The sequence below is a fragment of the Methylocapsa aurea genome, assembly GCF_000746085.1.
Lineage (GTDB): Bacteria > Pseudomonadota > Alphaproteobacteria > Rhizobiales > Beijerinckiaceae > Methylocapsa > Methylocapsa aurea.
This window is the reverse complement of the sequence record NZ_JQKO01000009.1, coordinates 122,501-225,442: the sequence shown is the minus strand read 5'-3', so window position 1 is coordinate 225,442 and position 102,942 is coordinate 122,501. Positions and strand designations below refer to the sequence as shown.

Here is a 102,942-nt window from a genome sequence, read left to right as displayed (position 1 = left end):
GCAAGCGCCGCAGCTCCCAAAACACGAAAGGAAAAATCCGCCGCTTGACCCTCGCCCGCAACGCGGGACACAACATCCACCCGGGTCACTTCTCAATGAAAATCCCGGGTCAGTTCGAAGCGGAAATCAACAAATTGTACACGTAGCCGCTCCGGTCCGAGCTGAAGACGCCCAGGCGAAAAGCGAATTGATCGCTTTCGGCAATGGGGCCGGTGGCGCTAGCCTTGACCTTCACGTAGTTATAGTTGCCGTAGGATACTTCGGCGAGTTCCCTTGTGACAAAGCTCGGCAGCGCCGTCGTCATGTAGACGGCGCCGCCGGTGGCGTCCTGCCCTCCGCTCGTGCCTTGAGGACCTTTGAGCATTTCAACCCCGACGAGGTCAGGTATGTCGAAGACCGCTTGGCCCGGCCGTGGTTGATAAATCCCATCGATATAGATCGGCACGCCCCCGAAAATAGCGTTCGTCGCGTCCACCCTGTCGGCGCCGAATCCCCGAACATTGATGGTGAGGTTGCGGACATTGTAGGACTTGATCTGCAAGCTTGGTTCGAGCTTCTTGGCGTCCTGCAGATTGGTAATGTTCAACGCTTCGATCTGCTGCTCAGTGATGACGGTCGCCGCTTGAGGCACGTCTTGGAAGGCTTTGGCTTGTGCTTGCGAAACGGCCTCCACAGAGTCCGCCGCTGGCGCAGTGACCACGACGTCGTCAACAGTTTTGATTATGGCGTGAATTCTGGGCCGAAGAGGGCGCTTTGGGCGTTGATGCGCGTCAAGGTCGGTAAGGCCTCTGCCGAAACCGTGATTGCAAAGCTGTGCGCAGAAGGACTCTCGTTCCTCCACGGGCTGACGACGTGGTCGCATTTCGGCAAGGGATGGGGGCGACGCGTCGCGGCATGTGAGGCGCTGGCGATTAAGATGCTGCACGGCGACCTAGCCGGACCGGTTCTAGAACGTAAGGCGCAAGAGGCGCGCAAGTCGGCGAACAAGAATATCGCCACGGGCGCCATCGGAGGCGCCGCTGCATCGCAGGGAGGAGTCTTTCACCATTTCGGCGGCGGTCAGCTTTGGCTGACGGTCGCGATTGGGGTGGCCGTCGGCCTATGCCTCGGAATCATGATCTGGCGGGCTTGGCGGCAGGCGCAGAGAGCGGCGGCGTTCAAGGAGGCCGTAAAGCCATGATGACGGAGGCGTCGCTCTCGATTGGCTCGATTGCGCTCGCCTATTTTTCGACGGGCGCATGGATTGGCTCTTTGGATAAAGATGACACAGCGATGGACGTGTTCTGGTGTGGACTAGCCTGGCATCGCTGGGATTGCTGTTGCCGGGGTCGAGCGGTTGATTTTCATGTAGCCGATTGGGCGCGCACCCGGGGCTATATTGCAATAGCTCCTGGCAATGCCGCTCTTATCTCTTCCGGAGCCGGTCTTGTCGGCCTTTTCCCATGACTTGGGGACGCGCGTCTGGCCACACGACGCGCGCGGCTGCGGCGCGCGGATGTGCGCGGCCGTCTATGGCGACGCGCAAGTCGCGCATGGCCGGGCCGGCGCAGCTTGGGCGCCGTCGAGACGAAGCAACTCATATCGAGGGGCGTCGTTTGCGTTTCTTTGGAGAAGCATCATGATTTGGATCGCGGGTCTCGTTGTCGCCTTCGCTTTGCTGTTATGGCTTTGGGTCCCGCCGAAAATCGTAGAATTCCGAAAGTCGATCGGGCTCGACGCAAAGATCGCTGAAGCCGAGACGCTTTGGGTGCGGGTGAGACTGCAGACCCAGGGGTTGAAAACCATCTTGGCGGGCGCGGTGGGCATGATTGCGGCAATTGCGCCCGAAATTGTCAAAGAACTCGCCGGCGTCGATCTTTCGCCGTTGATAGGTCTCGATTGGGGCGGCAAGGTCGCCGTCGCGACCGCCGTGATGACGACTGTTTTCCATGTGGTTGGAATCGTTTCTGCGGCCGAGGCCGAACCTGTGAAAGAGGATGCGTGATGTTCGCGCTCGTCATTCCAGTCCTCAATGCGCTGCTTGGCTCCGTTACCACGCCTTTCGTCAATGCGTGGCTTGCCTACAAGAAAGACAAGTTGGCGACGGAGGAAGCCGGCTTCGCGGCCGGCGCGGCTGCTGACTCAGCCACTATGCAAACCGCGCTCGCGATGGAAGTGCGAAACAATGCGTTAAAGGTTCAAGTCTACGGCCATTTCATCAATCGCGTCGTCATGTGGATCGCAGGGTTTCCGGTGGCGCTTCATTTTGGCCTCGTCTTTGTCGACATGATAATGGCGGCGAAGGCGTTCTACGGCGCCCCCGTCTTTGGCGTGCCGAAGCTTCCGGCGCCATATGACGCCTATGAATGGGCTGTCGTTACGAGCTTTTTCCTTGTGCAGGGCGTTCATCTCGGGACCAGCAACGTCTCGGCATGGCTCGGCAGGAAATAGAGCAGAGAGCGTGCGGCCGAGGTTCTATCGCAATCCGGTCGGATCTCACATCAAAGCAACCGAGTAGTGGGCGCGATCGATACCGCTTAAAGCATTCCATGCTTGGACTTTGAACTTTCCTACGGTCGAAAGGCGTGAATGATGATGGAAAGTAATAGCGCCATCTGGAATACGCTTGGCGCCGGCGGAATTGGCGCGATGATTGGGGTTGTTGGAACGATTCTGACGGCCTTGATCAATAGGCAACCGCCAATGGCGGCGATGATCGACGCTCGCATTCGGACCTTGATCGAAGGATATGAAAAGCGCATCAGCGATTTGCAACATGAAATCACGAAGCTTGAAGGCAAGATTGATGCGCTGACTCGGGCGCTGGAGGAAGCGCGCGTTGATCGCGGTCCTGCCGGCTTCTATCGCATTGCTGTGAACGGCCACGATCGCAAGGCTGGAGCAGGTGGCGCCGAGAGCGTCTAAATTCTGCAGCAGTTTGAAGGTGGCGTCTTGGTCGATGGCTTGAAGTGAACACGTTGATCGAATAGGCCGCTCCGGCGTCAACTGCTCCCCTGTCCCGCAATGCGGGGCAGGGGCTTTTTTTTTGTTCATTTTTCGCCTGACATAAAAGATTGGCCGGCAGGATGGATCATGAAAGCGTTTGACGCGGCGGCCGGCCGATGCTGCGCACGAGTTGGCGACCTATCCACTCTAGGGGAGGCGCGGGGCTTTGACGGCGCCGAAAGAAGCTCGTGGCCGCTTTGGGCGCATTGCTCTATTATTATTTGATTGGAGGTCGTCGCGCTTGGCGTTGGCGGGAAATGCCTCGTCAATTTAGGGAATATGCGCCAGGAGACGGACATGGGCACGATTTATGATTTTACAGCAAAGACCATTGACGGATCGGAGAAGCCGCTGACGGATTTTTCCGGACAGGTGCTGCTGGTCGTAAACACCGCGAGCAAATGTGGGTTCACGCCGCAATATGAAGGGCTTGAGGCGCTTTATCGGAAGTATGGCGCAAAAGGTTTCTCGGTTCTGGGATTTCCATGCAATCAATTCGGTGGTCAGGAACCGGGCGATGCAGCCGAAATCGCGCAATTTTGTTCGCGAAGCTATGACGTGACCTTTCCTTTGTTCGGAAAGATCGACGTCAATGGCGCCGAAGCTCATCCTCTGTTTCAATATCTAAAAGGGGAAGCCAAGGGAGTACTTGGCTCCGAGCCGATCAAATGGAATTTCACGAAATTTCTCGTCGATCGCAATGGCAAAGTTGCTGGCCGTTTCGCGCCGACGACAACGCCCAAGGACTTGGAAAAGGAAATTGAAAAGATAATCTAGACTATTATTCATTTTGTTGGAGTTGAGCATTCTCTTTTCTTTGCGTCAATAAGTCGTCTGATCTAAGACGGTCGCCGTGGTCTAGGGGGTCCAGCATCAATGCTTGTTTCAAGCTTGGGTTAAAAAACTTTAGCTAGATATACTCCGAAAGAGCTGCTCGACATGCTCTGGCGTTCTAAATTCTAGCGATTGCCTCTCAATCGGATAACTTCCGGGGAAGCGCTCGAAGAGCGGCGCGTGAAAAGCCGCTGCTGAGGCTGTTTGTTTTCAGCGGCGGCCTGAAAGTGCTTTCCTCATTTTCGTCCCCGTTGCATGTTCACGCCGCCGATCGGACTGTCCGGCGCCCGAAAGGGCGCCGGCGTCGTCGAAGCCGCCTTATTGATCGGCGGAGGGGATGGTTCGAGCTAATCCGGCGAGCGTCAAAAGCAGGCGACGTCGGGCGAATTGCCTCCCTGCGCCAGGACGGCTAACAGAAGCGGGCGCCAACAGATTTCAGGATAAAGGAGACAACTTCATGCCGTTGCGGCTGGACACGCGGAGCCCGGATTTCAGCGTTTCATTTAATGCTCTGCTCACGATGAAGCGGGAGACAGCCGAGGACGTCGATCATGCGGTGCGGGCGATCATCGCAGAGGTTGTCGCAACAGGCGATGACGCGCTTGTCGCTTATTCGAAGAAATTCGACAGGGTCGATCTGGGGAAGCTGGGTCTGCGCGTCGGCTCTGACGAAATCGATGCTGCGGTCACGCTTTGCCCGCCCGATGCGCTTGATGCGTTACGGTTGGCGCATGCGCGCATTGTGGCGTTTCATGACAGGCAGCGCCCGCAGGATGAACGCTTTACCGACGCGCTCGGGGTTGAACTTGGCTGGCGGTGGCTTTCGATCGAGTCTGTCGGTCTTTACGTGCCGGGCGGCACCGCGAGCTATCCCTCCTCGGTCTTGATGAATGCGACGCCGGCAAAGGTCGCAGGCGTGCCTCGCGTTGTCATGGTTGTCCCGGCGCCGGACGGCAAAATCAATCCGCTCGTCTTCGCGGCGGCGAAGCTTGCCGGCGTCGATGAAATCTATCGGGTCGGCGGGGCGCAAGCGATCGCGGCGTTGGCTTATGGGACGCCGACAATTGCCCCCGTCGCGAAAATCGTCGGCCCGGGCAATGCTTATGTCGCGGCCGCAAAGCGGCGGGTCTTCGGAACCGTCGGCATCGATATGATCGCCGGGCCTTCCGAAGTCGTGATCATCGCCAACAATAGCGCGAACCCAGAATGGGTTGGCGCCGATCTTCTTGCGCAGGCCGAGCATGACCCCGCGGCCCAATCTATCCTGATCACCGATGACGCCCGCTTCGCCGAAGCCGTCGAAGCGGCGGTCGAGCGGCAATTGTCGGCTCTTCCCCGCAAGGAGATCGCCGCAGCGAGCTGGCGCGACTTTGGCGCCATCATCATCGTGTCGGAGCTTCAGGAAAGCCTGGAGCTGGCCAATCGGCTCGCGCCGGAGCATCTCGAAATCATAGCGCCGGATGCCGAGGCGTTGAGCTTGGGAATTCGCAATGCCGGCGCTATATTCATCGGCGCCCATACGCCCGAGGCAATCGGGGACTATGTCGGCGGTTCGAATCACGTCCTGCCGACCGCCCGTTCGGCGCGCTTTTCCTCCGGCCTCAATGTTCTCGATTTCATGAAACGAACATCGATTTTGAAATGCGGGCCGGGAAGCCTCGCCGCGATCGGGCCTGCGGCGGTCGCCCTTGGACGCGCCGAGGGGCTGGATGGCCATGCGCGCTCCGTTTCGCTCCGTCTCGATCCGCGGTCATCATGAGTGGAGAGGAGTCACATCGCCGAAATCGCCTTGTGTCGGTGGTGCTCGATGAGGCTTCGATCGGCCGCAGCACCCCTGACAAGGAGCATGAGCGGCAAATCGCGATCTATGATCTGCTTGAGGAAAACTGTTTTGCCCTGCCGGGCCACGATGCCGGCCCCTATGGGCTGAAGATCGCCTTGCAGGACGCCAAACTCGCATTGGAAATCGTCGACGAAAATGGCGCGCCGCTGGTCGCGCATATTCTTTCGTTGACGCCCTTGCGGGGCCTTCTCAAGGACTATTTCTTTGTCTGCGAGAGCTATTACGCGGCGATCAGAACGGCGATGCCAACGCAGATCGAGGCGATCGATATGGGCCGCCGCGCCCTTCACAATGAGGGGGCGCAACTTCTTATCGAGCGCCTGAAAGGCAAGATCGACTGCGACGTCGACACCGCGCGGCGCATTTTCACGCTCGTCGTCGCTTTGCATTGGAAAGGCTAGGATCCCATGCCTTTGGTGCGGGACGCCGAGGCGCAGTCTAGATGAAGACCGCAGTCAAGGATCGTCCGCAAGCCGTGCTGTTTGCCTGTACGCTGAATACGGTGCGTTCGCCGATGGCGGAGGCTCTCGGAAAACATTTCTTCGGAACAGAGATCTATTTTGCATCGGCTGGCATCAAACGCGGTGAAAGCGATGGTTTCGCGATCGCGGCGATGGAAGAAATCGGCATCGACATGAGCAAGCATCGGCCGCACACCTTCGAGGATCTCGAAGATGCTTGTTTCGATCTCATCGTCACTCTGTCGCCCGAGGCGCATCACAAGGCGCTTGAATTCACGCGCACGCTCGCGGCTGATGTCGTCTATTGGCCGACCCTGGACCCGACTGCGGTCGAAGGATCGCGGGAGCGCGTTCTCGATGCGTACCGCAGCGTTCGCGATGGTCTGCTGGAGCGGCTGGAAAAATTGTTGGATTACCGGCCGATGAGCAATCCGTGACGCGGGTTTCGAGCCGAGAATTGGCCGCGGCCGGCGACGCGGCCATGCTCATGCAAATGTCCACATCCGGTGCGCGACAAAGCTCCAGAGCATGACGATGCCGGTGGTCGCCGCCTGAGCGAGCAAGTAGGGAATGCCGCCAATAGTGACGAACAAAGACATGAAAAGATAGGTAAGCCCAAAGCTGACGGCGACCACGAGCCCGAAGCGCCAAATTGCTTCCTGGTGCCGCCGTTCGGATTGAAAGACATGCCGGCGGCTGAGGCCATAGGAGACCGCGCCGCCCGCGCCAAACCCCGTCAAGGCGGCGGCGACAGGGGAAAGGCCGCCGATCTCGACGAGGCCGATTAATACGGCGTAGTGGATGGTTGTGGCGACGAGGCCGACGCCTGCGAATGCCGAAAACTGGCGGAGCAGGTGGGTCATTTGCTGGATCTGGCTATCGCTGGGTTTCACGGTCGTGATTTAATCTGTTGCTAGGGGGCGGGTGCGTTGCGGATGGCCCAAAGGCAGCCCTGCTCAGCTCCCTTGATTCTGCGTCCCTTTCTCCCGAATGCAGTGGCGGCGTTTTGCCGACGATTGCCGCCCAGCCCAGGCGCGAGCTCGAAAAACGCCATCGTCACGGGATTGAAAGGGGCGACTCCGGGCTCAAAGGTTGCGGCGGGGCATCCGGCTCGTATAGGCTGCGGCAACCGAGCCCTAGCCGCTCTTGATCGAATTCGCAATCGCACGAGACTTCCATGTCCGCTGGTTCTCCCCCTTCAGGCCCTTTGCACGCTAAACTCATCATCGTTGGCTCCGGTCCGGCGGGCTATACCGCTGCGATTTACGCGGCGCGCGCCATGCTGGAGCCGGTTCTGATTGCTGGCTTCGAGCCTGGCGGGCAGCTGATGATCACGACGGATGTGGAGAATTATCCGGGCTTCGCCGCGCCCATTCAAGGGCCTTGGCTGATGGAGCAGATGAAGGCGCAGGCGGAGCATGTCGGCGCCCGCATGGCAACCGATCATATCGTTCGCGTCGACCTCGGCCAACGCCCGTTCCGCCTCATCGGCGACAGCGGCGCTACCTATACGTGCGACTCCCTGGTCATCGCGACCGGCGCCAAGGCCAAGTGGCTGGACATCCCTTCGGAGGCCAAGTTCAAGGGCTATGGCGTATCGGCCTGCGCCACCTGCGACGGATTTTTCTATCGCGGCAAGGAGGTCGTCGTGGTCGGCGGCGGCAATTCGGCGGTGGAGGAGGCGCTGTATCTTAGCCATCTCGCCAGCAAAGTGACCGTCGTGCATCGGCGGGACGCGTTCCGGGCCGAGCGGATCCTGCAGGAGCGCCTGTTCAAGCGGCCGAATGTCGAACTCATCTGGGATCATATCGTTGATGAGATTCGCGGCGACGACAATCCGCCCAGCGTCACTCGCGTGGTTTTAAAAGACGTCAAGACCAATGCCTTGCGCGAGCTTGAGACGCATGGCGTTTTCGTCGCCATCGGGCATAAGCCCGCCTCCGAGCTTTTCATGGGTCAACTGATCGTCAAGCCGAACGGCTATATAAAGACGGCGGCGGACTCGACGGCGACGAATGTGCCGGGCGTCTTCGCCGCAGGCGATGTCACTGACGATATTTATCGGCAGGCGGTGACCGCCGCCGGGATGGGCTGCATGGCGGCGCTCGAAGCCGAGCGCTGGCTTGCCGCCGCTGGCGATGCGCGGGCTGCGGCGGAATGAGCCGATGACAGCCTGGCAGGGTGGGACCGCCGGCATCGGTTGGCGGACGCCGCTGCTCGATCGCTGCGTCAAGTTCGTCGCCAGCCGATGGATTCTACAAAGCTTGCGAGGAGGCTTTTATGACATTCGATCGGAAATCCATCATCGCCCTTATTTTTTGCGCCGCCGCGAGCTTTGCGCCACCTTGTTTCGGTCAAGGCGTCCAGTCGGCGGCGCCGGACAAGGGCTTGGCCGGCCGGAAAATCGCGGCGCCTGCGCCCGCCGCGCTCCTCGACATCAATACGGCGAGCTTGGAGGACCTGCGCGCCTTGAAAGGCATTGGCGATAAACGCGCGGCCGACGTCATCAAGAACCGGCCCTACAAAGGCAAAGACGACTTGGTGCAAAGGAAAATTATCCCGGCAGCCGTCTACGCCGGCATTAAAGACAAGATCATTGCTAAACAGAATTAGGTGTCCGGTTTAGCGTCTGCGCCCGCGGAATTTGCAATCTTCGCGGCGGACGCCGGCGAATTGGCGCATGCAGGCTGGTCCACTGCGCCAGAGCATTTTCTTGCGTCGAACTGAAACCTTGTGCGACACAGGAATTGCCATAAAACGTAAATTTAATGCGGCCATAGTTTCGTTGATCGCGCCGGCGTTTCCGACCGTATGTGGCGGCAATGGACATGCCGCCACGGCGGTTTTTCTCCAAGCGCGCATGTCGTCAAACGAAGCTGTCGGCGCGCTCGCGGCGTTGCCGGACATCCGGCCGCCGCTTTTGAGATCGTCGAAAGCACGAGCCCTCGCAAAGGATCTAAGTCATGTTTCCGAAGCCCGCGCCGCAACTGGCGACCAATACTTACGCCTATGAAACCTGCCCCATGGTGAAGCCGACGGGTTTTCGCGAATATGACGCGCGTTGGATCTTCGAAAAGGAGATCAATCTCATGGGCGTGCAAGCTTTGGGCCTTGGGCTCGGCACGCTGCTCCATGATCTCGGGGTCAAGCCAGTACTCGTCACCGGACATGATTTTCGCGCCTATTCGGCTTCGATCAAATATGCCTTGATGACCGGCCTGATGGCGGCGGGCGTCAAGGTTCATGACATCGGCCTTGCGCTTTCGCCGATGGCCTATTTCGCGCAGTTTGAACTCGATGTGCCGGCGGTCGCCATGGTGACCGCTTCGCATAACGACAATGGCTGGACCGGCGTGAAAATGGGCGCCCAAAGACCGGTCACCTTTGGCCCCGACGAGATGGAGCGTCTCAAGGCGATCGTTCTGGAGGGAAAGTTTCGCTACGCCGATGGCGGCTCCTACCGCTTCGTCGAGGATTTCCCGGCCCGCTACATCGCCGACCTCGTCAATCGGCCAAAGATCGCCCGCAAGTTGAAGGTCGTCGCAGCCTGCGGCAATGGCACCGCCGGCGCCTTTGCGCCCAAGGTTCTGGAGAAACTCGGCTGTGAAGTGATCCCGCTCGATGCAGAGCTCGATTTCACGTTTCCGAATTATAATCCGAATCCAGAAGACCTGAAGATGCTGCACGCCATGGCGGACAAAGTGCGCGAAACCGGAGCCGACGTCGGTCTTGGCTTTGACGGCGACGGAGACCGCTGCGGCGTCGTCGACAACCGTGGGGAGGAAATTTTCGCCGACAAGATCGGCGTCATGCTCGCGCGCGATCTCTCCAAGCTCTACCCCAACGCCACTTTCGTCGTCGACGTCAAATCGACTGGCCTTTTCGCGACCGATCCGCAGCTTCTGCAGCAGGGCGTCAAGGCGGACTATTGGAAGACCGGGCACTCCTATATCAAGCGGCGCGTAACCGATCTCAAAGCGCTCGCTGGCTTCGAGAAATCCGGGCATTTTTTCTTCAACGCCCCGGTTGGGCGCGGCTATGACGACGGGATTCTCACCGCCATCCATGTCATCGAAATGCTCGATCGCAACCCAGGAAAGTCGATGGCGGAGCTCTATGATGCGTTGCCTAAGACCTGGGGCTCGCCAACCATGTCGCCTCATTGCGACGACGAAAAGAAATATGGCGTCGTCGACAAAGTGGTCGGGCATTTCAAGGATATGCAGGAGAAGGGCAGGTCCCTGACCGGGCAGAAGATCCGCGATCTCGTCACTGTCAACGGCGTGCGCGTCACTGTTGACGACGGCACCTGGGGGCTCGTTCGCGCTTCCTCGAACAAGCCCGAACTGGTCGTTGTCGTCGAAAGTCCGGTATCGGAAGCAAGGATGCGTGAAATGTTTGCGGCGGTGGATGCGATCTTGCGCGAGAACCCGGAAGTCGGCGCCTATAATCAAACCATTTGACGCCCGCCGCCGTCTATCGGATCCGCGATCGTCAAGAAGGCGCTGAGAGGACGGGGAAACGCTGTAAGGGGATCCGAACTCCGCGTCGTCAAGCGCCACGGATAGCCGCCAAACAAAGGATTCCTGAGAATGGCGCCGCTTCCCGTCGCCGGTTTGACCGGCGGCGGCGAGATCGCGATTAGACCGCTCTCGATCTCGCCGCCTTCCTGAGCGGGAGTTTAGTCACGACCCACGATTGTGCCAATTGAGGTCTTTGGGGTGCCGCTCGATATTGTCTTATCGACGAGGAATGTGGACTGAACGCCGGGGTTATTTGTGGTCGCAGCGTTCCAAATGACCGTGTCAAGCACCGCTGTGCTTACGGTGTAATTGACGGGGCAGTTCGTGCAATTATTGCCTTGAAGCACGGTTCCAGTAATTGCCGCCAGGCCTTGATCAAGATAGGGAGTGGTCGGGTTTTGGTAGGCAACTTTATTTACGTATCCCTCAGCGGACCAATAGACCGGCGTGCCCGCGCGGGCTGTGATCTTATTCCCTAGAATTCTGATGCCATCGGTGCTGCCGCCCCAAAGCGTGTTGGGGTAAATTAGCGCAAACTCAGCAGCTATGTAGGAACCGTAAAGACCCTTTGTGTTGGTCAACGTGTTGCTGACAATGTCAACGTTGCTTATACGGTTAAAATAAAACGATGAGGGCGTCTTGGTCCAATACGAGGGGGGCGTCCGTTGATCGGGGCGCAGATAAATGCCGCCATTATCTGTCAAAGTATTGGCGACAATAGAAACGTTGAGAAAAGTCCCTCCATACAACAGGACTCCCTGGGGATTGCCGCTCATCGTATTAAAGCGGATGAGAGTATTTTCAAACGAAGGCGTAGCGATCGCGAAATGATCTCCTGGCGAGGGTATGATGTCCCACGGTTGATCGACAGTAAACGTATTGTTGTTGCGCCCGACGATATGCCGCAACTGCCCTGCGCCTTTGCCGGTGACGATGCTCACGATGGAGTTGGGATAATAATTCCAGGAGCAGGCGCCCGAGCATCTTGAGTCGTCGGCGACCGTTAGTGCGCCGGCGGAGGTCGTAGTGCCGGTGTCGCTCCTGGGTTTCGGTCCGCCGCCTTCCGAGAGAATTGTCTCCCCGTCAGCCCAATTATATTTGAGGGCATTGCCAGAGGTATCGAATATATTGCTATGGATGACGATGTTCTTTCCGAAATTGATGGAGAGCTGGCGTCCTTGCGATCTCTGGACCAGCGCGCCAGAGACAATCGGCGTCCCGACATAGGGCCAAGACATCTGCTGCTGGCCGGCCACGATCTGATCGGCGATGCGCGTGAAGTGATTTGATTCAATCACGGCATTGGTCAACTCATTCATCGAGTTTTGTCCCGAAGCCCAAGCAACAATATTGCTTCGGAATGTGAAGTTGCTGATCCCGGTCAGATAGAGAGGCCCAATCCCGCTTGCGCCATTGCTCAGTGGGAACTGAGTATTTGCGGCTTGGCGAAAATTGGAGTTGACAATGGCGATTCTGTCCCCGCCGAGCGAAATTTGTCGGCCCGTGCCAAGGTCCCAATTGACCCGCGCAATGAATAATTTGCTGACATTGCCTCCTCCTGAGGAGGCATTGACGACAGCTTGACTAGTTGCATCAATATTAGTGATCGCAAGGTCGGCTATTCCAGAGCGTTGTGTGCCAGCAGGCCAGTAAAATGGGGTATATTGAGTAGATCCTATGGTTGTTGTCGCTGCGGGGCCAAAGGTAATCTTCGTATCAGCGACGCTATGACCCTTGAGAACAACGCCTGATCTGAGCGTCAGTCCGAAATAGGCCTTTGGTTCCAACCTATAAGTTCCGGCTGGGAGATAAACGAAGCCGCCGCCGTTCTTATAGACTAGGTCTATGGCCGCCTGGATGGCGGCGGTCGCGTCGGTCACGCCGTCGCCTTTGGCGTAGACGGTGAGGCTCGTGTCCTTGGTGACGTCAACGACATGATGGTCGCTTTCGTTTTGACCCTTTATCCCTTTGTAGTTAGGGCCATTTTGGGAAATGAAATCGGCGCCCCAAGGCACTCCAAGGCCAAATGGATCGCTGCCTGCGGAGCGCCCCGAGAGGGTTTGGTCGGCGATCGCGGACCCGAGCGCGTTCGTGACGCGAACCTGATAGGTGCGTCCCGCGACGATGCCGCTCGGCGCCGTGACGGCAAGTCGGTAGGCGTCGTTCGGGCCGGCCGCAAGAAGAGGAGCGCTGAGGGAAGCGTTTGTTTCCGTATCGATCAGCGTTACTGTGGGCGCAGTGCCGCCTACATATAGATTTCGTCCGAAAATACGAAATTTGCTGCCGCCCGCAATTTCGGGGGTGTCGAATTGCATGGCGCGAGGCGCATTGATCGTGACATGCGCGCTCGATGTGCTGCCGTCGGAGACCCAGATCTCATAAAGGTCGAGGGGCTTGCCTTTAGGCACTTGAAAAACAACGACCGTATCCTCGCCCTTCATGATCGGCACCTCGCTTGAGGCGGTCTGGTGCGCCGGTTTGAGGTACAAACGAGGCGAGGCTCCAAACCCATTGCCGATCAGACTGACGATCTCGCCAGGATTAGCGGTGGCGGGTTGGTTGAATATGATTGGTTTAGCCCAAGATGCGCCGCCGAAAAGCGTACAAGATATAGCTATATAATATAATAGAATAGCATATCTGCAAAGGTTAAGTTTGTCGAGCTTACTTAAAATATATGACTGTAATAATGGCATCTGCATCGTATATTCCTCTCGTATGTCGAGAATTTAGCTAAATATATCGTGTAACTATGTCCGTCATATGTCGGAATAGGCGATATACTGACGCTAATGGAACCATTTAAGCATGCAGGTTCTCTTATCGGAATGCAACGCATCCGACGGATATATTGATTTAATATGTCCAGATGATGAGTGTATTACGTTCACAACGCGGCGGCGGACGGCCGTCGAGAACCCGAGTTCAGCGCGTGCTATATGCGTTCCGTAAATGTTAAATGTTGATAGCTAACGAAAGTTCATTTTTTTTTCATCAGCCCCATAGGGCGCGGGAAGGCGGGCGGATCAGCGACCCTTCATAGGCGAGGCCATGCGCCCGATCGCGCTCCAGGAGCAGCGGACCATCGAGATCGACAAAACGCGCGCTGGCCGCCGTCAGAAGGGCCGGGGCCATTGCAAGCGAAGTGGCGACCATGCAGCCTATGACGAGACCGAAACCGAGGGTCTCCGCCTGCTTAGTCATGGCCAAAACCTCGGTCAGGCCCCCAGCCTTGTCGAGCTTGACATTGATCGCGTCGTAACGTTCGCGGAGAAACTCCAATCCGCGTCGGTCATGAACGCTCTCGTCGGCGCAAACCGGAACGATGCGCTCGATCCTTGCGAGTGCGTCATCATCACTGGCGGCAAGCGGCTGCTCCACCAAAGCGACGCCCGCCTCTGCGCAGGCGGCGAGATGGCGTTCGAGATCAGCTTGCGTCCAGGCCTCGTTGGCGTCGACGATGAGCAGCGCTTCCGGCGCGGCGGCGCGAACGGCGGCCAAGCGCGCAGGGTCGCCTTCGCCAGCGAGCTTAATTTTTAAGATGGGGCGCTCTCTGGCCCTGGCCGCGGCCGCCGCCATTTCGGCTGGGGCGCCAACCGAGATCGTGAACGCCGTCGTCACGGCGACTGGAGGCGGGAGGCCCGCCAGTTCATGAACCGGAACGCCGCGGCGCTTGGCCGTAAAATCCCACAGTGCGCAATCGAGCGCGTTGCGGGCGGCCCCTGCGGGCAGCAGCGCTTGCAGTTCGGCGCAATCGACGCCCGCCTCGACGCACGAGCGGACCGATGTGATTTGCGCCGCTACGCTTTCGACGGTTTCGCCGTATCGGGCGTAAGGGACGCATTCGCCGCGGCCGCGAAAGCCAGCCTCCTCGATCGTCGCCACGACAACGACGGCCTCCGTCTTGGCGCCGCGCGAAATCACGAATTTTCCGGCGATCGGAAACCGTTCGACTGTAATGCTGAGTCTTGGCATTGGCTGGAGATCTAAGATAGCGAGGCGATGAACTCACCTGTCGCACAGTGCCCTGCGTTGGGCAACGCTCGCGGCCGGCGCTCGGTCAGTCACGCCCAAGCCCATCCCGCCCAAGCGGCCAAAATCACCAGGATCAATCCTGGTATGACGCGAAGGGAGAAGGCCCATCCGCCAGCGGCTATGCTGACGACCAGCTTGGTGATGGTGTTTGTCGAGATCGCGATCAGAATCGGCAGGGCGGCATCGGGGGCGCTTATCTTTCCGGCGCCGGCCAATGTGGCGACGGAGATTGCCGCGGAATGAGTATCGGCGAAACCCGCGACGGCGGCCGCCGCGATGACGCCAGCGGCCCCAAACCATTCGTTCATGGCTTTTGAGGCGAGCAGGACCGCGCTGAGCATAGCGGCGAAGACCAATGCTGTCTTAAGGCTGAACGCATGCCCGCGCTCGTCCACATCTCCTGAATCAGCATGCAAGGCTTGGATCGCGAAGATCGAGCCGTATAGAATAGCGGCTGCCCCGGCGCAAGCGAGGGGAATGGAAAGCGCTCTTAGAGTTGCGATGTTGGTCGCTGCAAGGAGTAAAACCATCTGGATAATGGTCGCAACCGTCGACAAAACGGCGCCTGCCGCCGCCGGCCCAAGCCGCTCTGGCTCTTTGATTGCGCGCGCTCCCATGACGCCTATTGTTGCTATGCTGGAAATGAAGCCCGAGGCGAGTCCCGCGATTGGAAGGCCGAAGCGGGCGCCAAGAAAGCGAACTGCGACATGGCCAAGGCCGCCGATAGCCATGACCAGAATGACGATGATCCAGATCGCATGCGGATTGAGGGCCCCAAATGGCCCAATGGCTTGATCGGGCAGGACCGGCAGAATGATCAAAGTGGCGGCGGCGAAGATCAGGGCGTCCCTGACTTCGTCTTCGCTGAGAACCGAGCGCACAAATTGGTGAAGCGCCGATCGGGCGCTAAGGAGAATGGTCACGGCGACGGCGATGCCGGCGGCGAGGCCAGGTTGGGTCATTGCGAGTCCGCCAAGAAGCGTCGTCGCGCTGAGGGCGATTTCCGTGGTGAGGCCGGGATCGGCGTCATGGCCCCGCCAATAGGCAAGCGCGGTCAAAGCAAAAATCCCGCCTATGGCGACGGCGAGCAATGGCGCTCCGCCGACGATAAAGCCGATCGCTCCGGTGAGGGAGGCGAGAGCGAAGGTGCGAAGGCCGGCGGGTGAGCGATCTGGCCCCTCGCCCTTCCGGCGCTCGCGCTCGGTGCCAATCATAAGGCCAATCCCGAGGGCGACGGCAAGGCGGAGGATGACTGGATCGAGATCGGGCATGGCCTTCGGTGTTTGCTTGCAATGAGCGTTTACGCCGGCGCTGCTTCAGGCGCCGACCATCCGCGCGATGGCATAGGCCGCCGCGGCGGCGAGCGTGCCGACGATCGCGGTCTGCAGAGCGCTCTTAAGCGGGGGAACCCCCGTGATCTGTCCCTTGACGCCGCCAAAGAGGCATAGCGCCGTCAACGTGAGCGCGATCGAAAGGGGAAGCGCCTGCGAAACCGCATTCGAAAGGAAATAGGGCGTCAGCGGGATGAGTCCACCGACGACATAGGCTGCGCCGATGGTCAGGGCGCTTTTGACTTCCCGGCCGGCTTCCGGCTCCTCGAGACTGAGTTCGAAACGCATCATGAAATTGAGCCAGCGCTGTCGATCGCGCGTCAGCGCCGCCGTGACGGTTTCGGTCAGGGCGGCGTCGAGGCCTTGTTCGCGCAGGATTTTTCGCACCTCGGCGCGCTCCGTTTCAGGAACCAGATCGATCTCCATTTGCTCACGTCGATATTCGGAGCGGTAATGTTCGAGATCGGTGCGCGCCGCGAGGTAGCCGCCAAGGCCCATTGCAATCGCGCCGGCCGCCACCTCGGCAAGTCCTGCTGTCGTGATGATGCTTGTCGACGATACGGCTCCAGAAAGCCCGGCTGCGAGGGCGAAAGGCACGGTGAGTCCATCGGCCATCCCGATCACGACATCGCGAACCGCGGCGGACGCCAGAAAGTGCTTTTCAATGTGGGGCGTCGCTGGCATGGGAAACCTGCCGCTGGATTGAAATCGCGAGGATAATGCGAATGCCCTCGGGCGGGAGGCGCGCTCGCCAGCCCCAAAACGCTTTAACCAGGTCGAAGGCGGCCGGAAAGAGCCATCGGCCTTTGAACGAGTGACTTGCTGTGTCGAGGAATGGCGTCCGGTTGTTGCCCGGAAAATGGGCGAGAGAGCGATCCCAAGACGGCGGCGGCTCACCTTGAAGAAGATCATGCGACGAAAGCAAGATCAATTCGCTTTGGAGCGATCGCTCTAATTGTCGGTCGGCGTCATCCGCCGCAAGACTCCATCATTCCACAGAAAGTGGTGGATCAGTCCCGCCGCCGCATGCAGGCCGGCCAGGACCAAAATGAGCGTCGCGAGCGCGCCGTGCAACTCCTCGACATTGTGCCGAAGCGCCTGGTTGCCAGGGTCGAAGGCGGGGATGGCGAAAAGGCCGAAGAAGCTGTCGCCGCGCACCCAAACAAGGAAGAGTCCAACGAGCACGATGGCGCCGAGCAGGGCGTAGAGCGCAAGATGGGTTCCCTTTGCCAATATGTTCAGGGCGCCGCGATTGGCCGCCGGCAAAGCGCGCCCGCGGGTCGCCCGCCAGAACAGGCGCGCGATCAGCAAGACAGCGAGGCATAGGCCGAGGCTGATATGCACCGAGCGAACCTCGATCCGAGGCATGCCCTTGGGAAATAAGTCGATGATTTGCGCGATGAGCCATTGAACGAGCACCAGCGCGGCTGTCGCCCAATGGAGTCGGATCGTAGTGAGATCGTAACGCGCGGCGCCTTGGGAGACGAATTGCATCCAAAAGTCCTTGTTCTGCCTGGCAACAGCAATACCTATGGAAAGTGTCAATTTGGAGAAGTCATCGGTCCCTGCGCTCACTGCGGCGGCATCGTGACGCCAAGAACCGCGGCGGCGGCGAGAACCAAAAGACCGAGCGCTAGTTCGCAAGCCACGCTATAGCCGAGCCTGTCAATCTGCGTCATTCCCTTGAGCGACGCCACGCGCAGCTTTGGCATCGCGACGAATCGATTGAAGCAAGCGAGAGCCAACATCACGGCGACGACAACGGACTTTGTGACCAGCGCATCGCCATAGGACGTGTAGAAAAGCTTGTCGAAAGAGCCAGCAACCCGGAAGCCTGCGCTGACGATTCCGCTTAGAACGATGAAAGTGACCGCGATCATCGCCATCAGCGAATAGCGCGACATAATGTCGAGGCTGCATTTTCGCGCCTCTTCGGGGCCGAAGCGCCTTTGTTCGGCGAGCGCGAAAAGGAGGGGCGGAAGGCCGCCGACCCAGGCTCCCGCAGCCAACACATGGATGGCGTAGGCCGCAATCATCGCGTCGCCATAGAGACCCGTCCCTCCCTCCGCGGCATGGCCGAGCCAAGCCTGGCTGACCAGTAGCAAGGCGCCAATGTGCATGAGCGCGGACATCCAGGTGCGGCCATGCCAGGGCGAGGCGGCGACGCCCACGCCCAAAGCGAGGAGCGTCAAGCGGATGATCGCCACCGCGCCAAATGGCGTATTGAAAAAGAAGAGGCGCAAGGTTTCGGGATCAACCAGGCTGCCAATGTCGCTTGTCATATGGACCAGCATGCCGGCGAGCCAGGCGCCGCCGGACAGAGCCGCGACTGGCGCCGCGACCCGAAGCAATATTATTGTCGCGCGGAGGGCTCGGGGAAGGCCATTGGGCCCCGCCGACGATCGTTCAGGTCCCATGTAGAACCAAAAGAACGACGAGCCGAACAGAGCGAAGACCGAAGCGAAGTGGATCCAGCGCGCGATGAGGAGGAATTGGAACGTCGTCATTGTCCCTCCATGCCGGCAAAGCGACATCGAATCATGCTTCGTATGCTGCGCCCGCGTTTGGCGCGAGTCAGTGCGCGCCACACCGGCGGTAGCTTGACGCGAACACAAGCCGGTGGGGCTTTAAGCCGTGCTCAAGGCGCGACGGTAAATCTGAACGAACCCTGGGTGGGATGGGTGTCGACCGACACCACATGCCATCTTACCGTGTAGGCGCCGGGCCTCAACGCCTGGCCGAGGCGCACGATCACGATGCTTGGGTTGGAGGGGTCGACCGCCAGCTTTCCGGTTGGAACCGGAGCCCCGTTGGCGTCCGTGACCGTCACGCCGGAGAAGGCCGGGACTATGCCTTGCGTCAAAAAAAGCCTGATTTCTCGGGGCGAGCCGGAAACGGTTCCGCCGACCGGCGGACTGGCGCTATCCAACAGCGCGTGCGCCGACGCAGTCGTCGCGGCCAACCAAGACATCAAGGCGGCCGCGATCGAGAATTTCAAGAAGCGTAGCATGGGGACCTCTCTAGAATGGCGATCTGGCGCTCACGAATCCTTCGGGGGCGAACAGCGGCTTGCCGAGGGAGTCGGGGAAGATATCGTCGAGATAGAAGTGCAATTGCGCGATGGCGCCGACATGTTTTCCGCTATCGGCGTTGACCGGAATCAAAGCTTCGATGCCGATTTGAAAATACCTGGCGCTGTAGATGACCCCAGGGTTGATCGTGCCGATGGTGACGTGGCTGTTGCCGCTTCCAGTGGGGCCGATGTTTGCAATCGGGGTCGAGAACGAGACTTCGACTAAGGGAATAAGGTGCTTTAGGAACTCGTTATCGATCGCCAAGACATTGGAGTTCATGTAGGGAAGGCTATATTGGAGCGAGAATCCCCAATTCAAAGCCGTCGGACTGCGCTCGATGTCGACGGTGTTTAGGCGGGTCTCCGGATCAAAACTCACGCTCACGTTGATCGGGTGGGTCGAAAGCGCTACGCCCATCTGGCCGGTGACCGCGAAGGGCCGAAAAATATCGAGTTCCGTGGGCAGGTCGCCGGCGCCTTTTCCAAAGAAAATCTGTGGCTCCCAACTTGTGAAGGGCTCGGCGCCGACGGTTGCATTGCCGGTGTGGCCCCATTCGAAGCCGACGCCGAGCGACAATATGAATTCATGCTCGGCGTTGATGAACAGCTGATATTTGAGTGATGTTTCGAGATTTTGCCAGCCGCTCCCAAGGGGGGTCAGACGCGTATAGCTGTCTTCGATCGAAATGCCGAAATCCGGCGTGATGCGTTTCGAATATTCGAACGAGTAATTATACTGCCTTGAGCCCTGGTGTGTCCCATCGTCGAGAATGATGTCCGGATTGGCGAGATAGGCGAAGGTTGGCAAAGCCAATTCGTCGTTGACGCCAGGATCATCGATGGTGAGCGTAGCCGGAAAGAACCTGCTGCCCACGAATACGTGAGAGAGAGCAGGGCTGACGCCGAAAACAATGGCCGCGGCGCCGAGCGCGCCGGCGGTTAAAGTCCTGTAAGACATGATAGAGTCCTTAATCTGAACAGAGAGGCGATCGGCGCGGCTGCCGCGATGCGGCGCGCGCCTAGCGATGGCTCTTCAGATGAGGACAGGCGGTCCGCGCGGCTGCCCGGCGAAAGACGCTCGGCGAGGGGTGGATAAGAGGTTTTGAGGCGCGGCGACAGCTTCGGCGAAGGGAGGCGAAGGGGCCATTTCCGCCATTCCCGTCGGGGGGATGACCGCGCTGACTCCTTCAATGGGGCAACAGCAGCACTGCCGATGATCGCACGAACTGTGCTCGGGAATAGGCGGTTGGCGCCCTTGGGCTTTTATCGCATGATGGGGGCAGGGAACCGCTGGAGCCGCGCGCAAAGGAGCGATAGCGAGGTCCGCCCTCGCTTCGACAAGCGGCGGTGCAGGCGGCTCTTCCGTGCGGCGCTGGCCCGCCGGCAGCAGAAACTGAGCGAAGCAAGCCAGCGCGACGAGCCAACTGGCAACCCGGCTGCGCCGTCCTTCGCGAAGCCTTGGCCTAAGCCAGTCAAACTGCCCGGTGCTTAGCCTACCGCCCCCCCGCACTTTCGAGCACCTCGCTTCTTAACATTTGTCGATAATATTTCGTCTACGATGCAACGTGGAAATTTTCTCCGTATCGAAGTCAAGCCGATTCCAGTCGGCGTTCGGTCTTGTCCGCACGCTCGGACTGGTTTGTTCGGAAACGTGGCAATAGGGCCACAATTCTGGGCCTTATCAGGGCCGCACCGTGTTGAACCATGGCGAAAAATAGGCCGCCTCGACTTCGCCTCACATGCGAAGTACTAAGGCGACTTCTCAGCATGCGATCATTGAGGCGGAACGCGAAGGATGGATGTGCTGGACGGTCCAACTTTTACCAGTGAGCGCGCCGGCGATGCGGTGCGGCTCAGCCTTGCCGGGCATTGGACCTTGGACGCCGCCGCCGCGATCGAAGCTGGCGCCAAGGCCCTCTTGGCCGAAGCCGGCGGGGCGAGGCGGGCCATTTTGAATCTTGGCGGCGTCGCGCGGCTCGACACCGCGGGGGCTTGGCTAATCGACAAGACGCGCCAGGACCTCGGCGCCAAGGGCGTCGACGCGCAACTGGAGTCGATCCGGCCGGAGTTCGGAATTCTGCTCGAGGAGGCCCAATATCGCGCCTTTAAGGCCCCACAGCCGCGGCGGAGCTCTTATCTCTTCAATCTTTTCGCCGACGTCGGCGAGAGCGTCTGCGCGGCTGGCCGCGATCTGCTCGCCGGCGTCAGCTTTCTTGGCGAAGTGGTGGCCTCGATTGGGAAAAGCCTGGTCCAGCCCAAGCATTTTCGCGGAACGTCGCTGGTCTTCCATATGGAGACCTTTGCGTTTCGCAGCGTTCCGATCATAGCCTTGATCAATTTTCTGGTCGGCGCGATCGTTGCCCAACAAGGCATCTTCCAGCTGCGGCGCTTCGGCGCCTCAATTCTCGTCGTCGATCTCGTCGGCATCCTGATTTTGCGAGAACTCGGCGTCCTTTTAACCTCGATCATGGTCGCTGGCCGGTCCGGTTCGGCGATCACGGCCGAGCTTGGCTCTATGAAGATGCGCGAGGAGATCGACGCCTTGACCGTGATGGGCTTGCGGCCGGTCGAGGTCCTGATCGTGCCAAGAATCCTCGCGCTCGTGCTGAGCTTGCCGCTCCTGACCTTTATCGCCGACATGTCGGCGATTGCTGGCGGCATCATCGTCAGCTGGGTCTATGCGGGGATGAGTCCGGCAAGCTTCGTGGCGCTGCTGCCATCGGCGATCGGCGTGAACACATTCATGGTCGGCTTGATCAAAGCCCCATTCATGGCGCTCGTCATCGGCCTTATCGCTTCCGTCGAAGGCTTGGCCGTCTCGGGCTCGGCCGAATCGCTTGGCCGGCAGGTCACGGCCTCGGTCGTCAAATCTATCTTCATGGTCATTGTCGTGGACGGACTTTTCGCCGTATTTTTCGCCGGAATTCGATATTGAAGAGCGGGCGCCCCTTGCCAGAGGCCGGCCTCGCGTCAAGCCTTGGCCAGTCCGGGAGGCTTATCCGCGGGCGCTCCGCGCCGCCGATAGCAATCTGCGTGCGCGATCTCGTCGTCGGCTTTGGCGGCCAGCCTATCATGCAGGGGCTTGATCTCGACGTTTACAAGGGCGAGGTCCTCGGCGTGGTTGGCGGGTCCGGCACCGGCAAATCCGTCTTGACCCGGACGATTCTCGGGCTCTTGCGCAAGCAGAGCGGGCGCATCGAGATTTTTGGCGCGGACCTCGATTCGGTTTCGGCGGGCGAATATGACTCCATCGAGCGGCGGATCGGCGTGATGTTTCAGGGCGGCGCGCTGTTTTCCGGGCTCACCGTCAAGCAGAATGTCCAGGTGCCGATGCGCGAACATCTGCAATTGTCGGCGCGCCTCGCCGATGACCTCGCCATGCTGAAGATCCAGCTTGTCGGTCTCGATCTCGATGCGGCGGACAAGTTTCCATCCGAGCTTTCGGGCGGCATGATCAAGCGGGCGGCTTTGGCGCGGGCTTTGGCGCTCGATCCGGAACTGGTTTTTCTCGACGAGCCGACGTCGGGTCTTGATCCCATTGGCGCGGCGGAATTCGACGCATTGATCGCAACGCTGCAGAAGACTCTCGGCCTCACCGTCTTCATGGTGACGCATGATCTCGACAGCCTCTATGCGATCTGCGACAGAATTGCGGCTCTCGCTGAAGGAAAAGTGATCGCCGCGGGCCCAATCGAGGCGATGCTTGCGTCCGAGCATCCCTGGCTGCGCTCTTATTTCCATGGCAAAAGAGCGCGTCAGTTTGATCCTTCGGTCGCGCCGCGAGTGGGCGGCGTCCCGGCGGGCAATGGCCGCGCCTATCCGCGCGATGCGCCATGACCGCCTCAAACACAGGAATGCAGGGCTAAGCCTATGGAAACCCGCGCAAATTATGCCTTGATCGGCGTTTTCACCTTGGCGGTCATTGCCTCGGCCTTTGGCTTCGTCCTGTGGTTTTCGGGCGGCGATAAGCCGGGCGGTCGGCACGTTTATAAGGTCGTGTTCAGCGGCTCGGTTTCCGGATTGATACGCGGCGCTCCGGTCCTCTTCAACGGCGTGCGAGTCGGCGACGTGACCAAGATCGATCTCGATCCGCAGGATCCGGCTCATGTTTCCGCGCTGATTGATATTGACGGGCGCGTTCCCATCCGAACCGACACCAAGGCGCGTCTGGAAGCTGCGGGTTTGACGGGCGTCGCCTCGATCGCGCTCTCGGGCGGCACGGAGGCCGCGCAGCCGCTTTCAGCCAGCTCCGATGGCGCCCCCGGCGTGATCCAGGCCGATCGTTCGGATTTCCAGGATCTTCTCGAAACGGCGCGGCGGATCGCGGGTCAGGCCTCCGATTTTCTGGATCGGAGCAATCGGCTGCTTGACAATAATTCGGCGTCTCTTAGCGCATCGGTGAAGAATATCGAAACATTTTCCGGCGCTCTCGCCGCCAACGCCGAGGGATTGAAGGATTTCATGGGCGCCGTCGGCGATGTCGGCAAGACGATCAAGCCGCTGGCCGGGAAGCTGGAGACCCTGGCGAGCGATGCCGATATCGTCATGAAAGCCATTGATCCGAAAAACGTCAAGACGATTGTCGCCGATTTTGCGTCGATGTCGGCAAAACTCAACGCCGCCGCCGACAAGGTCGACGGCGTCTTGACAAACCTTAATGGCTTTCTGGCTACCGGCGATTCGAAAGGCGTTTTCGCGGAGATCGCCGCGACGGCGAGATCGGTCAGAAAGCTCGCCGACGATTTCGATGTCCGGATGAAAGAAATCGCCGCTAACCTGACCCGTTTTACCGGCTCTGGACTGCGGCAATTCGAGGCCTTGGCGGTGGATGGCCGCAAAACGCTGGACGAGATCAACCAGGCCATTCGCTCGATCGAGAACAATCCGCAGCAATTTCTGTTCGGCAAGAAGCAGCAAATTCCTGAATATTCGGGCGCCCGCTAGGGCATGTTCTTAAAATGGTTGCCCGACTTTTTTGATATTGAGGCATCGGATATATCCGATGCCTCGTAAGAACCTGCTCAAACCTTTTGAACTCGAGCGCCCTCCGGCTCAAGGGCGCCAGGACGGATTGCCGACCGATGCTTTCTTCGGCAGGGCCGCTCAAATGCTAAAATTACAAGCGTTAGCGACGTCTTAAGACGGAGGCGCTACTTGTCGGCTCGTGACCCGATGCGGAGTAGATCAGGAATGGAGCCGGGTTTTTTCGCCCGTTTTTGCAGAGCGAGACCTCCTTTCGCGCGTCATTTGCGGCTTGTCCTCGCGGCTAGCGCGGTCTGGGCGCTTGCTGCCTGCTCGACGCCGCCACGGCTCAACTACGATCTCAGCGCCATCGATGGCGGTTTTGCCGCGCGGGCCGGGAGGCGGGGCCAGCTTGTCATCCTGGAGCCGACCGCGATTTTGCCGATCGCTTCGAATCGGATCGTGGTCCGCACCGGCGCCGACGTGGTCGCCTACCTGACTGGGGCGCAATGGGCCGATCAATTGCCGGTGCTGGTCCAGACGCGGCTCATCGAAACGTTCCAAAATGCGCGGCTTCTGCGCGCGGTGGGCCGGCCGGGCATGCTCGCCGATTATAGTCTGCGGACCGACATCCGCCGTTTCGAGCTGGATGTCGCAGGAAATCAGGCGGTTGTGGAAATATCGGCGCAACTCGTCGGGTCGAGCGGCCGCATCCTCGCCGGGAAGGTCTTTTCCGCGAGCGCTCCGGCGGAGAGGGACGATGGACCAACCATCACCCGGGCGCTCGATGCGGCGCTGGCCGATGTCATGCGCCAGATCGTGGCCTGGACCGCGCCGCAGATTTAGAAAGCTCATCGAACGCCAGGCGGCCGTTGCGACCGCCAGACGCCGCCCCCATATGACAACAATTAATTCCTGCTTGCTTGCGTTGCGGCCCGCCTCAATCAGACGTGATGGAGAGGCTCGCTAAGAGCGCATGGGCAAAGCAGGACGATATTTGGGCTAAGCTGCAATGATGGATAAACGGCCAACTCCAGCGGATGACGCGCCTGCTTCCGAGCCGGAAATCATCCCGCCGGATCGCTTCGGCGGATATCGCTCTGATGATGGACAGGGGCGCTCCCGGGCGCCCATCTTCATCGATGAGCGCGGTGGCCACCGCATCTATGTCGCCAAAATCGGACCGCTCGGCGTCATTCTTCTCTCATTGCTGATTGGGGTCGTCGTCATCGCCGCCCTCGTGCTGTTGTTGGGCGCCATGCTGATTTGGATCCCTTTCGTTGCCCTGCTTGTCGCCGCCGGCATGATCGGCAGTCTGATGCGCGCCTATTTCAGCCGCCGGCTCTGATTTGCCGTCCGGCCGGGTTTTCGACTAGTCGCGGCTGGCGGTCGACGCCGCTTCGGTTCGAGATGGCGCAGGGTCCTCCCCCCAGATCACGATGCTTTTGGATGGAAACATCCAAAAGCATCGTGATCTATTGTTGAGAAGAGAGCGGGATTTGACGCGAAAAACCGGATTCCACTTTTTCGCATCCCGCTCAAGCGACCCCTCTTTCAAATGCGACTTCGGCGCGAAGGCTTTCGAGATCGCGATAGATCGTCGCGACCGCCAATGTCTTGCCTTCGCGGCGATAGGCGATGGCGCAGTCTCGCGCCTCTAGCGATCCGTCGATGGCGCAACTGTCCCATCGTTCGGCGTGCCCGACGTAAGCAATGGCGAGGTCATATTGCTCGGTCCAGAAGAAGGGGACGGCGTTAAACGTCTCCTTCCGGCCGAGAATGTTGCGCGCTGCGGTCTGTCCCTGTCGTTCAGCGACGACCCAATGTTCGACGCGGATTCGCTCGCCGGTGTGGTGATCCGGCCAGCGCGCAATGTCCCCGGCCGCGAAGATATTTGGGATGCTGGTCTGAAGATGCGCGTCCACCGTGACGCCGCGATCGATGGCGAGCCCTGCCTGCTCAGCCAAGGCGGTCAATGGCCGAACCCCGATGCCGACGAGAACGAGATCGGCTTCGAGGATTTCTCCATTCTTCAACGTTACGCTTCGCTCGTCTATCGAGACGACTGTGGCTCCAAGATGGAATGTCGCGCCATGGCTCTCATGGAGCTTGCGGATGAAGCTTCCAACTTCTGGCCCCAAAATCCGCTCCATCGGAATTGTCTCGGGCCCAACCACATGGACGTCGATGTCCCGCGCCCGCAGCGCCGCCGCCGCCTCAAGGCCGATGAAGCTTGCGCCGATTACGACGGCGCGCCGCGACGTCAGGGCTTTGGCGACAAGGGCGCGGCTGTCGGCAAACGTGCGCAGATAGCGCACATGCGGGAGATCGCCGCCGGGGATTGCGAGTCGCACCGGTTCGGCGCCGGTGGCGAGCAACAATGCATCATAGGGATAGCTGCTCCCGTCTTCGAGTTGCACGCGGCGCGCCGAGGCGTCGATCGCAACCACGCGAGCGTTCAGCTTCAGGTCGATGCCCTGTGCTTTGTAGAATTCCGGCGATCGCAGGGGAATCCAATCCTCCGGCGCAGCGCCCGCCAGATAGCCCTTTGAGAGATTGGGGCGGTCATAGGGACCTGAGTCGTCGGAGCTCAACATTGTAAGGGAGCCGGCATAGCGATGCCTGCGGAGCATTTCCGCCGCCGCGTTGCCGGCCGCGCCGCCGCCAAGGATCACGACCGACCGGGGCGTCCCCGGGACGTCTTGGGTGGATGGTTGCGCCGGGCTTTCGAGCTTTTCGAAAACATGGACGCGGCCGTCCCGTCGCTCGACGCGCCAGCAGGAAACCGGGTTCAGCGCGGGCGCGCGGATGGCCTCGCCGGTGCGCAAGCTGAAACAGGCATGATGCCAAGGGCAGCGAATAGTCTCGTCGACGAGAAGCCCATCGGCGAGCGGCGCCCCGTAATGGGTGCAAATAGCGTCAATCGCAAAGAACTCATCGCCGCGGCGCGCCAACAGCACGGGCTCGTCGCCAACGCGGCCGGCGACCCGGCCGCCATCCGGCAGAGTGTCAAATCCTATGCCTTCGCGGAGATCGGGGCCCCCCAGCTTCGAGGATTCTTCGCTCATTGCAAGGCGTCCTTAATTCTTGGGACAGGCTCGACAAGCTGCCCGCGAGCTCCGGGCGATTACATGACGTGACGGATTAAACCCTCACGGGCGCAATGGTTCCGTCTGGGCATCGTCGATTGCGGCGTGAAACATAATCGGTTCCGGCTTCGCTTTTTCGGCCGATGCTGGCGTGGTATGTTTGAAACGCGCGAGGCGTATGGGAGGCTCCCATGTTCAAGATCGAATTTATCGGACCGCATTCTGAAGGGGCTAAGCCGGAGGTTCTTGACCGCATGTCGACCGATTTAACCAGGCTCGATGAGGTGGTCACGCACGCGAAATCGCTTTTCTCCAATGTCATTGTCCAGCGGGTCCACAAGCCATTGCCGCATGGATTTTGGATATTGGATAATCAAGGCGTAGAGGTCGCGCGGTGGAGCATTGACGACGCCTGAAACCGGTCCGGATCGCGCCTGTTGAACCATGAAGCGCGTGGCCAAAAAGGCAGCTCAGGCGACCGACGCGAAGATTTAGCGCCGCAAGCTGATCGCGCGGCGGGCCGCGTGGGTGCGTAGTCAAGCTCCTGAGCCCCAAGCGAGGAGCTGGGATGCCGGATTGAAAGGGCGGCGGTCGCCTGATAAAAACAGCGCACGGCGGACCGGCAGGTCTGTCTGGCGCAGACGGCTTTTGCGGTTCCCAGCGCGGCTTTTCGACGCCGCCAATGCGCGGTTAGCGCGCCGAGCGAAAGATCTCTCTAGTTCGAACCCTGGGTGGCGGCGATGGCCGCGTGCGCTGGTTTGAAAGTCGCCTTGGCGAGGTTGGAATAGAGTTCGCCCATTTTTGTCGTCTCTGCGAGAAAGGCGGCAAAAGACGCTTTGGCGTATTCGGACTGGATCTGGATCGCGCTGTCGAACGATCTGGCGGAGCGGAGTTTTTCGAGGAAAGCAATGCGGCGCTCGAGCGCCTCCTTCGAATAATCGGTTGCTTCGACGACGATCGCTTGCAGGCTCTTGGCAAGGGAAGGCGCGGCGGCGATCGCCGCAGAGACCTGGGCTTCGCCAGTGTTTACTAAGGCGCGGGATGCTTCCGCCAGGGGAGCTGGCGCAACCGTGGCGTCTGCTTCGGCCAAGAGGGGCGTTGTCGTCGCGGGGTTTGTTTCGACGGCGGCGCTCGTCACGGCCGGCGCCGATGGTTCGGCCAAGGGCGGGGCCAAAGCCAAGTGGGGCGCTTCGACGATCGCGCCTGCTTCAGGCGCGGCATCACTCTCGGGAAGGTCGCTTCCGATTGTCATGTCTTGTTCTTTGTCCACGTCATCTCCTATGGTGGCGATGCGTCAACTCCACATAAACCAAAGACGCCTCGAATCAATTTCATCAATTATAAGTTATCGCAACGCACAAATCACGTCAAGTTGATATTGCATTGCACCATTCGGTCGCGTCGCCGGGTTGAAAAGACATCCGACCGATCAAACCACTTCATCGGGCGCCAATGCGCAGATCGTTTCCAATTCGGTTTCGACCTGTACGGTGGCGTGACCGATGCCGTAGCGCTCCCGCAACTCGGTCGCCGTCCGCATGAGGAAGGCGTCACCCGGATGGCCGTCCGGCATAACCAGATGCACGGTAAGGGCGATCTCGCTCGTGCTCATCGACCAGATATGTAGATCATGGAGGTCGCTTACGCCCGGCATTGCCGCGAAATACTGGCGAACGTCGGCGCTGGAGATCCCGGCCGGAACGCCGGCCATCGACATCGCCAGGCTCTCACGCATCAGCCCCCATGTTCCGGCAATGATGATGGCATTGATGACCAGGCTCAATGCGGGGTCGATCCATTGCGCTCCGGTCAGGCTGATGGCGAGGCCGGCAAGGACGACTCCCCCCGATATGGCGGCGTCCGAGGCCATATGGAGGAATGCGCCGCGGATGTTGAGGTCGCTCCTGCGCCCCGAGGCGAATAACGCCGCCGTAATGGCGTTGATGACCATTCCTGCGGCGGCCACAGCCATCATCGTATTGGCTGCGACGGGTTCAGGGCGGAACAAACGTTCGATCGCGGCATAGCAAAGGCTGCCTGTCACGACGAGCAGGAACGCCGCGTTGAAGGCTGCCGCCATGATGGAAGTCGCCCGAAATCCATAGGTGAATCGGGGCGTTGGCGCGCGGCCAGAAGCGACGGTCGCGGCGAAGGCGACGCCAAGGCCGAGCACGTCGGAAAGATTATGTCCTGCGTCGGCGATCAGCGAGACCGAATTCGCGATGATCCCGTAGACGGCTTCGATGACTACAAAGATCAGATTAAGCGCAATGCCGATGACAAAGCGCATCCCAAAGTCGCTCGGCCCATGCCTATGCGCGTGGCCATGGCCCCGATGGTCTTCATGCTCCGCATGGGCATGCGGATGCTGGGCGCGGTGGGAGTGGATCATCGCATATTCGCCAATCAATCGAGCGGGCCCAAGGGCCTTTGGTGGGACGCTTTTCTATACCATCGCGTTGCAAGGTGAGAAGATGTCTCCCGCAGCCTCGAAGAAAGCGCTTGAGTCTTTCGATCGCTCTGCCCATTGTCCGCCCCGCTGAAGGAGGATCCGTTGTGGGAGAGCCGCAAACGGCGCAGCAGACGAGCTGGAAACTGGATGTTGATGAAAATTTGCGGATCCAGTCCATTTCGCTTCGCCAAATCATACAAAAATCGAAATAATCAGATCGGAGCGTTATGTTCACTTTAAAATCGCATGTTTCATCGGTCCCGCTTTTCATCGCAGCGATTGTCGCGCTGTCTGGATGCGATCGCGGTCCGGTTCCCTCCGCCAATCTATCCTATCGCCAAGTGGGCATATGCAAAGGATATGATACCGCGTCAGGCCCGGTGAAGGCCGGGGCCGATGAAGGCTTCGCTATCTTCAAGATCGAAGCCTTGGACAATTCAAAGCCAAGCACCAGTTTCACATTCGATCCCGCTCTTCTTTACGCGGATCAATCCACTCCGGCGCAAAAGGCCGGCAATGTGTGGAACTGGAATCGTCACTTTGTCGCCATGAATCCGAGATTCTGGCAGGGTTTGGGCCTTCAGGCCCCTGAGCGCATCGTTGTCCCTTCGGGCAAGAAAGTGGACATCGATCGCTTCGTCTCCATTCCGGTTGGCCTAAACAATCCGAGCGGCGGGCCGGAAGCCAATCGGCTTACGTTCGAGTTCGTTTATGATACCGAAACCGCTCGCCAAGGCGAAAAAACCGTGAACGAAGGCATTGTCTTCACCAAGACAAGTTCAGCCGAAACGGTGCTGGACGATTGCAAGGCGCTGGTGGCCAAGTAGAGCCGGCTTTTGAGCGGCCAAATATCCCTGGCTCTCACAGCGCAGGACGCACCAGGCGATGCCGCGGGATTTCGCGGCATGCGCTGGGCGTCGCCGCGACCTTGAGGCGGTTGAGACGATCAGCGCCGCAAACCGCCCAGGGTGTGCCGGTTACTGGAGTATGTTCTCAACAAAGTTGATCGACTTTTTCGATATTGAGACATCGGATATATCCGATGTCTCATAAGAACATGCTCTAACTCTTTGAATCTGAGTGATTCTTTTTTGATCAGGCGATTCCATCTGATCGGGAGGCGCTCTAAGCGGGGCGCGTTGGCGCGGCGGCGCTCGCGCCCTTTTCCTACCGTAAGACCCTCGCCATATGGTTTTCGGGAGGAGCGATGGAGGCGCGCGGCAGGCGGTTGCGGGTCGGATAAGGAAAGATTGCGTTGAGCTCTGAGGGAATGGCGCCGCGTCCGGTCTTTACCGAAGGATCGACCATGCGGCATGTTCTCGTCATGACGGCGGCCGCATCGGTCGGGCTCATGTCGATTTTCCTCGTCGATCTTTTGTCGCTCCTTTATGTGTCGCGGCTTGGCGATCCGAACCTGACCGCTGCGGTGGGCTTCGCCACGCAGGTTCTGTTTTTTTCGGTTTCCATCAATATCGGGCTCTCGATCGCGATCAGCGCCCTGGTGTCGCGCGCGACTGGCGCAGGCCAGCGGATCGCAGCGCGAAGGCTCGCCGCCTCCGGCTTGGTGCATGTGTTCCTCATCGCGGCCGCGGTAAGTTGCGCCGCTCTGCCGCTGCGGCGGGAGATACTCGCCCTCTTCGGCGCAAGGGGAGAGGCCCTCGATGTCAGCTCGACCTATCTCGCGATCACGCTGCCGGCGACGATTTTTCTTGGCCTAGGGATGGCGCTTGCGGGAATCCTGCGCGCCGTCGGCGACGCCAGAAGGGCAATGTTCGTGACGCTGTCGGGGGCGATCGTCACGGCGGTTCTTGATCCGATCTTCATTTTTGGCCTGGGCCTTGGCGTCGACGGCGCTGCGATGGTCACTCTGTTGTCGCGACTCGTCTTCGTTGCGGTCGGGCTTTACGGCGCCGTGCGCATGCGAGATCTTATCGCATGGCCCGCCGGCAAGGCGGTTCTGTGCGATTTTCCGGCAATGATGGCGATCGCGGTTCCAGCAATCTTGACCAATCTGGCGACGCCCGTGGCGAGCGCCTATTCGATGCGGATCTTTTCCCATTTCGGCGACGCCGTCGTCGCGGCCTTCGCGATCATCGACCGCGTCAACCCAGTCGCTTTTGGAGTCCTATTCGCGCTTTCCGGCTCGGTCGGCCCGATCATGGGGCAGAATCTTGGCGCCCGGCTGATGCCGCGCGTGCGCCAGGTGCTCAGCAATTGCCTCCTCTTCGCGGCGATCTACGTCGTCGTCGTCGCGCTGCTCCTGCGCCTGGCGGCCCCGCTTGTGGTCGATATTTTCGACGCCCGCGGCGAGACGGCCGGCCTTGTGCGTTTTCTTTGCGCCTATGGCGGCGCGCTCTGGTTTTTCCTTGGCGGGATCTTCGTCGCCAATGCGGCTTTCAACAACCTAGGTTTTCCGATTCTCTCGACAGTGTTCAACTGGGGCCGCGCGACGCTTGGCGCAATTCCGTTCGTGACCATCGGCGCCGACCGCTTTGGGCCCGAGGGCGGTTTTGTCGGCCTTGTCGTGGGCTCGGCCTTATTCGGTGTTGGAGCCGTGGTCACCGCCTATTTGGTCACGGCGCGGCTCGCGAAAAGGCCCAAATTCGCTTAGCGGCCAAACCCTTCGCGCTGGCCAGCCTTGGCTCTATCGGCGCCTCTCGGGCCGGAGGCGGAGCCGGCCGGCCTACGTCGCCAAGGGACAGCCGCCAATCGGCCTCATTGCGCCCGGGCCCGCGCCCGCCTATGAAGCTTTGCCGGCGAAGAGCCTGATGCGCCTCTCGCACCGGCTGCTGACGAGGGAGCATTTTCGAGCGAAGCCAATGCCGGCTCGCGTTGAGAAGATGCGCCAAGACAAAGAGGTGGAGCGCTTTCCGATCCTTTGGGTCTGAAAGCGCTTAGGCGCAGACGAAAGTTTGGAAATGGCTCGCGACGTTTCGGATTCCACGCCTATTGCGTCGCGCGATGACCTTGTCGCCTGGATCGAAGCCGGATCGAAGCCGGCGGACCAATTCCGGATCGGCACTGAGCATGAAAAATTTCCCTTCCATCGCCTGGACCATTCCGCTGTGGCTTACCAAGAGAGGCCCGAGCGTGGCGGGGGCGGGATCCGCGGCTTGCTTGAGGGCATGCAATCGGCGCTCGGCTGGGCTCCGATTCGCGACGGCGAAAATATCATCGGGCTCTATGATGAAAAGGGCGGCGGCGCGATTTCGCTTGAGCCTGGCGGCCAATTCGAGCTTTCCGGCGCTCCTTTTGCGACGATCCACGAAACCGAGGCCGAACTTGTCAGTCATTTCGCCTCGCTCGACGCTGTCGCGGCTCCGTTCGACATCGGCTTCTTGTCGCTGGGCATGAGCCCCAAGTGGCGCCTTGATGAAATCCCGATCATGCCGAAACAGCGCTACGCGATCATGGCGAATTATATGCCCAAAGTCGGCGCGCGCGGCCTCGACATGATGTTCCGCACATCCACGGTGCAGGCCAATTTCGATTTTTCGAGCGAAGCCGACATGGTGAAAAAGCTTCGCGTGTCGCTGGCTTTGCAACCAATCGCAACAGCGTTATTCGCCAATTCTCCTTTCACCGACGGCAAGCTGAATGGATTTCTTTCGGCGCGCTCGGAAATTTGGCGCGATACCGATCGCGCGCGCACCGGGATGCTCCCATTCGCCTTTGAGGACGGCATGGGCTTCGAGCGCTATGTCGACTACGCCCTCGACGTGCCGATGTATTTCGTCAAGCGCGGCGAGACTTATTTCGATGTGGCGGGCGCCAGTTTCCGCGATCTTCTCGACCGCAAGCTTGCAGAGCTCCCGGAGACGCTGCCGGTCCTTTCAGATTGGGCCAATCATTTGTCGACGATTTTTCCAGAAGTGCGATTGAAGCGCTATCTTGAGATGCGCGGCGCCGATGCCGGGCCGCGTCCCTTCCTCGCCGCCCTCCCGGCTCTGTTCACCGGACTCCTCTATGAGCCTTCGTCGCTCGATGCAGCTTGGGAGATGGTCAAGCCGTGGAGCACTGAGGCGCGCGAGCAGTTGCGCGCCGATGCGCCGCGCCTCGGTCTTGACGCGCGCGTTTGCGGGCGGTTGGCGCGCGAGGTCGCGGGCGAGGTGTTGCGCGTTGCCCGCGCGGGGCTCGCCAAACGCAACCGTCTCGACGCACAGGGGCGCGATGAAACCTATTTTCTCGATCCGCTCGATGCTGTGGTCGCCGGGCGGACAGAGGCGGAGCGTCTCATCGACAAATTTAACACCGAATGGGCGGGCATCGTTGAACCGGCGTTCGAGGAATGCGTTTACTGAATTCTTGGTCGCGGACCACCAGGAGGGGTTAAATGTTTGTCTTGAACCGCATCGCGGCGGGCGCGATTTTCGCGAGTCTTTCTTGCGGCATTTGCATGGCGGGCGATCTGACCGCGTTGCGCCAATGGACAGGCAAATATCCGGCCGACAAGATCGTTGCAGGGAAATCCCTTTGGGAGCAGCCGGGAGTTGCGGCGGCGATGCGCGCGGCAATGGGCGCGCAATATTTTGCGCTCTCGCGCAAGATTATGCATGGGCCGGAAGGGCCGGTCGCCGATAATGGCAAAGGCGCCGTCGCGGCATGGTCGTGCAAAGCGCATGATTGCGGCGACAATCAGATGAGCGTGTTTTTCGACCTTGGCGCAGGAAGCGCGCAAGTGTGCTGGCGTGCCGCCGATCGTTCCGGCAAGGTGCAGGACCTTTGGTTAGCGGGCGGCAAGGCGCGTCCGCTCGCGAGCAACGCCTGCCTGTCGCAAGGCGATGATCCTTTCGCGACGTTGAAGAAATTCGGCGGCGCGGGTTGAGCGCCTAAAGCATTTTCGAGCGAAGTGGATGCCGGCTCGCGTTCAGAAAATGCAATGACGCTAAGAGCGCTCTCGCATGTTCTTATGAGACATCGGATATATCCGATGTCTCATAAGAACATGCTCCGATTCATTGAATCTGAGCGATTCTTTTTTGATCAGATGACTCCGTCTGATCGGGAAATGCTCTAGCGGCGTTAGCGAGTCGCAGTTTCAGCGGGCGAGCGAGCCGGTCATGTCGCTGCTGCGCAAGCGCAGATGCTCGCGCGAAACGGTTCTCTCGCCGCGCGCGGGAATCGCGCGGACAAGGTCGGGTTGTTCGTAGCTGTCGTCCATGTGCATGGCCGCGGGAGCCGCCCCGCCGGTCGCCCAACCATTGTTGGGCGAGGCCGCTCCGCGAGAGCCTATTTCCACGCGCACATGACCGCCGACCCACACGCAGGCGTCGCTTCCCTCCACCGCGGTGAAGCCGGGCCCGTAGGCGGCGCATTGCGCATTGGCGCGTGAAATCTGAGCCTTGCCAGGGGGAAGATCATTCGCCCCGGCGGAATCGCTGGAGGCAAGGATGGCGCTGGCGCCGGAGCAGATGAAAACGAATAATGTGCGCGAGATCATGGTGAGCCTAAACGATTCACGACCTGATTGGACGCTTATTGAGTGACCGTACATTGGGGCGATTTAATGATCCCTTAAATGTTCAGCCGCCCCAATCCCCAAGTTCAGCTTGGATCAAGGCAAGGGCCGCGACCGCCGCCGTGTCGGCGCGCAAAATGCGCGGACCGAGCGACAGGCGCACGACTTGGGACAGCGACAGCAAGGCGTCGCGTTCTTGTTGGTCGAAGCCTCCCTCGGGGCCGATCAGCACTGCGAGCGGTCGGCTGCGACGGGTGGTTGCGGGATGCCCGCGCAACGCGTCAAGCGGGTTTCGCACCGGCGCGTCTTCATCGCAAAAGATGAGGAGGCGATCCTTGTCCCAACCGCCGAGAAGGGCGTCGAGCCGGGTCGTCGGCGCGATTTCGGGGATCGAGAGAATGCCGCATTGTTCGGCGGCTTCGATCGCATTGGCGCGCATGCGCTCTATATTGAGTCGGTCCATTTGGGTGCGTCGCGTCAGGACCGGGCGCAATTGGCCCGCCCCCATTTCGACGGCCTTCTGGACCATGTAATCTTGCCGCGCATGTTTGAGCGGCGCGAACAGATAATGGAGATCAAAGCCGGCCTCCTGTGGTCGGATCATCTCTTTGGCGATGAGCGCGACCTGCTTGCGGCTCGGCGTTGAAACCATCGACCGCCATTCGCCATCGCGGCCGTTGAATGTCAAAATCTCGGCGCCTTCGGGGAGACGCAAGACGTTGCGGATGTAGTTCGTCTGTCCAGGATCAAGATCGATGCGCGCGTCCCGCGCGAGCGGCGCATCGACATAAAGGCGATGGGAGGTAAAATCATAGCGGGGCATAAGAATACCAGGATTTTTCGAAGAGGGCGGCGCAATCGCCGGCTGGGAGAGGCGCGCCCGGAGCGGCAGGGCGCGGTGCTTGTTGGACTTTATAACTAACGAAAGTCGGTGATCATTGCGATGCGTGGCTGAGCCCCGTTCCGGCTCGAAACAGCGCCTCTGGCGCGATCGTCCGGGTTATGCGCATTCAGCAATCATTAAACCTGATGGATGTGGGATATAATTGAAAGCTTTTTGGCGGCAATTCTGCGACAGGGCTGCGCCCTCGAGGAATCAACGGAGGCCGAATATGCATCGCATCCTTTCGCGAGGCGTCGCGCTCGCGATGGTCTTGACGCCCTTGGCTCCGGTCTCCGCCCAGACCCAGATGGAGTTGAACGTGAAGGCCGGAAATGCCTTCACGAAAGCGGATAAAAGGCTGAACGACATCTATCAAAAATTGATGGCGAAAATCTCTTCCTCGGGACAAGCCAGTCTCCGCGACGTCGAGAAGATCTGGATCCAGTTCCGAGATCAGGAATGCGCTTTTGAAACCCTCGCAACTGTGGATGGGTCCATCCACCCAATGGTTCTGCTCGAATGCAAGACGCGCCTCACCGACCAGCGGATCAAGGATCTCGAGGCTCAATTGAACTGTGAGGAAGGAGACCTCTCCTGCGGCGGCCAATGAGCGTTGCGCGGGGTGCGGCAAGTGGACCGCAGACGCGAAAGCTGGACCATCGATGCGGGCGCAAGGGGCTTGCGCTTGCCTCAAAGCGCATGTCTTTGCTATGAAAATGGAAGCAGGACATTGAAACGCTCGGGAAGGGCTCGGATCATGATGGCACATAGGCTCATCGATACCGCGCGTAAAGCGGCGGGTCTCTTGGCGCTCGGGGCTCTCCTTGTGCTCTGCGGCGCTGCGCATGCGTTGGAATGCAACGAGGATATCGGCAATCTCACCAAGAAGCGGCAAGGCATCATCGACCAGCTGAATAACCTGACCAAAGGGCCCAAGAATCAGCTCGACCCGATCGCCTCCTGCCCGAAATTGCGCGCGCTGGTCGCCGCCGAACGCGAACTCGTGGCCTATCTGACCAAGAACAAGGATTGGTGCGCGGTTCCGGACGAAGCCTTGCAAAATATTTCGACGAGCGCGTCGAAAACAGGCGCGGTCGCCAATCAGGCTTGCGCTGTCGCGGCGCAGATGAAGAAAGCGCAAGAGCAGCAAGCGACCGGCGGGCTCAACGCGCCGCCGGCCCAGAAACTGCCGACCGGACCTCTGTGACGAAGAGCCTGTCCGGACCGCAGGCGCCGGGTCCGCGCGCGCGCTCGCCATCCGCTGAGGCGGCGCCTGATTTTACGGCGCTGCCGGATTCGGTCGCCGGTCAATTCCTTTTTCGCTTCGCGCCAAAATCCTGGCGGCCATTTCTTCAACTCGCGCGGATTGACCGGCCGGTCGGCTGGTGGCTCCTGCTTTTGCCGTGCTGGTGGTCGAGCGCGCTTGCCAGCGTCAGCCAGGGCCAGCCGCCGCATTGGGGCCACCTCATCCTCTTTCTGGTTGGGGCGATCGCCATGCGCGGCGCCGGCTCCACCTATAATGACATCGTCGATCGTAAAATCGATGCGATGGTGGAGCGGACGCGGCGGCGGCCTCTGCCATCTGGCCGCGTCAGCGTCACGGCGGCGAAAGTCTTCCTTGCCGGGCAATGTCTCGTCGGTCTGGCGGTGCTTTTGAGTTTCAACGCTTTTACGATCGCGCTTGGTTTTTCCTCGCTCTTGCTGGTCGGCGTCTACCCTTTCATGAAGCGGATCACCTCATGGCCGCAGGCGATTCTCGGCGGCGCTTTCGCTTGGGGCGCGCTGATGGGATGGGCGGGCGCCATAGGGTCGCTGGCCCTGGCGCCGGCGCTGCTCTATTTCGGCGCGATCTTCTGGACGATCGGCTATGATACGATCTACGCGCTGCAGGATGTGAAGGACGACGAGCGCGCGGGCATCGGCTCAACCGCGCTTTTTTTCGGCGGGCGCGTTCGCATCGGCGTCGGCATTCTCTATGGCGCGGCGCTTATTTGCATTGAGGCCGCCTTTCTAGCCGCCGGCGCCGGCGCATGGCCGCAGGCCGGTCTCGCCGGCTTCGCCGCGCATCTCGCCTGGCAGGTCAAGAACATCGATCCGGATCGCGGGGCGAATGCGCTGCGGCTGTTTCGCTCCAATCGCGACGCAGGCCTTATTCTTTTCGCCGGCCTCGGTGCGGAAATGATCCTGCTTTCGATCGCTTGAATCGTCGTGATAAGTCCTCGACCTTTACGAATCATGCTCCAAAGCGCTGGCATCCGGCTTTAGAGCATTTTCGAGCGAAGTGGATACCGGTTCGCGTTAAGAAAATGCGACAAAACAAAGATCTAGAGCTGCTGTCTGATTCCGCCGAAGCGGAAAGCAGCATTAGAGAAGGTTTTCGAGCGAGATGGGGGTATAGCCGGCGCGCTCCATTTCGACCACGAAGGCGACGCTGCGCGCGATTAACCGGTCGCGTTTGGTTATTCCAGCAAATACCGCGTCCGGCGAGGTGACGACTTCGGCGACAGGCGCGCCTTTTCCAACGGCGGCGCCATCGCGCGCGAGCCCGCGCAGCCGCCCGGTGGCGGAAGCCATGACCGCTGTCGTGCCGATAAAGCCCAAGATCTGGCCGGCTTCGATCGGCTCGCCGAGCAGTTTCGAACCGTGGAAACGGCCGTGCATTGGGGCGAGGACCATTGCGCCATCGTCAAGAGGAGCGTCGGGGCCGGGACCGTGCTCAGCTATCGAACCCGAGCGCAGCACTGCGCCTGGATCGCGGCTGCCGACATCGATGACGATGTCACAGGTCTCGCCCGCGACAAAACCGCTCCCAAGACCGATTGTGAGATCGCTGAGTTCGCGCAGATGCTGGCGCGGCTTGTCGGTTCTTGGGCGGGCGTCGACGAGGACGTCCCAAGGCCAGCGCGTCGTCACGTCCTCGAAAGGATGCCAGAGGACCGGAATAAACATCCCGCTGCGAAGGCCGGAGAGGAAGTCCTTGGTCTTGTCGGCGCGCCGGGCCTCGACGCCTTCGAAGGTGCAGGCTCCATCCGTCCAGGCGTCCGCGAAAGCCATCCGCCGGCGGATCGTGGTCGGAGGCGTCGGCTGATGGATCGCGACGGCATGGCCGGCAAGATGCAGTTTCCGGGCGACCGCCGAGGCGAGTTCGTCCATGCCGAACACGAGGATAGATGTTTCTTCACTCATCGTTTCGCTATTCTCATCATCGAAAAGCACGAGGAATGTGTCAGCTTGGCGCCGGGAACGCAAGCGGTCAAACCGTCGGCGGTTAATTTGCCGCTTCGCATTCCCCCGCGAAATCGCGTTTCAGGACAGACGGCTCGCGGCGCCCGCGCGGTTCATGCGACATTCATTCCGCCGCCAGCGCGCCTTGCGCCCCAAGCCAGGTTTCGAGGTCCTCCGCCGCCCGCGCGCCGATGGCGGCTTTCTTCGCCGCGGCTTTTTCGCCGCCGCGCAGTCTCCTGCCCTCGGGAGACTTGATTGCCCCTTCGAGCGGGGGAAATAGCCCGAAATTGACGTTCATCGGCTGAAACGAGGGCGGCCCGGCGTCGATGACCTCGATATGTCCGGCCGTAATATGGTTGACGAGAGCGCCGAGCGCCGTGGTTGCTGGCGGCGGCGCGAAGGCCTCGCCCTTATATTCGGCCGCCGCCAAGCGGCCGGCGAGGAGACCGATCGCGGCGCTCTCGACATAGCCCTCGCAGCCGGTGATCTGGCCGGCGAACCGCAGCCGCGGATCGGCTTTGAGCCGCAGCGCGCGATCGAGCACTTTGGGCGAATTCAGAAATGTATTGCGATGAAGGCCGCCAAGGCGGGCGAAGCGGGCCTCCTCCAGACCGGGAATGGCGTGGAAAACCTCCACCTGGGCGTGATGTTTCAGTTTGGTCTGAAATCCGACCATATTGTAGAGCGTGCCAAGCGCATTGTCCTGTCGCAACTGCACAACCGCATAGGGTTTCACGCCCGGTGTATGGGGATTGGTGAGGCCGAAGGGCTTCATCGGCCCGTGCCGGAGCGTCTCGGCGCCGCGTTCCGCCATGATTTCGATCGGCAGGCAGCCGTTGAAATAGGGGGTGTCTTCAAATTCCTTGAATTCGGCTTTCTCGGCCTGGTTCAGCGCCTCCACGAAGGCGTAATACTGATCTTTCGTCAGTGCGCAATTGATGTAATCCGCGCCGGTTCCGGCCGGGCCGGCCTTGTCGTAGCGCGATTGGAGCCAGGCCTTTTCCATGTCGATCGATTCGCGATGCACCACTGGCGCGATCGCATCGTAGAAGGCGAGATCCTTCTCCCCGGTCAAAGCGCCGATCGCCGCCGCGAGGGCGGGCGAGGTCAAAGGTCCGGTGGCGATGATGACATTGGCCCAGTCTCTTGGCGGCAGGCCGTCGATCTCCTCCCGGGCGATCTCGATCAGCGGCTGCGCTGCAAGCATCGCGGCGACATGGGCGGAAAAGCCCGACCGGTCGACCGCGAGCGCGCCTCCGGCGGGCAGCTTATTGGCGTCGGCGGCGGCCATGACGAGCGAATCGAGGCGGCGCATTTCCCGATGCAGAATGCCGATGGCGCTGGTTTGCGGATCGTCGGCGCGAAATGAATTCGAACAGACGAGTTCGGCGAGGTCGCCGGTGCGATGCGCCGGAGTTTGCCGTTTGGGCCGCATCTCATGCAGCACTACCGGCGCCCCTTGGCGCGCGATCTGCCAGGCGGCCTCGCAGCCGGCGAGTCCGCCGCCGATGACATGGATGGGGGGCGATGGAGAGTTAAAGGGCTCTGACATCCGACGCAGTTTAGCGCATTTCCGGCGCTCCGCCAGACGCCGGGGCTAAATCGCCGAGAATTGTCATGTGGAGGGACTGGGCTGGATCGGGTTTCAAGGCGTCGGAAACCCGGCGCCCAGAATAAACTGCTTCAATTCATCGTAGATCGATTTTTCGAGCGGGTAGTCATTGGTCCCATCGCCGAGGCCGGCGAATGCGCCCTGGATCACAACGCGCACAAATGGCGGCGTCTGCGCCTGGCCGTCGTTGAACATGCAGGTGATGGTCGGAGAAGACCCCCGCAGGTCGCCCCGGAGCACGATCCGCCGGCTCCTGTCGCAGCGGATGTCGTAGAAATCGACGCTATCGTCCGTGGTGGCTGGATCTCTCCGATAGTCCTTGTTGCTGTGCCAGGACTCCAGCCGGATCTGCCCTTTGTCGTCGGCGGTCTTTTCAAGCGTGATCTCAAAATGCTTTCCCGCGGCGGAATCCGCTACGATGCTAAATGTGGAAGTCATTTGCCGCCCCTGTCGCCTGAAAGTTTCGATTCAGAAGCCCGGCATGCGATTATTGGTCCGCGCCGCGCGATCGCGGACCTTTAAGCGTTGCTTAGAGCTGGATGCGAAAAAGGGGACTCCGGTTTTTCGCGTCAAATCCCGCTCTCTTCTCAACAATAGATCACGTTTCATGCTTTTGGATGGAAACATCCAAAAGCATGAAACGTGATCTTGTGCATGTTCTTAAAGAGGCGATCGCCTTTTCAGGTCACCTCGAACCAGGCCGTCATTCCGGTCTGCTGATGCTCGGCCATCAGACATTCGATCGCCCATTTGCCCGGATTGTCGGCGACGAAGGCGACATGCTTGGTCTTGCCCTCCGGCACCAGCACGCAATCGCGCCAATAGGGCTCCCAGCCATCGTCGAGATCGTGCAACAGCCGCATCGCGTGGCCGTGGATATGGATTTGCTGAACGAAAGCAGTGCGGTTGACGAGCCCAAGGGTCACCGCGCCGCCGCGTTTGACCGAAAACAGCGGCTTCGGCGCAAAACCATCGGAGGCGACGCCGTTCAGTTTCCAATAGAGGGCGCGGTCGGATGCCGACGTCGCGGATTTGGCCGCGGGTTCGATCACGATGTCGACCTTGCGCGACGCTTGCAGCTTGATCGCCGCAGGTAGAAGTGGATTTTGCGGGAGTGACGCAATCGCGGCGAGCGGTTCGCGCGCATCCCCCGCCGTCTTGAAGACGATCAGCGCGCGATCGGCCTCCGCATCGCCGCGCAGGACAAGGCTGGCCTCGGCGCCCGCCTCGGTGGGAAGATCGAGCATCACGTCGAACCTGGCTCCGGGACCGACGGGAATCGTTTGCCGGACCGGCTCGAAGGCTTCGCAGGGCTGGCTGTCGACCGCGAGAATCCAGGGTTTGACGCCGATAAACGAGATCAGCATGATCCGCGCGTTGACGGCGCTGACGATTCGCAGCCGTAGGCGCGAGCGCGGCGCCAGCGTTTCGATGAGCGGAACCGGGCGGGAATTGAGCGTGACCAAGGGTCCGATCCGGCCCGCGCCCATGGCGTCGGCGGGCGAGCCGAAATCGGCGGCGATCTGGGCTTTTTCGTCAAGCCGCCAATCATCGAGGACGACGAGCATGTCGCGGTCGGTTCGCGGCGGCTCGGGTTCGTCCACGATCATGACGCCGTAAAGGCCGCGGCCGCGTTGCTCTCCGATCAAGGGCAAGACGTGCGAATGATACCAATAGAGCCCGCTGTCGGGCGGCGTGAAGCGATAATCGAAGGAGCCCCCAGGCGGCGCAGGCGCTTGCGTCAGGCCGGCGACGCCATCCATCGCATTGGCGTTCCGCACGCCAGCCCATGAGAGACTCGTCGGCTGGTTGAGCTTGTTGACGAGCCTGACCTTGACCTCCTCGCCCTTTTTGTAGCGCAGGAGCGGTCCGGGAACTTCGCCATTATAGCCCCAGATGGCCGTCGCGGGAGTTGGCCCGGGGAGCAGGCGGAGAGAGCCCTCGCGAGCTTCGAGAACGTGGAAGCCGTCTTCTCCAGCGGGCGTTTGCGCGCCGGCCCGCACGGTCGCGAGGGTGACCAGGGTCGAGCCGAGGAAGGCGCGGCGGCTGATCGTCTGGCTCGGGGACATGGGAACCTGCGGTTGATGGGCTGGAGGCTTGACGCGCGGAACGCGCCCAAAGGGCGGAGGGAGGGATGTCAGGCGGCGGGTTCTGTTTCAGGCGGGGAAAGCTTCGTCAAAGGTCTGCCGCATCCCCGGCGCTAAATCCAGCGTCGAACGCTGCCCTTATACTGCAAATAGGCGGCGCCGAATTTTTGGGCAAGATAGGCTTCCTCCCGCTCGATGACGCCTTTTTGCAAGATCAGCGCAAGCGGCGCCGCAGACGCGAGAATCCACGCCGAATTAACGGCGAAAGCGATTCCAACGCAGAGCAGGACCATGCCAAGATAGATCGGATTGCGGCTCAGCTTGAAGACGCCTGAGGTCACGATCGCGGTCGTGGGCTTGCGGATATCGATCGCGGTGTTGGCGCGATGCATCTCGCGAACGGCGAAAGCCGCGAGGGCAATGGCCCCAGAGATCAGGGCGAGGCCCAGCGGCAAGGCAAAGACGCCGGACAAGAGCCTTACCGGCCAAATAAGATGAAGGCCGACGCCCAACGCCAGGGTCGCCGCCAGGATCAACGGCGGCAAGGCGATGACCTTTGCCCGGTCCGATGGATCGCTTCGCATGCCTCAAGGCTCCTTGATCCGGACCGCGCCCGCGCAATAGCGCCGCGCGGCCAGGCGATGACATAACGCTTTTGCGCAAGACTATCACGACGCGTCCGGCGCGCGGCGCCACTTTTTTGCTGCATCGGAGAAAGGCGGTTGCTATAGAGCGCGATCCGAGGCAGTGAAGCGTCGATCGCCTTTGGGCGGGTCGCGGGCGTGGCGGAACTGGTAGACGCGCCGGATTTAGGTTCCGGTGGTGAAAATCGTGGGGGTTCGAGTCCCTCCGCCCGCACCAGGCCAGTCCGTCGCGGCGCGGGCCCCGCCCAGCCCTTGGCGGCGCCCGCCGGCCGCTGATTCGGGACTTTAAGATCAAGGCGTTCAATTCAGCAGGCGATGCAGTCGAAAAGGTTCAAGTCAGATGCAAGTCACCGAAACCCTCTCGCAGGGCCTTAAGCGCGAATTCAAGGTGGTGCTTCCCGCGACCGATCTCGCGGCCCGCCTCGAAGGCCAGCTCGCCGAGATGCGGGCCAAGGCGCGCATCAACGGGTTTCGACCGGGCAAGGTGCCGGTGGCGCATCTGAAGCGTCTCTATGGCCGTTCGATCATGGCCGACGTCGTCCAGGAAGCGGTCAATGAGGCTCATCGCAAAATTATCGAAGACAACGCGCTGCGGCTCGCCCTCGACCCCAAGATCGACTTCGCCGGCGACAAGGATGAGATGGAGAAGGCCTTCGAGGCGCAGGCGGATTTCGCTTTTACCGTCGCGGTTGAGGTTTTGCCGAAGATCGAAATCGGCGGTTTTGACGACATCGAGATCGAGCGCCTTGTCGCCGACGTGAGCGACGTGGAAATCGACGAAGTCTTGGACCGTCTCGCCGAACAGAATCGCGTTTATGCGGAAAAGGAAGGCGAAGCCGCGATCGCCGAAAAAGGCGACAAGGTCACGCTGGATTTCGTCGGCAAGATCGACGGGACGCCTTTTGAAAACGGTTCGGGAGAGGGCGTTGAAATCGTGCTCGGGTCCGGAAGTTTCATTCCGGGCTTCGAGGAGCAACTCGAGGGCCTCAAGCTTGGCGAAGGCCGGACGATCGCCGTCACCTTCCCGGAAAATTACTCGACGGCCAAGCTCGCCGGCCAGCCCGCTACTTTTGACGTCACTCTCAAGGGCGTCGCCGCTCCGGGGGAGGTCAAGATCGACGACGATCTAGCGAAAGCCTTCGGCTTGGAGGATCTCGCCAAGCTGAAGGATTCGATCCGCTCCAATATCGAGCGGGACTATGACGCCGCCTCGCGCCGCAAGTGGAAGCGCGGCTTGCTCGATGCGCTGGACAAGAAATATGCGTTCGAGCTGCCCGAGGGGCTTGTCGCGCAGGAATTTGAGACAGTATGGCGGAAAGTCGAAGCGGAGCAGAAAGGCAGCGGCCGCAGTTACGAGGATGAAGGCACGACCGAGGAGGCCGCGCGCGCCGATTACTTCAAGATCGCCGAACGGCGCGTGCGCCTTGGCCTGCTCCTGGCCGAGATTGGCGAACAAGCGGGCGTAAAGGTTTCCGACGACGAGGTCAGCCAGGCGCTCGTCGCGAGGGCTAGATCCTTTCCAGGTCAGGAAAAGATCGTTTGGGACTATTATCAAAAGAATCCCCAGGCCTTGGCTGAGATCAGGGCTCCGCTTTTCGAGGAAAAGGTCGTCGACCACGTCATGGCTCTCGTCAAGGTGACGGATCAGAAGGTCTCGAAAGAAGACCTCCTGAAAATGACCGACGAAGACGAGTCGGAGGCGCAGGACGAAGCCGGGCAGGCGTGACGAGTCGCCGCCCCGCCTCGCGCAAAGGTTCTTTCAAATCTCGCCGAGGACATGCCTCATCGCGGGAGACCGGAGACATCATTGCGAATGCGACGGGAGCCATTATCTTCGCATAGCGAAGGTCGTTGACGATTATGGATCGGCCTGCTTCTTGCGACGCCATTTTGCGAAAAGCCAGCTTCAATAGTTCAGCACGAGGAAAGACCCGCCATGATGCGCGACCGCGACCCGATCGAAATCTATAATAACTATCTGATTCCGCAGGTCATTGAAAACACCAGCCGTGGCGAACGCGGTTTCGATATTTATTCGCGTCTGTTGCGGGAACGGATCATCTTTCTGACTGGTCAGGTCGAGGACAATATGGCCTCGGTGATCATCGCGCAGCTTCTTTTCCTCGAGGCGGAGCACCCGAAGAAGGAGATCTCGATGTACATCAATTCTCCGGGCGGCGTCGTCACGTCGGGGCTCGCCATCTACGACACGATGCAGTTCATCAAGCCGAAAGTCTCGACGCTCTGCGTCGGACAGGCCGCCTCGATGGGATCTCTCTTGCTTTGCGCCGGAGAGGCGGGGCTGCGCTACGCCTTGCCGAACGCGCGAATCATGGTCCATCAGCCCTCCGGCGGCTTCCAGGGCCAGGCTTCGGACATTCTTCGCCATGCCGAAGACATTATGAAGGTCAAGAAGCGGCTCAACGATATCTACGTCAAACATACCGGCCGCGAATACGACACGATCGAAAGTACTCTCGACCGCGATCACTTTATGTCCTCGGACGAGGCGAAGGACTTTGGCATCGTGGATCACGTATGGGTCAAGAAGCCGGACGACGCGCCGGGGGCGGCGGAAGGCAAATAGGATTGCCGACCGGTCATTGCCGGTTTTTTAATGCGGGGCCGGGCAGCATGGTCCGAAGGCTCCAGGCGCTTGAAGCCATTGGGCCTCGAAGGCGCCTGGCGGACTTGGGGGCCGTCGGCGGACCGTCGCGAATTGGACTTCCGCTGACGTTTCGCGCCGAAGTGCGGCCGTGCGTCAGCGGGAAAAGCATTGATTTGGCATTCATTTTGCTTATTACAGTTTTGTGGCGGTTTCTCCGAAAGGCGGGTCGAAATCATTCCGTCGGGGCGGCGTCGCTGTTGCATTTAATTGCGCCGGCGTGGTGATCCGAGGAGCGCCGAATTTGGTTTCGAGGCCCGGCCCTTGCTTCCACGATGCGAACATGGTTGCATTTCGGGGTCTGGGCGTGGTTTGAAAGAGAGCGGGGCCGGGGTTAGACAAGAGCGGGCTGGTTCGTGTGCGGATCCGCCAGCGCGAGTGGTGGGAGAATCGTTTGGATTCTCGTCCGCCAGCTTACTCAGCGTGGCCGGGGTTCGCACATGACCTTGGCCAGTACGGAGAATATCCATGACCAAGGTCGGCGGCGGTGACGCGAAGAACACGCTCTATTGCTCATTTTGCGGCAAGAGCCAGCATGAGGTCCGCAAGCTGATTGCCGGCCCGACGGTGTTCATCTGCGATGAATGCGTCGAGCTTTGCATGGATATCATCCGGGAGGAAAATAAGTCCTCCCTCGTGAAAAGCCGCGATGGGATTCCGACGCCGAAGGAAATCTGCAAGGTGCTGGACGATTACGTGATTGGACAGCCGCAAGCCAAGCGGGTCCTTTCCGTGGCCGTCCACAACCACTACAAGCGGCTCAATCACGCAACCAAGCATAATGACGTCGAGCTCGCGAAATCGAACATCCTTCTGATCGGCCCGACCGGGTCGGGCAAGACCCTGCTCGCGCAGACGCTGGCGCGCATCCTCGATGTGCCTTTCACGATGGCCGACGCCACGACCCTCACCGAAGCCGGCTATGTCGGCGAGGACGTCGAGAACATCATCCTGAAGCTTCTCCAGGCCTCCGATTATAACGTCGAGCGGGCGCAGCGCGGGATTGTCTATATTGACGAGATCGACAAGATTTCGCGGAAATCCGACAATCCGTCGATCACCCGCGATGTGTCGGGCGAGGGCGTCCAGCAGGCGCTCCTCAAGATCATGGAGGGCACCGTCGCTTCGGTTCCGCCGCAGGGCGGACGCAAGCATCCGCAGCAAGAGTTCCTCCAGGTCGATACGACCAATATCCTCTTCATTTGCGGCGGCGCTTTCGCGGGGCTCGAGAAGATCATCTCGACGCGCGGGAAGAGCACGTCGATTGGCTTTGGCGCGAATGTGCAGTCGCCGGACGATCGTCGGACCGGGGAAATATTCCGCAAGGTCGAACCGGAGGACTTGCTGAAGTTCGGACTGATCCCGGAATTCGTTGGCCGATTGCCCGTCATCGCGACGCTCGAGGATCTTGACGAGGAGGCTTTGAAGAAGATCCTCACGGAGCCGAAGAATGCGCTGGTAAAGCAATATCAGCGGCTCTTCGAAATGGAGAACACCGAGCTCACTTTTCAGGACGAAGCTCTCAACGTCGTGGCCAAGAAAGCCATCGAGCGGCGCACCGGCGCTCGTGGATTGCGTTCGATCATGGAAGGCATTCTGCTCGATACGATGTTCGATCTCCCTGGTCTCGACAGCGTCGAGCAGGTCGTCATCGGCCCCGATGTCGTGGAGGGGAAATCCCGTCCGCTCTACATTTACGCAGAACGCAATGAGAAGAGCGGCACGAGCGCTTGAGCCGGCCCTTGTGCGATTCGAGCCTGTTGGAGGATCTGCGCCAGATGACCTGCGGCGCGTAGGCGCAGATCTTGCTTGAAACGGAAAGCGCGCTTGAAACGCCAAGCGGGAATTACCATCTCCCTTCCTGTAGTTTCACGCCGCGCTTAGAATTCATCAACCCACCGAATCGCCATGCGCCGCCTACGGGCATGGCAGTCTCGGTTTGGGCCGCCGGGCGGCGAGAGAAATTGAAACGCGTTTCGAGATAGGACGATCAAATGACCCAGAAGCGAGAGCCTGTTCTTCCGGGCGCAATCGAAAGCTATCCCGTGCTTCCCTTGCGCGATATCGTGGTTTTCCCGCACATGATCGTGCCGCTTTTCGTTGGCCGCGAAAAATCGATTCGCGCTCTCGAAGAAGTCATGAAAGCCGACCGGCTCATCCTCCTTGCGACGCAGATGAACGCCTCCGACGACGATCCGGCGACGGACGCGATCTTCACGACTGGCACGCTCGCCTCGGTTCTGCAGCTTCTGAAGCTTCCCGACGGAACGGTCAAGGTTCTCGTCGAAGGGCAGGTGCGCGCCAAGGTGCAGGGCTATACGCGCACGGATGATTTCTATGAAGCCGATGCGGAGGCGATCGCCGACGATCCGATCGACAAGGTCGAAGTGGAAGCGCTTTCTCGTTCGGTCATCGCCGAGTTCGAAGGCTATGTGAAGCTCAATAAGAAGATTTCGCCGGAAGTCGTCGCCGCTGTGACCCAGATCGACGATTACGCCAAGCTCGCCGACACCATCGCCTCCCATCTCGCGGTCAAGATCGCCGACAAGCAGGCGGTGCTTGAGACTGCGTCCGTCACCAAGCGTCTCGAAAAATGCCTTGCGCTGATGGAGAGCGAGATTTCGGTTCTCCAGGTGGAGAAGCGCATTCGCACGCGGGTCAAGCGCCAGATGGAGAAGACCCAGCGCGAATATTATCTCAACGAACAAATGAAGGCGATCCAGAAAGAGCTCGGCGACGAAGACGGCAAGGACGATCTCACCGAACTCGACGAGCGGATCAAGACGACCAAGCTCTCCAAGGAGGCGCGCGACAAGGCGACGGCTGAATTGAAGAAATTGCGCCAGATGTCGCCGATGTCGGCCGAAGCGACGGTCGTGCGCAACTACCTCGATTGGCTGCTGTCGATTCCGTGGAACAAGCGCTCCAAGGTCAAGAAGGACCTCACCGTCGCCGAGAACGTGCTCGAAAGCGAGCATTTCGGCCTCGATAAGGTCAAGGAGCGCATCATCGAATATCTTGCGGTGCAGAGCCGCGCGAACAAGCTCACCGGGCCCATTCTCTGCCTCGTCGGACCGCCCGGCGTCGGCAAGACCTCTCTTGGCAAGTCGATCGCGAAGGCGACCGGGCGCGAGTTCGTTCGCATGTCGCTTGGCGGCGTGCGCGACGAAGCCGAGATTCGCGGCCATCGGCGGACCTATATCGGCTCCATGCCGGGCAAGATCATCCAGTCGATGCGCAAGGCTAAGAGCTCGAATCCGCTCTTCCTGCTCGATGAAATCGACAAGATGGGAATGGACTTCCGGGGCGACCCTTCGTCGGCTCTGCTCGAGGTTCTCGATCCGGAACAAAACCATTCCTTCAACGATCATTACCTCGAAGTCGATTATGATTTGTCGAACGTGATGTTCGTAACCACCGCCAATACGTTGAATATTCCGGCGCCCCTCATGGACCGCATGGAAATCATCCGCATCGCCGGCTACACGGAGGACGAAAAGGTCGAGATCGCAAGACGCCATCTCATCCCCGCGGCCCTCAAGAAACATGGTCTTGCGGCGAAGGAATGGTCGATCGACGATGGCGGCCTCATCATGCTGATCCGGCGCTATACGCGCGAGGCCGGCGTCCGCAATCTCGAGCGGGAATTGTCGAAGCTCGCGCGCAAGGCGGTGAAGCAGATCTTGACCGATAAGGCGAAGATCGTCGCAATCACGGCGGAAAATATCCCGGACTTCCTTGGCGTTCCAAGATTCCGCTATGGCGAGGCGGAAAGCGAGGATCAGGTGGGCGTGGTGACAGGGCTTGCTTGGACCGAGGTCGGCGGCGAATTGCTGACGATCGAAGGCGTCATGATGCCCGGCAAGGGCCGCATGACGGTGACCGGAAATCTGCGCGACGTCATGAAGGAGTCGATTTCCGCGGCGGCCTCCTACGTTCGTTCGCGGGCGGTTGATTTCGGCATCGAGCCGCCTGTCTTCGACCGCCGCGACATCCATGTCCATGTTCCCGAAGGCGCCACTCCGAAGGATGGTCCCTCGGCCGGCGTCGCGATGGCGACGGCGATCGTGTCGATCATGACCGGCATTCCGATTCGGCGCGATATCGCCATGACCGGCGAGATCACCTTGCGCGGCAGGGTTTTGCCGATCGGCGGGCTCAAGGAGAAATTGCTCGCCGCCTTGCGGGGAGGGCTGAAGAAAGTGCTGATCCCTGAAGAAAACGCCAAGGATCTGGCCGAGATTCCAAATTCCGTGAAAAATGCGCTCGAAATCGTGCCGGTCTCGCGCATGGACGAAGTGTTGCGCCATGCCCTGATTCGGCAACCTGTTCCGATTGTTTGGGAAGAGGAGGCGAAGGCCGTCGCGCCGCTGGCTTCCGAGGATGATACTCCCGGAGCCATTGCGCACTAATCCGGCCCGAAGGCTCTGCGCCTTCGATCATGCCGCAAAGGGATATAGGCCGCGACCGAAAGGTTCGCGGCCCTTTTTGTTGGAATCTCGGTCCACTCGGGCCACGCTCCATACGACTCCAACTCGCCCGGCGCCGGGCGGACCGATGTCTTGCGAGCGGCGGATCCCCGGGCGGGGCACCCGCCCTCCGTGGGGAAGTGGGCCCTATCTGTGGCAAGCAACGCCGTTGACGCTGTAGAGCCGGTATGCCACCTAATCCCGTCGGCCTAAGGGGGCGGCAATGGCATTGGCTTGGGGCGGTTAGCTCAGTTGGTAGAGCATCTCGTTTACACCGAGAGGGTCGGCGGTTCGAGCCCGTCACCGCCCACCAGGCCCTCGCGCGGGCGATTTTGAGGCCATCCAAGGCGCGAGAAGCCGACTTGCGAGCGGCCCACCCGGCGCAGCTATATGCCTTGCCGCCGCGCCGATTAAGCGGCGTTCGCCATCACCGCGATTTCTTCGTGCTTGACTTGCGCGCCCGCCTATCTTATCCGGCACCTCTCCGAGGCGCTCATCGCGACGTCGCCTTTGCGGGGGAGTAGCTCAGTTGGTTAGAGCGCCGGCCTGTCACGCCGGAGGTCGCGGGTTCGAGTCCCGTCTCTCTCGCCATATCGCTCCCGCCAAATCGCTAAAGCTGTGCATCACGTTTGAAGCGGCCGTCCTGGCGCATTTTTAGGCGCAGCGAGCGCGCCTGCGTGTCCCGACGATGCGAAAATTGAAAATTTTGAGCATTTTCAAGCAAATCTCATCTTCAGTTGCTCAGCAAACTGCCGAAAACACAATCACAGCGCCTTTCGCCACTTCCTTTTGCTCCGGCGCGTTCGCGGTCCCGCTCTCGCTATCTTGAAACACCATCTTGCGCAGGCGATTACACTGGGATACGGATCGCGTCGCAGCAAGGCAAGCGGCCGATCCCCTTTGCCTTTCGATTTCCCGACCTTGCCGGTCCAGACCGAGCCAGTTCATGCCGAGCCTTCTCGACCAATATTTGCCGCTGGTGGTTTTCATGGCCATCGCCGCCCTGATATCGGGCGCCTTGCTCGTCGCGCCTTTTCTGATCGCCTTCAAAGCCCCCGACGCCGAAAAGCTTTCGGCCTATGAATGCGGCTTCAACGCCTTCGATGACGCGCGCATGCAATTCGACGTGCGATTCTATCTGGTCTCGCTGCTCTTCATCATTTTCGACCTCGAGGTCGCGTTTCTGTTTCCCTGGGCCGTGGCCTTCCGCGATGTCGGGACATTCGGCTTCTGGTCGATGATGGTCTTCCTCGGGGTCTTAACCATAGGCTTCGTCTACGAATGGAAGAAGGGTGCGCTCGAATGGGATTGAGCCCTTTGCAGCAAATCGGCGCTTCGCCGTCCGCCGCCAAGACCGCCGCCGCGGGCGGTCAGCTGGCAGCCGGGAACGATCCTTATTTTCTTTCGATCAACGATCAGCTCGCGGACAAGGGGTTCCTGGTCACGACCACTGACGATCTGATCAATTGGGCGCGCACCGGTTCGCTCATGTGGATGACCTTCGGGCTCGCCTGTTGCGCCGTCGAAATGATGCAGGCGGCGATGCCGCGCTATGATCTGGAGCGATTTGGCTTCGCGCCGCGCGGCTCGCCGCGGCAGTCCGACGTCATGATCGTCGCCGGCACGCTCACCAATAAGATGGCCCCGGCGCTGCGCAAGGTCTACGACCAGATGCCTGAGCCGCGCTATGTCATCTCGATGGGCTCCTGCGCCAATGGCGGCGGCTATTACCACTATTCCTATTCCGTGGTGCGCGGCTGCGACCGGATCGTCCCTGTTGATATTTATGTCCCCGGTTGTCCGCCTTCAGCCGAAGCGCTTCTCTATGGCGTATTGCTCTTGCAAAAGAAGATCCGCCGCACCGGCACGATCGAGCGCTAGAGCGCCATGCTGGCGGGCGCTGACTTCTTGGATCGGGTTAGGCGTTCAGGCCAGCAGTTGAGCGAGCGTTTCCTGGGCTTCGCGAACCGTTTCGCGACAAGCGCCTAAGAGCGCGCGCGATGCGATGGACATGCTAGCTTTCCGGCAGGCGCCGCTTCCGAGCGGGCCTGCCCGGCGCGCCAGCAAAGTGGAAGAATTGAAATGGATACTGACCTGAAACAACTGGGCGACTCGATCGCCGCGGCGCTCCCCGGTCTGGTCAGCGCGGCCACCGTGGCCTATGACGAGTTGACTTTGACGGTGGAGCCGGCCGGTCTGCTTGAGGCCGTCGCCTATCTCCGCGACGATCCAGCCTGTCTCTTTGTTTCCTTCATCGATCTCACCGCTGTCGATTATCCAGTCCGCGAGAAGCGCTTCGATGTCGTCATCCATCTTCTGTCGCCCAAGCACAATCGACGCATCCGGGTCAAGGTGGCGACCGATGCGGAGACCCCGATCGCCTCGCTTTCCGGCCTCTATCCGGCGGCGAATTGGTTTGAGCGCGAAGCCTATGATCTTTTCGGCGTGTTTTTTTCCGGCCACCCCGATTTGCGCCGGCTCTTGACTGATTATGGGTTCGATGGCCATCCGCTGCGCAAGGATTTTCCGATGACCGGCTATGTCGAGGTCCGCTATGACGACGAGCAGAAGCGCGTTGTCTACGAGCCGGTTGAACTAACCCAGGAATTTCGCAGCTTCGATTTCCTGTCGCCATGGGAGGGAGCAACCGATTATGTCTTGCCAGGCGACGAGAAGGCCAAGAACAATCCGCAGTGAACAATGCGCCGTGAGCCGCCGCAGTGAACAACGCCTTTTGAAGACGGTCCCATGAACGACACTCCGGTCCGCAGTTTCACGATCAATTTCGGCCCGCAGCATCCGGCTGCGCATGGCGTCTTGCGGCTTGTTCTCGAACTCGACGGCGAAATCGTCGAGCGGGTCGACCCGCATATAGGCCTGCTCCATCGCGGCACTGAAAAGCTGATGGAGGCCCGCACCTATCTCCAGAACGTGCCTTATTTCGACCGGCTTGATTATGTCGCGCCGATGAATCAGGAGCACGCCTTCTGCCTCGCGATAGAGAAATTGCTAAACATAGAGGTGCCGCGGCGCGGCCAATTGCTGCGCGTGCTCTTTTGCGAAATCGGCCGGATTCTTTCGCATCTCCTCAATGTCACCACGCAGGCTCTGGATGTCGGCGCCTTGACGCCGCCGGTTTGGGGCTTCGAGGAACGCGAAAAGCTCATGGTCTTCTATGAGCGGGCCTCGGGCGCGCGGCTGCACGCGAATTATTTTCGGCCCGGCGGAGTCCATCTCGATATTCCGACGCGATTGATCGAGGACATTGGGGCCTGGTGCGATCCCTTCCTGAAAACCTGTGACGATTTGCAGGCTCTTTTCATCGAAAACCGCATTTTCAAGCAGCGCAATGTCGATATCGGGATCGTCAGCCTGGAGGATTGCTGGCGCTGGGGCTTTTCCGGCGTCATGGTGCGCGGTTCCGGCGCCGCCTGGGATCTGCGCAAGGCGCAGCCTTATGAATGCTATGAAGAGATGGATTTCGATATTCCGGTCGGCCGCCATGGCGACAATTACGACCGGCAGGTGATCCGCATGGAAGAGATGCGGCAGTCGGTCAAGATCATGAAGCAATGCGTCGAGAAGCTTCTGTCGAAGGACGGGCAGGGGCCCGTGGCTTCAAAGCAGGGAAAAGTCTCGCCGCCGTCCCGCGCGGAAATGAAGCGCTCGATGGAAGCGCTGATCCATCATTTCAAGCTCTATACGGAAGGCTTCCATGTGCCGGCCGGCGAGGTCTATTGCGCGGTCGAGGCGCCCAAGGGCGAGTTCGGCGTCTATCTCGTCTCCGACGGCACGGACAAGCCCTATCGCTGCAAGATCCGGGCGCCAGGCTTCGCCCATCTCGCCGCAATGGATTTTCTTTGCCGCAAATCGATGCTCGCCGACGTGAGCGCGATCCTTGGCTCGATCGATATCGTCTTTGGCGAGGTGGATCGGTAATGTCGGACCGCTGCAAAATTTCAGGCGCCGCCGCGCTACATAAGAGTTAAGACCATGTCCGTTCGCCGGCTTACCGAATTTCAACCCGAGTCCTTCGCATTCACGCCCGACAACGAGGCTTGGTGCGATGAAATTATCAATAAATATCCGGCCGGCCGGCAGGCCTCGGCGGTGATCTCGCTCTTGTGGCAGGCGCAAAAGCAGAATGACTATTGGTTGCCGAGACCGGCGATCGAGGCGGTCGCCGACAAGCTTGGCATGCCCTATATCCGCGTGCTTGAGATCGCGACGTTCTACACGATGTTCAACCTCGCTCCGGTCGGCAGGTTCTACATTCAGATGTGCGGCACGACGCCTTGCTTGCTCGCCGGCTCCGACGCGATCAAGGCGGTTTTGCAGAGCAAGATTGGCGAGCCGGGCCATGTGACGGCGGACGGCAATTTCTCCTGGATCGAGGTCGAGTGCCTTGGAGCCTGCTGCAATGCCCCGATGGTTCAGATTAATGACGATTACTATGAGGATCTGACCCCGGAGAATTTCGAAAAGCTGCTTGACGATCTCGCCGCTGGCCGCGAGGTGAAGATCGGTTCGCAGACGGGCCGGGTTTCGTCCGAGCCGGAGGGAAGGCTGACCTCTCTGACCTCGCTCTATGGCTCCGATGGCCGCAGCGGTCCGATGTCCGCGCCCAAACCGAAACAAAGGTGAGGTCACGCAGATGCTTGAGGACAAGGATCGAATCTTCACCAATCTCTACGGCTTTGGCGACTGGGGCCTCAAGGCCGCACTCGCTCGCGGCGCCTGGGACAATACAAAAAAGCTGATCGACAAAGGCAAGGACTGGATCATCAGCGAGATGAAGGCGTCCGGCTTGCGCGGGCGCGGCGGCGCCGGCTTTCCGACCGGCCTCAAATGGTCCTTCATGCCGAAGGCCGATCCGGCGCGGCCTTCGTACCTCGTCGTTAATGCCGACGAATCCGAGCCGGGGACCTGCAAGGACCGGGAGATCATGCGCAATGATCCTCAGCTCTTGATCGAGGGCTGTTTCGTCGCCTGTTTCGCGATGGAGGCGCATGCCTGCTATATTTATATTCGCGGCGAATATATCCTCGAGGCGGATCGGCTGGAGGCGGCGATCAAGCAGGCCTATGCCGCCAAGCTCGTCGGCAAGAATAATATTCACGGCTGGCCTTTCGACATCTACGTCCATCGCGGCGCCGGAGCCTATATCTGCGGCGAAGAAACGGCGCTCCTGGAATCGCTCGAAGGCAAGAAGGGGATGCCGCGGCTGAAGCCGCCATTCCCGGCCAATATGGGCCTTTATGGCTCTCCGACCACCGTCAATAATGTGGAATCGATCGCCGTCGCTCCGACGATCCTGCGCCGGGGGGCCGCTTGGTTCGCCGGTTTCGGCGCCAAGAACAATAGCGGGACGAAGCTTTTTTGCATCTCCGGCCATGTCAACAAGCCGTGCAATATCGAGGAGGCGATGTCGATTCCCTTCCGGGAGTTGATCGACAAGCATTGCGGCGGCGTTCGCGGTGGCTCCGACAATCTTCTCGCGGTGATCCCCGGCGGATCCTCCGTGCCCTTGGTTCCGGCGCATGAAATCATCGACGCTGCGATGGATTTCGACACGCTGCGCGATTTGAAATCGGGCCTTGGCACAGCCGCCGTCATCGTCATGGACAAATCCACCGATATCGTGCGGGCGATCGCCCGGCTGAGCTATTTCTATAAGCATGAAAGCTGCGGCCAATGCACCCCATGCCGGGAAGGCACTGGCTGGCTTTGGCGCGTCGTTTCCCGCATGGCGGAAGGGCGGGCGCAGAAACGCGAGATCGACATGCTGCTCGAGGTCACGACGCAGATCGAAGGCCATACGATCTGCGCCCTCGGCGACGCGGCGGCTTGGCCGGTGCAAGGCCTCATCCGGCATTTCCGGCATGAGATCGAGCGGCGCATCGACCAATATTCCGCCAATCCGCATTCGGAGCCGGTCAAGGATTTTGGCGTCGCGGCGGAGTAGGGAATCCGATGGTTGAGGCGTCAGATAGCCTGATCTTCGAATATCTGCGGCGTCTCGACATGAAGCTCGATCGCGTCATAGAGGATATTGGCGATTTGAAAATTCGGATGACGGCGGTCGAAGAGAGGCTGGCGAGAACGGACGCGGCGATCGCAAACCTGGAATTATCGATTGCCGGCGTCAATCGTCGAATTGATCGCATTGACGGGCGGCTGGATCGCATCGAGCGGCGTCTCGATCTCGTCGAACCGCCGCATTGAGGACAAGGCATGAGCAGACTCATCGTTGATGGCGTCGAGATCGACGTTCCGCCCGAATATACGCTGCTGCAGGCGTGCGAGCAGGCGGGCGCCGAAATCCCGCGCTTTTGCTTTCATGAGCGGCTGTCGATCGCCGGCAATTGCCGTATGTGCCTCGTTGAAGTGAAGGGCGGACCGCCCAAACCGTCGGCTTCCTGCGCCGTGGCCGTGCGCGATCTGCGTCCCGGCCCGAATGGCGAGCCTCCCGTCGTCCTCACCAAGTCGCCAATGGTGAAAAAGGCGCGCGAAGGGGTGATGGAATTCCTGCTCATCAACCACCCGCTCGATTGCCCGATTTGCGACCAGGGCGGCGAATGCGACCTGCAGGATCAGGCGATGGCCTATGGCGTCGATTCCTCGCGCTATATCGAGAATAAGCGCGCGGTCGAGGACAAATATATCGGGCCGCTCGTCAAGACCTCGATGAACCGCTGCATCCATTGCACCCGCTGCGTGAGATTTACCGCAGAGGTCGCCGGCACCGGCGACATGGGCGCAATCGGACGCGGCGAAGATATGGAGATCACGACCTATCTCGAGACCGCGATGAGTTCCGAGCTGCAAGGCAATGTCGCCGATCTCTGTCCTGTCGGCGCCCTCCTCCCCAAGCCCTATTCCTTCAAGGCGCGTTCCTGGGAGCTGGTCAAGACGGAATCGATCGACGTCATGGATGCCCTGGGTTCGGCGATCCGGATCGACACCCGCGGGCGCGAGGTGATGCGCATTCTGCCGCGCATCAACGAGGCGGTGAACGAGGAATGGATTTCCGACAAAGCCCGCCAGATCGTCGACGGCCTCAAAAGCAGACGCCTGGATCGCCCCTATGTGCGCGAGGCGGGCAAACTGCGCCCGGCCACCTGGCAAGAGGCGTTTGCGGCGATCGCCGCCAAGGTCAAAGCCGCCGCGCCCGATCGGATTGGCGCCATCGCCGGCGATCTTTGCGCTCTTGAAGATATGTTCGCCCTGCAATCCCTGGCCGAAAAACTGGGCGTGATCTCGCTCGACTGCCGGCAGGACGGAGTCAAGCTCGATCCGCGGTTCGGCCGGGCGAGCTATCTATTCAACCCGACCATCGCCGGCATTGACGAGGCCGATGGCCTGATGATCATTGGCTCCAATCCACGCAAGGAAGCGCCGGTCTTGAACGCGCGAATCCGCAAGCGCTGGCTGAGAGGCGGCTTCAAAATCGGCGTGATCGGCGAGAAGGCCGATCTGACCTATGATTACGCCTATCTTGGCGCTGGACCCGAAACGCTGGCGACTTTCGCCGATCATCCTCCGGCCAAAATGGAAAAGCCGATGTTCCTGATCGGCCAGGGGGCTTTTGCGCGGGAGGATGGGCTGGGCATCCTTGCGCTCGCCGCCAAGGCGGCGGCATCGCTCGGCGTCGTCAAGGACGGTTGGAACGGATGGGCCGTCCTGCACACGGCGGCGGCCCGAGTCGGCGGCCTCGATCTCGGCTTCACGCCGCGTCAAGGCGGGCTCGACGCAAAGGGCATGGCGAAAGCGGGGGCGCTGGACGTTCTCTTCAACCTCGGCGCCGATGAGATCGAGGTGGAGCCGGGCGCTTTCGTGATCTATCAAGGGACGCATGGCGATCGCGGGGCCGCGCGCGCCGACGTCATCCTTCCGGGTGCGACCTATACCGAAAAATCCGGCGCCTACGTCAATACGGAAGGTCGCGTGCAAGTGGCGGACAGAGCTAATTTTCCGCCCGGCGACGCGCGCGAGGATTGGGCGATTTTGCGCGCCCTCTCCGAGGCGCTTGGCCAGCGCCTGCCATTCGACTCGCTCAAGGCCCTCCGGGCGCGCCTCCATGCCGTCCATCCGCATCTTGCAAGCGTCGACGAGATTGCCGCGGGCGAGCCCTTTGACGCTGGCCAGCTCGTCTCATCCACCGAGGCCTATGGCAATGCGCCCTTCGTTTCGAAAGTTTCCGATTTCTATTTGACCAATTCGATCGCGCGCGCCTCCGCCGTCATGGCGGAATGCTCCGTGCTGTCCGAAAGTCTCACGCGGCAGGCGGCGGAGTAGAGGCCATGGCTCACACGGGTTGGTTCCTGGCTTTGCTCCTCACCATCGTGAAGAGCGTCGCTTTGCTGGTCATTCTTTTGATCTTCATCGCCTATATTCTCTATGCCGATCGCAAGATCTGGGCGGCGGTGCAATTGCGGCGCGGACCGAATGTGGTCGGTCCCTGGGGCCTTTTCCAAAGCTTCGCGGATATGTTGAAGTTCGTCTTCAAGGAGCCGGTCATTCCGGACGGAGCGAACAAAGGCATTTTTCTGCTCGCCCCCTTTGTGATGGGCATGCTCTCCCTGGCCGCCTGGGCGGTCATCCCGGTCAGCGAGGGTTGGGCGATCGCCGACATCAATGTCGGGATTCTCTATATTTTCGCGATCTCATCGCTTAGCGTCTATGGAATCATCATGGGCGGCTGGGCTTCGAATTCGAAATATCCGTTTCTTTCGGCGTTGCGCTCGGCGGCGCAGATGATTTCCTATGAAGTCTCGATCGGCTTTGTCATCATCACCGTGCTGCTCTGCGCCGGATCGCTCAATCTCAGCGACATCGTCGCCGCGCAGGACACCGGCTTTGGCGCCTTGGGCTGGTACTGGCTGCCGCTGATGCCGATGTTCGTCATTTTCTTCATCTCGGCGCTCGCTGAAACAAACCGTCCGCCGTTCGATCTCGTCGAGGCCGAATCGGAACTCGTCGCCGGTTTCATGGTGGAATATTCCTCGACGCCTTACATGCTTTTCATGCTGTCCGAATATGTGGCGATCATCACGATGTGCGCGATGATGACCATTCTGTTTCTCGGCGGCTGGCTTTCGCCGATCCCGGCATGGCCCTTCAACGAAGTCCCCGGCGTCGTCTGGTTCGTTTTGAAGGTTTGCCTGGTTTTCTTCATGATCGCCATGGTGAAAGCCTTCGTGCCGCGCTATCGCTACGATCAGCTGATGCGGCTTGGCTGGAAGGTGTTTTTGCCGATTTCTCTGGTGATGGTCATCCTCGTCGCCGGCGTTCTGCAATTCACCGGCTGGGGCGCGGGCATGGCGCAATGAGGGCGGCTCGGAAGGCGAAGGCGCTGGATGCGCCAACTTGCGCGGCGAAACGACTTAGGAGGCAAGATCAATGAAACTCGACCAGGCCGCCAAGGCGGTGTTCTTGACGGAGTTCGTCGGCGCCTTCTTCCTTTCGATGCGCTATTTTTTCAAGCCGAAGCCGACGCTCAACTATCCGCATGAGAAAAATCCGCAGTCGCCCCGCTATCGCGGCGAACATGCTTTGCGCCGCTATCCCAATGGGGAAGAACGCTGCATCGCCTGCAAGCTTTGCGAGGCGATCTGTCCCGCGCAGGCGATCACCATCGAGGCCGGCCCTCGGCGCAACGACGGCACGCGCCGCACGACGCGTTACGATATTGACATGGTGAAGTGCATCTACTGCGGCTTCTGTCAGGAGGCCTGCCCGGTCGATGCGATCGTTGAAGGGCCGAATGCGGAATTCGCCGTGGAGACGCGCGAAGAACTCTATTACGACAAGAATCGGCTTCTCGAAAACGGCGCGCGGTGGGAGCGGGAGATCGCCCGCAACATCGCGCTCGATGCGCCCTACCGTTGAACGAGGCCGTTAAGGTGATCGGACGGATTTCAATTCAAGGCCCGCAGCTTCTCAAGCGGTCTCGGCGCCAGCAGCTCCCTGCGGGGAAGCGCTGCATCACCAATGGGGTTAGGCAATGAGCGTCGCGGCGCTGTTCTTCTATTTGTTTTCAGCGGTCATGATCGCCGCCGCCTTCATGGTGATTTCGTCGCGCAATCCGGTGCATTCGGTGCTTTTCCTCATCCTCGCCTTTTTCAATGCGGCGGGGCTGTTTCTACTGCTAGGCGCCGAATTCCTGGCGATGATTCTCGTCGTCGTCTATGTCGGGGCGGTGGCGGTTCTGTTTCTTTTCGTCGTCATGATGCTCGACGTGGATTTCGCCGAATTCAAACAGGGATTCCTGCAATATTTGCCGATCGGCGGAACGATCGGCCTCATCGTTCTGGTCGAGCTTGTCCTCGTCGTCGGCTCCTGGACCATCGGGTCGACGTCGATCGCAAATGTCACAACGCCAATGCCGCCCGGCATGACGAACACCCTGGCGCTCGGGCGTGTGCTCTACACCCAATATATTTATCTGTTCCAGGCGTCCGGGCTCATTCTGCTGACGGCGATGATCGGCGCCATCATCTTGACCTTGCGCCACAAGGTCGGCGTCAAACGCCAGAATATCGCTATCCAGAACGCTCGGACTCCGAGCGAGGCGGTCGAAATTCGCAAGACGCCATCGAGGCAGGGCGTTTGAAGGCCCCGTCGCATCCATCCGACGGGAGGAGAAAGCAATCATGACGGTCTCGCTCACCCATTATCTGGTCCTCGCGGCCATCTTGTTCACGCTCGGCGTCGCCGGCGTGATATTGAACCGCAAGAACATCATCGTGGTGCTGATGTCGGTGGAGCTGATCCTGCTCTCGGTCAATATCAACCTCGTCGCCTTCTCGGCCTTTCTCGGCGATCTGACCGGCCAGGTTTTCGCGCTTTTCATCCTGACCGTCGCGGCGGCCGAAGCGGCGATTGGGCTCGCCATTCTCGTCACCTACTATCGCAACCGCGGCTCCATCGCGGTCGAAGACATCAACATGATGAAGGGTTGAGCCGGACATGTATGCGGCCATTGTCTTCCTACCGCTCCTCGGATTTCTGATCGCCGGCCCCTTCGGCCGGCTGATAGGCGATCGCGCCTCCGAGATCGTCACGACCAGCCTGCTCTTCGTCTCGGCGGTCCTGTCCTGGATCGTTTTCGTCAACGTCGCTTTGGGAACCACTCCCGAGAGCGTTTCGGCGCTCGGCAACTGGTTCACCTCCGGCGCCGTGAAGGTCGACTGGTCGCTGCGGGTCGATAGTTTGACGGCGGTCATGCTGATCGTCGTCACCACGGTTTCGTCGCTCGTGCATCTTTATTCGATTGGCTACATGCGCGAGGATCCATCGAAGCCGCGCTTCTTCTCGTATCTCTCGCTTTTCACCTTCGCCATGCTGATGCTGGTGACGGCCGACAATCTCGTTCAGTTGTTTTTTGGCTGGGAGGGCGTCGGCCTCGCCTCTTATCTCCTCATCGGTTTCTGGTATGAGAAGCCTTCGGCCAACGCCGCCGCAATCAAGGCTTTTGTCGTCAATCGCGTCGGAGATTTCGGCTTCGCGCTGGGCATTTTCCTGGTCTTCGCGCTCACGAACTCCGTCGCCTTCGAGCAGATTTTCGCGGCGGCTCCGGGGCTTGCGCATAAGACAATCCATGTCTTTGGCGCGGATATGGATGCGATGACGATCACTTGCCTGCTGCTCTTCATGGGAGCGATGGGCAAGTCGGCGCAATTCCTGCTCCATACCTGGTTGCCTGACGCCATGGAAGGTCCGACCCCTGTTTCGGCGCTCATCCACGCTGCGACGATGGTGACCGCCGGCGTATTCATGGTCGCGCGATTGTCGCCGCTCTTCGAGCAGGCGCCCGCGGCGCTCGCCTTCGTCACGATCATCGGCGCGACGACCGCCTTTTTCGCGGCGACCATCGGCCTTGTGCAAAACGACATCAAGCGGGTCATCGCCTATTCGACCTGTTCGCAGCTCGGCTATATGTTCGTCGGCATTGGGGTCGGCGGCTATTCGCTCGGCATCTTTCACCTCTTCACCCACGCCTTTTTCAAGGCGCTGCTGTTCCTGGGCGCCGGCTCGGTCATCGTCGCCATGCATCATGAGCAGGACATGCGCAATATGGGCGGTCTCTGGCGCAAGATTCCATTCACTTTCGCCATGATGACGATCGGCACTTTGGCGCTGACCGGATTTCCCTACACGTCCGGCTATTTTTCCAAAGATGCGATCATCGAGGCCGCTTTCGCGTCGCATAGCACGGGCGCCTTCTATGGCTTCGTCTTGACCACCATCGCCGCCGGACTGACCTCATTCTATTCCTGGCGCCTCGTCTTTCTGACATTTTTCGGCAAGCGGCATTGGGCGGCCGACGCGCATTCCGAGCCCGCCCTTGGCCACGCTGACTCAGGCCATGGCCACCAGGCGCATGGCGAACAAGAACTCGGTCATGGTGCGCACGGTCATGATGCGCAGGGTCATGGAGCGCATGCGCTCGATCCGCATGAATCGCCGATCGCCATGCTGATCCCCTTGGTCGTGCTCGCCTTCGGCGCTCTATTCGCCGGCTATGCGCTCCATGATCAATTCATCGGCGAAGCGTCGCACGAGTTCTGGAAAGGCGCGCTCTTTTTGGGCCCGCACAATCATATCCTTTCGGAAATGGAAGAAATTCCGAGTCTGGCCAAGGAGCTGCCGACAATCCTGATGGGGGTTGGCTTCGTTGTTGCGCTGTTCTTCTATATTCTTGCGCCCGGCGTCCCCGTGCGCCTCGCGCGAGCTACGCGGCCGGTCTATGAGTTCCTCCTCAACAAATGGTATTTCGACGAACTCTATGACTTCCTCTTCGTGCGCCCGGCGTTCTGGCTCGGCCGCCTATTCTGGAAGGGCGGCGATGGCGCCATCATCGATCGCCTGGGCCCTGACGGCGTCGCCGCGCGCGTCGTCGATGTGACCGGCCGCGTCGTCAAGCTGCAGAGCGGCTACATCTACCATTACGCTTTTGCCATGCTCGTCGGCGTCGCCGTGGTCATGACCTGGTATATCGTCGGGGGAGTGCACTGATGTTCGGCTTCGGCATTCTTTCCTGCATCGTTTTTCTGCCGCTCGTCGGGGTCGCGTTCATCCTCGCTTTGCGCGGCGATGACGAAGCGACGCTGAACAACGCGCGCTGGGCGGCGCTTGGCGCGACGGTGATCGTGTTTCTGGTTTCGCTTGTCGCCTACGCGCGATTCGATCCGACCTCCGCGGCCTTTCAACTCGTCGAAGAAAAGCCTTGGTTCGGCGCCGGGCTCGTCTATAAGCTTGGCGTCGACGGACTGTCGTTCCCCTTTGTTCTTCTCACCACCTTCCTGATGCCCTTCTGCATCGCCGCATCGTGGAAATCGATCACCTATCGCGTCAAGGAATATTTGATCGCCTTTCTCGTGCTCGAGACCTTGATGATTGGGGTCTTCTGCGCGCTGGACCTCGTGCTCTTTTATCTGTTCTTCGAGGGCGGCCTTATCCCGATGTTCCTGATCATCGGAATCTGGGGCGGCAAAAGGCGCGTCTACGCGAGCTTCAAATTCTTTCTCTATACGCTCGCCGGCTCCCTGCTCATGCTGCTGGCGATCATGGCGATGTATGGCGTCGCCGGGACGACCGATATCGCCGTCTTGTTGAAAACCAGCTTCCCCACGTCGATGCAGAAATGGCTCTGGCTGGCCTTCTTCGCCTCGCTGGCGGTTAAGATGCCGATGTGGCCGGTCCACACCTGGCTCCCAGACGCCCATGTCGAGGCGCCGACCGCTGGCTCGGTCATTCTTGCCGCCATCCTGCTGAAGATGGGCGGCTATGGGTTCATCCGCTTTTCCTTGCCGATGTTCCCCGATGCGTCGGCCTACTTCGCCCCGCTCGTCTATGCGCTTTCGATCATCGCGATCATTTATACGTCGCTGGTCGCGCTGGTGCAGGAGGACATGAAGAAGCTCATCGCCTATTCGTCGGTGGCGCATATGGGCTTCGTGACCATGGGCCTCTTCAGCATGACGGAGCAGGGCGTTCAGGGCGCGGTCTTTCAAATGATCTCGCACGGGCTCGTTTCCGGCGCGCTGTTTCTTTGCGTCGGCGTCGTCTATGACCGCATGCACACCCGCGAAATTGCCGCCTATGGCGGCCTCGTCGCCCGGATGCCGCTCTATGCCGTCGCCTTCATGATCTTCACCATGGCGAATGTCGGCCTTCCCGGGACCTCGGGCTTTGTCGGCGAGTTCCTGACGCTGCTCGGCGCGTTCAGAGTGAATAGCTGGGTCGCCTTCTTCGCGACCACAGGCGTCATCTTGTCGGCGGCCTATGCGCTCTTCCTCTATCGCCGGGTTATTTTCGGCGTTCTCGACAAGCCGAGTCTGCAAGGCATTCTAGATCTGTCGGGCCGTGAAGTGGCGTTGCTGGCGCCGCTCGTCGCCCTCACAATTTTCTACGGCATCCATCCCGGCCCCATCCTCGACAGCTCCGCCGCCTCGATTGACGCGCTCATCAGAGGTTACGACTCGGCCCTGGCCGCAACCAAGACCGCAGCGCTGGCGTTGCAATAAAGGCTCATTTCAATGGCGTCCCTCTCCTTCGCCCTCGCGCATAGCCTGCCTGAAATCATTCTGGCCGCAGGCGTCCTCGTTCTCGTGCTTCTTGGCGCCCTCCGCGGCAAGGATTCGGACGGGCCGGTGACCGAGATTGCCGTCGGCCTGCTCGGCGCGGCGATCCTCGCCATAGCGCTCGGCGGCAAGACCACGGCGGTGGTCTTCGACGGCGCCTTCATTGACGATGGGTTCGGCCGGTTCATGAAGGTGCTGACGCTCGCCGGATCGCTTGTCACCCTGGTGATGGGCCAGGATTTTCTTGTGCGGGAGAAGATCGACAAGTTCGAGTTTCCGATTCTCATCCTTTTGGCCACGCTCGGCATGTTGATGTTGATTTCGGCGACGAGCCTTATCGCGCTCTATCTCGGGCTCGAATTGATGTCCCTTTCCCTTTATGTCCTGGCCGCATTCCAGCGCGACAATGTCAGGGCTTCGGAGGCGGGCCTCAAATATTTCGTCCTCGGCGCGCTCTCGTCCGGCATGCTGCTTTATGGCGCCTCGCTTCTTTACGGCTTCGCCGGAACGGTTTCCTTCGCCGGAATCGCCGAAGCCGCGCATGGCAAGGCGACGCTCGGGGTCGTCTTCGGCCTTGCGTTCCTGATGACGGGCCTCGCCTTCAAGATGTCCGCCGCGCCGTTCCATATGTGGACCCCGGATGTCTATGAAGGAGCGCCGACTCCGGTTACCGCGTTCTTCGCCTCCGCCGCGAAAATGGCCGCGGTCGCCGTTACCGTGCGCGTGGTCTTGACCGCATTCCCCGGCGTGACCGCGCAGTGGCAGCAGATCGTCATTTTCATTTCGATCCTGTCGATGGCGCTCGGCGCCTTCGCCGCCATCGGCCAGAGCAATATCAAACGGCTGATGGCCTATTCCGCGATCGGCCATATCGGCTTCGCTCTGGTTGGTCTTGCGGCTGGAACGGAGGCCGGCGTCGTCGGCGTGCTGGCCTATATGGCGATCTATCTCGTCATGACCCTTGGAACCTTCGCGGCTATCTTGTCGATGCGCGTCGGCGGCGTCAGCGTCGAGAAGATAGCAGACCTGTCGGGTCTCGCCAGGACCGATGGGGTCATGGCCTTCTTCCTTGCGATGATGATGTTTTCCCTCGCCGGAATTCCGCCGCTCGCCGGTTTTTTCGCCAAATGGTACGTGTTCAACGCCGCCATCCAGGCGCAGCTCTACCCGCTCGCCGTCATTGGCGTCCTCTCGAGCGCCGTCGCCGCATATTACTATCTGCGGATCGTCAAGATCATGTATTTCGACGAGCCCGCGCCGGCATTCGATCGGCCTTCGCCGACATTGCGCGCCGTGCTTGCTTTGACGGGACTTCTGGTGCTTTTCTTCTTCGTTTATCCGGGGTCTTTTATCGACGCCACCACGGCCGCCGCGAAGTCCTTGTTTTGAGGTTTTGTCTAGAACATGATCCCAAGAAGTCCTCCGCAAAGTCCCGGGGTCATGCTCTAACGGTGGTTTAGCCCTGTTGCGTCTTGCTGAAACGGCCAAGGATAAAGGCTTTCGATTGAGTCGGCATGGCGGGCTCGTTTCGACCAACGATGAAGCGATGGCTTGCGGCAGGCGGGGGGACCCAGGACGGCTCTGGATCGTCGCCGAGACGCAGAGCGGCGGGCGGGGCCGCAATGGCCGAGTCTGGTGGTCGCCGCCGGGCAATCTTTATGCAAGCCTGCTGCTGATCGATCCTGCGCCGCCGCACAAAGCTCCCGAACTCGGCTTCGTCGCGAGCCTTGCGCTCGCCCGCGCGTTGCGCGAAATTCTCGAGGGCGATCGTCGGCTCGCGATCAAATGGCCCAATGATATTCTTCATGATGGGGCCAAGATCGCCGGAATTCTTCTGGAAAGCGTCGGTTTGCCCGATGGCCGCTTTGCCTGCGTTGCCGGAATTGGCGTCAATTGCCGATCGCATCCTGAGAACGCGCTCTACAGGACGACCGATCTCAGCGCGATCGGCGGCCCGCCGATTGCACCTGAAGTGGTGTTCGAGCGTCTTTCGGCGGCGATGGCGCATTGGCTCGATGTTTGGACGCAGGGCTCCGATTTTGCGCCGATCCGCACCGAATGGCTGTCCCTGGCCGCCGGTCTTGGCGCAAGGATCAGCGTGGCGCGGCCATTTGGAGCCGTTGAGGGCGTCTTTCGGACGATCGACGCCACCGGCAGGCTCATTCTCGACAGCGCGGCCGGAGAGGTCGCGGTCGAGGCGGGGGATGTTTTTTTGTCGCCGCCGTCAGGCGAGCGCGCCGCGCTTCAATGATCCGAGAGGGTCTATGGGAATTTTTTGGAAAGGCCGCCACCAATGAATGAGGGAAATGACGAGCTCGTCTTCGCGCCGCTCGGAGGCCTTGGCGAGATCGGCATGAACCTCGCCCTTTACGGCTACGGTCGCAAAGGGCGCGTCAAATGGCTGATGGTGGATTGTGGCGTCGCTTTCGCTGGACCCGATCTTGCGGGCATCGATCTCATCATGCCGGACATCAGTTTTATCGAGAAGCTGCGCCAGGATCTTGTCGGACTGGTCATCACCCATGCGCATGAGGATCATATTGGCGCGATAGCCGATTTGTGGCCTCGGCTTGGCTGCAAGCTCTATGCGACGCGTTTCGCCGCCGAACTGCTCCACGCCAAGCGCCTGGCCGAGCCCGGCGCACCGGAGGTTCCGATTGAAATCGTCGCACAGGGCGCGACCGTTTCGATCGATCCTTTTCGCGTAGAATTCGTTGCCGTCGCCCATTCGATCCCCGAAAGCTGCGCCCTCGCGATCCGGACGCCGCTCGGCGCGATCCTCCATTCGGGCGATTGGAAAATCGACGCCGAGCCAGGTCTTGGCAAGCCGACCGACGCCAAGCGGCTCAAAGAGATAGGGGATGAGGGCGTTCTTGCCCTCATTTCCGATTCGACCAATATTTTACGCGAGGGGATAAGCCCCTCGGAAGGCGATGTCGCTAAGACCTTGCGCGAGATCATCGCCAAGGCGCCGGGACGCGTCGTCGTCACCACTTTCGCTTCCAATGTCGCGCGGATTCGGGCCGTCGCCGAAGCCGCGATGGCGGCTCAGCGCAATGTCGTGCTCGCGGGTCGCGCCATGGAGCGCATCGTCGCCGTCGCGCGCGAATGCGGCTACCTCGATGGCGTCCCCGACTTCTTTTCCCTGGATGCATTTCCGCATTCGCCGCCGGACAAGCTGGTCTTGCTGGCGACGGGAAGCCAGGGCGAAAGCCGCGCCGCCATCGCCCGCATCTCGGAAGGCGAGCATCCGGTCGTGACGCTCAATCCGGGCGATCAGGTCATTTTTTCCTCGCGGACGATCCCAGGCAATGAAAGGGACGTCGGCCGGATCATCAATAATTTTATCCGGGCGGGGGTCAGCGTCATCACCGACCGAACGGCGCTTGTCCATGCTTCGGGGCATCCGCGCCGGGGCGAGGTCGTGCAGCTCTATGGCTGGACGAGGCCCCAGATTGCAATTCCCGCCCATGGCGAGGAAATCCACCTCGCCGAACATGCCGCATTCGCCGAGAAGCAGGGCGTCGAGCATGTCATCAGGGCTCGCAATGGAGACATTGTTCTGCTCGCGCCGGGGCGGCCCGGCATTGTCGGGGAGGCGCCGCACGGCCGTCTTTGCAAGGATGGCAATACCTTCGTGGCGGCTGGCGACGAGGCCGTGCGGACGCGTCAGAAGCTTGCTGTTTCCGGCATAGTCACGATTGCCTTGGCCGTCACGGCGAAGGGCGATCTCGCCGGCGTGCCCGATGTCGTGACGGCGGGTATGCCGGCAAGGACCAAGGATGGCGCCGCCATGGACGCCATTGTCGACGAAGCGCTTTTCCAGACCTTCGACCATCTGCCCAGGCAAAAGCGGCGGGACGCCGATGTGGTCTCGACGGCGGTCGAAAAGGCGGTGCGCAACGCGGTCGCGGCGGCGTGGGGGAAACGGCCCACGGTGCATGTCTTGGTGGTTGAGGTTTGATCAGGAGCGCGTCGGACAGCTCCCATTCGATGCGACTCGCGCGATCGACAAGGAAACGGTAAATTTATTTACTGCCTTGGAGAGCCTATCCAGAGCATAACGACGAAACTCTATATCTAACGGCTTTGGCACAGGGTCATTCCCAAAAAGTCGCAAAGTTTTTGGGTCTCGGAGGGCGGCGTGATCGGGCGGCTGAACCATGTCGCCATAGCGGTGAAGGATCTTGCAGCGGCAAGCGCCCTTTATCGCGATGCGCTGGGAGCCAAAGTCAGTCTTCCCATGGCCCTCCCGGCGCATGGAGTCACTGTCGTTTTCGTTGAGCTTGCCAATACGAAAATCGAACTTCTCCAACCGCTCGGCGCAAATTCCCCGATCGCTAATTTCGTCGCGAAAAATCCCGATGGCGCGATCCATCATCTTTGTTATGAGGTCGAGGATATTCTTGCGGCGCGCGAGCGCCTTCAGCAAAATGGAGCGCGCGTCCTTGGCGACGGGGAGCCAAAAATTGGGGCGCATGGCAAGCCCGTGCTTTTTCTAAATCCCAAGGACTTCGCCGGAACCTTGATCGAACTCGAGCAGAGATAGAGCGCTTTCCGATCGAATCGAGTCATTCGATCGATCAGAAATCGCTCCAGTGTTAAAAAGTCCGAGCATATTCCGAACAGATTGAGCCAATCTGTTCGGAATATGCTCTAGAATATTTGCGCATCCGACGGGCTGCCGATTCGAGTCGCGCGCCGCCGGCAACTTGTTTCCACGCCGTAAACGATCAAGCCTCGCGCCCGCCGGCGCCGGCCTACGCGCGGGAGGCGTCTCTGGCCCACATATCGGCGCCGGAAAGGCCAATCATGATCTTCTGCCGCCGCGCGATCTCAAGCTTGACGCCAGTCCAGAAGCGCGCCGATTTTCCCCCGTCGATGCAACGGCCCCTGACGCGGTCTCGCGCCTCGAAATAAGCTTGGTCGTTGAACTTGGCGATCAGGCGGTCCGCTTCGGCGGCGACGGCATCTCTGCGGGCGGCGCGGCGGAAAATCCATTCAGGACGCTTGAGAAATCCAAGGAGCATAGCGGAGTCTAACCTTAAGCTAACGAATCAGAACCTAATCAACCACAAAAAGAGGAAAAATACAACCATCGGTGCAGGCCGCTCGCCGCCAGATTGAATCTTATACACAGAAACATTCCGCAAGATTCCACAAAGACCGACGTTTCCCCGCCTTGCGCGGGTGGTTGACTTCTTCTCGCTTCGCTCGAAACTAAGATCATGAGAGCTATCGTCTTCGAGAGACTTCGCCTTTGCGCAACGCGGAAGCGGACCGAAAAGTTCACGCCGGGACCGGCTAAAACCTTGCTCCAGGCGATAGGCGCGCCCTTGCAGGGCGGGAGGCCTTCGGGCAGCCCCCATCCTTGGATCGGCGCCGAACATTTGACGCGGGCTTTGTCGCTGGCGGACGGAAGGATGTCGGCGGCGTCTGGGTCGATGCGCGCTTAGCCGCTCGGATGCCGCTTTATTTCGCCTATGGCTCCAACATGGATTTGGCCGCCATGCAGCTGCGCTGTCGGAACGCGCAAGCCCTCGGCCCCGCGCGCCTCGCCGGCCATCGCTTTTTCATCATGGAGGAGGGATTCGCCTCGATCGTTCGGGATCGAAACGCCGCTGTTCATGGCGTTCTCTACCGGCTGGCGCTTTCCGATATTGGTCCGTTGGATCGCTATGAGGAGGTCCATCGCGGTCTCTACCAGAAAATCACCCAGCCCATTTTCCGCGTGGCCGGCGGCCCGGTCAGGGCGCTCGTTTATGTCGGACGAAGCAGCAAGGAGGGACGCCCCGCGCCTGCCTATATGCAAACCATCCTCCAGGCCGCTCGGATGGCGCAATTGCCGCCTGCCTATATAGGCTTTCTTGAAATGCGCGCGAAATGCGTCTGATCCCCTTGAGGCCAACCCTCCATAGGGTTGGCCTGATGGCGAGTTTCGAAGACGGAGGGATGGCGAGGAAGCCTCACAAACAGATGATTCTATTTGATCGGCAAACCCTCTAGGCCGCGCCCTCCGATAGAACGAAGGGCGCCCGTTCGACCGCAGCTCCAATCGGCGCGGGGCTTCCCTTCGGCGGATTTCCCTTGAAGACGAAGCGGCGGCGGGCCTCGTGATAGGCGGGGTCGGGCCCGAAGAAATTGACTCGCATCCATTCCAGCTCCTCGGCGCGATAGCTCGCGAGGGGCTTGGCGCTTTCGTCGTCGAGACGCTTCTCGTGCTTCTTACGAAGCATCGAGCGCAATTCCGGATCCCGGGCGAGGCGCCTCGCCCGCTCCCTCAGTTCGGTCTCGAACGCCTTGGCGTCTTCGCCGAAGGCGTCGTCGAGAAATCCCATTTCCCGCGCCGCCGGCGCGCCGATTGGCTTGCAGGACTGGGTCAACTCCAGCGCTTGCTTTTGCCCCACTCGCCGCGGCAGCGTATAGGTCCAATATTCCGATCCATAGAGATCGCCCATGCTTCTGTAGTGGGGATTGAGGACGACCCCAGATCGCGCATAGACGCAGTCCGCCGCGAGCGCCAGCATTGCGCCGCCGGCGCCGGCATTGCCGCGCAGCCCGGCAATGACGAGATGGGACATGGTGTTGAGGATTTCGAAGATAAGATCGTCGATCGCATTGATGTTCCGCCAGGATTCGGCGGCCGGATCGGCGCTGGCCTCGATCACATTGAGATGGATGCCGTTCGACCAGAAATCGGCGCCGCCCAGCAGAACGATGACGCGGGTCGGGCGCGATCGGGCGTGGAGGAACGCATCCCGGAGGCGATAGCATTGGGACGTGCTCATCGCTCCATTGTAGAAATCGAACGCGAGATAGCCAACTTCGTCCTCCTCCGTGTAGACGATCTCGCGAAAGGTGCGATGGTCGACCGGAGCGTCGATTGGCAGCGATGCTTCGGGCGCGCCGCGCAGCAGAGGTCCCAAGATCTGCGTCGCCGGCAGCTTGATCCCGGCGACGGGACACAGGTCCGCATCGCAGAGCTCGCAGCCGAGACCCGCCTCGGCGAGGCGGCAGGTTGCCTCCCGAGCGTCGTCCTTGGCCTTCAGATGGGAGATCCAGATGGCGCCATCGACCGCGCCGACGCAGATCGCGCCGTCGCGCCGGGCCAGAATCTCACCGGGCGGCCCTTTAAGGCGCTCCTCCTCATGCGCTCCATAAAGGAAGCAGCTTTTGCCCAGCAGGGTCCCGAGGACGCCGGGAGCGCTGTCCGCCGCGCGAATCTTGCGGAGGATCGCGGCCGTCCCATCATGCGTCCAGTCGATGGCGCGATGGGCCTGCCGCATCGGCGGGCGCAGACAGCCGCGCAAAGGGGGCGACCCTTGGAGCGATGCATCGGACAGCTTTTCGGGCCGCCAGGCGCCGGATCGGAACTCCCCCGACTCGATTCGTTCGACAGCTTCGAGGACGCCGCGCAAGGCGGCCTCGGTGACCTGATCGCGATAGAGGCTGCTCTTTGCGGGCGAATCAGCCTCCAGGGCAAACTCGTGCGCAGCCCAGATCGGGCCCGCGTCGAACTCCGCCGCCGCCTCCAGGATCGTCACGCCCCAAATCTCCTCGTGGTTGGCGATAGCCCAGTCGAGGGAGGAGGGCCCCCGATCGCCTTTGATCCCGGGATGCACGATCAGGCTGAGACAGCGCGACCAGACCGCCTCCGGAATGGCGATCTTCAGCATCGGCGCAATGATCAAATCCGGCGCCTCACGGGAGACAGCGGCGATCATAGCCTCATCCGTCGCCGCGATGCAGACGCGAATTTCGTGGCCGCGCTCTCCGAGCTCGATCCATAGACGCTGGCTGAGGCTGTTGTGGGCCGACGTCAAAAAGAGAATTCGCATAGGCTTTCTCCTATATTCCAAGAATTAAAAGTATATCTTCCGAGATATCTAAAAAAATGTCTGTATTCGCTCGCTGCCATTATCATTATCGCTCTCATGGATAGCGCCTATCGCACGACCTTGCGGTAGAGATGCCAGCTTGCGTGCGCGAGGATTGGCGCCACGAAAACGAGGCCGATGAACGCCAACAGGAAACCGATCGCCAGGGACGCTGCGACAATCAATCCCCAAAGCGCCATCGTTGCCGGATTCGCCAACACTGCTCTGACGGATGTGTGCGCAGCCACGGCTGCGCCGACATTTCGGTCGAGGAGCAAGGGGAATGAAACGACGCTGATGCTCAGCGCCGCCACGGCGAAGACGAAGCCAGTTGCATTGCCCAGAACGATCAGGGCCCAGCCCTGGGATGTGGTGAAGACCTCGGTGAGGAACCCCTTAAAGGACTCTGGCGGCTTGGAGCCGAAGAGCCACCCGTAAAGCGACTCGGCCGCAGCCTGCCAGAAGACGAAAATCGCCAGCAGCACGAGGCCGAGCGCGAAGATGGAGGGGAGCGAGGGTGAGCGCCGCAGGTCGAAAACATCCGTCCAGGAGACGTCAAGGCCGAGCTCCCGACGTCGGCTCACCTCATACAAGCCAATTGCAACGAAGGGACCAACCAGTGAGAAACCCGACATGAAGGGAAAGAGCAGCGGCAGGCCAGCGCCAATCAGGTACAGGCAGATGAGCGGACAGATAATGCCAAATAAAACGACGGTTATCGGCTCCACAAAGAAATCGAGAGTGGGCAGGAAATCATTGGCGCCTTTGGTCAGAGCGTCCTTGAGGTCGGCAGGCCCGACCTTGCGCACGACGGGATAGGCCGGAGCGGCGTCCCTGGCGGCGAACACATCGAGATTTGTCATGACGCATTCCTCCTGAACCTAGCAATAAGCGGTCAAGAAAGCATGTAATGGCGCGTATAAAGGGCCTGATCACATGGGAGAAACAGATTAGGTGCGTGAAAGCTTCTTTGACTCCTCGGGGACGGGGCGACGAGCGGCGAGCGCAGAGGGGCGCCGCTCGAACTAATTGTCGTGAAATCATTTTTGCCGCGCCGCATGTTAAGGCGCGCTCGCTTTGGCCGGCGTCAGTTGAGCAGGGTTGATCGGAACCGCGCCCGGTACTCGTGCGGACTGACATCGAAATGGCGCTGAAAGGTGCGCCGCATGCGTTCGGCATTGCCGAAGCCGCATTCCTCCGCGATGGTCTCGACCGGCAATGCGCTTTGTTCGAGTTTAATGCGGGCCGCGTCGGCCCGCGCCCGTTCGGCAAACTGCGCCGGCGTTTCTCCGATCTCGCTGCGAAAGAGCCGAGCAAAGTTGCGCGGACTCATGCCCATGCGATCCGCCAAGGCTGCTACGCTGAGATCCTCCCCTGGGTGGCCGAGCATCCAGGCCAACAGTTCCTGTATCTCTGGCCGCTTCCCCCCATCCCGAAGAAAATTCACATAGGCGCTGAATTGGGATTGGCCGCCTGGGCGACGGGGGAAAACCACAACTGTCCGGGCGACGACCAGGGCAATTTCCTGGCCGAGATCTTCTTCGACCAGGGCCAAGGCGAGATCTATCCCCGCGGTGATCCCGCCTGAGGAATAGATATTCCCGTCGCGCGCGAAAATGAGGCTCGCATCGACCTTTATCGAAGGGTACGCCTCAGCGAGGGCCCCTGAATACATCCAGTGCGTCGTCACACGCCGCTGATGCAAGAGGCCCGCAGCCGCCAAAATGAACGCGCCGGTGCAAATCGACGCCACACGCCGCGCCCTGGGCGCTATCGAACGCGCGCATTCGACAAGGGAAAGATCCTTGCTCGCCTCTTCGGCCATTGCGCCCCCCACCACGACCAAAGTATCAAGACCGTCCTCTATGCCGGAATAACTGTGGGTCGCGATGAGCTCGATTCCGCACGTCGTCTTCACCGGTCCAGGGGCCGCGGCAGTGATATCGCACTGGTAGCCGGGTTCGCCGGCTCTCCCGTACCGCTGCAGCCAGTAGTTCGCATAGAAAAACACATCGATGGGTCCACATACATCAAGAACGTCACAACCAGGCCAGACCAAAACTCCGATCCGGCGGGCCCTAGTGAGCTCTTGTGATGGCTGACTTGAAACTAGTGCGTTCATGGCGACATCTTCTTGGGGGCTCGTGTATTTACGGGGCTATGTTGTTCTCCGTTCCCATCGGCGACAAGGACAAAGATCCCTCGTTTTCGGCCAAGCGGATCCGCGCCGAGGACAAGCTTGCAAACTGTGCGAGGCGGTTCAAAGGAAGTCGCTCGTTGGGCCGCTTGTTTGTGCGGATGTGGGCGTTCTCGAAGGCGACGCGCGAATGCTGCGATGGCCGCCTACTCGCCGCGCGCGGGCGGACGCTTTTGCCCTTAGGCTCGCTGCGCTGCAGCGTAATGACGTTATTCGGTCTCTGCGTCAGAAACGGCGATTGGCGCCGCGCAGTCCGCGGCGCGCCGTTCGGCTGGAAGCGCGTCGCGCCTACAGGCGATGACGTCTGGACGCACGTGAGTCTGCTCAAAAGATTCAGGCGGCTTCACGAAGTTTGCTATCCGTTCCATCGAAGGGCTGCTGAGCGCATGATTTTGAGCAAATTGCACAGTTCCTAATATGCTGCGTTTCAGCGGCTTGGGCCACAGCCGCTCGGCGGCGCCGACCCCGCGGCGAGGCAGTTGCGGGGCCACAACAGCATCGCGACTGCTCCTTCCAGAGGGCAGAAAAGGTAAGGATGATGGAGAAGATTTGGCTGAAAAGCTATCCGGCTGGCGTAGCCGCCGAAGTGAATGTCGACGAGCACCAATCGCTCGGCGAGTTGTTCGATAGGAGCGTTGCCGCCTTCGGGCAGCGCGCAGCTTTCGTCAACATGGACCAAGCCGTCACCTATCGCGATCTCGACCGCTTGTCGCGCAATTTCGGCGCCTACCTGCAAGGGGGGCTAAACCTGCAACCAGGCGCCCGAGTCGCCTTGCTGATGCCGAATATTCTACAATACCCGATCGCCTTGTTCGGCGTCCTCCGGGCCGGCTACACGGTGGTGAACTGCAATCCACTTTATACGCCCAGGGAGTTGGCTCACCAGCTGAAGGATTCTGGGGCTGAGGCCATCGTGATTGTCGAGAACAGCGCTTGGGTCCTCGCGGAAGTCATCGCCGACACAGAGATCAAGCATGTCGTTACCACACAGATCGGCGATATGCTGGCCTTCCCCAAAAACGTCTTTGTCAATTTCATCGTCAAGCACGTGAAAAGAAGGGTTCCGGCATGGCTGATCCCTGGGGCGGTTTCCTTCCGATCGGCCTTGAAGCAAGGCGAGGCGTTAGAGTGGAAGCCAGCGAAGCTGGGACATGACGATATTGCCTTCCTGCAATACACGGGCGGGATCACGGGCGTTCCCAAGGGAACCATGCTTACTCACGGCAATGTCTTGGCAAACTTGCAGCAAGCCCATGCCTGGATGAAGCCATTTTTTGAAGAAGGTCGCGAAATTATCATTACGGCATTGCCCCTCTATCATATCTTCGCCATCACCGCGAATTGCCTCATCTTCCTCAAGATCGGCGCCACAAATGTGCTGATCACGGATCCGCGCAATATCGCCGATTTCGTGAAGGAGCTGGGGAAGCATCCGTTCACGGCCATCACCGGCGTGAATTCCCTATTCAACGCCTTGCTCCGTCATCCCGACTTCGGCAGGGTGGATTTCTCGCGCCTGCGCAATTGCCTTGCCGGGGGGATGGCGTTGCATCGGTCGGTCGCCGAAAGATGGAGGAAGATCACCGGCAGAACCCTCATCGAAGCCTATGGCCTGACGGAGGCTTCGCCCGGCGTGACGATGAACCCGTTCAATCTTTCCCAATTCAACGGCTCCATCGGCCTTCCCATGCCCTCGACCGAAGTGGCGATCCGTGACGACCAAGGGCGCGATCTGCCCATCGGCCAAGCCGGAGAACTATGCGTGCGCGGTCCTCAGATCATGAAGGGCTATTGGAGACGCCCTGACGAAACGGCCAAGGCGATCATGCCGGACGGCTTCCTGCGCACCGGCGATATCGCGGTCATGGATGAGAAGGGGTTTATTCGCATTGTCGATCGCAAGAAGGATATGATTGTGGTCTCAGGCTTGAAAGTCTATCCGAACGAAGTGGAAGACGTGGTGGCGATGCACCCGGGTGTTCTTGATGTGGGCGCCGTTGGCGTGCCGGACGCCAATTCTGGAGAAGTAGTAAAAATCTTTGTAGTGAAGCGAGACGTCAATCTCACGGCGGAGGATTTGGTTGCCCATTGCCGGAAAAGTCTGGCCGGGTACAAGGTTCCGCGTCAAATCGAGTTTCGCAAGGAGTTGCCAAAATCGACCATAGGAAAAATCCTGCGGCGCGTTCTTCGGGAAGACGCGCCTTGATAGTCGGCCAATCGTGATAATCAGCCGATGTTTTCCCAGAAATTTGCGATTTCTGCTTCCCGGAGGGCAAACCTTCCGAAGCCGCTGGAAAGGGCGATGCCGGCGCATTTTTAAATGCAAGCGCTTGAATGGTGGGCGCGACAGGGATTGAACCTGTGACCCCTCCCGTGTGAAGGGAGTGCTCTCCCGCTGAGCTACGCACCCGCCGGCGGCCGATCTATTGGCCGCAAAATTCAAGGCGTCGGGAATTCGCGCCAAGCCGCGCGAAGCCGGACCCTTTATGAAAGCCAGAGCAGCGAAGTCAAGGCGGATTTCGTGGTTGCTCTGAAACCGATCGATTGAGCCAGCGCGATTCGCATCTAGGCCGCCTCTTATTGCGCCCCGGAGGCGGCTTTTCGGGTCGCGCGGTCAAGCTTAGGCAAGGCAGGCGGCGAGCCGATCGTACCAGAGCACCTGGTCGGCTGGGGTGAAGTGTGCGTTGGCCGGACTTGGATTGGGGACCACAAAGACTTGCGTTTGGCCGATCCGGAGCGACTGCAGACCGAGGATTGGATCGGATTTCGCAGCGACCAGAGCGCGATGAACCCGCCGATACGCCATCGTCCCATGGAAACAGGCTATGTGCGGTTGAAGCCGCTCGAGTTTTTCCAAAAGGTGCGGCATGGCCGCCTCAAATTCCGCTGACGTGAGATCGCTGGCGCGCGCGGTCGGGCGTTTGACCGCGTCGGTGAAGCCAAACCCGTGATCGAGGAGCTGGCGGTCATGCGCCGGCTCCAAACGCGAAACGCCAAGGGAGCGGCGCGCGGAATGGCTGAGAACCGAGCGTGAGAACGAGGGCCAGAACCGGTTTGCCGCGCGGGCGAAATAATGCCCTTGGGCGACCGAAAACGTCGAAGGATTGATGCCGACGAAAATCACGTCAAGCTTGTCCCGCACGAGGTCGGGAAGGCTTTCACGCGGATCACGCAAGTCAACGTTATTGCTCATGTCGGCAATTCAACTCTTTTCGGGAGAAAGCCGCCCTTGCCCGTTCCGGGGCGCAAAACATACCGCTTGCCCCAAGGCGTCAAGAGAATGCAATGACAAAGCGGCATGAATCGGAGCGCGGGAGGATGAGGCGGGACGCTGCCCCAGGCCTTCGCGGCTGCTCGGGGGAGGTGGAATGACAATCATCAATTTTGCGCGTCGAGCGACTGCGGGCATTGGCGTTCTCGCGCTTGCGGCAGGGAGCGTCCAAGGCGCGAACAGCGCTCTGGCTTCTCCCGATGGGCTGGAGAAAATCGAGGCGATTGTCGTGATCTACGCGGAAAATCGCAGCTTCGATAATCTTTATGGTCATTTTCCCGGCGCGAATGGACTTTCCAAACAAACGCCTGAGGCGGCGCGCCAATTCGATCGCGACGGCTCGCTCTTGCCGGAATTGCCGCCGATCTGGAAAGGGTTGACCGCGAAGGGAGTCGTTCCTGCGGTGACCGAAGCGCAGACCGCGCATCTTCCCAATGCCGTTTTCGCGATCGACGATCCCGCCGGCTTGAACACGCCGATCAGCGTCCCGACGGTCGATCTCGTGCATCGCTTCTATCAGAATCAGATGCAGATCAATGGCGGCAAGAACGATCGCTTTGTAGCCTATGGCGATTCCGGCGCGCTGGTGATGGGATATTACGATGGATCGAAGCTGCCGCTCTGGTCGGTCGCCAAGCGCTATGCGCTCGCCGATAATTTCTTCATGGCCGCTTTCGGCGGCTCCTTCGTCAATCATTTCTATTTGGCCTGCGCCTGCGAGCCGCGCTTTCCAAATGCCGACAAAAAGCCGGCCAAAGGCCTGATCGCCGTTGTCGAGGATGACGGAGTGACTTTGAAGCTCGCCCCGGATTCGCCGAGGTCGGCGCTCGAGGGCAAGCCGAAATTCGTCAATGACGGCGCGCTCTCGCCGGATCTTTACGCCGTCAATACGATGCAGCCGCCCTATCAACCAAGCGCCAACAAGCCCGCGCCCGGCGGCGACCCCGCCTATGCCGATCCGAACGCGGAGACAACGCTTCCGCCGCAGACCGAGCCGACCATCGGCGATCTCCTTAGTGCGAAAGGGGTGACCTGGGCCTGGTATGCCGGCGCCTGGCGGGCGGCCCTCGATGGGGTCGCCGATTCTGCCGTGAGATTCCAATTCCATCACCAGCCCTACAATTATTTCGCGGCCATGGCGCCGGGGTCGGCCGCGCGCGCCCAGCATTTACGCGACGGCGGCCTCAATGGGGCGGCCTTCATCGAGGCGATCGACGCTGGGACTTTGCCGCAAGTCGGTTTCTACAAGCCGCAGGGCAATCTCAACGAGCACCCGGGCTATGCCGACATACTCTCGGGCGACGAACATATCGCGGAGGTTGTCGCGCATCTCGAGAAAAGCCCGCAATGGGGCCACATGCTTGTGATCGTGACCTATGATGAAAACGGCGGCTTCTGGGACCATGTCGCGCCGCCAAAAGGCGACCGCTGGGGGCCGGGCAACAGGATCCCGGCCTTGATCATATCGCCCTATGCCAAGAAGGGCTTTGTCGATCATACGCTTTACGACACGACCTCGGTGCTGCGCTTCATCACGCGGCGGTTTGATTTGCCGGTTCTCGATGGCCTGCGCCTGCGCGACGAGGCCATGGCGGCGCATGGTCAAAAGCTCGGCGATCTGACTGGCGCGCTGGACCTGTCCTCGCCCTGACCCTAGCGAAGACTACTTCGCCTCCCGTTTCGTTTCCCTCAATGGGGGAGCCGGAAGCTGAATGATTTGGCCCGCTTTCAGCTTGCTTCGATTGAGATGTGGATTGGCTGTGGCGATCTCGGTCCATTTCCGCGCATCGCCATAGAGCTTGCGGGCGATCTTGGCGAGGCTATCGCCGGCAACGACTTTATAGGTTGCTGGCGTCGCGGCGCTTTTCTCAGGCTCGGATGTTCGCGCCAAGGCCGGAGGGGCCGGCGCCGCTTCGTCGATGGCGGGTCGCGCGGGGGCTCCAATTTTCGGCTCAACGGTCTGCGGCGCTTTGGTCGCGACCTCGACGTCGGCGATCACCTCAAACTGGCCGTGCAACATGCCCATCCAGCAGCTCCACGGGATGACGCCTAGTTCACTCGGCGTGAATTCGATGGTCTGGGCGCCCTCTTTGACATCGAACTCCAATCCCAACTTGGGGACGACAATGCGCTTGTTGCAATGGGTGATTTCCTTGCCGTCAATGATCCATCTGACTGGAACCCCGCGGCGCAAGACGAAATGGTTCGGTTCAAATCCCGATTTGACGACATCCATCGCGATGGTTTGAACATGGCTCTCAACCGCCGACGAAGCGGCGGGGGGCTTTGCGAGGCCGAGCTTCGTCGATGCCGTCGTCAGGGCGGATTGCAGATCATAACCCGCGCCGGTCAGGATCAGTCCGCGATTGATCATGACCGCTCCCAAGAGAATCAAAATAACCCCCGAGGCGCGCAACAATTGATGGGTCAGCGCGCCCGAGATCAGACTGGTGAGAAAGCCAAAGCTGAGGAGGACCGGCAGCGTTCCGGCGCCGAAGGTAAACAGCATCTTGCCGCCCTCGATGGCGCTGCCGGTTCCCGCCGCCATCACATACATCGCCTGCAATGGGCCGCAGGCGATCATCAGGCCGTTCAACAATCCAATCACAAAGGGCCGGTTGCGGCTTCGGGTCTGCTGGCCTGACACCGCCCATGAGAGTGAGGCCGGGAGCTTAAGCCGGATTCTGCGCAGCGCCGGGAAGAGGTTCAGCATGTTCAGGCCGAACACGATCAGAAAGAGGCCGGCGGCGACGCCCGCGACGCCGCGCAGCATCGGCGTGAAGGCTATGACGGCGCCCAGCAGGCCGAACATCGCGCCGATGACCGTATAGGAGAGGGTCTTTCCTGCGCCGTAAAGCAGATGCGACAAGTGGGAGTTTTGTCCCATGCGCGCGTCGTCCGCCGTGTAGCTCAGGACAAAGCCGCCGCACATGCCGACGCAATGGAACCCAGTCAGCAATCCAAGCGTCAGGATCAGGCCATAGCTCATATGTTTGCTGACGTCGGGCGCGCCGCTTGTGCTGATGAACCAGGTGTCGAGGAAGATGATGAGAAGGATGCCGACGACGCCCAGGATAATGGCGGCGAGCGTCTTCAGCCTATTGCGCGGGGCAGGGACCTCATCAGGCAGAGCGCAGCGATAGCCCCTCTGCGAGACGGCGGCGCAGATGTCCTCGATATTCGTCAATGCTGGATCGAAGACGACCCCGACCGTCTCGGTTGCATAATCCGCTTTGATTCGCTGCACCCCAGGCAGCTTGCGCACCGCGTCTTCGATGATGTGCTCGCAGCCAGAGCAATGCATTCCTCGTGCGTGAAAGCTGACGCCATGCGCCTTCATGACGAGGTCCAATCCATCCTTAGACAAGCCGGGGCTATGAAGGGCGCGCGATGGTCAAGCGACCGTGCAGGCGCCGCTGCGCTGGACGCGCGCGCGTGAGGCGACCCAGAATCCCCCGTATTTCGGAGAGGGCCCCCTGGCTTCAGACGTAATCGACAGACGCCACTTGGAACGTATGAAGTTCATCCTCCTCGCGGATCGCGATATAGTCGCCGATGATGAAATGATCGTTTTCGAGATGGCGGATATTTTCGTCCTCGACGCCGCCGGCAGCGTCGTAGTGCAGCGTCCAGCTGCCGCCTGGTTTGCGCCTGAGGTGGCCGATCTCGTCATCCTCGCCGGCGCGAAATCGCACGATTCGGCAAAGATCGCGATGCTCCCGCCAGGATTCGACATCAATCCGCCCCTCGGCGTCGAGCGGAATGATGAGAATATAGCCGTCCTGCGCGCTGCCTCCGGGATGATTTTTCTCGCGCGCCAATTCGAGGCGGACGCGCCGGAAACCATGCGGGAATGGCCTGTGGCTTGGCTCGGGATGGATGGGGGCATGGGACAAAATTCGTCTCCTTCATACGCGAACCGCGGCGGGCTACGCCGACGGACCTGCGTTCCTAGATCGCCCAGATTCAAAGGGTTAGAGCATATTCTTATGAGACATCGGATATATCCAATCTCTCATAAGAATATGCTCTTGACCGGCGTGGAGGCGGGCTTCCCTCCTCGCGCCAATCTTTTGATAGCGCCTGCGCTGAAAAAACACAGTTTAAAAGTCATGACGTTGATGTCGATCAAAGCCTATATGGCGATCGATATAATGAGCGTCAGCGCCTTTTAGGATCTTGCCCTAGCTAGGCAGAAGGCGTTGCAGTCAACCTCGGCGTCGGCTCAGCTTGCCGGATGGCGGGAAAATCATCGGCCGTGATCGCCTCTTTCGTCAGCAGGAGTTCGGCGCCTTTGTCGAGATCGGCGCGCCGCCGCGCCAGAATGTCGCGCGCCTCCATAAAGGCGTTCGTCACCATGTCTTTGACGCTAAGATCAATTTCGCGCTGCGTCGCCTCCGAGGCCGCGGGCTTATCGAGCGGCTGCGAGCCGAGGAACATTTGCGGCGGCGGCTTATAGGTGCGCTGTCCCACCGCCGCGGCCATGCCATAGAGCGTGACCATTTCCATCGCGATGTCGGTGGCGCGCTGGAGATCGTCGGCTGCGCCGGTCGAAATGTCGCCCTCGAAAATCAGCATTTCGGCGGCTCGTCCGCCCATTAGCACCGTGATGCGGTGATGCAATTCGCTCGCGGCGAGAACGAAGCGGTCCTCCGTGGGGCGCTGGATCGTATAGCCAAGCGCGCCGACGCCGCGTGGGATGATCGAAACTTTCAACACCGGGTCGACATCGGGCAGGCTGGCCGCGACCAGCGCATGGCCCATCTCGTGATAGGCGACGCGCCGCCGCTCCGGCGCGCTCAAGATCCGGCTCCGCTTCTCGATCCCGGCAACGATCCGTTCGATCGCGGCGGTAAAATCCTCGAAGTTCACCGCGGCGCCCCTGCGGCGGGTCGCGACGATCGCCGCCTCGTTGACCAGATTGGAAAGATCGGCGCCGGTGAAGCCCGTCGTGATGTTGGCGACGCGATCAAGATCGAACCCAGGCTCAATCACGATCTTGCGCGCATGGACCCGCACGATTTCGAGCCGTCCCTTGTGATCAGGCCGATCGACGAGCACCTGGCGATCGAATCGACCTGCCCGCAGGAGGGCGGGATCAAGGATTTCGGGACGGTTGGTGGCGGCGAGCAGAATGACGCCGATCGAGGGGTCGAAACCGTCCAGCTCGGCCAGGAGCTGATTGAGCGTCTGCTCCTTCTCATCGAAGCCGCCGATTCCGCCCGCCGAGCGCGAACGGCCGAGCGCGTCGAGTTCGTCGATGAAGATGATGCAGGGCGCGGCCTTGCGCGCCTGTTCGAAAAGATCGCGGACCCGGGCGGCGCCGACGCCGACGAACATTTCCACGAATTCGGAGCCCGAAATCGAGAAAAAGGAGACGCCCGCTTCGCCCGCCACCGCGCGGGCGAGCAGCGTCTTGCCGGTTCCAGGCGGTCCGACCAGGAGAATGCCTTTGGGCGCGCGGGCGCCGAGGCGGCCGAAAGCCTTCGGATCCTTGAGAAAGGCCACCACTTCCTGCAATTCGAATTTGGCTTCGTCGACGCCGGCGACATCCTTGAATGTAACCTTGGTGTCGGTCTCGACATAAACCTTGGCGTGCGATTTGCCGACGGTCATGAGACCGCCGAGGCCCTGCTTGTCGGCCAATCTGCGAAATAGAAAAACCCAGAGCAAATAGAAGGCGATGCCCGGAATGACCCAGCCGAGGACCGCGCCGATGATCCCAGCGGGCGGGGCGCCGGTTACGGTGACGCCTTCGGCCGCGAGCTTGTCGGCCAATGCCGGATCGACCCGGACAGTGATGAATTTATTGACGCCGTTGGGAGCCGGCGTCTTGAGCGTCCCTTGGATCGTATCCGCGCCGATCACGACCTCGGAGATTTTCTTCTCGGCGATGCGCTTTTCGAACTCGCTATAGGAAATCGTTTCGGTCTGCTGGTAGGAGCTCCACGCCTGCTGCAGCAGGAGCATGCCGGTGAAGGCGACGATGACGTACCAGATAGTCCAGGCCTGTTTTCGATTGTTGGACTCCATGGTCGTCTCACTCCCCGAGTCCGGCGCTCGAAGCAAGGGCCGAAGCAAATCGATCGCGCCTCGAAGGCATCTTCATAAAGCCGCTGGACAATAGGGTTCTGATCTGGATCAAACAGTAGCGCGCGTAGGCTGGGTCAAGGACTGGCGTTGCAAGCTGCGCGAGCGCCGACGTCATGGGATCTGAACTCTGGCTTCGCCACGCCCCACCGGGGCGGCGTTGAGGACGCATCGCATCTTGGCCTTGCTGAACGATCTCCGTCCGACTTCATCTTTCCGTGATCTTCAATTCGATTCGGCGATTGCGCCGATAGGCGTCCTCGCCATCGGCCGGGTCGAGCGGCTGGAATTCGCCGAAACCAGCTGCGGCGAGCCGCTGCGGCGAAACTCCTTTGGCGATGAGATACTGAACCACCGCGATCGCCCGGCCGGTCGAGAGCGCCCAGTTCGAGGAAAACTGCGTCGATTGGATCGGCTTCCTGTCGGTATGGCCATCGACGCGCATGATCCAGGGAATGTCCGGCGGTATCTCATGTTCGAGCGTGATGAGCGCGCTGGCGATCTTGTCGAGCTCGCTGCGCCCGGCGGGATCGAGGCTGGCCTGACGGGACGCGAAAAGCACCTCGGACTGGAAGATGAAGCGATCCCCGACAATGCTTATCCCCGGCCGGCCGCCGAGGATTTGCTGCAGGCGGCCGAAAAAGTCCGAGCGATAGCGGGCGAGTTCCTGAACCTTCTGCGCCAGCGCCACATTGAGTCGCGACCCGAGATCGGCGATCTTGGTCTGCGAGTCGCGATCGCGGCTTTCCGAGGCTTGCAACGCATCTTCGAGCGCCGCGAGCTGGCGCCGCAAGGCCGCGATCTGCTGGCTGAGGATTTCGATCTGCGCCTTCGCGCGCGCCGACGCCTGCTGCTCCGCATCAAGCTGGCGCCGCGCGCCTCCCGCGTCCGCGTTGGCGTCTTCAACGCCCGCCTTGCCGGAATCGATGAAACCCTGCAATTGCGCCTTGTCTTGTCGCGCCGCTTCAAGGCTCGCGGTCAAGGTGGCGGCGCTTGCCTGCGCCGCGCTCTTTTCGGAGCGCTCCAGCGCGAGCAAGGATGTCAATTCATCGATCTGGCGGTTGAGCTTCATCAGCGCGCTATCCTTGCCGGTCACCTCGCGGGCGAGGAAAAACTGCGCCAGCATGAAGACCGACAGAAGAAAAATCATGACGAGAAGCATGGTCGACAAAGCGTCGACGAAACCCGGCCAATAATCGATTTGGCGGACGCGCCGCCGCGCTCTGGCCAGGCCCATCAGCGCGCCTCTCGCAAAGGCTTTTGCATTGCTCGCATGGGCCTCACTCTTGCGCCTCCATCGCCGCCGTGAGGCGCAGCAAAACGATCTTGAGCTCGCGCTTCTGTTCGGCCTCCCTCTCGGCCCAATTTCGAATCAACTGCTGCTCCGAGCGCATGTGCTGAACCAGCGCCTGGACGCCGTCGGCGAGATTGGCCACGGCGATTGTCGTCGCCCTCGCCTGGCTTTGGTCGGCGCTCGCGGCGATCTTGTCGAGCGCGGCGCGAAGCTCGGGCGGCAGTCCCTCAGAGCCGGGTAGAGAGTCGGGCCGCGCCTCCGTCTCCGCCGCCGTCGCGGTCAGGCTGTCTTCGAGTTCGCTAAAGAACCGATTTTGCGCATGGCCGGCTTGAAGATCGAGAAAGCCAAGCACCAGGGAACCGGCAAGGCCGAACAGCGACGAGGTAAAGGAAATGCTCATCCCGGCGATCGGCGCCGAGAGGCCGTTCTTGAGGTCGTCGAACATGACTGCGGCGTCGGCTCCCGTTTGCATCGATTTGATGACGCCGCCAATGGAGCCGACGGTTTCGAGCAGGCCCCAGAACGTGCCAAGCAGGCCGAGGAAGATGAGCAGTCCCGTCAGGTATCTTGCGGTGTCGCGCGCCTCGTCGAGGCGAGCGCCAATCGAATCGAGGATCGCGCGCAGACCAGGCGTCGTCGCCCCATGGGCGAAGGGATGAGCGGCGAAGAACCGCGCCAGGGGCGCGAGCAGCGCCGGCGGCTTAACTCTTTGCGCCTCGCGCCGCAAATGCGCGTTGACCCATTTAACCTCGCGAAACAAGCGGATGACCTGGCGCAGTCCAAGAATGATGCCGAAGCAAAGCACGCCGGCGATCAATCCGTTGAGGCCGGGATTCGCCAGGAAGGCCGTCGCGATCTGGCGGTGCAGGATGAGCGCGCAAAAACCGGCCAGGATAAGAAACGCCAGCATGCGCACCAGGAAAATAACGGGCGAAGAAAGCCTGCCGAGATCGTCATTCGCCATTTGCGCCATTTGGATCATCCGCTGCGCGCGAGGAGCCCCAAGCGAAAGCGCTCGCGATTATCTTGCGCCGCGCCTCGGCCAATGGCCGAGCCGTGGCCAGCGTGGACTTTAGAGCATTTTCGGCCGGAGTGAAAACCTCTCATGGCCTATTGAAAATACGCCGACGCACGCCGGCGGGCAGCGCCAGCAAGCTTGGCGGGGTTGGAACCTCTGAGCAAAAGCGGCGTTGCTGATCCGCCAAATTGCGAGGCGGTCACTTGACTGATTTTTTTGAAAGCCCTGCCGCCCGTCCTCAAAAACAGCCCGATTCGGCGCGCACGCTCGAGATGCTTGCGACGCTGTTTCTCGTCGCCTTCGTAGTGATGACGCTTTACGTTGGGCGCGAGATTTTCGTTCCCATCGCGATCGCGATCCTGTTGAGCTTCGTGTTGTCGCCGCCAATCCTGGTGCTGCGGCGCTGGGGCCTCGGCCGGGTCCCATCGGTCGTCACAGTCGTGCTCGCGGCGCTTGTCGTCGCTTTCGCTGTCAGCGCGGTTCTGACCCGGCAGGTGTCCGAACTGGCCGTCGACCTTCCGAAATATCAGGCGACGGTAAATGAAAAGATCGGCAGATTGCGCGACGCCGCCGCCGATAACGTTCTCTTTGCGAAGGTTTCGGCTGCGGTCAAAAGCTTTGGCGAAATCATCCCGAATCGGTCGGCGCCGGCGAATGGGCCCGCGCCATCAGGTCCAAGAGAAAACAGGCTGACGCAAAGCCAAAGCCAGGTCCAAAAGGATGGCCACGCCGGCAACGAGGCCAGCGAGCGGCCGATTCCAGTGGAGGTGCATCAGCCGGCCCCAGGGCCTTTCGATCTTCTGCAGACCATCGCCGGAACCGCGCTTTCGCCTCTCGAGACGACTTTCATCGTCATTGTCTTCGTCGTGTTCATTCTCTTGCAGCGCGAGGATCTCCGCAATCGCTTCCTAAGGCTCGTCGGATCGGGCGATTTGCAGCGCACGACGCTGGCAATGACCGACGCCGCGGGACGGCTCAGCCGGTTTTTTCTGATCCAGACCCTCATCAACGCCTGCTTTGGCGTGATCGTCGCCATTGGCCTTTACTTCATTGGCGTTCCGAGTCCGATTCTTTGGGGCATTGTCGCAGCGCTGCTGCGCTTCGTGCCCTACATCGGTTCGTTTATCGCCGCGGGCTTCCCAATCGTCTTGGCGGCGGCGGTCGATCCAGGCTGGACCATGGCGCTCGAGACCTTGGCCCTTTTCGTCATCATAGAACCCATTATCGGGCAAGCGGTCGAGCCCTGGCTCTATGGCCGCCATACCGGACTTTCACCCATCGCCGTCGTGATTTCGGCGACCTTCTGGACCTGGTTGTGGGGCGCGGTCGGCCTCGTCCTGTCCACTCCGCTCACCGTCTGTCTCGTCGTGCTCGGGCGCCATGTCGAACGCCTGGCGTTTCTGGACGTCATCTTCGGCGATGCGCCGCCTCTGACGCCGGTGGAAAATTTCTATCAACGGATGCTGGTCGGCGACGCCTCGGAAGTCGCCGACCAGGCCGAGAGGTATTTGAAGACCCATTCGCTCGTCGATTATTTCGACGATGTGGCGCTTGCGGCTTTGCTGATGGCGCAGACGGACCTTCGCCGCGGCGTGCTCGATGAGGCCGGGCAACTTCGGATCAGGGACACGATCGAGGAGGTCGTCGAGGATCTCTCCGATCATGTCGATCAGCCGCCAACGCGCGCTGCGGCGCCTGAGCCGGCCGGGACGGGCGCGCCAGCGTCTGCCCAGGGTCCGCTCGCAATGCCGCCGACGCACGTGATCCCGGCGGCGGACATCGGCGGCCCTCTCGCGTCCGAGCAGGATCGCCCAACCACCGTTCTCTGCATCGCGGGCCGCAGCTTTCTCGATGAAGCGGCGGCCGCGCTGTTTGCGGACATTCTCAAAAAACAGGGAATCGCCGCCAAGGTCGAATCGGCTCAAGCGCTGACCATCGGTCGGATCGCGGATCTGTCGCCGGAGGGCGCGGAGTTGGTCTGCCTCTCCTTTTTTGATGCCGATTTGAGTGCGGCGCGGGCGCGCTTCGCGGTTCGGCGTCTACGCCGGCGCCTCAAGGATGTCACGATTCTCGCAGGTTTCTGGCGGAGCGACGCTAAAGAAGCCAACGATCTCTGTGCCGAGATCAGGGCGGACTTCTGCGCGACGACGTTCAAAGATGCGCTTGGCTTTTGCCAGCAGCAGGCGGCCGCAGGCGAGCGAACAGGAGAGTCGGGACCGACCGATGCAAAGCCCGCGGCTCTAGGTCTGGCTGGGGCGGCCTAATCAGGCGAGAGGTCCCAGCGCCGAAACTTCAGGGTCGCAGAGACCATGCAGGCGATGGGCGGCGGCATGGGCGAAACGCATCAAGACGGCGCGCCGCGTCGCCGCCGCCATCTTGTGCTCGGGCGCTTGCCGCAAAATTTCCGCGCCATAGGCGTCGGCGACAATAAGGCCGGCATCCGGGGGCATGATTTCGACCGGCACGGATTCGGGAATGGCGAAATAGAGCCTGTCGCAATGGGCGCGATAGTCGCGCCATTTCTGGTCGGCGCGAAAATCGGCGATCGAGGATTTGATCTCGATGATATGGATCGCGCCGTCCTCCGCCAGCGCGACGATGTCGGCCCGCCGTCCCGAGAGCAGCGGCAACTCGGTGAGGCTCGAGAATTTGAGCCGCCGCAACAGCCGCCGCGTTCCGCGCGCAACAAAGAGCGCCGTCTCGGACTGGCGTCCGTCTTGCGGGGCGAGGGGCTGTATCAGGCGGGGCAAGTGGGTTGAGCGCCATCTCATGAGCGAAGGTTAGCGCAGCAAGCCTGCGCGGGGCTTGCTCGTCAAGGGCAAGGAAAAGGCAGGGCGCATCACTGCGGCGTGGCGCCGGCCTGTCGCGCTTTGTCCGCGTTATACGCTTCAGTTTTCAGGGCTGCTTTGTCGGCCTTGGTAAGGACAGCGGACACCGGGCACTCCCGGCGGTCCTTTGGGTGGACGATCGCTTCCACAAGGGTGGCTGCCTGGCTGCCGGTGTCCCCAATGCGGCCGTTCTTAACGAGACCGCGCACGATAGATAAGGCGTCTTGGGTGTTGGAGTTGCCGCAGGCGAGGTCATGAAGATTGGCGGCCAATGCGCTGTCGCTTTCGGGTTTCGCTTCGAACTCTGCCGGGACGAGGTCTTGATTCGGTTGCGCCATGAGCTCCTGCGCCTTTTGGCATTGTTCAAATTTGCGCAAATACTCCTCGAGAAGGGGGAAAAGGGCGGCGCCCTCTTTCCCCAATTTTTCCAGCCCTGCGCCCTTAAGCGATGCTCCCTTGAGTTCCACCTCGAAGGCGCGCGCTCCCCGAAGCACAGCGTCTTCGAGCGATGCGCCCTGAAGCTGCGCGAATTCGAGCCATGCGCCCTGAAGTCCAGCGCCTTTGAGCGATGCCCCCTGAAGCTTCACACCTAGGGCATCCGCGCCCTGAAGCTGAGCTTCTTCAAGCCACGCGCCCTGAAGATCCGCAGAATTCAGCGATGCGCACTGAAGCTTTGACTGGAAGAGCGACGCGCCCTGAAGCTTGGCTTTGTGGAACCGGGCGCCTTGAAGTTTCGCCCGGTAGAGCGAGGCCCCCTGCAGATGCGCATTCTGCAAATTGGCCTTGCGCAAGTCGGCGCCCCAGAAAATGGCGCTTTCCAGATGCCGGCCGTCCAGGGTCAAAGTCTGCTTGACGCCATCCAGCTTTGTCGAATCGGCGACTTTCGCGGCTTCGAGCGCGTCGAATCCCGGAAGCACGAGCGTGTTGGAAAAGAGGCTCTTACGCCGCTCGGTAGCGGGATCGTGGTCGCCATTAAACAATAGGTCGTGGAACGAGGTTCGTTCCGGCGGTTCTTCCGCAGAAAGCCCTAAAGCAGTGCGATTGAGCGGGATCCACCGCGCATGGCCGACGAGCTCATCCATCCATTCGCCCGGGAAGGTCGCCGTCGTGAAGGCGAGGCCGATGGGAATGAGGCTCGCGAGGGTCACGATCGGATGGCGCCAGAGTCGCGGCCATTGGATCTCGCCGCGGCTCGCCAGCACCGCCGGCCACAAAATCCACAACAGCGCCACATCGGCGAGAAGGGCGACGCGCTGGACCCAAGTGACCCATTCGAGGTGATAGGGCAAAAACTGGAACTGGAGCAGAAGCAGCAGGAGCACGGGGCCGATGACCAAAGAGATCCAGGCGACCGCCTTTAAGAACCAGCCAAGGCCGCCGTCGCGGATGTCGCGCGGCCCGGCAAGAAATTGGACGAAAATATTGCTTGGCAATTGCCGTCGGAGGCCCAGTCGGATCTCGCGCAATTCCGCTGCGCGCTCTGGGCTGATATCTGGCGCGGGCGCCGCATCAGGATCGGGAATCTTTTTTCCCAATATGTCGTTGAAGGTCCCCGCCTTGGCCGCCAGTAGAACGAAATACATCAGCGTATAGGCGTGTGAGAGGACGAAGAGAATTGGCGCCAGCACAAAAAACGCGACGAGCGGCAACTCGACGCTCAGAAAAGGAAGTTTCACCGGGTTTTCGAGAAGAAGATCTTTATGCGTGACTGCGCCTGCAGCAATGCCGATATAGAAGAGGGCGAAAAGATAGCTGAGCCAAAGACCGCCGCTGAGGGAGGCGGCGTCCTCGACGCTCTTGCGCGCCGAGTCGAGATCATCGGCCTTTTCGGCGAATTTCCTGATCAGGTCGGGACGAGCGGCGGGCGACTCCAGCCGCGCCGCGCGAATGCGGGAAAGGCGCATCTCCCGAAGCCGCTTTGACATTAGCTTGCCCTCTGTCGCCATTATTCTGCCATAATGCGCCGAGCGACGCCAGAGCTGACTTCCTTATGTTGGCGGTGCCCAAAACGCCGGTTGAGGCCTGCGCAACCGCTTGGCCCAATCAACTGGCCGCATCGTCAAAGCGCGCCGCCAGCCTCTTTTGCGATGGCTTGCAGTTCCGCCCTGTCGTTCTCCGTCAGGTTGGAGGCGACGGCGCAGGTCCCCGGTTTGAGAATTTCCTCTATCAGCGCTTTGGCCTGCGCCTGAGTCGCGCGGATCCGGTAATTGTTGAGGAGGCCGCGCAAGATATAGGGCGCATTGACGCCGCCTGAGCAAACCGCGCTTTTCAATTCCTCGGCGAGCGCCTTGGCGAAGACGTCCGGTCCAACCATCGCGGATTCGAACTCCCTGCGCCAGTCCAGCGTCTGCGATTCGGCCTCGAACGGCCGCTCGGGATCAAGGCTTGCGATTTGGCGCAGGGCCAAGGCGCGCAGGTTTGGCTCGGGCGCGTTTTCGATCAATGTCTGGGGCGCATCCGTCTCGATTGTCGTCTCCAGCGCGAGATAGCGCGCCATGGTCCAGGGTTCGCGGGTTCCTACCCCGGTTTTTTGATCCCATGCCGTTTGCGCTTCATCCCATATGACGCCAGCGTCGCGGGCCTGAATTCTTGCCAGATATGTCTGCGGATCAAACCGCGCGCGCCACAGATAGGCATGGGTCAGGCTGGTCGCGTTGAGGACGGCGCCGGCAAAGTCGACGCCCTGGAGTTGCGCGGCGAGGAGAGACGCGCCCTGAAGCTGCGCATCTTTCAGCGATGCGCCGAAAAGCAGCGCTTTTTCCAGCGTCGCGCCCTGAAGCTGGGCATTCCTGAGCCATGCGCCCTGAAGCCCCGCCCCGGTGAGCGTCGCCCCTTGAAGCTGGGCGCTGTCCAGCCATGCGCCGAGGAGGCGCGCGCGGTTGAGATTGGCGCCCTGAAGCTGGGCCCAATCCAGCTTGGCGCCCTGAAGCTGCGCGCCGTCCAGAATCGCGCCCTGAAGCTGCGCGCCGGCGAGTTGAGCGCCTTGAAGCCGCGCGTCGGTCAGATCGACCTTGCGTAGATCCGTGTTCAGGAAAACCGCGCCCTCCAGATGGCGTCCGCGCAGGATCAAGCTTTGGCGGACGGAGGCGAATTCGAGATTCTCGATCTTGGCGGTTTTCTGCGCATTGAAATTGGAGAGGACGAGCGTATCCGAAAAAAGCCCATCGCGGCGCTGTCTGATCTGGTCGATGTCGCCATGGAACAGGAAGTCGTGCAGGTCGTTCAGGCCGTGCCCGAGCCGCGCCGTCACGGCGCGCGGCGGCAAGGTTTCCAACCGGTCGATCCAGGCGCTGATCCGCTCGCTGGGAAAAGTCGCCACCCCGAAGGCGAGGGCAATGGGAACGAGGCTGGCCAGCGCCGCCCATTTGTAACGCCACAGGGATGGCCATGCGATCGTGCTTCGGCTTTCGAGCACGGCCGGCCAAAGCAGCCATAGCAGGACCACGTCGGCGAGAATCGCATAGCGATGGAGCCAGGTGATCACTTCATGATGAAAGGGCAGGAACTGGGCTTGGATCAAGAGCAGCAGCAAGATCGGTCCGACGACCAGGCTGCTCCAGGCGATCGCCTTCAAAAGCAAGCCAAGCCCGCCTTTGCGGACATCTCCGGGCCCCGAAAGGAATTGCACGAAAACATTGCTCGGCAGCCGACGCCTCAGGCTGTCCTGCGTGGCGAGCGCAGGATGTTCCGCCGCGAGGGCGTCGTCGAAACCGCCGACCTTCGCTGCCAGCATGATGAAATGCACCAGAGTATAGGTATGGCTAACGATGAAGAGGATGGGCGCCAGGACGAAAAAGGCGATGAGCGGAAGTTCGACGCTCAGAAAGGGCAGTTTGACGGTGTGTTCGAGCAAGAGATCGAAATGAGTGACGCCCCCCGTCGCGATGCCGATATAAAACAGCGCGAACAGGTAGCTCAGCCAAAGTCCCGCGGCGACGGAAGCCGCATCCTCTACGCTCTTGCGGGCCGCGTCGAGATCCTGCGTGTCGCCTGCGGTCTTTCCCTGAGCGGAAAGATGCTCCCCCGCCGGCGTCTCTTGAAGCTGCTTTGACATTGCTTTGATTCCCCCCCACGGCCATTCTGGCACAGGCCGCGAGCGGAGGGGAGGGGCCGCTGGCAATGGCCTCTCGGCGTCGCTCGCTCTGCGAGACAACGGCGCGGGGCGATCCCGGTTGTCGTTAGGACTTCGACGCGGTCGCCGCGACCGCCTTGGATCCGGCGCGCCGATTTGTGCCGCGCACTTTTGCCGAGGCAGGTGCGTCCGCGTAAGATTGACGAAGGCTATCTTGATCGCCATCCTGCTCTTTTCTATCGGCGTGGCGAAGTCTTGCAGCGAAGGAAGCCGCAAATGGGAGCTGCCGAGGCTATTCTTGAACCCTTGCTGAAGGCGGGCGGCGTCACCGCCTTGGTGATTGGGGTTTTCTATCTGCTCTATCGGCAACTCATGTCGCTGGGAATTTTCGCCAGACTCGGCTCCGCTCAGACCTTTGTCATCATTCTTGTGATCGCGTTTCTTGTCTGGTCGCTGGCCATGACCGCGCTGTTCTCCGGCAAGGACGGTCTATTGGCCATTGTTGGGGGATCTGGGAATACAATTCAGCAAAACGTTCAAAGTAAATGAATTTTGTAAGAAATATAGAGCATGCCGATGACAGGATCCGTCAAAGCTATGCATTGGGTTCATTGGCGTAAGCTTGCGTCCGCCCTGATTTTCTTTGCTATTGTTCTGGCGTGTCCGCCATGGGCTTTCGGGCAAGGAGCGGCAAAGGAAGAGTCCAACGACGCGAGCGCGGTCGTGCTGGGTTCCTGCAATGTCGTCCAGCAAAATGTCACGGCCACGGACCAGGCGACGATCATCAACGAGATCGATTGCATGCCGGAAAAGCCAGAAGATAGTTTCCTGCTGCGCTATCTCTGGCTCGACGCGACGACGTCGTCTTTTGTGGTCGCGGGACGCTTTGATCCCGCGTTAGCTCGGCTCCTGAGCGCAAGTCCCGTCATTGTCCGGAATCCGGTGTTTCAGAAGGTTCAGGAGATCGTGATTCAATTTGGTCTCCCGGCCAATTCGGCAACCGAGTCGCTTCGGTCGGACGTTCATTACAAGATCATGGGCAAGGGCGGCGAGGGCGACATAGCCGGAAGCGGCCTTCAACAAGCCCCTCTCGCCGCCTTGAAGAAACTGCGGATCTATGCCGGCGAGGAAAAGATCATTTGGCCCGACGTGCCTTCCCTTCGCGCGGTCTTCAAGACGCAGGATTGGCCGAGCGACTACAAGCTGACTTACGCGAAACCCGCTCTTTCCGACGATTTGAAAAAGCCGCAGGCCAGCCAGGACTTTCAGAACGCCGTAATTTCATGTGTGCTCCTTCATGCTCCCGTCCCGGCTTCCAGTTTGATGAATTACTGGGACTCGATGGCTGAACTTGAAACTACTCTGGCCAAAAGAGAGTTCCGGCATCAAGATGTGCTAAATGCAATTTTAGGCGCAGATGAGAGTAACTATAACTCATCTCTAGTTCAGAACAAATCAATCGATGCGATGTTGTATTTTGGCGATAAAAATTGGCCAGATGATTTTCTTTTAAGCTTCGGAAATGCGGTTCAAGGCGGATGTGGAGACGAGGAGACATATAATTTTGGTTTTTACGCGTTACCAAGACGCCTGTTTACCTTGGTTGCTGTCATTGAACCTCGCCACAAGGATTTGCAGATCGAAAAAATTAGCTATCTGGCGGACACGGCCGAGCAGCTCAGGCTCTTGCGGCAAGGCGCCGAGCCGCAAAGTTCGCCCTCAGGCGTCATCACGGTCAAGAAGGGCGAAATGGCTGTCATCCCTTTGCGAATTGAGTTGCGATACGATCTGGAAGATGCCGATCTTCCTATTGTAAGCTTGTTCGATTCGAACACAGCGAACGCCCTCCACAAGAGGATTGCGAACGCTGCATTGCCGTTGATAAAATTTACGGGACGAGACAGCGTCGGCGCGGCTGAAAACGCCGATGGCCTCGCCAAAAATCCCGTACGGACGATTTTCTCTAAATCCGTCGCCTCCTTTCGGCCGCCCGAAACGCGCAAGATCAATCGCACTTATGTTTTTGGTCCTGCATATGAATTGAAGGCGATTACAATTAAGGGAAATAGCGTGATCGTGCGGAGCGCGCCGGCCGCCGCCGTCGCGTTTCTCGGGCAGACTGGAATTGGCTCTTGCCCCTTCCTTTATGTTTCAGACGGGGTGGGCGATCCGAGCCGGGTCAAGCGCGTCCTTGTCGGAGCCTCGCGCAAAGAGCTCGGAAGGATCGAAGAAATCCCGCTCCCACCCGAGGCGCGCTCGTTTTTTATCAGCGAACAAGAGCCCGAAGTGACGTTCATCGAAACGGTCGCATTGCGGGATGCGCAATCCGGGGAAGAGCGCGTCGTCGCCTCGAACCTTGCAATTCGTCCGGGACGGTCCCGAGAATTTCAAATTCCAGAGGCGTTTCAGGGCCGAGCCATCCTGAAGCTGCGCGGCTACTATACGCCTCTGCGGTTCGATGAGATCGCGGCGCGCGAGGATGGTGCAAAAGCGCTTCCCGCTCAGATGGAATCATCTGATTGAAAGGGAATCGCTCAGATCCAAGAGTTGGCGCATGTTCTTATGAGACATCGGATATATCCGATGTCTCAATATCGAAAAAAGGCCGAGCCGCTTTTTCGGAACGCAGGTTTCTCGACGCGCGGTCGAGCGAGGCGGCGGTCACACTTAAATCGACCAGTCGTCGCCAAGATCGTCGATGCGGTCGATGAATCCGCGCTCTATCAGCGTTGCGACGATTTTGGCGGCGGCCTGTTCGGCGCTCTGGCCGTCGCGGGCGACGATGAGTTCGGGCGCTTCGGGCGGTTCGTAGCTCTGATCGATTCCGGTGAAATTCTTGATCTCGCCGGCGATCGCTTTCTTATAGAGCCCCTTTGGATCGCGCGCGATGCAGTCGGCGATCGGCGTGTCGACGAATATCTCGATGAATTCATCCTTGTCGAGAAGTTCCCGCACCAAGCGCCGCTCGGCTCGGAACGGCGAGATGAAGGAGCACAGAACGATGAGGCCGGCCTCGGTCATGAGTTTCGTGACCTCGCCAACGCGGCGGATGTTCTCGACCCGATCAACCTCGGTGAAGCCAAGGTCTTTATTAAGCCCATGCCGGACATTGTCGCCATCGAGCAGGACGGTGTGAACGCCATGCGCGTAAAGCCGGGATTCGACGAGATTGGCGATGGTCGATTTGCCCGAACCGGAAAGGCCGGTGAACCAGAGCGCGGCGGGCTTTTGATGCTTGAGCCGCGCCCGGTCGATCTTGGCGACATTCAGCCCCTGGCGATGGATATTGGTCGCGCGGCGCAGCCCGAAGGAGATAAGGCCCGCCGCCGCCGTCGCATTGGTCGCGCGATCGATCAGAATGAACGCGCCGGTCTCGTGATTGTCCTTATAAGGGTCGAAAGCGATCGGGGTCGTCGTCGCAAGATTGCAAAAGCCGACTTCGTTCAGGCTCAAGGTTCGCGCCGCCAGTTCGCCAAGCGTGTTCACGTCGAGGCGATGCTTGAGTTCGGTAATGGTGACGGGAACGGTTCGGGCGCCCGCTTTCATCAAATAGGAGCGGCCCGGCAAAAGCTTGTCGTCGCTCATCCAGATCAGATGGGCGGCGAATTGGTCGGACACCTCGGGCCGGCTTTTGGGGTCGCATAGCACGTCGCCGCGGGCGACATCGAGTTCATCGACGAGGGTGAGGGTGACGGCTTCGCCCACCGCGGCGCACGCCAGATCGCCATCGGCGGTGACGATGCGATCGACCCGCGAGGCGCGGCCCGAGCCCGCGACGACGATCTCGTCGCCGGGCCGGATCGATCCGCTCGCGATCGTGCCTGCAAGCCCGCGAAAATCGAGATGCGGGCGATTGACCCATTGGACGGCGAGGCGAAACGGCCGGCCGCTGTGATCTTCTTCCACGTCGATGGTCTCGAGATGGGCGAGCAGGGCGGGGCCATGATGCCAGGGCGTATTGGCGCTTTTTTGCGAGACATTGTCGCCATGGCGGGCGGAAATCGGGATCGCCGTAATCGTCTTGAAGCCGAGCGGGGCGGCGAAGGCTTTGAACTCGGCGACGATTCTGTCGAAGCCGGCTTGGTCGAACCCGGTCAGATCGATTTTGTTGACGGCGAGGACGACATGTTTGATGCCGGTCAGCGACACGATCGCGGCATGGCGGCAGGTCTGGGTCAGAAGGCCCTTGCGCGCATCGACCAGCAGGATAGCGAGATCGGCGCAGGAGGCGGCGGTCGCCATGTTGCGCGTATATTGTTCATGGCCGGGCGTATCGGCGATGATGAAGGAGCGGCGCGGGGTCGAGACATAGCGATAGGCGACATCGATTGTGATGCCTTGTTCGCGCTCGGCCTCGAGGCCATCGACGAGCAGGGCGAAGTCGATATTATCGCCATCGGTCCCATGCCGGCGGGAATCGCGCTCCAGCGCGGCGAGCTGATCGTCGAGAATAAGGCTTTGTTCGAAGAGCAGGCGCCCGATCAGCGTCGATTTGCCGTCGTCGACCGAGCCGCAGGTGAGTAGCCGCAGGGTTGGGAGCGCGGCGGCGGGCGTTTCCGGCGCGGCCGTTGGTTGAGCGTGCGCGGCCTCGAGCATCAGAAATAACCCTCGCGCTTTTTCTTTTCCATCGAGCCGGATTCGTCATGATCGATCAATCGGCCCTCCCGCTCCGACATGGTCGAGGCGCGCATTTCCGCGATGATGTCGGGAAGGGTTTCAGCGTCCGATCGCATCGCTCCGGTCAGCGGATAGCAGCCGAGCGTGCGGAAACGGATTTTCTCCATGCGCGGAGCCTCGCCCGGGGCCAAGGGCAGACGGTCGTCGTCGACCATGATGAGGGAGCCGCCGCGATCGACGACGGGGCGCTCCTTGGCGAGATAAAGCGGCACGACGGGGATGCCTTCGGCTAGGATGTAATCCCAAACGTCGAGTTCGGTCCAATTGGACAGCGGAAAAACCCGCATCGATTCGCCTTGCTTGATTCTCGTATTGAAGAGGCGCCAGAGTTCAGGCCGCTGATTGCGCGGGTCCCAGGCATGCGCCGCCGAGCGATGCGAAAAGATTCGCTCCTTGGCGCGGCTTTTTTCCTCGTCGCGCCGTGCGCCGCCGAAAGCCGCGTCGAAACGCCATTTGTCGAGCGCCTGGCGTAGCCCTTCGGTCTTCATCACCTGCGTATGCACCGACGATCCCGAGGCGACGGGGGAAATGCCGCGCTTTACGCCGTCCTCATTGACATGGACCAGCAACTCCATCCCGACCCGCTGCGCGGCTTCATCGCGAAATGCGATCATCTCGCGGAATTTCCAGGTCGTGTCTACGTGGAGCAGCGGAAACGGCGGCTTCGATGGAAAAAAGGCCTTCTGCGCGAGATGCAGCATCACGCTCGAATCCTTGCCGATGGAATAGAGCATCACCGGCCGCTCAAATTCGGCGACAACCTCGCGCATGATGAAGATCGCCTCCGCCTCGAGGCGGCGCAGATGAGGGGAGGCCCCTTGTTTCACATTAAAATCCTGTGTTACGCATAATTCCACTCGGCTAAAAATGTCATTATTCCTTCGCCTCGGCATTTGCAACGCCGGGCGATCAAGGCCGCGCGGACGGAATGCCGCAAGGCTCCGCAAGAGCGCTTCCCGACCAGATGGGCGCATCTGATCGACAGGAACCGCTCAATTTCAATGCATTGGGGCGTGTATTTATGAGACATCGGATATATCCGATGTCTCACGGCCGAAAACGTCGACCAACCGTTTTTAGAATTTGCTCTAGGGGTCAGAGCGTGAACCTTGGCTCAGTCGCCGGTTTGAGCAAAATCGCAAGACCCGCGCTGACCAGCACAGCGGCCTCGCAGGCCTCCGCCAATGCCTGATTCAGCCATCCCTGCGCATCCCTGAAGCCGCGGGCCACGGCGTTTTCAGGTACGATCCCTTGGCCGACCTCGTTGCTGACAAAGATTACCGGTCCGGCGAGCCGCGCCGCGATTTGCGTCAGCTCATCCGTCGCGCCAAAAAGATCGTCCCCTCGCAAGAGCAGATTGCTGAGCCAGAGCGTCGCGCAATCGACCACGAGGATGCGATCTTCCCGACCCTCGCGGCGCAAGGTTTCGGCAAGCGCGATCGGCTCCTCTATGAGCGTCCAGCGCGCGTCGCGGCCGGCCGCGTGGCGGGCGATGCGCGCCGCCATTTCGGCGTCATGCGCCTGCGCGGTCGCGACCAAAACCGGAAGCCGGCCGGAGGCTTCGGCGAGCCTTTGCGCATAGCGGCTCTTTCCCGAGCGCGCCCCGCCCAGCACCAGAAGGCTGCGGATCGGATGATCGGGGTTCAGGTGCGCCAAGGATGTTCCGGCAGATCGCTGACGCCGACGATGGCGACGCCCGCCTGCGCCACCGCGTGATCGTTCTCGACCGAACTGCCGCTGACGCCGATGGCCCCGACCAGGACGCCTTCCTCGTCGACGATCGGCAGACCGCCGGGAAAGGTGATCAGCCCCTCATTGGAATGTTCGATTCCAAAAAGGGGGCCGCCCGGCTGCGACAGATTGCCGATGAGGCCGGTAGGCATGCCGAAAAACACCGCTGTCTTGGCTTTCTTGATGGCGATGTCGATGCTTCCGACCCACGCATCGTCCATCCGGTAAAAGGCTTTGAGGTTCGCCCCCGAGTCGACGACGGCGATGCACATCTTCGTTCCAAGTTCGGCGGCCTTCTGACGCGCGGCCTCGATGGCGATTTGGGCGTTTGCTGCGGTGACATGCATGTTTCGCTCTTTTCCCTTGGGTGCGATCCGATTGTCCCGATGCACTGATCGAGCGGTTTTGGCGCGCCGTCAATGGGCTCGATCAATCCCGCCTGGTTTGTTTCCGCATCACTTTTTGCCGGAAAGCGGCGAGCGCTTTTCCATTATGATTAGCTCCGGCGTCATGACGCAGCGATGAAACTTCCATCGAATTGTCCCCAACCGGAAGTTCGGCTATGCTGCGTAAGCTTGAGCATGTTCCATTGGAGCTGAGCGATTCCTTTTCGATCGGATGACCGCATCTGATCGGGAAACGCTCTAGTGGTCCGACCCTGACGCTTGGCTTCCGAGCGTCAGGATCAAGTCGGCCCACAAAATTAAAATGCTGGTGGATCGATTTGATCCGACGGATGGGAATCATCCATAGGAATCGATCCACTAGGCAATATCCGCCGCAACGCGCCGACAAATCAGGTCCGAATGAGAGTCTTTTGCATCACGCTTTGGGCATCCGCGATTTGCTTATTCGGCTTTGCTTCTCCGGCCCTGGCGCAAGGCAAAGTCGTCAACGTCTATAATTGGAGCGATTATATCGACCCCAAGGTTCTCGATGACTTTACGAAGGAGACCGGAATCAAGGTCGTCTATGATACCTTTGATTCGAATGAAATGCTCGAGACGCGCCTCCTGGCCGGCAAGACAGGCTATGACGTCGTCGTTCCTTCAGGTCCCTTTTTGCAAAGGCAGATCGCCGCCGGGCTCTACCAGAAGCTCGATAAGGCGCGGCTCCCCAATAGCCGCACCCTCTGGCCGGAGGTGATGGCGCGGCTGGCGGTCTATGATCCAGGCAATCAATATGCCGTCAACTATATGTGGTTCACCACCGGGATCGCCTATAATGTCGAGAAGGCCAGGGAGAAAATCGGCGATGCGCCGTTAGCGCCCCTCGAAGGGGCGCTTGATTCCTGGTCCATTATCTTCAAGCCGGAACTCTTGAAGAAATTCGCCGATTGCGGCGTCTACGTGCTGGACAGTCCGGAAGACCTGTTTTCGACCGCCTTGCAATATCTACGGCTCAATCCGGATTCGAAGAGCCAAAGCGATTTGAGGCGCGCCGCCGATCTCCTGAGCCTTCTGCGCCGCTCGGTGACAAAGTTTCATTCCTCTGAATATATCAACGGGCTCGCCAGCGGCGACATCTGCCTTGCGGTGGGGTGGTCGGGAGACAGTTTCCAGGCCCGCAACCGGGCGCGCGAGGCGCAAAACGACGTCGAGATCAACTATATCATCCCCCGGGAAGGGGCCTTGATGTCGCTCGACAATCTGGCGATTTTGAAGGATGCGCCGCATGTCGAGGAAGCCTATGCCTTCATCGATTTCCTGCTGCGGCCGGAGATCGCCGCGCGCAACACCAACGCGACAAGTTTCGCCAATGGGGTTCTCGCCTCGAAGCCTTTCATCAACAAAGACATTCTCGATAATAAATCGATCTATCCCGACGCCGCCACGATGAGCCGGCTCTTCACCGCCAGGAGTTACGATCAGGCGACGCAAAGATTGATCACCCGCGAATGGACCCGAATCAAGACCGGCAAATAGTGTCGCGCTTTGGCCAATCCGTTTTCCCGCGCGAGGGCCGTCCCGCCGCGCGGAGTGTTGATGGGCCCCTTGCCTGCGCGGGATGGCCCGGCTCCGGCTTACTTCGGCTTCAGGACCGCATTCTTGATCAGCCCGACGATGACGGTCACGATCGCCCCGGTGACGCCGCCGCCCACCGCTTGACCAGCTAGGGCGGCAATATCGACGCCGCCGCCGGCAGCGCCGGCCAGGGCGGGGATCAGACTTTGGAGGATTGTTCCGCCAATGCCTCCGCCCACCGCGCCGCTGATCGTCTTTGCGACAGGCCCGAGGTCGATGTTTTTCAAAAGGCCCCCGACGGCATTGCCGCCCGCGGCGCCGGCGACGAGCTGGACGATGAGGTTGATGATCGCTCCCGACATATTCGTCTCCTCAGCGAGGCCCGACAAATCGAACGTCTTTGACCCGAGGGCCCCAATTTCATTGGGTCAAGGGCCAGGAAACCCCGCTTTTTGCGCTTAGTCCAGCCGCGCCGGGATCAAATCGACGCCGGTGGCTTGGGGCGGTTCTGAAGGAACCGATCTTAGAACGAACCCGTCCCTGCTTCGCACCGAAGCGCTCTAATAATCGATGGGATTCATCAGGAGGCTGACGAGCGCCGTCACGATGGCGCCGCTGGCGGCCCCGATGAGCAACTGGCCGAGCAACGAACCGATGTCGAAACCGCCAGCGCTCGCCAGAGGTGGGACAAGGGCCAGGAAAAT

General features: G+C 60.4%; 95 protein-coding genes and 4 tRNA genes (1 of these 99 running past the window's edge). 57 read left to right on the top strand and 42 right to left on the bottom strand.

Annotation, left to right across the window (positions count from 1 at the left end; all coding sequences use genetic code 11):
• Nucleotides 1–109: 109 nt before the first annotated feature.
• Nucleotides 110–631 (bottom strand): TonB-dependent receptor plug domain-containing protein, encoded by a 522-nt coding sequence (locus DL86_RS07675; RefSeq protein ID WP_210165408.1) that lies wholly within the window; start codon nt 629–631, stop codon nt 110–112.
• Between the two features lie 132 nt (nt 632–763).
• Between DL86_RS07675 and DL86_RS20105 the strand changes: the two genes are divergently transcribed.
• From DL86_RS20105 to DL86_RS07660, 4 genes are all read left to right on the top strand, one after another.
• The gene (locus DL86_RS20105) at nt 764–1,180 is read left to right on the top strand and encodes a lysozyme family protein (protein WP_036259879.1); all 417 of its coding nucleotides are present in this window, start codon (nt 764–766) and stop codon (nt 1,178–1,180) included.
• On the top strand, nt 1,177–1,446 hold the full coding sequence (locus tag DL86_RS19750) for a hypothetical protein (RefSeq protein ID WP_156964531.1): 270 nt from the start codon (nt 1,177–1,179) through the stop codon (nt 1,444–1,446). The genes DL86_RS20105 and DL86_RS19750 overlap by 4 nt, the downstream gene beginning before the upstream one ends.
• A gap of 172 nt (nt 1,447–1,618) precedes the next feature.
• Nucleotides 1,619–1,984 (top strand): hypothetical protein, encoded by a 366-nt coding sequence (locus DL86_RS19745; protein ID WP_156964530.1) that lies wholly within the window; start codon nt 1,619–1,621, stop codon nt 1,982–1,984.
• Nucleotides 1,984–2,430 (top strand): hypothetical protein, encoded by a 447-nt coding sequence (locus DL86_RS07660; protein WP_036259876.1) that lies wholly within the window; start codon nt 1,984–1,986, stop codon nt 2,428–2,430. The genes DL86_RS19745 and DL86_RS07660 overlap by 1 nt, the downstream gene beginning before the upstream one ends.
• A 45-nt stretch (nt 2,431–2,475) precedes the next feature.
• On the opposite strand, the gene DL86_RS19740 is transcribed toward DL86_RS07660, so the two are convergent.
• Entirely contained in the window at nt 2,476–3,033 is a 558-nt protein-coding gene (locus tag DL86_RS19740) for a hypothetical protein (protein ID WP_156964529.1), read from the bottom strand.
• A gap of 249 nt (nt 3,034–3,282) precedes the next feature.
• Between DL86_RS19740 and DL86_RS07650 the strand changes: the two genes are divergently transcribed.
• The 4 genes from DL86_RS07650 (at nt 3,283) to DL86_RS07635 (ending at nt 6,560) form a co-directional block, all read left to right on the top strand.
• The gene (locus DL86_RS07650) at nt 3,283–3,762 is read left to right on the top strand and encodes a glutathione peroxidase (RefSeq protein WP_036259978.1); all 480 of its coding nucleotides are present in this window, start codon (nt 3,283–3,285) and stop codon (nt 3,760–3,762) included.
• A 514-nt stretch (nt 3,763–4,276) separates the two neighbouring features.
• A complete protein-coding gene (gene hisD / locus DL86_RS07645; protein ID WP_036259872.1) occupies nt 4,277–5,578 on the top strand; it encodes a histidinol dehydrogenase in 1,302 nt (433 codons plus the stop codon).
• Nucleotides 5,575–6,063: a UPF0262 family protein gene (locus DL86_RS07640; RefSeq protein WP_036259871.1), complete on the top strand. Its 489-nt coding sequence runs from the start codon at nt 5,575–5,577 to the stop codon at nt 6,061–6,063. Before hisD ends, DL86_RS07640 begins: the two co-directional genes overlap by 4 nt.
• Before the next feature lie 41 nt (nt 6,064–6,104).
• Nucleotides 6,105–6,560 (top strand): arsenate-mycothiol transferase ArsC, encoded by a 456-nt coding sequence (locus tag DL86_RS07635; RefSeq protein WP_036259869.1) that lies wholly within the window; start codon nt 6,105–6,107, stop codon nt 6,558–6,560.
• Nucleotides 6,561–6,608: 48 nt separating this feature from the next.
• On the opposite strand, the gene DL86_RS07630 is transcribed toward DL86_RS07635, so the two are convergent.
• A complete protein-coding gene (locus tag DL86_RS07630; protein WP_036259867.1) occupies nt 6,609–6,986 on the bottom strand; it encodes a GtrA family protein in 378 nt (125 codons plus the stop codon).
• 314 nt (nt 6,987–7,300) lie between these two features.
• Between DL86_RS07630 and trxB the strand changes: the two genes are divergently transcribed.
• Nucleotides 7,301–8,284, top strand: coding sequence for a thioredoxin-disulfide reductase (trxB, locus tag DL86_RS07625; RefSeq protein ID WP_036259862.1), 984 nt, complete (start codon nt 7,301–7,303; stop codon nt 8,282–8,284).
• A 119-nt stretch (nt 8,285–8,403) separates the two neighbouring features.
• On the top strand, nt 8,404–8,736 hold the full coding sequence (locus DL86_RS07620; protein WP_036259861.1) for a ComEA family DNA-binding protein: 333 nt from the start codon (nt 8,404–8,406) through the stop codon (nt 8,734–8,736).
• Nucleotides 8,737–8,745: 9 nt separating this feature from the next.
• Here DL86_RS07620 and DL86_RS07615 read toward each other — a convergent pair whose 3' ends face one another.
• Nucleotides 8,746–9,030 (bottom strand): hypothetical protein, encoded by a 285-nt coding sequence (locus tag DL86_RS07615; protein WP_036259859.1) that lies wholly within the window; start codon nt 9,028–9,030, stop codon nt 8,746–8,748.
• A gap of 56 nt (nt 9,031–9,086) precedes the next feature.
• Here DL86_RS07615 and DL86_RS07610 point away from each other — a divergent pair, with 56 nt between their 5' ends.
• Nucleotides 9,087–10,586: a phosphomannomutase/phosphoglucomutase gene (locus DL86_RS07610; RefSeq protein ID WP_036259858.1), complete on the top strand. Its 1,500-nt coding sequence runs from the start codon at nt 9,087–9,089 to the stop codon at nt 10,584–10,586.
• 218 nt (nt 10,587–10,804) lie between these two features.
• On the opposite strand, the gene DL86_RS07605 is transcribed toward DL86_RS07610, so the two are convergent.
• The 8 genes from DL86_RS07605 to DL86_RS07565 all read right to left on the bottom strand — a co-directional run bounded on the left by DL86_RS07605 (nt 10,805) and on the right by DL86_RS07565 (nt 20,043).
• Nucleotides 10,805–13,348 carry a glycosyl hydrolase family 28-related protein gene (locus DL86_RS07605; RefSeq protein ID WP_084572770.1) on the bottom strand — a complete coding sequence of 848 codons (2,544 nt, stop codon included), beginning with the start codon at nt 13,346–13,348 and terminating at the stop codon, nt 10,805–10,807.
• A gap of 292 nt (nt 13,349–13,640) precedes the next feature.
• Complete coding sequence (gene dgcA, locus DL86_RS07600) at nt 13,641–14,621, bottom strand: N-acetyl-D-Glu racemase DgcA (RefSeq protein WP_036259856.1); 981 nt, start codon at nt 14,619–14,621, stop codon at nt 13,641–13,643.
• An 89-nt stretch (nt 14,622–14,710) separates the two neighbouring features.
• A complete protein-coding gene (locus DL86_RS07595) occupies nt 14,711–15,952 on the bottom strand; it encodes an MgtC/SapB family protein (RefSeq protein WP_036259855.1) in 1,242 nt (413 codons plus the stop codon).
• A gap of 45 nt (nt 15,953–15,997) precedes the next feature.
• Nucleotides 15,998–16,696, bottom strand: coding sequence for a VIT1/CCC1 transporter family protein (locus tag DL86_RS07590; protein ID WP_036259854.1), 699 nt, complete (start codon nt 16,694–16,696; stop codon nt 15,998–16,000).
• Between the two features lie 267 nt (nt 16,697–16,963).
• Nucleotides 16,964–17,506: a cytochrome b gene (locus DL86_RS07580; RefSeq protein WP_036259852.1), complete on the bottom strand. Its 543-nt coding sequence runs from the start codon at nt 17,504–17,506 to the stop codon at nt 16,964–16,966.
• Nucleotides 17,507–17,583: 77 nt separating this feature from the next.
• On the bottom strand, nt 17,584–18,519 hold the full coding sequence (locus tag DL86_RS07575; RefSeq protein WP_162180405.1) for a CopD family protein: 936 nt from the start codon (nt 18,517–18,519) through the stop codon (nt 17,584–17,586).
• Between the two features lie 131 nt (nt 18,520–18,650).
• A complete protein-coding gene (gene copC / locus DL86_RS07570; RefSeq protein WP_036259850.1) occupies nt 18,651–19,022 on the bottom strand; it encodes a copper homeostasis periplasmic binding protein CopC in 372 nt (123 codons plus the stop codon).
• A 10-nt stretch (nt 19,023–19,032) separates the two neighbouring features.
• Nucleotides 19,033–20,043: a hypothetical protein gene (locus DL86_RS07565; protein WP_036259849.1), complete on the bottom strand. Its 1,011-nt coding sequence runs from the start codon at nt 20,041–20,043 to the stop codon at nt 19,033–19,035.
• An 837-nt stretch (nt 20,044–20,880) separates the two neighbouring features.
• Between DL86_RS07565 and DL86_RS07560 the strand changes: the two genes are divergently transcribed.
• The 5 genes from DL86_RS07560 (at nt 20,881) to DL86_RS07540 (ending at nt 25,395) form a co-directional block, all read left to right on the top strand.
• Nucleotides 20,881–22,020, top strand: coding sequence for an MlaE family lipid ABC transporter permease subunit (locus tag DL86_RS07560; protein WP_036259847.1), 1,140 nt, complete (start codon nt 20,881–20,883; stop codon nt 22,018–22,020).
• Between the two features lie 137 nt (nt 22,021–22,157).
• On the top strand, nt 22,158–22,922 hold the full coding sequence (locus tag DL86_RS07555) for an ABC transporter ATP-binding protein (protein ID WP_084572779.1): 765 nt from the start codon (nt 22,158–22,160) through the stop codon (nt 22,920–22,922).
• A gap of 33 nt (nt 22,923–22,955) precedes the next feature.
• Entirely contained in the window at nt 22,956–24,029 is a 1,074-nt protein-coding gene (locus DL86_RS07550) for an MlaD family protein (RefSeq protein ID WP_036259845.1), read from the top strand.
• 303 nt (nt 24,030–24,332) lie between these two features.
• A complete protein-coding gene (locus DL86_RS07545; protein WP_036259975.1) occupies nt 24,333–24,893 on the top strand; it encodes an ABC-type transport auxiliary lipoprotein family protein in 561 nt (186 codons plus the stop codon).
• Between the two features lie 166 nt (nt 24,894–25,059).
• Complete coding sequence (locus DL86_RS07540) at nt 25,060–25,395, top strand: hypothetical protein (RefSeq protein WP_036259844.1); 336 nt, start codon at nt 25,060–25,062, stop codon at nt 25,393–25,395.
• Between the two features lie 190 nt (nt 25,396–25,585).
• Here the strand turns inward: DL86_RS07540 and DL86_RS07535 are convergent, their stop codons facing one another.
• Complete coding sequence (locus DL86_RS07535) at nt 25,586–27,115, bottom strand: FAD-dependent oxidoreductase (protein WP_036259842.1); 1,530 nt, start codon at nt 27,113–27,115, stop codon at nt 25,586–25,588.
• A gap of 212 nt (nt 27,116–27,327) precedes the next feature.
• Between DL86_RS07535 and DL86_RS07530 the strand changes: the two genes are divergently transcribed.
• Nucleotides 27,328–27,552 (top strand): hypothetical protein, encoded by a 225-nt coding sequence (locus DL86_RS07530; protein WP_036259840.1) that lies wholly within the window; start codon nt 27,328–27,330, stop codon nt 27,550–27,552.
• Between the two features lie 299 nt (nt 27,553–27,851).
• On the opposite strand, the gene DL86_RS19190 is transcribed toward DL86_RS07530, so the two are convergent.
• On the bottom strand, nt 27,852–28,406 hold the full coding sequence (locus DL86_RS19190) for a phasin family protein (RefSeq protein ID WP_245276294.1): 555 nt from the start codon (nt 28,404–28,406) through the stop codon (nt 27,852–27,854).
• A 159-nt stretch (nt 28,407–28,565) separates the two neighbouring features.
• On the bottom strand, nt 28,566–29,528 hold the full coding sequence (locus DL86_RS07520; protein WP_036259973.1) for a cation diffusion facilitator family transporter: 963 nt from the start codon (nt 29,526–29,528) through the stop codon (nt 28,566–28,568).
• A gap of 287 nt (nt 29,529–29,815) precedes the next feature.
• Here DL86_RS07520 and DL86_RS07515 point away from each other — a divergent pair, with 287 nt between their 5' ends.
• From DL86_RS07515 to DL86_RS07500, 4 genes are all read left to right on the top strand, one after another.
• Nucleotides 29,816–30,415: a hypothetical protein gene (locus DL86_RS07515; RefSeq protein ID WP_036259839.1), complete on the top strand. Its 600-nt coding sequence runs from the start codon at nt 29,816–29,818 to the stop codon at nt 30,413–30,415.
• A 428-nt stretch (nt 30,416–30,843) separates the two neighbouring features.
• The gene (locus DL86_RS07510) at nt 30,844–32,199 is read left to right on the top strand and encodes an MATE family efflux transporter (protein WP_245276292.1); all 1,356 of its coding nucleotides are present in this window, start codon (nt 30,844–30,846) and stop codon (nt 32,197–32,199) included.
• Between the two features lie 307 nt (nt 32,200–32,506).
• On the top strand, nt 32,507–33,889 hold the full coding sequence (locus tag DL86_RS07505) for a glutamate--cysteine ligase (protein ID WP_036259971.1): 1,383 nt from the start codon (nt 32,507–32,509) through the stop codon (nt 33,887–33,889).
• 32 nt (nt 33,890–33,921) lie between these two features.
• Nucleotides 33,922–34,413 (top strand): hypothetical protein, encoded by a 492-nt coding sequence (locus DL86_RS07500; protein WP_036259837.1) that lies wholly within the window; start codon nt 33,922–33,924, stop codon nt 34,411–34,413.
• A 213-nt stretch (nt 34,414–34,626) separates the two neighbouring features.
• Here DL86_RS07500 and DL86_RS07495 read toward each other — a convergent pair whose 3' ends face one another.
• Complete coding sequence (locus DL86_RS07495) at nt 34,627–35,028, bottom strand: hypothetical protein (protein ID WP_036259836.1); 402 nt, start codon at nt 35,026–35,028, stop codon at nt 34,627–34,629.
• Nucleotides 35,029–35,110: 82 nt separating this feature from the next.
• Nucleotides 35,111–35,869: a 16S rRNA (uracil(1498)-N(3))-methyltransferase gene (locus DL86_RS07490; RefSeq protein ID WP_036259835.1), complete on the bottom strand. Its 759-nt coding sequence runs from the start codon at nt 35,867–35,869 to the stop codon at nt 35,111–35,113.
• Between the two features lie 289 nt (nt 35,870–36,158).
• Between DL86_RS07490 and DL86_RS07485 the strand changes: the two genes are divergently transcribed.
• From DL86_RS07485 to ubiA, 3 genes are all read left to right on the top strand, one after another.
• A complete protein-coding gene (locus DL86_RS07485) occupies nt 36,159–36,539 on the top strand; it encodes a lysozyme inhibitor LprI family protein (RefSeq protein WP_051952928.1) in 381 nt (126 codons plus the stop codon).
• Nucleotides 36,540–36,686: 147 nt separating this feature from the next.
• Entirely contained in the window at nt 36,687–37,136 is a 450-nt protein-coding gene (locus DL86_RS07480) for a hypothetical protein (RefSeq protein WP_036259834.1), read from the top strand.
• Nucleotides 37,133–38,131: a 4-hydroxybenzoate octaprenyltransferase gene (ubiA, locus tag DL86_RS07475; RefSeq protein ID WP_425348905.1), complete on the top strand. Its 999-nt coding sequence runs from the start codon at nt 37,133–37,135 to the stop codon at nt 38,129–38,131. Before DL86_RS07480 ends, ubiA begins: the two co-directional genes overlap by 4 nt.
• Nucleotides 38,132–38,293: 162 nt before the next feature.
• On the opposite strand, the gene DL86_RS07470 is transcribed toward ubiA, so the two are convergent.
• From DL86_RS07470 to DL86_RS07445, 5 genes are all read right to left on the bottom strand, one after another.
• Nucleotides 38,294–39,115, bottom strand: coding sequence for a hypothetical protein (locus DL86_RS07470; RefSeq protein WP_036259964.1), 822 nt, complete (start codon nt 39,113–39,115; stop codon nt 38,294–38,296).
• A gap of 163 nt (nt 39,116–39,278) precedes the next feature.
• Nucleotides 39,279–40,706, bottom strand: coding sequence for a methylenetetrahydrofolate--tRNA-(uracil(54)-C(5))-methyltransferase (FADH(2)-oxidizing) TrmFO (gene trmFO, locus DL86_RS07465; RefSeq protein ID WP_036259833.1), 1,428 nt, complete (start codon nt 40,704–40,706; stop codon nt 39,279–39,281).
• A gap of 93 nt (nt 40,707–40,799) precedes the next feature.
• On the bottom strand, nt 40,800–41,204 hold the full coding sequence (locus DL86_RS07460) for a hypothetical protein (RefSeq protein ID WP_051952926.1): 405 nt from the start codon (nt 41,202–41,204) through the stop codon (nt 40,800–40,802).
• 242 nt (nt 41,205–41,446) lie between these two features.
• On the bottom strand, nt 41,447–42,835 hold the full coding sequence (locus tag DL86_RS07450) for a multicopper oxidase family protein (RefSeq protein WP_036259829.1): 1,389 nt from the start codon (nt 42,833–42,835) through the stop codon (nt 41,447–41,449).
• 131 nt (nt 42,836–42,966) lie between these two features.
• Nucleotides 42,967–43,437, bottom strand: a complete 471-nt coding sequence (locus tag DL86_RS07445; protein ID WP_036259827.1) for a methyltransferase family protein — start codon at nt 43,435–43,437, stop codon at nt 42,967–42,969.
• 192 nt (nt 43,438–43,629) lie between these two features.
• On the opposite strand from DL86_RS07445, the gene DL86_RS07440 reads away from it, so the two are divergent.
• The 25 genes from DL86_RS07440 (at nt 43,630) to mce (ending at nt 69,768) form a co-directional block, all read left to right on the top strand.
• Nucleotides 43,630–43,714: transfer RNA gene (locus DL86_RS07440), tRNA-Leu, on the top strand.
• A 123-nt stretch (nt 43,715–43,837) separates the two neighbouring features.
• Nucleotides 43,838–45,223, top strand: a complete 1,386-nt coding sequence (tig, locus tag DL86_RS07435) for a trigger factor (RefSeq protein WP_036259825.1) — start codon at nt 43,838–43,840, stop codon at nt 45,221–45,223.
• Between the two features lie 213 nt (nt 45,224–45,436).
• Nucleotides 45,437–46,084 carry an ATP-dependent Clp protease proteolytic subunit gene (locus tag DL86_RS07430; protein ID WP_036259962.1) on the top strand — a complete coding sequence of 216 codons (648 nt, stop codon included), beginning with the start codon at nt 45,437–45,439 and terminating at the stop codon, nt 46,082–46,084.
• Between the two features lie 546 nt (nt 46,085–46,630).
• Complete coding sequence (gene clpX, locus DL86_RS07420) at nt 46,631–47,896, top strand: ATP-dependent Clp protease ATP-binding subunit ClpX (RefSeq protein ID WP_036259819.1); 1,266 nt, start codon at nt 46,631–46,633, stop codon at nt 47,894–47,896.
• Nucleotides 47,897–48,156: 260 nt separating this feature from the next.
• Nucleotides 48,157–50,574, top strand: coding sequence for an endopeptidase La (gene lon, locus DL86_RS07415; RefSeq protein WP_036259818.1), 2,418 nt, complete (start codon nt 48,157–48,159; stop codon nt 50,572–50,574).
• Nucleotides 50,575–50,868: 294 nt separating this feature from the next.
• A tRNA-Val gene (locus DL86_RS07410) sits at nt 50,869–50,944 on the top strand.
• Between the two features lie 201 nt (nt 50,945–51,145).
• Nucleotides 51,146–51,222, top strand: a tRNA-Asp gene (locus DL86_RS07405).
• A gap of 355 nt (nt 51,223–51,577) precedes the next feature.
• Nucleotides 51,578–51,943: an NADH-quinone oxidoreductase subunit A gene (locus DL86_RS07400; RefSeq protein WP_036259817.1), complete on the top strand. Its 366-nt coding sequence runs from the start codon at nt 51,578–51,580 to the stop codon at nt 51,941–51,943.
• On the top strand, nt 51,934–52,512 hold the full coding sequence (locus DL86_RS07395) for a NuoB/complex I 20 kDa subunit family protein (protein ID WP_036259816.1): 579 nt from the start codon (nt 51,934–51,936) through the stop codon (nt 52,510–52,512). Before DL86_RS07400 ends, DL86_RS07395 begins: the two co-directional genes overlap by 10 nt.
• A gap of 201 nt (nt 52,513–52,713) precedes the next feature.
• Nucleotides 52,714–53,328: an NADH-quinone oxidoreductase subunit C gene (locus tag DL86_RS07390; protein ID WP_036259815.1), complete on the top strand. Its 615-nt coding sequence runs from the start codon at nt 52,714–52,716 to the stop codon at nt 53,326–53,328.
• 51 nt (nt 53,329–53,379) lie between these two features.
• On the top strand, nt 53,380–54,570 hold the full coding sequence (locus DL86_RS07385; RefSeq protein ID WP_036259813.1) for an NADH-quinone oxidoreductase subunit D: 1,191 nt from the start codon (nt 53,380–53,382) through the stop codon (nt 54,568–54,570).
• Nucleotides 54,571–54,624: 54 nt separating this feature from the next.
• Nucleotides 54,625–55,275, top strand: a complete 651-nt coding sequence (nuoE, locus tag DL86_RS07380; protein WP_036259811.1) for an NADH-quinone oxidoreductase subunit NuoE — start codon at nt 54,625–54,627, stop codon at nt 55,273–55,275.
• A gap of 10 nt (nt 55,276–55,285) precedes the next feature.
• Nucleotides 55,286–56,596, top strand: coding sequence for an NADH-quinone oxidoreductase subunit NuoF (gene nuoF / locus DL86_RS07375; RefSeq protein WP_036259810.1), 1,311 nt, complete (start codon nt 55,286–55,288; stop codon nt 56,594–56,596).
• A gap of 8 nt (nt 56,597–56,604) precedes the next feature.
• Nucleotides 56,605–56,856 carry a hypothetical protein gene (locus DL86_RS07370; protein WP_036259808.1) on the top strand — a complete coding sequence of 84 codons (252 nt, stop codon included), beginning with the start codon at nt 56,605–56,607 and terminating at the stop codon, nt 56,854–56,856.
• Between the two features lie 9 nt (nt 56,857–56,865).
• Complete coding sequence (gene nuoG, locus DL86_RS07365; RefSeq protein ID WP_036259806.1) at nt 56,866–58,929, top strand: NADH-quinone oxidoreductase subunit NuoG; 2,064 nt, start codon at nt 56,866–56,868, stop codon at nt 58,927–58,929.
• Nucleotides 58,930–58,934: 5 nt separating this feature from the next.
• Nucleotides 58,935–59,963, top strand: coding sequence for an NADH-quinone oxidoreductase subunit NuoH (gene nuoH, locus DL86_RS07360; protein ID WP_036259805.1), 1,029 nt, complete (start codon nt 58,935–58,937; stop codon nt 59,961–59,963).
• A gap of 70 nt (nt 59,964–60,033) precedes the next feature.
• Nucleotides 60,034–60,522: an NADH-quinone oxidoreductase subunit NuoI gene (gene nuoI / locus DL86_RS07355; RefSeq protein ID WP_036259804.1), complete on the top strand. Its 489-nt coding sequence runs from the start codon at nt 60,034–60,036 to the stop codon at nt 60,520–60,522.
• A gap of 115 nt (nt 60,523–60,637) precedes the next feature.
• Entirely contained in the window at nt 60,638–61,246 is a 609-nt protein-coding gene (locus DL86_RS07350) for an NADH-quinone oxidoreductase subunit J (protein WP_036259803.1), read from the top strand.
• A 40-nt stretch (nt 61,247–61,286) separates the two neighbouring features.
• Entirely contained in the window at nt 61,287–61,595 is a 309-nt protein-coding gene (gene nuoK / locus DL86_RS07345) for an NADH-quinone oxidoreductase subunit NuoK (protein WP_036259802.1), read from the top strand.
• A gap of 7 nt (nt 61,596–61,602) precedes the next feature.
• Entirely contained in the window at nt 61,603–63,651 is a 2,049-nt protein-coding gene (nuoL, locus tag DL86_RS07340) for an NADH-quinone oxidoreductase subunit L (protein WP_036259801.1), read from the top strand.
• Nucleotides 63,651–65,162 carry an NADH-quinone oxidoreductase subunit M gene (locus DL86_RS07335; protein ID WP_036259800.1) on the top strand — a complete coding sequence of 504 codons (1,512 nt, stop codon included), beginning with the start codon at nt 63,651–63,653 and terminating at the stop codon, nt 65,160–65,162. Before nuoL ends, DL86_RS07335 begins: the two co-directional genes overlap by 1 nt.
• A 12-nt stretch (nt 65,163–65,174) precedes the next feature.
• A complete protein-coding gene (nuoN, locus tag DL86_RS07330; protein WP_036259799.1) occupies nt 65,175–66,608 on the top strand; it encodes an NADH-quinone oxidoreductase subunit NuoN in 1,434 nt (477 codons plus the stop codon).
• Between the two features lie 115 nt (nt 66,609–66,723).
• Nucleotides 66,724–67,470, top strand: a complete 747-nt coding sequence (locus DL86_RS07325) for a biotin--[acetyl-CoA-carboxylase] ligase (protein WP_245276290.1) — start codon at nt 66,724–66,726, stop codon at nt 67,468–67,470.
• A gap of 42 nt (nt 67,471–67,512) precedes the next feature.
• Nucleotides 67,513–69,183: a ribonuclease J gene (locus tag DL86_RS07320; RefSeq protein WP_036259796.1), complete on the top strand. Its 1,671-nt coding sequence runs from the start codon at nt 67,513–67,515 to the stop codon at nt 69,181–69,183.
• 180 nt (nt 69,184–69,363) lie between these two features.
• Nucleotides 69,364–69,768: a methylmalonyl-CoA epimerase gene (mce, locus tag DL86_RS07315; RefSeq protein ID WP_036259790.1), complete on the top strand. Its 405-nt coding sequence runs from the start codon at nt 69,364–69,366 to the stop codon at nt 69,766–69,768.
• 211 nt (nt 69,769–69,979) lie between these two features.
• Here mce and DL86_RS07310 read toward each other — a convergent pair whose 3' ends face one another.
• Nucleotides 69,980–70,249 carry a hypothetical protein gene (locus DL86_RS07310; RefSeq protein WP_036259788.1) on the bottom strand — a complete coding sequence of 90 codons (270 nt, stop codon included), beginning with the start codon at nt 70,247–70,249 and terminating at the stop codon, nt 69,980–69,982.
• A 341-nt stretch (nt 70,250–70,590) separates the two neighbouring features.
• On the opposite strand from DL86_RS07310, the gene DL86_RS07305 reads away from it, so the two are divergent.
• Nucleotides 70,591–71,112 (top strand): gamma-glutamylcyclotransferase family protein, encoded by a 522-nt coding sequence (locus tag DL86_RS07305; protein WP_425348904.1) that lies wholly within the window; start codon nt 70,591–70,593, stop codon nt 71,110–71,112.
• Between the two features lie 109 nt (nt 71,113–71,221).
• On the opposite strand, the gene DL86_RS07300 is transcribed toward DL86_RS07305, so the two are convergent.
• From DL86_RS07300 to DL86_RS07290, 3 genes are all read right to left on the bottom strand, one after another.
• The gene (locus DL86_RS07300) at nt 71,222–73,057 is read right to left on the bottom strand and encodes a hydrogenase maturation protein (protein ID WP_036259787.1); all 1,836 of its coding nucleotides are present in this window, start codon (nt 73,055–73,057) and stop codon (nt 71,222–71,224) included.
• Between the two features lie 107 nt (nt 73,058–73,164).
• Nucleotides 73,165–73,959 carry a DUF2189 domain-containing protein gene (locus DL86_RS07295; RefSeq protein WP_051952924.1) on the bottom strand — a complete coding sequence of 265 codons (795 nt, stop codon included), beginning with the start codon at nt 73,957–73,959 and terminating at the stop codon, nt 73,165–73,167.
• A 224-nt stretch (nt 73,960–74,183) separates the two neighbouring features.
• Nucleotides 74,184–75,218, bottom strand: a complete 1,035-nt coding sequence (locus DL86_RS07290; protein WP_051952922.1) for a GlxA family transcriptional regulator — start codon at nt 75,216–75,218, stop codon at nt 74,184–74,186.
• A gap of 613 nt (nt 75,219–75,831) precedes the next feature.
• Between DL86_RS07290 and DL86_RS07280 the strand changes: the two genes are divergently transcribed.
• Entirely contained in the window at nt 75,832–77,499 is a 1,668-nt protein-coding gene (locus DL86_RS07280; RefSeq protein ID WP_036259956.1) for an AMP-binding protein, read from the top strand.
• A 129-nt stretch (nt 77,500–77,628) separates the two neighbouring features.
• Here DL86_RS07280 and DL86_RS07275 read toward each other — a convergent pair.
• Together DL86_RS07275 and DL86_RS07270 are read right to left on the bottom strand one after the other, a co-directional pair.
• Nucleotides 77,629–77,703 (bottom strand) — tRNA-Val (locus DL86_RS07275).
• A 210-nt stretch (nt 77,704–77,913) separates the two neighbouring features.
• Nucleotides 77,914–78,486: a mismatch-specific DNA-glycosylase gene (locus tag DL86_RS07270; RefSeq protein ID WP_051952920.1), complete on the bottom strand. Its 573-nt coding sequence runs from the start codon at nt 78,484–78,486 to the stop codon at nt 77,914–77,916.
• Between the two features lie 175 nt (nt 78,487–78,661).
• Here DL86_RS07270 and DL86_RS07265 point away from each other — a divergent pair, with 175 nt between their 5' ends.
• Nucleotides 78,662–80,215, top strand: coding sequence for an acid phosphatase (locus DL86_RS07265; RefSeq protein WP_036259784.1), 1,554 nt, complete (start codon nt 78,662–78,664; stop codon nt 80,213–80,215).
• Between the two features lie 12 nt (nt 80,216–80,227).
• On the opposite strand, the gene DL86_RS07260 is transcribed toward DL86_RS07265, so the two are convergent.
• Both DL86_RS07260 and DL86_RS07255 read right to left on the bottom strand, forming a co-directional pair.
• Nucleotides 80,228–81,916: an urease accessory protein UreH domain-containing protein gene (locus DL86_RS07260; protein ID WP_245276287.1), complete on the bottom strand. Its 1,689-nt coding sequence runs from the start codon at nt 81,914–81,916 to the stop codon at nt 80,228–80,230.
• A 130-nt stretch (nt 81,917–82,046) separates the two neighbouring features.
• On the bottom strand, nt 82,047–82,460 hold the full coding sequence (locus DL86_RS07255; protein WP_156964527.1) for a hypothetical protein: 414 nt from the start codon (nt 82,458–82,460) through the stop codon (nt 82,047–82,049).
• 135 nt (nt 82,461–82,595) lie between these two features.
• Here DL86_RS07255 and DL86_RS19735 point away from each other — a divergent pair, with 135 nt between their 5' ends.
• Nucleotides 82,596–82,739 (top strand): hypothetical protein, encoded by a 144-nt coding sequence (locus DL86_RS19735; protein WP_156964526.1) that lies wholly within the window; start codon nt 82,596–82,598, stop codon nt 82,737–82,739.
• A gap of 13 nt (nt 82,740–82,752) precedes the next feature.
• On the opposite strand, the gene ftsH is transcribed toward DL86_RS19735, so the two are convergent.
• The 3 genes from ftsH to DL86_RS07240 form a co-directional block, all read right to left on the bottom strand.
• A complete protein-coding gene (ftsH, locus tag DL86_RS07250) occupies nt 82,753–84,597 on the bottom strand; it encodes an ATP-dependent zinc metalloprotease FtsH (RefSeq protein WP_036259781.1) in 1,845 nt (614 codons plus the stop codon).
• A gap of 265 nt (nt 84,598–84,862) precedes the next feature.
• Nucleotides 84,863–85,891: a peptidoglycan -binding protein gene (locus DL86_RS07245; RefSeq protein WP_036259780.1), complete on the bottom strand. Its 1,029-nt coding sequence runs from the start codon at nt 85,889–85,891 to the stop codon at nt 84,863–84,865.
• 43 nt (nt 85,892–85,934) lie between these two features.
• The gene (locus tag DL86_RS07240; RefSeq protein WP_202899177.1) at nt 85,935–86,912 is read right to left on the bottom strand and encodes a flagellar motor protein MotA; all 978 of its coding nucleotides are present in this window, start codon (nt 86,910–86,912) and stop codon (nt 85,935–85,937) included.
• Nucleotides 86,913–87,169: 257 nt separating this feature from the next.
• Here DL86_RS07240 and DL86_RS07235 point away from each other — a divergent pair, with 257 nt between their 5' ends.
• Nucleotides 87,170–89,230 carry an AI-2E family transporter gene (locus tag DL86_RS07235; RefSeq protein ID WP_051952918.1) on the top strand — a complete coding sequence of 687 codons (2,061 nt, stop codon included), beginning with the start codon at nt 87,170–87,172 and terminating at the stop codon, nt 89,228–89,230.
• Here DL86_RS07235 and DL86_RS07230 read toward each other — a convergent pair whose 3' ends face one another.
• From DL86_RS07230 to DL86_RS18665, 3 genes are all read right to left on the bottom strand, one after another.
• Entirely contained in the window at nt 89,231–89,737 is a 507-nt protein-coding gene (locus tag DL86_RS07230; RefSeq protein WP_051952916.1) for an MmcB family DNA repair protein, read from the bottom strand.
• A gap of 68 nt (nt 89,738–89,805) precedes the next feature.
• Nucleotides 89,806–91,719, bottom strand: coding sequence for a pentapeptide repeat-containing protein (locus DL86_RS18670; protein ID WP_162180404.1), 1,914 nt, complete (start codon nt 91,717–91,719; stop codon nt 89,806–89,808).
• A 134-nt stretch (nt 91,720–91,853) separates the two neighbouring features.
• Nucleotides 91,854–93,848, bottom strand: a complete 1,995-nt coding sequence (locus DL86_RS18665; protein WP_051952912.1) for a pentapeptide repeat-containing protein — start codon at nt 93,846–93,848, stop codon at nt 91,854–91,856.
• Nucleotides 93,849–94,142: 294 nt separating this feature from the next.
• On the opposite strand from DL86_RS18665, the gene DL86_RS07215 reads away from it, so the two are divergent.
• Both DL86_RS07215 and DL86_RS07210 read left to right on the top strand, forming a co-directional pair.
• On the top strand, nt 94,143–94,415 hold the full coding sequence (locus DL86_RS07215; RefSeq protein WP_084572765.1) for a hypothetical protein: 273 nt from the start codon (nt 94,143–94,145) through the stop codon (nt 94,413–94,415).
• Between the two features lie 486 nt (nt 94,416–94,901).
• Nucleotides 94,902–96,389, top strand: coding sequence for a hypothetical protein (locus DL86_RS07210; protein WP_156964524.1), 1,488 nt, complete (start codon nt 94,902–94,904; stop codon nt 96,387–96,389).
• Nucleotides 96,390–96,533: 144 nt separating this feature from the next.
• Here DL86_RS07210 and cysN read toward each other — a convergent pair whose 3' ends face one another.
• From cysN to DL86_RS07185, 4 genes are all read right to left on the bottom strand, one after another.
• Nucleotides 96,534–98,462 carry a sulfate adenylyltransferase subunit CysN gene (gene cysN, locus DL86_RS07205; RefSeq protein WP_036259774.1) on the bottom strand — a complete coding sequence of 643 codons (1,929 nt, stop codon included), beginning with the start codon at nt 98,460–98,462 and terminating at the stop codon, nt 96,534–96,536.
• Nucleotides 98,462–99,313 carry a sulfate adenylyltransferase subunit CysD gene (gene cysD / locus DL86_RS07200; protein WP_051952945.1) on the bottom strand — a complete coding sequence of 284 codons (852 nt, stop codon included), beginning with the start codon at nt 99,311–99,313 and terminating at the stop codon, nt 98,462–98,464. Before cysD ends, cysN begins: the two co-directional genes overlap by 1 nt.
• 325 nt (nt 99,314–99,638) lie before the next feature.
• Complete coding sequence (gene cobU, locus DL86_RS07190) at nt 99,639–100,199, bottom strand: bifunctional adenosylcobinamide kinase/adenosylcobinamide-phosphate guanylyltransferase (protein WP_342585858.1); 561 nt, start codon at nt 100,197–100,199, stop codon at nt 99,639–99,641.
• On the bottom strand, nt 100,187–100,621 hold the full coding sequence (locus DL86_RS07185; protein ID WP_036259771.1) for a GlcG/HbpS family heme-binding protein: 435 nt from the start codon (nt 100,619–100,621) through the stop codon (nt 100,187–100,189). The genes cobU and DL86_RS07185 overlap by 13 nt, the downstream gene beginning before the upstream one ends.
• 459 nt (nt 100,622–101,080) lie before the next feature.
• On the opposite strand from DL86_RS07185, the gene DL86_RS07175 reads away from it, so the two are divergent.
• Nucleotides 101,081–102,199, top strand: coding sequence for a polyamine ABC transporter substrate-binding protein (locus DL86_RS07175; RefSeq protein WP_036259769.1), 1,119 nt, complete (start codon nt 101,081–101,083; stop codon nt 102,197–102,199).
• Nucleotides 102,200–102,297: 98 nt separating this feature from the next.
• Here DL86_RS07175 and DL86_RS07170 read toward each other — a convergent pair whose 3' ends face one another.
• Together DL86_RS07170 and DL86_RS07165 are read right to left on the bottom strand one after the other, a co-directional pair.
• Entirely contained in the window at nt 102,298–102,600 is a 303-nt protein-coding gene (locus DL86_RS07170; RefSeq protein WP_036259767.1) for a hypothetical protein, read from the bottom strand.
• A 198-nt stretch (nt 102,601–102,798) separates the two neighbouring features.
• Nucleotides 102,799–102,942, bottom strand: partial view of a hypothetical protein gene (locus tag DL86_RS07165; RefSeq protein WP_036259766.1) — the 3' end only. The gene runs 144 nt beyond the window's last position; 144 of the gene's 288 nt are visible here — the last part of the coding sequence; its start codon lies off the right edge, out of view; the stop codon is at nt 102,799–102,801.

Excerpts from the sequence above, each read along its gene's own strand:
- dgcA (WP_036259856.1), bottom strand. The coding sequence starts at position 14,621 with ATGCCAAGACTCAGCATTACAGTCGAACGGTTTCCGATCGCCGGAAAA.
- trmFO (WP_036259833.1), bottom strand. The coding sequence starts at position 40,706 with ATGTCAGAGCCCTTTAACTCTCCATCGCCCCCCATCCATGTCATCGGC.
- DL86_RS07320 (WP_036259796.1), top strand. The coding sequence starts at position 67,513 with ATGAATGAGGGAAATGACGAGCTCGTCTTCGCGCCGCTCGGAGGCCTT.
- DL86_RS07535 (WP_036259842.1), bottom strand. The coding sequence starts at position 27,115 with ATGAGCGAAGAATCCTCGAAGCTGGGGGGCCCCGATCTCCGCGAAGGC.
- DL86_RS07580 (WP_036259852.1), bottom strand. The coding sequence starts at position 17,506 with ATGCAATTCGTCTCCCAAGGCGCCGCGCGTTACGATCTCACTACGATC.
- DL86_RS07505 (WP_036259971.1), top strand. The coding sequence starts at position 32,507 with ATGGCTCGCGACGTTTCGGATTCCACGCCTATTGCGTCGCGCGATGAC.
- cysN (WP_036259774.1), bottom strand. The coding sequence starts at position 98,462 with ATGCTCGAGGCCGCGCACGCTCAACCAACGGCCGCGCCGGAAACGCCC.
- DL86_RS07460 (WP_051952926.1), bottom strand. The coding sequence starts at position 41,204 with ATGACTTCCACATTTAGCATCGTAGCGGATTCCGCCGCGGGAAAGCAT.
- DL86_RS07650 (WP_036259978.1), top strand. The coding sequence starts at position 3,283 with ATGGGCACGATTTATGATTTTACAGCAAAGACCATTGACGGATCGGAG.
- DL86_RS07310 (WP_036259788.1), bottom strand. The coding sequence starts at position 70,249 with ATGCTCCTTGGATTTCTCAAGCGTCCTGAATGGATTTTCCGCCGCGCC.
- DL86_RS07245 (WP_036259780.1), bottom strand. The coding sequence starts at position 85,891 with ATGGGCCTGGCCAGAGCGCGGCGGCGCGTCCGCCAAATCGATTATTGG.
- DL86_RS07660 (WP_036259876.1), top strand. The coding sequence starts at position 1,984 with ATGTTCGCGCTCGTCATTCCAGTCCTCAATGCGCTGCTTGGCTCCGTT.
- nuoE (WP_036259811.1), top strand. The coding sequence starts at position 54,625 with ATGTCCGTTCGCCGGCTTACCGAATTTCAACCCGAGTCCTTCGCATTC.
- DL86_RS07490 (WP_036259835.1), bottom strand. The coding sequence starts at position 35,869 with ATGCCCCGCTATGATTTTACCTCCCATCGCCTTTATGTCGATGCGCCG.
- DL86_RS07500 (WP_036259837.1), top strand. The coding sequence starts at position 33,922 with ATGTTTGTCTTGAACCGCATCGCGGCGGGCGCGATTTTCGCGAGTCTT.
- clpX (WP_036259819.1), top strand. The coding sequence starts at position 46,631 with ATGACCAAGGTCGGCGGCGGTGACGCGAAGAACACGCTCTATTGCTCA.
- nuoN (WP_036259799.1), top strand. The coding sequence starts at position 65,175 with ATGGCGTCCCTCTCCTTCGCCCTCGCGCATAGCCTGCCTGAAATCATT.
- DL86_RS07175 (WP_036259769.1), top strand. The coding sequence starts at position 101,081 with ATGAGAGTCTTTTGCATCACGCTTTGGGCATCCGCGATTTGCTTATTC.
- DL86_RS07595 (WP_036259855.1), bottom strand. The coding sequence starts at position 15,952 with ATGCCCGATCTCGATCCAGTCATCCTCCGCCTTGCCGTCGCCCTCGGG.
- DL86_RS07185 (WP_036259771.1), bottom strand. The coding sequence starts at position 100,621 with ATGCATGTCACCGCAGCAAACGCCCAAATCGCCATCGAGGCCGCGCGT.
- nuoF (WP_036259810.1), top strand. The coding sequence starts at position 55,286 with ATGCTTGAGGACAAGGATCGAATCTTCACCAATCTCTACGGCTTTGGC.
- DL86_RS07450 (WP_036259829.1), bottom strand. The coding sequence starts at position 42,835 with ATGTCCCCGAGCCAGACGATCAGCCGCCGCGCCTTCCTCGGCTCGACC.
- DL86_RS07215 (WP_084572765.1), top strand. The coding sequence starts at position 94,143 with ATGGGAGCTGCCGAGGCTATTCTTGAACCCTTGCTGAAGGCGGGCGGC.
- DL86_RS07575 (WP_162180405.1), bottom strand. The coding sequence starts at position 18,519 with ATGACGACGTTCCAATTCCTCCTCATCGCGCGCTGGATCCACTTCGCT.
- DL86_RS07280 (WP_036259956.1), top strand. The coding sequence starts at position 75,832 with ATGGAGAAGATTTGGCTGAAAAGCTATCCGGCTGGCGTAGCCGCCGAA.
- DL86_RS07270 (WP_051952920.1), bottom strand. The coding sequence starts at position 78,486 with ATGAGCAATAACGTTGACTTGCGTGATCCGCGTGAAAGCCTTCCCGAC.
- DL86_RS07540 (WP_036259844.1), top strand. The coding sequence starts at position 25,060 with ATGATGGATAAACGGCCAACTCCAGCGGATGACGCGCCTGCTTCCGAG.
- DL86_RS07230 (WP_051952916.1), bottom strand. The coding sequence starts at position 89,737 with ATGAGATGGCGCTCAACCCACTTGCCCCGCCTGATACAGCCCCTCGCC.
- DL86_RS07480 (WP_036259834.1), top strand. The coding sequence starts at position 36,687 with ATGATGGCACATAGGCTCATCGATACCGCGCGTAAAGCGGCGGGTCTC.
- DL86_RS07550 (WP_036259845.1), top strand. The coding sequence starts at position 22,956 with ATGGAAACCCGCGCAAATTATGCCTTGATCGGCGTTTTCACCTTGGCG.
- DL86_RS07400 (WP_036259817.1), top strand. The coding sequence starts at position 51,578 with ATGCCGAGCCTTCTCGACCAATATTTGCCGCTGGTGGTTTTCATGGCC.
- DL86_RS07495 (WP_036259836.1), bottom strand. The coding sequence starts at position 35,028 with ATGATCTCGCGCACATTATTCGTTTTCATCTGCTCCGGCGCCAGCGCC.
- DL86_RS18670 (WP_162180404.1), bottom strand. The coding sequence starts at position 91,719 with ATGTCAAAGCGGCTTCGGGAGATGCGCCTTTCCCGCATTCGCGCGGCG.
- trxB (WP_036259862.1), top strand. The coding sequence starts at position 7,301 with ATGTCCGCTGGTTCTCCCCCTTCAGGCCCTTTGCACGCTAAACTCATC.
- cysD (WP_051952945.1), bottom strand. The coding sequence starts at position 99,313 with ATGCGCGAGGTTGTCGCCGAATTTGAGCGGCCGGTGATGCTCTATTCC.
- nuoL (WP_036259801.1), top strand. The coding sequence starts at position 61,603 with ATGTATGCGGCCATTGTCTTCCTACCGCTCCTCGGATTTCTGATCGCC.
- DL86_RS19740 (WP_156964529.1), bottom strand. The coding sequence starts at position 3,033 with ATGAACAAAAAAAAAGCCCCTGCCCCGCATTGCGGGACAGGGGAGCAG.
- nuoI (WP_036259804.1), top strand. The coding sequence starts at position 60,034 with ATGAAACTCGACCAGGCCGCCAAGGCGGTGTTCTTGACGGAGTTCGTC.
- DL86_RS07520 (WP_036259973.1), bottom strand. The coding sequence starts at position 29,528 with ATGATCCACTCCCACCGCGCCCAGCATCCGCATGCCCATGCGGAGCAT.
- DL86_RS07640 (WP_036259871.1), top strand. The coding sequence starts at position 5,575 with ATGAGTGGAGAGGAGTCACATCGCCGAAATCGCCTTGTGTCGGTGGTG.
- DL86_RS07370 (WP_036259808.1), top strand. The coding sequence starts at position 56,605 with ATGGTTGAGGCGTCAGATAGCCTGATCTTCGAATATCTGCGGCGTCTC.
- lon (WP_036259818.1), top strand. The coding sequence starts at position 48,157 with ATGACCCAGAAGCGAGAGCCTGTTCTTCCGGGCGCAATCGAAAGCTAT.
- DL86_RS07560 (WP_036259847.1), top strand. The coding sequence starts at position 20,881 with ATGGATGTGCTGGACGGTCCAACTTTTACCAGTGAGCGCGCCGGCGAT.
- DL86_RS07390 (WP_036259815.1), top strand. The coding sequence starts at position 52,714 with ATGGATACTGACCTGAAACAACTGGGCGACTCGATCGCCGCGGCGCTC.
- hisD (WP_036259872.1), top strand. The coding sequence starts at position 4,277 with ATGCCGTTGCGGCTGGACACGCGGAGCCCGGATTTCAGCGTTTCATTT.
- DL86_RS07515 (WP_036259839.1), top strand. The coding sequence starts at position 29,816 with ATGTTCACTTTAAAATCGCATGTTTCATCGGTCCCGCTTTTCATCGCA.
- ftsH (WP_036259781.1), bottom strand. The coding sequence starts at position 84,597 with ATGGAGTCCAACAATCGAAAACAGGCCTGGACTATCTGGTACGTCATC.
- DL86_RS07605 (WP_084572770.1), bottom strand. The coding sequence starts at position 13,348 with ATGCAGATGCCATTATTACAGTCATATATTTTAAGTAAGCTCGACAAA.
- DL86_RS07300 (WP_036259787.1), bottom strand. The coding sequence starts at position 73,057 with ATGCGAATTCTCTTTTTGACGTCGGCCCACAACAGCCTCAGCCAGCGT.
- DL86_RS07385 (WP_036259813.1), top strand. The coding sequence starts at position 53,380 with ATGAACGACACTCCGGTCCGCAGTTTCACGATCAATTTCGGCCCGCAG.
- nuoG (WP_036259806.1), top strand. The coding sequence starts at position 56,866 with ATGAGCAGACTCATCGTTGATGGCGTCGAGATCGACGTTCCGCCCGAA.
- tig (WP_036259825.1), top strand. The coding sequence starts at position 43,838 with ATGCAAGTCACCGAAACCCTCTCGCAGGGCCTTAAGCGCGAATTCAAG.
- DL86_RS07445 (WP_036259827.1), bottom strand. The coding sequence starts at position 43,437 with ATGCGAAGCGATCCATCGGACCGGGCAAAGGTCATCGCCTTGCCGCCG.
- DL86_RS07335 (WP_036259800.1), top strand. The coding sequence starts at position 63,651 with ATGTTCGGCTTCGGCATTCTTTCCTGCATCGTTTTTCTGCCGCTCGTC.
- nuoK (WP_036259802.1), top strand. The coding sequence starts at position 61,287 with ATGACGGTCTCGCTCACCCATTATCTGGTCCTCGCGGCCATCTTGTTC.
- DL86_RS07470 (WP_036259964.1), bottom strand. The coding sequence starts at position 39,115 with ATGAGTGAAGAAACATCTATCCTCGTGTTCGGCATGGACGAACTCGCC.
- DL86_RS07635 (WP_036259869.1), top strand. The coding sequence starts at position 6,105 with ATGAAGACCGCAGTCAAGGATCGTCCGCAAGCCGTGCTGTTTGCCTGT.
- DL86_RS07430 (WP_036259962.1), top strand. The coding sequence starts at position 45,437 with ATGCGCGACCGCGACCCGATCGAAATCTATAATAACTATCTGATTCCG.
- DL86_RS07610 (WP_036259858.1), top strand. The coding sequence starts at position 9,087 with ATGTTTCCGAAGCCCGCGCCGCAACTGGCGACCAATACTTACGCCTAT.
- DL86_RS07615 (WP_036259859.1), bottom strand. The coding sequence starts at position 9,030 with ATGTCCGGCAACGCCGCGAGCGCGCCGACAGCTTCGTTTGACGACATG.
- DL86_RS07565 (WP_036259849.1), bottom strand. The coding sequence starts at position 20,043 with ATGTCTTACAGGACTTTAACCGCCGGCGCGCTCGGCGCCGCGGCCATT.
- DL86_RS07555 (WP_084572779.1), top strand. The coding sequence starts at position 22,158 with ATGCAGGGGCTTGATCTCGACGTTTACAAGGGCGAGGTCCTCGGCGTG.
- DL86_RS07210 (WP_156964524.1), top strand. The coding sequence starts at position 94,902 with ATGGGCAAGGGCGGCGAGGGCGACATAGCCGGAAGCGGCCTTCAACAA.
- nuoH (WP_036259805.1), top strand. The coding sequence starts at position 58,935 with ATGGCTCACACGGGTTGGTTCCTGGCTTTGCTCCTCACCATCGTGAAG.
- DL86_RS07620 (WP_036259861.1), top strand. The coding sequence starts at position 8,404 with ATGACATTCGATCGGAAATCCATCATCGCCCTTATTTTTTGCGCCGCC.
- DL86_RS07170 (WP_036259767.1), bottom strand. The coding sequence starts at position 102,600 with ATGTCGGGAGCGATCATCAACCTCATCGTCCAGCTCGTCGCCGGCGCC.
- DL86_RS18665 (WP_051952912.1), bottom strand. The coding sequence starts at position 93,848 with ATGTCAAAGCAGCTTCAAGAGACGCCGGCGGGGGAGCATCTTTCCGCT.
- DL86_RS19745 (WP_156964530.1), top strand. The coding sequence starts at position 1,619 with ATGATTTGGATCGCGGGTCTCGTTGTCGCCTTCGCTTTGCTGTTATGG.
- DL86_RS19750 (WP_156964531.1), top strand. The coding sequence starts at position 1,177 with ATGATGACGGAGGCGTCGCTCTCGATTGGCTCGATTGCGCTCGCCTAT.
- DL86_RS07395 (WP_036259816.1), top strand. The coding sequence starts at position 51,934 with ATGGGATTGAGCCCTTTGCAGCAAATCGGCGCTTCGCCGTCCGCCGCC.
- DL86_RS07290 (WP_051952922.1), bottom strand. The coding sequence starts at position 75,218 with ATGAACGCACTAGTTTCAAGTCAGCCATCACAAGAGCTCACTAGGGCC.
- copC (WP_036259850.1), bottom strand. The coding sequence starts at position 19,022 with ATGCTACGCTTCTTGAAATTCTCGATCGCGGCCGCCTTGATGTCTTGG.
- DL86_RS07265 (WP_036259784.1), top strand. The coding sequence starts at position 78,662 with ATGACAATCATCAATTTTGCGCGTCGAGCGACTGCGGGCATTGGCGTT.
- DL86_RS07485 (WP_051952928.1), top strand. The coding sequence starts at position 36,159 with ATGCATCGCATCCTTTCGCGAGGCGTCGCGCTCGCGATGGTCTTGACG.
- DL86_RS07350 (WP_036259803.1), top strand. The coding sequence starts at position 60,638 with ATGAGCGTCGCGGCGCTGTTCTTCTATTTGTTTTCAGCGGTCATGATC.
- DL86_RS07295 (WP_051952924.1), bottom strand. The coding sequence starts at position 73,959 with ATGACAAATCTCGATGTGTTCGCCGCCAGGGACGCCGCTCCGGCCTAT.
- DL86_RS07240 (WP_202899177.1), bottom strand. The coding sequence starts at position 86,912 with ATGGCGAATGACGATCTCGGCAGGCTTTCTTCGCCCGTTATTTTCCTG.
- DL86_RS07530 (WP_036259840.1), top strand. The coding sequence starts at position 27,328 with ATGTTCAAGATCGAATTTATCGGACCGCATTCTGAAGGGGCTAAGCCG.
- DL86_RS20105 (WP_036259879.1), top strand. The coding sequence starts at position 764 with ATGCGCGTCAAGGTCGGTAAGGCCTCTGCCGAAACCGTGATTGCAAAG.
- DL86_RS07630 (WP_036259867.1), bottom strand. The coding sequence starts at position 6,986 with ATGACCCACCTGCTCCGCCAGTTTTCGGCATTCGCAGGCGTCGGCCTC.
- DL86_RS07590 (WP_036259854.1), bottom strand. The coding sequence starts at position 16,696 with ATGCCAGCGACGCCCCACATTGAAAAGCACTTTCTGGCGTCCGCCGCG.